Source organism: Desulfobulbus oralis, assembly GCF_002952055.1.
Lineage (GTDB): Bacteria > Desulfobacterota > Desulfobulbia > Desulfobulbales > Desulfobulbaceae > Desulfobulbus > Desulfobulbus oralis.
Window position 1 is genome coordinate 1,759,210 of the sequence record NZ_CP021255.1, and the last position, 112,808, is coordinate 1,872,017.

The window sequence follows — 112,808 nt, forward strand, 5'->3', positions numbered from 1 at the left end:
CGGATTTCCGGAATTTTCTCCAGCGCCTCTTTCAGGCCCTTTTCGTCGCGGGACATGCCGCATTTTTCCCACATGACCTTGCCCAGCTCGCGGTGATAGTAGTCCACCGTTTCCTTGCCCTTGCCGCTTCTGGTACTTGCCATGAGTCTGGCGGTCCGCTCCCTGACCATATCGAGCGAAGCCTTGAAGGCAGGGTCCTTGGTGTCGGTGGCGCCCCAGGGCACCTTGGAGAGGTAGTTGGCGATGGTGTAGGGCAGGACGAAATAGCCGTCGGCCAGGCCCTGCATGAGGGCGGAGGCGCCCAGGCGGTTCGCGCCGTGGTCCGAGAAGTTGCACTCGCCCGTCGCATAGAGGCCGGGGATGGTGGTCATCAGATGATAGTCAACCCAGAGACCGCCCATGGTGTAGTGGGTGGCCGGGTAGATCATCATCGGCTCCCTGGAGGGATCCACATCCACAATCCGCTGGTACATGTCAAAGAGGTTGCCGTACTTGCGGCGGATCACGTCGATGCCGTCGCGCTTGATGGCATCGGCAAAGTCGAGATACACGCCGTTGCCGGTGTCGTTGACCCCATGACCGGCGTCGCAGACCTCCTTGGCATTGCGGGAGGCCACGTCACGCGGCACCAGATTGCCGAAGGAGGGGTACTTGCGCTCCAGATAGTAGTCGCGCTCATCCTCGGGAATTTCGCTGGCCTTGCGCTTGTCGCCCGCCTTTTTGGGTACCCAGACCCGGCCGTCGTTGCGTAGGCTTTCGCTCATCAGGGTCAGCTTGGACTGGTACTCGCCGTGTACCGGGATGCAGGTCGGGTGAATCTGGACAAAGCAGGGATTGGCAAAGCCCGCGCCCCGCTTGTAGGCGCGGAAAGCGGCCGTGACATTGGAGGCCATGGCGTTGGTGGACAGAAAGTACACGTTGCCATAGCCGCCTGTGGCCAGCACGACGGCGTGGGCCGAGTACTGCTCCAGTTCGCCGGTGATCAGATTGCGGCAGACAATGCCGCGGGCCGCGCCGTCCACCAGCACGACATCCAGCATTTCGCGGCGGTTGTACATCTTGACCTTGCCAGCCGCCACCTGCCGCATCATGGCGGAGTAGGCGCCCAGAAGCAGTTGCTGCCCCGTCTGGCCGCGGGCGTAAAAGGTCCGGGATACCTGGGCACCGCCGAAAGAGCGGTTGGCCAGGGTGCCGCCGTATTCGCGGGCAAAGGGCACGCCCTGACCGACACACTGGTCGATGATGTTGTTGGCCACCTCGGCCAGACGGTAGACATTGGCCTCGCGGGCGCGGAAATCGCCGCCCTTGATGGTGTCATAGAACAGGCGGAAGATGGAGTCGCCGTCACCCTGATAGTTCTTGGCCGCATTGATGCCGCCCTGGGCGGCGATGGAATGCGCACGGCGCGGGCTGTCCTGGATGCAGAAACACTTGACCTGATAGCCCAGTTCGGCCAGAGCGGCGGCGGCGGAAGCGCCGGCAAGACCGCTGCCGACAATAATGATTTCGTATTTTCTCTTGTTGGCAGGGTTGATGAGTTTGCTCGAAAAACGGCATGCATTCCATTTTTCGGCCAGCGGTCCTTCAGGAATTTTGGCATCAAGCTGCATAGTCGTATCTCTTGACTAGAGGTTGATAAAAATTGGGCTTTTGGAGCCCGCTTTGCCACGCAAAAACCGGATTGCTCAGAGAGCCAGTTGCCCGCTGTAGAACAGGAGCAGCAAGGTGACGAAGACAAACACCGCTCCCTGCAGGAAAACCAGTATCCAGGCCATGATCCGCAGGGGCTGGTCGTATTTGGGATGGCTGATACCCAGGGTTTGCAGCAGCGACCAGAAGCCGTGGCTGATATGCAGGAGCAGTGCGCCCAGACCGATCAGATACAGAATGGCCTGCGGACCGTGCAGGACATTGGTGACAAAAACGGAGATAGGCTTTTCCAGGGTTTTTTCCGGAAAATGGAAGTTGATCAGGTGCAGCAGGATGAACAGCAGGATGATGAGCCCGGTGTAGGGCATGGTGCGGGAGCCCCAGGTGCGGCCGCCGGCCTGGCTTTGCACCGCGTATTTGCCGCCGCGCGCCGCGCGGTTGATAAAAAAGATGTTGACAGCCGTAATGACGTGCAGACAGAAAATCGTGAGCAGGCCCAGTTCGAACAGGGGTACCAGAGGCCCCAGGGAGTGGAGGTGGTGGGCATAGCTGTTGAACGCCGCTCCGCCCCAGAAGATGGTGCTGTTGCCAATGGCATGGACAGTGAGAAATGCGCCCAGCATAAAGCCGGTGATCGCCATGATGTACTTCTTGCCCAGGGATGACTTGAAAGTTTGCACGAACCAAGACATGGCTGTTTTCCCCCCTTGCTGAGGTGATGGATAAAAACGGCTCTTACAACCACTGAACGTCTGTTAATTACCAATGCTGCACGAAAACTGTCAAGTGAGAAATCCCCCGTATTGGAGTAAGGGCGGCAGGGCGGAAATGCAGCTTGCGCCATGCAGGAAACAGATGGCCATGCCCTCGGTCATTATAAAAAAAGCCCTGCCGCTCTTGTGTGGGCGGCAGGGCGGAAAGTGGATGGGGGCGCGTGTCTATTGGAGCGCTGCCAGGGCTTTTTCGATGCGCTGCATGGCTTCTTTGATGGCGTCCAGAGCAGTCGCAAAGGAGAAGCGGATGAAGGCGTCTGCGCCGAAAGCCAGACCGGGCACGGTGGCCACCCGGGCTTCGTCCAGAAAGTAGTCGGCCAGAGCGACGGAACCGTCGATTTTTTTGCCCTGGAAGCTTTTGCCGTAGTAGGAGGAGAAATTCGGGAACACGTAGAAAGCGCCTTCCGGTTCCACACAGCTCACACCCGGGAGCCGGTTCAGGCTCTGCACAAAGAAGTCCCGGCGCGGGAAAAAGGCCCTGAGCATTTCTTTGGGCGCGTCCTGCGGGCCGGTCAGGGCGCTCAGGGCCGCATACTGGGAAATGGCGACCGGGTTCGAGATGGACTGGCTCTGGATTTTGTTCATGGCCCTGATGATGGCAAGCGGCCCGGCACACCAGCCAATGCGCCATCCGGTCATGGCGTAGGTCTTTGAAACCCCGTTCGCCAGAATGACCTGCTCTTTCAGTTCCGGGGCGACGTTCAGAATATGGGCGAGCGGGCCTTTGGTGTAGCTGATCTCCTCGTAGATGTCGTCGGAAATGACGAGCCAGCCCCGCTCCTGCACCAGCCTGGCCAGCTCCGAAAGCGCCTTTTCCGAAAAGACCGAGCCGGTCGGGTTGGAAGGGCTGTTCAGGACGACCACTCTGGTTTTGTTTGTGGCATGCTGCCTGAGCAGCTCCACGTCCAGATCGAAGCGGTTCTTTTCATCCAGCGGCACTATGACCGGCACGCCGCTGGCCAGTTGGGTCATGGGCGGATAGGAAACCCAGTACGGCGCGGGAATCAGCACTTCGTCGCCCGGGTTGATGACCGCCTGAAAAATATTGTAGAGGCCCTGCTTGCCGCCGCAACTGATCTCGATCTGTTCGGGATCATATTCCCAGCCATGACGTTGGCGATAGCGGTCGCATACGGCCTGCCGCAGCTCCGGAATGCCGTTGGATGGGGTGTAGCGGGTGTGGCCCTGGTCTATGGCCTGTTTGCCGGCAGCGCAGACATGCGGCGGGGAGGGAAAGTCGGGCTCGCCGACACTGAAATTGAGGACATCCACGCCCTGGGCCTTGAGTTGCTTGGCTTTCGCATTGATGGCCAGGGTGGGGGAGGGGGCGATTTGGGCAACGCGCTGGGCAAGGGCAATTCCTGCTGACATGAGAGTACTCCGGAAAGGACGATGAATGCCGGCTGGGCCGGTAGGGAAAAAACGTTTTACTCAAACGGATTTTGTTTTTTTTGACAATGAAAAACATATGACGACCGCACCTGCCGCATATCTTTCCGCGCGCAAAGCGGGGCAGTTCTTCTGCCTGAGTGGAACCCCCCGCGCGAGGGGGGCAGGCGGCCGGCAAAGGCGTCTCGGGGGCAGGCGGGGCGGAAGGAACCGGCAGCCCGTTTCCCGGCAAGGGTCAGGAGCGGCGCTCTTGGGTGCTATCCGGCAAAGCCATTGATGAGGGGCATGCTGCGGCCGGGGCCAAAGGCTTTCCGGCTCACCCGGATGCAGGGCGCGGCCTGGATGCGTTTGTATTCGCTCTGCCGTATGCGCCGCGCCACGTCCTGCACCAGCGCAGGATCGAGCCGCAGTCTCGCGGCAATGTCTGCAATGTCCTGCCGCTCTTCCACGTAGGCGCGCAGAATCTGGTCCAGCAGCGCGTAGGGCGGCAGATCGTCCTCGTCCCGCTGCCCGGGTTTCAGCTCCGCAGTGGGCGGCCGGTCAATGGTGTTCTGCGGGATGATCTCCCGCTCCCGGTTCAGCCAGCGGGCAAGCGCATACACCTCTGTTTTGAAGACATCGCCCAGAACGGCCAGCGCGCCGCAGGAGTCGCCGTACAGGGTGCTGTAGCCGACTGCAGTCTCCGACTTGTTGCTGGTGCAGAGCAGAAGCCGGCGTTCCTGGTTGGCCAGCGCCATCAGGAGATTGCCCCGGATGCGTGCCTGCAGGTTCTGCCCGGTGAGGCTTTCCGGCAGCCCCAGCCCCTCGCAGCGCGGGGCCAGCGTGGCGGTCATGGCATCCATGGCCGGCTGGATGGGCATGCAGGCAAAGGCGCAACCCAGATTCTCCGCCAGCTTTTTGGCGTCATCGATGGATTCCCGGGCAGTGTAGGGCGAGGGCAGGGCCACGCCCAGCACCCTGTCAGGCCCCAGCGCCCGGCAGGCCAGAGCCGCGGTCAGGGCCGAGTCAATGCCGCCGGAGAGCCCCAGCACCACCCTGTCAAAGCCGCTTTTGCGCAGAAAATCGGCAAGGCCCTGGCACAGGGCATGGACCAGCTCTTCGGTCGGATCGTCCGGCAGCTCAAGGGCCGCTCCCGGCCTTTCCGGGAAATCGACGGTCACAAAATCTGCGGCAAAGTCCCGGGCATGCGCCCGGATGGCGCCGCGCTCGTCCATGAAGAGGGAATCGCCGTCATAGACCAGATGGCCCTGACCTCCGGCCTGACCCACATGGACAAGCGGCAGCCCGCAGGTCGTGCAGATCGTCTGGAATTGCCGGCGTCGCTCCTGCCTGAGGCCCATGGCATACGGGGTGGCCGCGATATTGATCAAAAGGTCCGGCATCACTGCGCCCAGCGTGAAATTTTCCACGGGATTCCTGCCGGCTTTCTCGTCCAGGATGGTCCCGAGCTCGCTGCCAATGGTCAGGGCGCAGAAGAAGCGGGAGCAGGGGAAAATTGTTGCCCTGCTGCCTGCGGTGAAATGCCTAGGCTCGTTGCTCACATCCCCGTTGAGCAGCAGCCGTTTGTGGGCCCGTGCCTGGATGCTGCCGTTTTCCAGCACAAAGGCCGTGTTGAAGAGCGCCATGGCCGCAGCTTCGCCCCTGTGCTCCAGTCCACCCACCACGCAACTGAGATCGGGAAATTTCAGGGTATCTGTCAACAGCTCCTGCAGTGCCCGGTCATGTGCCGCCAGAAAGGCGGGGCAGGCCAGCAGATCGGCCGGCGGTGCGCCGCAGAGGGCAAGTTCCGGAAAGATGACAAGCCGGCAGGCTGCAGCATGGGCCCGCTCCATTGCGTGGCGCATGGCGCGGAGTGCGGCTGCGAAATCACCGACGAGCGGGTTGGTCTGAACGAGGGCGATCTTCATGGGAACTGTCTGGCAAAACGGGTCGGGAGGCCAAAGGCGAAAAACGGGAACAACGTGTGGCTGTCAAAAAAAACAACCCGACAGCCGGAGGGCCGTCGGGTTGTGCAGGTGCGCGAAGAGTTTTACAGCTTGCTGACGTTCGCTGCTGCCGGACCTTTGGGGCCGTCAACGATTTCAAACTGAACCTTGTCTCCTTCGTTCAGTGTTTTGAAGCCGCTGCCGGTGATGGCGGAATAGTGGACGAAGACGTCTTTCCCCTCTTCTTGTTCAATGAAGCCGAAGCCCTTGGATTCGTTGAACCATTTCACTGTACCTTTGAGCATAACTACCGTGTTCTCCTTCTGAAGACCTGAAAATAAGCCATGGAGCGCGGGGGAGAAAAACGTTTCGCCACAGAACCCACATGGAACGACCTGTGACCTTAGCATACCATTCTGACCGTGAAATACAAGGAATTTGCGTGATTTTTTCAAGGAGCTTTTCAGATGGTTTTTGTCCTGCTCTCCAGACAGTGTAGTCACAAGATTGCAGCCATAAGCTTGCCGAAGACTCCCGCGAAAAGCCATGCCGCAATAATGACTATCCCGGTGTTGTCCCCAAGGCCGTGCAGGACTGCGGACAATATTCTGTTTTCACCTTTGCGCAGCACAAGCCAAAACAGGGGTTGTCAGCCCATTGAAAAAGCCGCAGCAATGCGCATTGCGAGTAAAAAAAATCATAAGGCTGAGGAGCGACTCGCTGATTCTGCGTTACGTGGAATTTGAAATTTCTGTAGCATGAAATCTGAAATATAGCTTTTCAACGGGCTGATAACGGAATGTAACCTCACCATGCCCCCCAATAAAGTTGCACTTTCAGATTCAGACCAATGCCTTGAGGAGAGGAGTATCCATAGCCGCCTCCGAATCTTGGGCTCAGGACTTTGCAGAACATTTCGCGGAATATTATGCCAGTCTCCTGGACTGACTTCCGGTGTAGATAGATTTTCAGGTTACTGAACAACCGCACCTCTGAATTTTGTGAATCAGACGGATTCAAGCTCTTTTCCCGTTGTTTCCGGCAGAAACAGCAGAAGTATCAGACCTAGAAAAAAGCATGCTCCAATGAGGAGAAACGCGGGACCGAGACCGTATACTTCAGCGAGACTTCCGATAACGAGTGGCGCGAAAGCACTTACCGCCCTGGCAGAATTATAGATGATCCCCTGAGCTGTGGCTCTCATGTGAGTGGGGAACAGCTCGGCAATCAGCGGCCCGAATCCGGAAGCGAACCCTGCCCCGAAAAATACGAGGAATGGACCGAGAAGAAGCAGTGCTATTTCGTTTCTGGTTACTGCATATACAGGAACAAGAACAGTTGCCACGGTAAAAAATATAGTAAACGCTTTTTTTCTACCTATTGAGTCGGCAATGAATCCAAAAAGGACATATCCAAACCATCCTCCTGCCTGCATCACGATAACCCATGTTGCACTTTTGAATATATCCAATCCCGCGCCTCCTTTTTCTGGCGGTAAGGATAAATACCCAGGAATCCAGCTGAATAACCCCCAGTAGGTAAAAAGGTGCATCAGGCTGAGACCAAAGGCCAACAGTGTGAATTTTTTATATTCCGGAGAAAATAATTCGAGGATATTATTCATAATATTACGATTTACACGTCCTCTCTTTTCACGGTCAGTTGTCCAGATGTTAGATTCCTCAACATGACCCCGAATCCAGAGGGTAAAAAGAGCAGGTAGAATTCCTGCAAAAAAGACGGCTCGCCATCCGTATTTGGGCAATATGATTGCCGTAATCAGTGCGGCAATTGCATATCCAAGAGCCCAGCAGCTTTGCATCAGGCCCATTGCCTTTCCTCGATGTTTGGCTGGCCAAGATTCCGTAACCAGCGCGGCACCGGCAGTCCATTCGCCTCCCATGCCCAGGCCGAGAATGAATCGAAATACTATAAGTTGAGTCAAAGTTTGGGAGAATCCACACGCAGCGGTAAACAGAGAATACGTAACTATGCTCAAGGTGAGGGAAAATTTTCTTCCCCATTTGTCCGCTATGAGCCCAAAAAGCATTCCCCCAATCCCAGATGCTACAAGTGTTATTGTCGTGAGCAGCCCTCCTTGCGTTGTTCCAAGTTGCAGTTCAGACATGATATGGACGACGACCATAGCATATAGCATGACGTCCATTGAATCCAATGCCCAACCCAGTCCACCTGCAATAACAGTTTTCCATTGATTGCGATTTATTTCTTCATACCATTTTTTGTCTTTCTGTGGATAATTTTTATTTTTCGACATACCTGCCTCCTGCATTATTTGTATTAATCCAATATATAATGCCATCCTCTGAGATATGATAAATTTTACCTCTTTGCATAAGGCTGAAAAGATTTGCCTGGATAGAATTTTCAGGTATGGGAAAAAAGGAATCAGGAGGATTTTTTTTAAATATGATGTTTCTAATTTCTCTTATATTCTTTTTTTTATATGTGCATTCAAGTATATCATTTTCCATTTTTTTGTACTTGTGAAGAAGATTTTTGATCCAATCTTTAGGAGAGGAAATTCCAAAGTAATGCCCAGGTCCGCAATATTTTATATCCATTTTCTGTATTCGAGACAAACTTTGCAGACAGTTATCCATATTTCCTATAGGATAAGGGCGACAAGGGTTTATCCAAAAAGTCAAATCTCCAGTATAAATACTATTAGTTTCTCCTATATAGACGCTTATGCTTCCTGGAGAATGCCCTGGGGTATGTAATAGGCGTATTTTTACTCCTGATAAATCTATTTCTATTTCTTCATCTATGTATATATCTACATTTGCTGATTCATAAAAATAATTATTTACATATTTTTTCATATTGATTATGTCGCCCTTTCCCAAACCTATTTCTCTCCATGATTCATATATTGAATATCCATATACTTTTTTAATTTTTTCATTATCATATATATTCAGCGGATTTTCTATTAATAGTTTATCCATTTTATGAGCATATATAGTTCCGCCAAACTCTCTCTTTAGTATGTCGGCATTTCCTATATGATCGTAATGGTCGTGTGTTAATATGATATATTTTAACTGATAATTGTTCTTTTCTATTATATTTTTCAATATTCTATATCTTGATTCAAACCTCCCTGTATCTATTATGCATATATTTTTATCCTTCTCTATTATGTATATGGAGGAAATGGTATTTTCTCCTTTGTTTTCTTCGGCTGTCTGGGCGTGCGGTCCATAAATCATGATGCCGTCTGGTGTTTTATGTATGCTCTGCATTCTTCCTGACGCGCTATCTTTTTGCATTTTCATTCTCCAACTTGGTGACGACAACCGCACCAACAGCGTCGCCCATGACGTTCAAAGTGGTTCTGGCCATATCCAAAATTCTGTCTACACCGGCGACAAGAGCGATTCCTTCCATGGGAAGATGCACCTGGGCAAAAACCATGGATATGACAACCAGGGCCGCTGCAGGCACGCCTACGGAGCCGATGGAGGCGAGCAAGGCGATAAGCAGAACGGTCAATTGCGCGGAGAAGCTAAGGTCAATGCCATATATCTGAGCGACAAAAACTGTTGCCAGACCAAGGTAAATGGCTGCTCCGTCCATATTTACGGTCGTCCCAAGAGGAATGGTGAAGCTTGATATTTCCCGAGGCACACCTAGTTTTTCTGTCGCAGCCATATTGGCAGGCAAGGCTGCAGCGCTGGAGCAGGTGGAAAAGGCGATCAGAAGAGGCTGGGTCATAATTTTAAGATATGAAACAAAAGAGATGCGCCCCACGTATTTCAGTACTGGAAAATACACGATGCAGACATGGGTCAGTGCGGCAAGGTACATAATCCCAATCAGCTTGATCAGAGGGAGAAGGACCTGCAGTCCGCTTTTTCCAACAGTGTAGGCGATGAGTGCGCAAACGCCATACGGGGCCAAACGCATGACTGCCGCAGTAATGCGAATCATGACCTCGTTGCCTGTCTGAAAAATATTGAGCAGGGGCTTTCCCGCTTCTCCCATACTGGAAAGAGCGAACCCGAAAAAAATAGCAAAAAAGATGAGTTGCAGCAAATTGCCTTCCGCTAATGCCTGGACGGGGTTGAGTGGAATGATGTTCAGGAACGTCTGGACGATTCCGGGCGGGCTGACTTCCTTGGCCTGAAGAGCTTCGGTGCTCAGGTTGAGATCCATACCTGGGTGGAAAATATTGGCAAAGACAAGCCCAATGCCTACCGCAATGGCGGTAGTTCCCAGATAATAGCAAGCTATCTTTATGGAGATACGCCCCAGTCTGCTCAAGTCACCCATGCTGGCGGCACCAGCAACCAGAGAAATAAAGACAAGAGGGACGACAATCATGCGGATCAAACGGATAAAGGCATCACCCAGTGGCTTAATCCAGGAAATGTCCCAGCCGCCGAATTGAAAAATCAATCCCAGAATCGCGCCCAGAGCAAAGCCGATTCCCATTTGTGCCGGAAGACCGAGTGCATGAGCTTTCATGTCAATCTCCTTTATTTGGAGTTGCAGGTATGGATGTCAGATGGTCTGTTGAGCCTCACGAACGATGTGCTCTGCCAGGATTTGGGCAGCGTCCAAGATGGGAACCGATGCCTCCAATCGCCCAGAAACAACAGATAGTTCCGTACAGGCCACAAGAATAATTTCAGCGCCTGCTTCCATGAGGCTGTTTATCGCTTCTCGCAGTACTGTGAATACCTCCTCATCGTATTGTCCGGTCTTGATCGTCCGGATGGTTGACATGACGCGTTTTTGTATGAGAGCGGGGGGTGCAAGAGCTTCCACTCCATGAGCTGAAAATATTTGCCCATAAAGATTCAAATTTAAAACTGCCGTAGCGGCAAGCAGGCCTACCCGCCGCAGATGCGGCTTTCGGCGCATGCTCTCTTCTACTGAAAGAGAGAGAATGTTGAGAACCGGAATGGATACCGCCGATTGTATCTCCTTGTGATAGTAGTGAGCCGTATTGCAGGGCATGGCCAAGAAATCTGCTCCCCAGAACTCGAGTTTACGGGCCATATTTTTTAGGCAGGGACCAGGGCTTTCCCCCGTTTTTTCGAGGAGAGCCCGGATGCGCGAGGGAACTTGCGGGTTGTTGTCCACAAGCATGTGAATATGATCTTGGTCGTCCTGCGCAGGAGTGGCACGGAGGACACGTTGCATCAAATCTACGGTGGCCTCTGGCCCCATGCCACCAAGAATGCCAACTATTTTCTTTTTCATTGGCAACTCCTTAAAAAAATCCCGAAATGCCATATGGCATTTCGGGATTGCATTTTTATCCAGGGAGATTCTCCTGCCCCAAAAGAACTTTCTGGTATGCATAAAGAGCTGGAGAACCGCCGGTATGGACAAACAGCAGATTCTCTTCCTTTTTAAAATAGCCATTCCGGCACAAATCAATGAGCCCTGCCATCGCCTTGCCCGTGTACACCGGATCAAGCAGAATGCCTTCGGTCTTAGCCATGAGGTTCACTGCTTCCACCATTTTCGCGTTGGGGACAGAATACTGCGGTCGCCAGTAATCGCCGAAGGTGACCACAGAATCTTTCTCAATCTCCTGACGAATACCGAGACGTTTGGCTGTTTCCACTGCTACCCTATGCACCAGTGGATCCTGATCTTGAGGATCGCGACTGACCCCAATACCTACAATGGGAATGTTCATGTTGCATCCGAGAAAACCTGTCAGCAAACCGGCATGGGTTCCGGCGGAACCGGATGCGACGCAGACCCGATGGATTTCTATACCCATCTGAAAAAGCTGGTCTTGGATTTCCTGGGCGCAGGCCACATAACCCGTAGCACCAATGGCGTTGGAGCCTCCGCCGGGAATGACATAGCCTTTTCGTCCTTCAGTCTCAAGTTCCTTCGCAACGGAATTCATGGCGGCCATCATGTCACTGCCTGCAGGTACTACTATAATTTTTTCAACACCCAGAAGCTGAAAGAGAAAGTTGTTTCCCGATGCCTCGGGATTGTAGGAACCCGGCACGCGTTCTTCCAGTACCAGCCGACATTTCAATCCTTCTTTGACTGCAGCGGACAATGTGAGCCGACAGTGATTGGATTGCACCGCTCCGCAAGTGATAAGGGTATCGGCCTTCTGTGCCAGTGCATCGGCCACGAGAAATTCCAGTTTTCTGGTTTTATTCCCTCCCGAGGTCAAACCTAATAGGTCGTCACGTTTGATGTAAATTTGCGGCCCTCCCACAGCCTCAGTGAAGCGGGGGAGAAATTCCAAAGGAGTTGGACCAATGGTGTAACGGCGACGGGGAAATTTTGCGAGATTCATGGATACCTCCAGTGATTGAATTAATATGCGAGTATTGCCTCGATCTCCAAGGCTGCATTTTTAGGAAGACCTGCCACTTGCACTGTGGACCTTGCAGGTAGGGTCGCGCCGAAGTAATGTGAATATACGGCATTCATACTGGGAAAATCCGCCATATCGGTCAGAAAAACGGTGACTTTTACCGCCTGCTTTAGGCTAAGCCCGGCAGCGGAGGCGATGGCCGAAAGATTTTTTAGGCACTGATGGGTTTGAGCCGAAACATCTCCGGGAATAAGAGTTCCTGTGCCAGGATCCACTGGTAGCTGGCCTGAAATAAAGAGGAGGGATTCAGTACATACCGCTTGAGCATATGGACCAATCGCAAGCGGCGCTGTATCGGTAGAAATCAATTTGGGCATTCTTTCTCCTTATTTTTATTAAATTTTATGTTTATACGCATTGTTGTCTCACAAGATTTAAACAGTAAAATATATTCGCAACAACACCATGATTTACTTTACAAGAGCTGGAGGACAACGATAAATCTTCTTTTTCGACCAGATATTCAGAAGTCATGTTACCTATTGATGATTAAGCCGTAAATATTAATATATAAAAAGTCTAAAATTACTGTATAATCAAAATTCTATAAATTGGTTTATATAATAACTAAAGTTTATACACTATATACGCTGTATATCTTCCTCTGTTTGTATTATTTTTAAATAATTATAAATAGTATATTTAGATATACCCATAAGTGATGCTATATGGTCAATACCTCCTTTTATTTTAAATACTCCATTTTTTTCAAGCTCCTTAACCAGTTTTATTTTTTCAATGCGATTCATAGTTGCAGATTCTTTTCCTATTTTTGATTCTGCTTGTTTAAATATTGATTCGATAGATTCTGTTATTAATTCTACAAATGTTTCATTTTTTTCTTGGGAATCTGTATCTTTATATACATTTGTAAATATTTCTAATGCATGGGAAGCATTTTTATAATCTGTGGTATCAAAATTTATACAAAGGACTCCAATAATTTTATCTTCTTTATCCCTTAAAAAAACTGTACTCGATTTTAACGTTCTTCCATCACGGCTAATTGTTTTATAGTTATAACGATTTTTGACGTTTTTACCCTCCTTATGCAGTGCCTTTATCACAAGATCTGTCACAGCATCCCCAACTTTGCGCCCGGTAACATTGCCACTTATATGCCGTATGGATTGTGATGGCTCTGCCAGGTCGTGGAGAACAACCTCCAGATTTTTGGGAAACATGGCGCATAGCGCTTCAGCGACATCCTCTAACGTTTTGAAGACAGCTTCTTGTTCTTGCATGGTTTATTTTTTATCCCTCACTTTTGTTGAATCAATAATTCAAAATTTCGTTTAACATGTCAACAAATTTTTGAAAACTATTCAAAATAAATTTTTCTTTGCGGGAGATCCTCATTGTAACTGCCTGTTTATAAGGGCAAAAAAAGGTTATCAGCCCGTTAAGGAAAGGTTAATTTCCGAAGGGGCTGCAAAGAGCCATTGTGCCCGCGCGTGTCAGTGTTCCATCTTGAGGGGGGGAGATTCTCATTCCAAACGCACCACATGGTAGGGGCATGAAGAGGTAAAGGGCCAGGGCGGGATTCTGGCGGACTTGGCAGTAGCAACAGCCAAGCAGCCAGAAGGAGGCCGCCATGTCCCACAGCCATCTTACTCTGGAAGAACGCATCAGTATCGCGAAGTATTTGTGTCCATGGGTATGATCCCGGGAATGCACCGCAACAACTCCAAATCCGGCTATCGTACCCGGACTGCTGATCACAGTACCCGGAAAAGACGAGCAATGCCGCGCCATTTCCGCTGCATGAGCCAGCCCGAACAGGTTGCCTGGGTAGATGAGCAACCGTGCGGCCACTGCTCGCCCGAACAGATTGCACGCCGTATGCGCCTGGACTGGCCTGAGGATGAAAGCATGCACATCAGCATGGAGACCATATGCCGCCAGTTGCGTTGCGCTCATCGGCGATCGGCGCAGCAGACGACAAAGCGGGTATGACCCCGGGGCAGCCACCTGTTTCCCGGGCTTAGAGACATCGGCAAGCGACCGCAGCCTGCTGCCGAGAGGTATCGCTTTGGGGGAGTGAGTCGAATCTGGTTTGTGCCTCCAGGGGCAAGGCAACGCTGCTCAGTTGCAACGAACGCAAAGGCCGCTTTCTGCTGCTGGCCAAGGCCCAAAGCAAGACGGCCGCCGCCTCGGGCGAGGCGCTTGTTCCGCGTTTGTGCGAGATGCCACCAGGCCTGCGGCAGACTTTGACCCTTGATAACGGTTCGGAAATGGCCCAATTCAAAAAATTGGAGCAGGCAACTGGACTGTTCACGTACTTTTGCAGGCCGCATTCGCCTTGGCACCGCGGTGCCAACGAAAACGAGTGTAGCTTTCAGCTCTGTGCCTCGCGGCTTCCGTCATATTCTATCTCGATTAATGAGGCCTGACCTGGCTTTGTCATGAGGTTTTCAATGGGCTGGGTTCAGGTGCAGCATGATGGTTTGAAAAAGTCGATGCCCCTGCCTTTGCCTGCACAGTACCGGGCGACGTTGCTCTTTCGTGCTATCGAATGCCTGTCCACCACTGTGTCGTGGGCAGGGGGCGGTTCAAAACGACCGGCTCGCCGATTCTGGGCGTTGCCAGTTGATACGGCGCATTTTTGCTGGCCGCGCTCAGCCGGATCAGGGGCTCGTCCCAGGCGTGGTTGGCAATGCAGAAGCGGCCCATGTGGCTGGGAATCAGCACCCTGGCTTTGAGATCCAGGGCCGCGAGCGCGCTCTCCTCCGGCATCATGTGGATATAGGGCCAGTTTTTGTCGTACTGGCCGCACTCCAGAATGGCCGCATCGAATGCGCCGAATTGCCTGCCGATTTCGGCAAAGTGCGGACCATAGCCGGAATCGCCGCTGTAGAAGAGGCGTCTGTCGCCCGCTGTCAGGGCAAAGCTGCCCCAGAAGCTTTGCCTCTCGAAAAGGAAGCGCCGGGAATAGTGCCTGGCCGGCAGCAGGTACAGGGTCAACGCGTCGAGCCGGACCCTGTCGCCCCAGTCCAGCTCGCGGACAAGTGCCGGATCGAAACCCCAGGATTCGAAAGAGGCGCCCAGGCCCAGCGGGCAGGCCACAAGCCGGATTTTGTCTTTCAGGGCCATGACTGTCGCGTAATCCAGATGATCCCAGTGGTCATGGGAAATGAGCAGCATATCCAGCTCCGGCAGGTCTTCAGGCCGGCATATGCCGGTGCCGGCAAAGGCCTTTTCCAGGAAGGCGAAAGGCGCGGCATGGTCGCTCAGGACCGGATCGATCAGCAGGCGCCTGCCCCCAAGCTGCACATACCAGGAACTGTGCCCCAGCCAGAGGATGAGGTCATGGGGGGGCAGGGCGCGCAGATCGGTTTTGATGACCGGCAGGGGCCCGGCGGGCCGCAGCCTCTCGTGGCGGCCGAAATAAAAATCCCAGAGCACCGGCAGCGGGTTGACGGTCGGGGAGAACTGCGGGGTCGGCAGTTGATTCTGAAACTGACCATGCCGGTAGTGGGCCGAGGCCTGGACGCGCTCCAGCCGCGCGCCTCCGGGCCGCACGCCAAAGCGCGGATGGGAAAAGACGAGATGGGCGCCAAGCGCCAGACCCGCGCCCAGGGCCAGAATCCAGACCAGAGTGCTCATCGATCGATGCTCCGATTTTTACGCATGGTCTTTGTACAGGAGGCGGGGACAGGGAGAACAGAAACGGTGATAGCCACGAATGGCCGGGCAATACGGGGCGGATTGGCCGCCTGCCTCGGAGCGGCGCTTACAGCTGGAGCCCTTTGGCATCAGGCGTGCTCTGTCTGTGCCGTTTGAGGCCCTCCGACCCCTGCCGCTCAGGCCAGAGCCTTGCTCAGCGCCTCTGTCAGCGCAGTCTGCAGGGTCTGGCTCGCTGCCTCGTTGAGCGCGCCGTTTTCGTCGTAGGCAAAGACTTCGAGCGGTCGCGGCCGCTCCGGGCCGCTGCCGGTGTAAATCGCCACATCGGCGTAGAGTTCGGCATCCGGGTACTGTGCCGACACCCATGCCGAGATGATGCTGCCCTTCAGACCGGCCAGCGCTTCGGCCTGCCGTTCCAGTTCCTCCGGACTCGTGGCCTTGCCGAGGGGGGCGCCGGTGTAAACCACATCCGCGACCACAATCTTGACGATGCTCATGCCCGCTCCTTCCCGGGACTGTCGGGAAAAAAGGCGTAGAAGTGATGGACCGGGCCGTGCCCCTGGCCAAGCCGGTATGCAGCCCCGGCGCTCAGGGCGGCGCTGAGATAGGCCTTGCCCTGCCGCACCGCATCCTCCAGCGGCAGCCCTCTGGCCAGGCCGGAGGCAATGGCGGAGGACAGGGTGCAGCCGGTGCCATGATCGTTTTTGGTGGCAATGCGCCTGCCCGGAAAGCGCAGTGTCCTTTTGGTCTCGCCCAGAAACAGAACGTCGTCGCAATCCGCCCCCTCGAGGTGACCGCCCTTCAGGAGCACATTTGGGCAGCCCAGAGCAGCCAGTTCCTGGGCCGCACCCGCCATGTCCTCCGCCCCTATCGGACGGGCCAGCAGTTTTTCCGCCTCCGGCAGGTTGGGCGTCATCAGGGTGGCCAGCGGTATGAGCGCCTCCCTGAGCGCGGTCACCGCGTCATTTTCCAACAGGGAATCGCCGCTCTGCGCCACCATGACCGGGTCGAGCACGAGCGGCGTGCCGCCCACACATTTTTGCAGACATTGGGCCACGGTGCGGATCAGGGACGAAGAGAAGAGCATGCCGATTTTGATGACATCCACACCCGGATCGGCAAGCACGGCTTCGATTTGGGCTCTCACCACGTCGGGGGGCACAGCGGCGATGGCCTGCACACCCAGGGTGTTTTGCGCCGTGACCGCGGTGATGGCGCTCATGCCGTAGCAGCCAAGGGCGGCAAAGGTTTTGAGGTCAGCCTGAATGCCCGCTCCGCCGCAACTGTCCGAACCGGCAATGGTGAGCGCGCGCACGTATGTTTTCGTCATGGCAAGGTTCCTTGTCTCTGGGGTAAAGGCCCGGCAAAGCGGGCCACGAAGTCCTCTGCCGCGCTGTCCGGCGCCGGGCAGCGCCGCATTCTGGCGGGGCCTGCCGCGTGCGCCGCAATGATAGCGGGGCACCGCTTCCCGGGCCTCTTTGCCAACGGGGCAAAGCGCCGGGCAAAGGCGGCCATTTTGACCGCCGGGCTTTGCGCCCCGGGAATCAGGATGAGCGCATCCCTGCCCGCATTGCAGAGTGCATTTTCCGACAAATCGTCTCCAGCATACCGAAAAGATGGCCTCATGCCTATCATTTGCTGGGCCTGAGGTTGTATAATACCCCCTGTTGACCGGAAATAAGCGCCCTTTTCCTTTGAGCCATACGATGAGTCAGGAACAGTATCTGCAGGAATTGCTCCGTTTTCTGGAGGCGTCGCCCACCGCCTTTCATGCCACGGCAACTGTGCAGGGGATCCTTGCCGAGCACGGTTTCACGAGGCTTTTCGAGCCGGATGACTGGGGCGAACTCGGCCCCGGCTCCTACTATGTCAGCAGAAACGATTCGAGCCTCATCGCCTTTGTGCTGGAGCACGGCACGTCTGGCTGCCGCAGCCTGCGCATGGCGGGCGCCCATACCGACAGTCCGGGCTTCCGGGTCAAGCCCCATGCCCTGCACTCGACCGGCGGCTATGTGCAGCTTGGCGTGGAGGTGTACGGCGGCGCGATGCTGTCCACCTGGTTTGACCGGGACTGCTCGCTGGCCGGCCGGGTCGTCTGGCAGGATGGGGAGGGCCGGGCGCAGGCAGGTCTTGTGGATTTTCAGCGGCCCCTGGTGGTGATGCCCAGTCTGGCCGTGCACCTGGATCCGGAAGCCAGGGGGCGGCATGCGATCAACCGCCAGACCGATTTGGCGCCCATCCTGATGCTGGGCGAGGAGCCGGATTTTGCCACCCTGCTTCTGGAGCAGTTGGCCCGGCAGCGTGGCGCTGCCAGGAGGCAGGTGGCCTCTGGCGAGGTGCTGGCCTTTGATCTTTTTCTCTACGATGCCCAGCCGCCGGACCAGATCGGTCTGAACGGCGAGTTCGTGTGTTCGGCCAGGCTCGACAATCTCCTGTCCTGCCATGCGCTGGCGCGGGCTCTGGCCGGCGCCGCCACGCGCGACAGCCTGATCGTGCTGAACGACCACGAGGAGGTGGGCAGCGCCACAGTCGCGGGTGCAGGGGGCACTTTTCTGCAGGACGTGTTGGCCCGGCTCTTTCCGCCCGCACAGATGCGGCGGATTTTGGCCGCTTCGCTCTTTGTGTCGGCCGACAACGCCCACGCGCTGCATCCGAACTTCATGGCCAGCTACGAGCCGGAGCACAGTCCCCGCATGCAGGCCGGGCCGGTCATCAAAACCAATGCGGGCCAGCGCTACGCCACCAGCGCCGCGACTGCCGCGCAGTTCGTCCTGCTCTGCCGCAGGGCCGGCGTCCCCTGTCAGGACTTTGTGATGCGAAACGACATGAGCTGCGGCTCCACCATCGGGCCCCTGGTGGCCTCGGGCCTGGGGGTGCCGGTGGTGGATGTGGGCGTGGCGCAACTGGCCATGCACTCGGTGCGGGAAATGGCGGCGTGGCGGGACGGCGCCTCTTTTCTGCAGGCCATGCAGGCCTTTTTCGGCGCGGACGAGGCGCTGCTGCGAGCTCCGCTGGTTGGTGTCTGAGGGAGGCAAACGGTGTCGACACAAAACAGCAACATGGCCCTGGGCGTGGACAGCGTGCGCTGGAATCTGCGCTTTCTCTATGAAAACGCCGGCCCGGCGCTGGAGGCGGATATGGCCCGCTGCCGGGAGGCGTCGCAGGCCCTGGCCGATCGCTATGCCGGCCGGGTGGCCAGGCTTACGGCCGCCGGATTGCTGGACCTTGTGCGTGGGCTGGAGGCCCTGGAAGAACGGCTGGGCCGGCTGGAATCCTATGCCTATCTGAATTTCATCACCCAGACCGAGGACGCGCCTGCCTCGGCGCTCATGCAGCAGATCGAGGCCCTCACTGCGGAACTGGGCCGGCAGACCGTGTTCTTTCGGGTCGAGTGGAACCAGTTGCCGGCCGAGACGGCCGAGCGGCTGCTGGCCGCTCCGGAACTCGCAGTGTACAGGCACTATCTGACGGTGCTCAGGAACAGGGCGCCCCACCAGCTTGGCCTGCAGGAAGAGCAGCTCCTGCAGGCGCTTGCGCCCGTGGGCCGGAGTGCCTGGAATACCCTCTTCGACAAGCTGATGAGCCAGTTGCGCTTCGGCCCGGACCAGCGCACCGAGGAAGAGGTGCTGGCCGGGCTCTATCGCCCAGAGCGCCCGCTGCGGCAACAGGCGGCCCTGGAACTGACCCGGGGACTGCAGGACAACCTGCACATCCTGACCCATATCTTCAATACGCTTGCGCAGGAAAAGGCCATCATGGACCGGCTCCGGCGCTACCCCCACTGGGACAGCGCCATCAACCTGCACAATGAACTGAAGCCGGAGACCGTGAGCACCCTGCTCGACACCGTGACCTCTGGCTATGGCATCGTGCAGCGCTACTACAGGATGAAGCGGGAACTGCTGGGTCTGGACGAGCTGTTCGACTATGACCGTTATGCTCCCCTGCCCGGAGCGGAGGGAGAAAAAGCCCTGTCCTGGCCGGAATGCCGGAGCGTGGTGCTGGAGGCCTTTGCCGCCTTTTCGCCCGAAATGGCGGAGATGGCGGATGGCTTTTTCAGGGAGCGGCGCCTGCATGCCCCGGTTCTGCCGGGCAAGGCCAGCGGCGCCTTCGCCCACCCGACCGTGCCTTCGGCCAGACCCTATGTGCTCCTGAACTACACCGGCAGGCGGGAGGATGTCTTTACCCTGGCGCACGAGCTGGGCCACGGCGTGCATCAGACGCTGGCCGCGCGGCAGGGCCTGTACAACAGCGACACCCCGCTGGTACTGGCCGAGACCGCTTCGGTTTTTGCGGAAATGCTGGTCTTCAGGGCCATGCTGAAGCGGGAGCGGTCGGCGACCCGGCGCTGTGCGCTTGTCGCAGGCAAGCTGGAATCCATCTTTGCCACGGTGTTCCGGCAGGTGGCCATGAACCGTTTCGAGGCGGCCATGCACGAGGGCCGGAGTCGGGGCGAGCTGTCCGCGGAGCGGCTCTCCGCCCTCTGGCTGGACACGCAAGGGGCCATGTTTGCGGATTCGGTGACCCTGACCGACAATTATCGCCTTTGGTGGGCCTATATCCCCCATTTTCTGGCCACGCCGGGCTATGTCTACGCCTATGCCTTTGGCGAGCTGCTGGTGCTGGCGCTGTACGCCCGCTACGAGCAGGAGGGCTGGGCCTTTGTGCCGGCCTATCTGCGGCTTTTGGCCGCGGGTGGCAGCCGTGACCCCTATGCCCTGCTCGCGCCTTTTGGCATTGATCTGGATGATCCGGCCTTCTGGCAGGGCGGGCTGGAGCTGATTCGGGCGCTGCTGGCCGAGGCGGAGGAGGCGAGCGCCGTGCAAGGTCGGGACTAGCCGGGGCATGGCCAGGAGCGCCGGTAGCGGCAAAAGGAGGGCCCACGGTGCTTTTTCTTTGATTTTTTTCTTTTTTTCTGGATGATTGAAGGAGCTTAGGCGATAAAACGTCTTCCCCCGGGAGGGGAACATGGTCCGCGCACAGCGGCAGGGCGTGCGCGTTTCGGTTGAATGGTAAAACATGGGGCAGCCTTTGGGCGCGGCATTGAACAGGGCATTGGCTCGGTCTCGGGCAAGAGCGGTTCTTCAGCTTCGCCCCTGCCCCCATTGAAAAGACTATGACAACAGCAAAGCAGACAATTGATGGCTTTTCCCTGGAAAATATCCTCCAGATATTCAACATGGAGAGCAAATCGCAGACCCTGCAGGTGACCAGAGAGGACCAGACCGGGTATCTGGATGTGGAGCAGGGCGAGCTGATCCATGCGAGCCTGGGCAGCCTGAGCGGCATGGAAGCGGCTATGGAAATCATGGTCTGGGATGAGGCGAAGACGGAAGTCCTGCCCCTCAGGAAGGTTCAGCGGACCATCCAGAGTTCGCTCATCAATATCCTGCTCGAGGTGTCCAAGCTCAAGGACGACCGCAGAAGCGCCCGGGAGGAATCGGGCGAGGACCTGCTGCAGGATGCCATTGAAAAGGCGGAAATGCAGCAGTACAAGCTGGCCCACGATGAACTGGTCGCCTTTCTGAAAAAGAAGAGGGACAGCCTCATCGGCTGGATCTGGTTCGCACGCATCCAGGGCAACCCGGATCTGATCCGCAAGTCCCTGAACGTGGCGGCCAGCATTGATCCGAACGACAGCCTGCTCAAGGAGGAGCAGCGCAAGTTTGCCCTGGGCCTGCCCAGCCTGCGCGGCGGGGTGGCCAGAAAGTGCTACTTCTGCTGGACGCCCCTGAACAGAAGCGCGACCGCCTGTCCCAACTGCCAGGGCAGCCTGATCATCAATGCCGAAGCGCTGCAGCATGTCGGCGAGATGGATGCCAAGGTGGCCGGTGAGGCGCAGGACCGCTATCTGCGTATCCTGCGCAGGCATCCGCGCAGCCTGACCGCCGTGTACTGCCTGGCCCTGATCCAGATGAATCTGGGGCGCCTGAAAGAGGCTCTGGTCTATCTCGACAAGGCGAGCAAGATGGCGCCGGAACGGGCCGTTTTCACGAGCCAGCTCAAGCTGCTGCTGGAACATCTGGCGAGTCAGTCCCAGGACATGGGCGCGGATGGGAGCGCGGAAGCCACGGAGGCTGTGGCGCCCCCGCCCATAGAGGTGGAGGATGCAGCGCCGCTCAATCGTCCGGTGACCCCGCAACGGGTCATTCTGGTGGTGGAAGACAGTGCCACGACGAGAAAGGTCATTGCCATCACCCTGACCAGGAACGGCTACAAGGTGATCGAGGCGGGCGACGGCCTGGAGGCCCTGAGCAAGATCAGCGAGGAACGGCCCGACCTGATCATGCTGGATGTCATTCTGCCCAAGATGGATGGTTACAAGATTCTTGCCATCATCAAGGGCAATGCCGAGTTCAAGGATATTCCGGTCATCATGCTGACCAGCAAGGACGGCTTCCTCAACAAGGTGAAAGGCAGGATGGCCGGCTCGTCGGCCTACCTGACCAAGCCCTTTGACCCGGAACAGATGCTTCAGGAAATCAGAAAACATATCTGGTGATCCATAACGGATCGTCAATCAGCAGCGGAATGCAGGAGATGAGACATGTCCAAGGGGACAATACTTGTGGCGGATGACAGTCCTACCCAGCAGAAACTGATCTGCGCTCCCTTTCAGGCAAACGGGTATGAGGTGATTTGCGCCAAAGACGGCTGCGAAGCGCTGGCCGCGGTGGAAAAGGGCAGTCAGCTCGCTCTGGCCGTGCTGGACGTGGTGATGCCGAACATGAACGGTTTTCAGGCCTGCAAAAAGATCAAGAAGGTACGGCGGGAACTGCCGATCATTCTTTTGTCCACCAAGGATCAGGAGAGCGACGCCTTTTGGGGCAAGCATCAGGGCGCAGATCTGTATATGACCAAGCCCTTTGACAGCGAGGAACTGTTTGCCAACGCTGTCAAACTCATGTCACGAAGCTGAGCGGATTCCCCGGGGAGCAAGACGTATGGCCCTTCCGACCGGCCAGCCCGCCGCTGGCATGCAAGACGGCAATCTCAAGTCGCTTCTGGATGCAATTGACCGGAAAACGGCGCCCGCGCTGCAGCAGGATCTGGAGCGGCTGCACAGTCGTGCCGGGCGGAGCGCGGACCGGGTCCTCCACATTTCTTTCGTGGTGGGCTGGCACGAAATGGCCCTGCCGGTTGCCGCCATGCAGGGGCTGGGCGCCATGCCGGTCATCACCCCGCTGCCGTACCTGCCTCCCTGGATCCGGGGCATTGTCCAGATCCGGAGCGAGATCTTCTCGGTGGTGGATTTTCAGAGGCTGTTTCAGTTGCGGAAGGAGCGCCGCAATCTCCACAAACTGTCTTTTATCCAGTTTCAGCATGAGGATCTGGAATTTTGCCTCCTGGTCAACCGGATCACCGGCATTCTGAATCTTGACGAAGAGATGGAGCGCCTGGCGCCCTGCTCTCCGGACGAGCAGGCGGAATGCGCGAAGATGATGGCCTTCATCAGGGGCGTGCTGGTGCGGGATCAGCGCCGGATTTTCCTATTGGACAGCAATGCCCTGGGGCATGCCGACATCATCAGAAAGTGGCGCTGAGGAAAAAGGGGACGAATGTATGGGCGACACGGCGAGAATGGAGCGGAGAATGCACTGATGGCTCAGGGGCTTGACGAGATACTGCTGGGTTTTGTCGAAGAGATGGAGGGCTATGTCCCGCTTATCGGGGATGGCATAGCGGCCTTGCAGGCCGATCCCGACAACAGGCCGGTGCTGGATGAAATGCGCCGCCTGGTGCACATCGTCAGGGGAGCGGCAGCCATGCTGGATCTTGCCCCGCTCTCGCAGGCGGCCCGCGGCATGGAGCTGGCGATCGAGCATGTGCGGGAGGGCAGGGCGGCCGTAAGCGGGGATCTGCTGAATGCCCTGCAAAGCACGGCGGAACTGTTTGCCCGCTATGCGGAGCATCTCAGGTCGAGCGGGGCGCCGGACGATGCCGACCTGAAGGCTCTGGTGGAACAGATATGCCTGCAGATCGACGCGCTGCCCTCGGATGCGCTCATGGCGGCCAGAACGGCGCCAGCGGAGCCTGGGACAGAGCCGGAGGCCGGCGCTGCGGATGCGGCGGCCCTTTTTGGTGCAGGGGCCCTGGGGCGGATGACGCCGGCCGGCATCGAGCTGGATGAGGAGCTGCTGGCCTCCTTCACCGAGGAGGTGAAGGAGCACTTTGACGACATCGGCAATGCGCTGTACAGGCTGGAAAGTGCGGTGACGGAGCCGCTTGCGGTCAGTGGCGAACTCGGCGAGGTGCTGCGGGGCATCAGGCGTTCGGTGCATACAATCAAGGGGGCGTCTGCGGTTCTGGGTTTGCAGCAGATTGCGGATGCGGGGCACCGGATAGAGGATGTGCTCGACTGGTTCTACGAGTCGGCTGCGCGGATCGATCCGGAACAGGTGGCGGTTCTGGCGCAGGCCCTGGATCAGCTGGAACATCTGGTGCGCCGGCCGGATGCCTATGATGCCGAAATGCTGGACGAGTGCCTGAAATTCTTGCACTCGCAGATGGATGGGGCGGCGCTGCGGCCGGCTCGTGCCGGGGCCCCGGCGGACGAGACCACGGCGCTTTTGGATGGCGAAGGCGATGTGTTCGCCGAAGACACGCTTGGGCAGGCCGAGGCTGACAGCCTGCTGGGGGACGATCCCGCGGATAGGAGCCTGAGCGAGGGCGCGCTGTCCCTTGCGGACAGCGCAGTGCCTGGAGATGAAGGCCCGTTCCTAGGCGAAGCGGGGCAGGATCAGGCGCCGCATGCGGATGCCCTGGCAGGGGCCCTGGGGCGGATGACGCCGGCAGGCATCGAGCTGGATGAGGAGCTGCTGGCCTCCTTCACCGAGGAGGTGAAGGAGCACTTTGACGACATCGGCAATGCGCTGTACAGGCTGGAAAGTGCGGTGACGGAGCCGCTTGCGGTCAGTGGCGAACTCGGCGAGGTGCTGCGGGGCATCAGGCGTTCGGTGCATACAATCAAGGGGGCGTCTGCGGTTCTGGGTTTGCAGCAGATTGCGGATGCGGGGCACCGGATAGAGGATGTGCTCGACTGGTTCTACGAGTCGGCTGCGCGGATCGATCCGGAACAGGTGGCGGTTCTGGCGCAGGCCCTGGATCAGCTGGAACATCTGGTGCGCCGGCCGGATGCCTATGATGCCGAAATGCTGGACGAGTGCCTGAAATTCTTGCACTCGCAGATGCGGAGCGCGCCCGGCAGGGCGCCGGCCCCGGAGCCCGAACCCGAAACGGTCGAGCCTGCAGCGGCTGTCCGGCCTGCGGCCGGCGCCAGCGGATCGGCGTCCACCGCGATGTTCAGCGCGGAAGATCTGCAGATGCTCCGTGAGGGCTTCATGGAAGAGGCGGACGGGCATCTGCAGGAGCTTGGCCAGGCCATGCAGGCCCTGGAGGCCCGGGTTGTGCAGACGACCCCGGTGGACGAGGCCCTGCGCGAAGAGCTGCGCACCATCCGGCGGGACGTGCACACCATCAAGGGCGCGTCCGCGGTTATCGGCATCAGCGAGATTGCCGAATATGCCCATAAAATCGAGGACTTTCTCGACTGGCTCTTTGACAAGGCGCCGGCCATCGACCCGGATATCGTGGGGCTTCTGGCCGAATCGGCGGACCTTTTGGGCAGCATCGTCGAAAATCCCGCTTCGGTGGATACAGAGCGGCAGCAGGACCTGTACGCCCGGCTTGCCGCCGTGAGCGGGGGCGCTGGGCCGGCGGCGGCCGAGCAGCCGGCGGCAGCCTCCAGCCCCGGAGCCGGAGATGAGGCTGGCGCTGCGCCGGAAGGCCTTGACTCCGCTGAGGCGGAGGGCCAGGAACTGTCCGGGCAGGAACTGGCCCTTTTGCGCCAGAGCTTTGTGGAGAATGCGGATCTGCATCAGGAGGCCCTGCACCATGCCGTTCAAACCCTGGCTGCTGCTGCGGGTCAGAGCAGGCTGCCCGCAGAGTCGGCCGGGGAAGTGGCGCGCATGTCGGAGCGCATCGGGGCTCTGCGCCGGGACGCCCTGCTGCTGGGCCGGGATGATGTCGGCGACTATGCCGGTCGGCTGGTGGACTTCCTTGAGTGGCTGCTTGCCAGCGCCGCTCCGGCCACTCCGCTGCTGACGGATGCACTGGGCGATGCGGTTGATGTGCTGGGCCAGCTTATGGAAAAGCCGGAGGCGCTTGACCTGAACAGGGTCACTGGCGTACTCGGCAAACTGGCTGACATCCGCTCCGCGGCCGCTGCCGGGAAGGGCCCCGCTCCGATCCGGCCTCGACCCGGCACCGCGCCGCCGGCCGCCGCCGATGCCGCCAAAACCATCCGCATCCACCAGACCCAGCTTGACAAGCTGATCAATCTGGCCAACGAACTTTTGGTGGGTGTCAGTGGTTTTGACCGGAACATGGCCCTGTTTCAGAGTGCGCTTGACGAACTGGATCTGACGGCCCGCCGGCTCAAGGATATCGCCCTCGAGCTGGAAACCAAGTTCGAGGTCAGGGCCCTGGATCAGCTTTCTTTCCATTTCGACCGGCTGGCGGAGGCCCGGCAGGCCATCCGGGATGACGGCGATCTGTCCGAATTCGACGCCATGGAGCTGGATCATTATACCCAGCTCAACCTCATCATTCGGGCGCTCAACGAGAGCGCCATCGATGTGACGGCGCTGCACACCAATATGGAGGGCGTGCATAACGGCCTGGGCATGGACATCAACCGCCAGCACCGTGTGGTGCGCGAGCTGCAGGCCCAGATGATGCGCGCCCGCCTGAGCCCGATGTCCCTTTTGACGCCGCGCCTCAGCCGCACCATGCGCGACGTGGCCGCCAGACTGAAGAAGCGCGTACGCCTGGTCATGAAGGGCGACACGGTGGAGCTGGACCGCATGATTTGGGAAAAGCTCGCGGATCCCTTTATGCACCTGATGCGCAATTCGGTGGACCATGGCATAGAGACGCCGGACGAGCGGGCCGGAACCGGCAAGCCGGCCATTGCCACCATCACGATCGCCGGTGAGCGGGAAGGCCACCATGTGGTGGTGCGCTACAGCGACGATGGCAGGGGGATCGATGTGAACGCCATTCGTGAAAAGGCCCGCGAGTCCATGGGCGATGCGGTGGACGCCATGGACGAGCGCACGCTGGTTGACTTGATCTTCAGGTCGGGCTTCAGCACCCAGAAGGTTGTTGGCCAGATTTCCGGCCGTGGCGTGGGCATGGACGTGGTGCAGCAGAATATCCACGATCTGCAGGGCAGCATTTCGGTGGACACCCAGGCCGGCCAGGGCACCCTGTTCACCATCCGGGTGCCGCTCACCCTGGGCATTACCCGTTCGCTGCTGGTGGCGATCGATGATGTGACCTATGGCATTGCGCTGAACGAGATTCAGGATATCCACCGGGTGGAGCGGGCCGATATTGCCGGCGATGGCAACAGCTTCCAGCGCGATGGCAAAACGCTGCCCCTGTACAATCTGCCCCTCCTGCTGGGACGCCAGCCTGGCGCCGAAGAAGAGGCGCGCCCTCTGATTCTGACCATAGAGGCGGATGGCACGACTACTGGCATCCGCATCCCGCGCATCAGCGGCCAGAAAGAGGTCGTGCTCAAAGGGCTGGGCAGGCATCTGCGCTCGGTGACCGGCATTGCGGGCGCGGCGGTCATGGGCGACGGCACGGTCATTCCACTGCTGAACATGGCGGAGCTGTTGGCCGCATACCATCGCCAGGCCGGGCCGGAGCCCGTCCGGAAAAAGGAGCGGACCCACGCCCTGACCATCATGATCGTGGATGATTCCATCTCCATCCGCCGGGTCATGAGCCGCCTGGTGTCCAGTAACGGCTGGATACCGGTCGAGGCCAAGGATGGGCAGGCCGCCTTTGAACAACTGGACGCGGTGCGGCCGGATTGCATTCTTCTGGATGTGGAAATGCCCAGAATGAATGGCTTCGAGTTTCTGGCCCTGAAGGCCAATCTGCCGGAGCACCGGAGCATCCCGGTCATCATGCTGACATCGCGCAGCTCCGAAAAGCACCGGAAAAAGGCGCTGGCTCTGGGGGCTTCGATCTTTTTGAACAAACCGACCAAGGATGAGGAGTTCGTTGAAGCTGTCCTGAAGCTGACTGGTCATCAGAGAAGCGAACAGCAGGTTCGGCAGCGTCGGCAGGGGGAAGAGGCACTGTGAGCGAAGTCTATCTCGTCAATCTTTGTGGGTATTGGTATTTTTTTGCCCAGCAGGCCGTGCAGCAGATCCTGGCCCCGCCCTGTACGGAGATCAGGAAGGGCGGGCAGCTCTGGCTGCAGGTGCCGGGCGCCGAGGCCGCCGAACTGTGCCCGCTGCATCTCCTGTTTTCCTGGCCCCAGCCTGCGGGGACCGCAGATGATCATTTTGTGGTACTGTCCCATGGCGGCCGGCGTTTTGCCCTGCCCATGCACGGCGAGGGTCGCGCCTGCTCGCTCAGGGAGCAGGCCCTGCGGCCCCTGCCTGCGGCCTTTGGCGAATTTTCCCGGCAGATGGTGCCCAGGCTGCTGGTGAACGGGTGTGAAGTCATCATGCAGATCAACATGGACGAGCTGATCCGGGCCATGGATAAAATTGTCTATCTGCGCAGGAAAAAGCTGCGGCAACAGAGCCGCCTGCAAAGCGGAATGCAATCATGAGCGGTGGCACAGGAGCAATGCGGGGACGTTTTTTTCTCCTGCCCCTTGAAACCGGGCATCAGGATGGAGAGGATTGGAGTTGTCTGTTTACCCTGACTCAGGTGGTCGAAGTGGTGGGGCGGTCCACAAAAGTGTATCCGGTGCCCTTCAGCCCCGCCTGTCTGCCGGGTTATATCCTGCGGTGGGACACCGTGATCCCGGTGGTGGACGTGGAACGGCTGTGCGGCTGGGTCAAGGCCTCGAATGTCCGTATGCGGCAGATGCTGGTCATCCGCACCGGACAGAGCGCTGCGGCAGGCGGCGAATTTGCGCGACTGGCCATAGCCTGCACCGGCAATGTATCGACCTTCACCCTGGGTGAGCGGGAGGCAGGGCTGCCGGTTGAAGCCCTGGAAGCGCCGGAGGGTTTTGACGGCCATGGTCTGGCCAGGGGCTTCTTTCGTGTGCACGGCCGCCGGGTGGTGCTGATGGATTTTGACGCCCTTGCCCAGGGGCTTGTCCATATCCCCGCAGGACAGCGGATGCGGGGCGGCTCGCCGCCTGTGCGGGGCGTGTCCGCTGAGTGATGCGGGAAATTGCCAGGGTGTCATTGTGGAGGAGAGAAGGATGCCATTGGAAGAAAGGATCAGGAAAAACTGGATTGCCATTCAGCAGAAGCACGCTGTGCCGGTGAACGCCCTGGGGCTCCGGATCGATCCCAGGGATGAGAAAACCCTCAAAGTGTGGCGCGAGGAAGGCATCGAAGCCTACATGCAGAAGAAGTAGGCATGTGTTGAAGACAACGGGCAGACGCGCCTTTCTTTGCCTGTTGCCATCATATATTTGGGAAATTCGGACAAGTGTATGGAGGAAAAATGGAAGGACAGAACGGTGAACAGGCGGCAGAGCAGGCGATCATCGGCGGCGGGCAGGACCTGTTGGCCAGACTGACCGGCAATCTGGGCATTCGCGCCAAGCTGCTCTTGAGCTTTCTGGTGATCCTTGCCCTGACCGTCATTGTGGCGGTTGTTGCCCTAGTCGGGCAGCGCTCCGCCGGCCAGGCAGATGAAGAGATGAGTCAGGGGCAAAAGCGGCTGGCCCGGCTGAGCTATGAGGCCCAGGCCGATGTGGATCGCATGCGGCGGCTGGCCAGCATGTTTCGTCAGACCGTGCCGGAGCAGGGGCTGGACGCTGCCCGCCGGTATGCCGAGCAGTTTCAGCGCGCGGCGGCCGAGGCCCGTGCCAAACTCGATGCCATGACGAATCTGGTTTCGGGCGAGCAGAAGGCCCTCACCCGGACGGCGATCGATGCGGTCAGCCGTTATACCACCGGCTTCCAGCGAACGGTGGAGAGCCTGGACCAGAAATACAATGCCAGGACCGGTCTTCTGGCGAAGCAGACCGAGCTTGTGGAGCAAATGGCGGCAGCCATCAGGAGCAGTGCGGCAACGTCTCCGGAACTCGTCCAGCGCTGCCATCATCTGGAACTCGGCTATTACCGCTTTCTGCTGCATGCCAATGCGGAAAGCTCTGCCGTGGTGCTGGAAGGCATCTCCGCCCTGAGGGCCGCCATTGTGGCCCAGGCCCCGAACAGCCAGCAGGCCGCATTGAAAAAGCTGTGCGATCAGTTTGCCGGCAATTTCGATGCGCTGCTCAAGGCCAGCGAGAAAATTGACACCCAGTTTGCGGATGCGGACGAAGCGGCCCGGCAGATCGATCCGGCCCTGAAAAGTGTGCAGGACGACGCGCTGAACAGGCAGACTCTGGCTGGCCAGCGCCTGCAGGACTCGGAGAGCGCCTCCCGTTACGCCATTCTCACGACGACCATTCTGGCCATCTGCCTGGGCCTTTTCCTGGCCTGGTTTCTGTCCCGCGGCCTGACGAACCAGATCGACAAGATCATGGCCCTTCTGAGCGAGCTGGGCATCGGCAACTTCAATGCCCGTACCGAAGTGGTCGCCCAGGACGAGCTGGGCGTCATGGCCTCCTCGTTGAACGCCATGCTGGACAATATGACGACCATGATCCAGTCGCAGGGCGACCAGGAAAAACTGCAGGAAGCCTTCATGAAGCTCATGATGGAAATCGACGAGCTGACCGAGGGCGATCTGACCGTGCGTGCGGAAGTCACCGAAGATGTCACCGGCGCCCTGGCCGACTCCGTCAACACTATGGCCGAGCAGTTCGGCGGCATTGTCCGTCAGGTCAAGGATGCCAGCAACGCTGTTGACAGGACGGCTGCCAACGTTTCCAAACTGACCAGCGATCTTGCGGTACGCAGCCTGGAGCAGAACAAGCAGGTCAATAACGCCATTGCGGCCATTCACACCATTGCGGAGTCCATCCGTCAGGTTTCCCGGAACGCCGCCCTTTCCGCCGAGGTCTCGCAGACCTCGCGCGCCAACGCCCGGGCCGGTGCGGAGGCGGTCGAGCAGACCCATCACGCCATGGACGAAATTCGCGAGCAGATCAACGAAACGGCCCGCTCGATCAAGCGCCTGGGTGAAAGCTCCATGGAAATTGGCAATGTTGTTGAGATTATCAACAGTATTGCCGACCGTACCTCCATCCTGGCCCTGAACGCCTCCATTCAGGCCGCCATGGCAGGCGAGGCCGGCCATGGTTTTGCAGTCGTCGCCGAGGAGGTGCAGCGACTGGCCGAGAGTTCCAGCAAATCGACCAAGCAGATCGAAACCCTGATCAAGGGCATCCAGGCGGAAATCAAGGATGCCGGCAACCGCATGGACGAGAGCATCAGCAAGGTGGTTCAGGGCTCCCAGCTCGCAGACGGCGCTTACACCAAGCTGCAGGAAATCGAGACGGTTTCCAACCAGCTTGCCGATCTGATCCAGTCCATTTCCCAGTCTGCGGCCGAGCAGGAAGAAAGGTCCGAGGAGGTTGTGGCGAGTATGGTGTCGGTTGGCGAGGCCAGCACCAATACAACCAACAGTACGCAGGCCACCAACAGCCTCATGTCCGTGCTGAACAACACGGCGCGTGAACTCAGATCTGCGGTGGATGCCTTCAAGATCGAATCGGCCTGAGTCATGCATTTTTGATTGCTTGCCAGGATGGAGAGGGCTGTGCATTGCGCATGGCACAACAGGCGAACCCAGCCCTCACAATCCCTGCCGGCCCGCTTGGACAAAGGTTGATTTTCCGAAGGGGATGCCAAGGGAAGCCTTTGTGCAAGCATGGCACCTGGGTCATCCCGAAAAGGCAATCATGGCGAAATCTGAGCTGTTATCAGCCTTGTTTGACAGCCAAAAGGCCAATGCGCGCAGCTTCAGATTGTCAATTCGGGCAAAATCGGCCCGGCAACAGGCAGCCTGTGACCATTGTACCGAAGCCAAACAAGGCCTGCAGCGGTATCCCCAAATTGAACCCGGCAGTGTGGATGATGGAGCGCTCCTCCACATTGGGCCGGTCGGTGCAAGCTGACCCTGCGTGGGGGCAGGAACCATACCTACGATGGCGCAGGCCGCCTGCTGTCGGACGGCCTGCGCAGTTTCACCTGGAATGCCCTGGGGCGACTGAAGACAGTTCAGCGGAACGGGCAGACGATAGCCGGCACTTAACAGACTGTTGAAAAGCTATATTTCAGGTTCCACGCTACAGGAATTTCAATTTTCAAGTAACGTAGAATCAGTGAGTTGTGGCTCTGCCTGACGAAGATTTTTACTCGCATTGTGCACTGCTGCGACTTTTTCAACGGGCTGTTAAGAGAAAAGTATTTTTGCTATGGATGATCTATTGTTTAACCAAGCAGATTCAAAATACAATAATGGCAACTTTGAAAAAGCATTTGAGCTTTTTTTGAAAGCCGCTGAAAACGGTGATGATTCTGCGATGGATCGTATTGCTTCAATGTATGATGCTGGCGAAGGTGTAGATTACGATTTTGATAAAGCAATTTATTGGTATCAAAAAGCGATTGAAGCTGGAAGCGTGACTTCTCTGTACAATCTGGGAATTTCTTACAGATCAAAAGGAAATGTGCTAGAAGCTAAGCATTGGTTTGAAAAAGCTCTTGCTGCTGGTGATTTTGATGCTGCTTTAGATCTTGCTAAATTGCATATGCTTTGTGAAGCAGAACAGGAAAAAGTTATTTTTTATCTAAAGAAGTGCTTGCAAGGCAATAATTTGTTTGAATATACACGCAAGGAAGCGATTGATATCCTGGAAGGTTTTGAAAAAGGGTCAAAACGGAATAAGGCTTGACAAATGGGCATTTGGACCAATAATAAGTTAAGCTGATCTGTATATCATGCAAATTGCGATGATATCCGGAAGACTCGTCTATTTCTTCTGGATATCACCTCAAAATTGTGGTGCTATACGAACGGCGTAATTTGATGGAGTGCTTGAATGAAGAGTAACCGGCTCCGTCCGGTGTAACGGCTGATTGGCATTCATCTTATCTGTCAGGCTCCCGCTGACCACCTTTTAGGTTTATGCTTTAAAGTCAATCCTTTCAATATTTCTTTCAAATTTTTTTTCCTCCGGACTGAACTTGGCGCTGGCCTCAAATTGTGAATTGCCAGTTTGTTGACATTGATCCGGTGAATCTGGTCGATTCGGAGGATTTGGTATAAGTGGTGGTAAACTTGGTATTGGTGTAAAATCTACAAGCTTTTATTATATAATTATTAACACAGATACCATCTGATCAGAAATGTAAATGTGATTACGCGCATAAATTATATTTGAGATTATGAAAACAATTGCTTTCTCACTATTTATTATTAACGCAATTATTTTTTATTTTCTTATTTACAAGACTTTTAAATACACGAACAGTCAAGGATATAAAGTGATACACCCTTTTCCTGAACTTTTTAAGTTTTTACATTCGTGCTCTAAAGTACAAAAAGAGATCAATGACCAGTATCTTAGGTTTTTACTTCTTTCCATAAATATAGTTTTTTGTTTTTGTGTTATTATTTTTTTATCGTTTGCTTTTATAATGTGAATGCACTGCTGTTCCACTAAATAGTGATTGTTCCTAACTGTTTGATTTTTTAAGGATATCATCTCTTTGTCCGGGCAAAAGTCTCTCTCAAATCCCGCCGTTTGAACAAATCATCCTGCATCTGACCAATGATCAGGTCGGGAGCCTGCACAGGCTGACCCAGGAAGAGGGGGAGCGCGGAGGAGTTTGCCTATGATCCTGTGGCTCATCTGGTACGCTCGGTGGATCCTCTGGGCGTGGTCAGCGAATACAGCTACGATGAGCTGCGGCTCACGGAGAAGCTGACTATGAAAGTCAGGACATACTGCCCGGGTGACGGATGCGCGGGCCATGTGATCCAAGCAAATATGACGATTTCGGCCGCAAGCGGAAGGTGCTGTCACCGAATGCGGGGGCAGGGGAGTCAGGCTATGAGGCAGCAGAAGAATCTGGTGAGCCAGCGCAATGCCCTGGGCGAGCGGGCGGAGTTCTTCTGGGATGCCCTGACAGCCCTTTGAAAAACTCTTCAGGCAAGGCATAATAGTGCACAGGCGATCAAATTGTGTTGAGGAGGCAGTATGAGTCTTGGCCGGAGGCAGGCAGAGCAGAAGAGCATGTGGCTGATCTATGATCAGCTGCCCCAGAGTCAGGGGCATGTCTTTTACGAGCGGCTGCAGAAGCTCCTGCATGAGGAAGCATTTGACGCCTTCCTCGAAAAGCTGTGCGCCCTTCTACGCCGAAAAACCCGGCCGCAGGTCCATCCCGCCGGGCCGCTATTTCCGCATGCTTCTGATCGGCTATTTCGAGGGCATCGACTCTGAACGCGGCATCTGCTGGCGTTGTAGCGATTCCCTGTCTTTGCGGGAGTTCCTGCAACTTGGCCCCACCGAATCCGTGCCCGATCACTCCTCCCTGTGCCGCATCCGGGGGCGTCTGCCGCTGGAAGTGCATCACGAAATGTTTGTCTTTGTGCTGCGGATTTTGGAGCAGGCCAATCTGCTTGACGGGAAATATCTGGGGATCGACGCCTCTGGCATGGAGGCGAATGCGGCCATGAAGAGCATTGTCCGCCGGGATACAGGCGAAACCTATCAGGAAATGCTTGAACGCCTGGCCGAAGAGAGCGGCATCAAGACGCCGACTAGGGCGGAGTTGATCGCCTTTGACCGCAAGCGCCGGGGCAGAAAGACCTCCAACAAGGACTGGCAATCGAGTACCGATGAGGATGCGCGCATAGGCAAACTCAAGGATGGCCGCACCCACATGGCGTACAGACCTGAGCATGTGGTTGATCTGGAATCCGGGGCGGTAGTTTCTGCGGTGATACACCCTGCGGATCAGGGCGATACCACAACGCTTGCCACCACACTTGACGACGCCCAGGCCAAACTGTGCGCGGTCAGGGACAGGGAAGGAGCGCCCGGCATTGGCGAGCCCTTTGCTCTGGTGGCGGACAAGGGCTATCACAGACGGAACGTGCTGAAGGATTTGCCGGATTCTTGCACAAGCCGGATTAGTGAACCTGCGCACAAGGGGCGATTGCGCTGGCATGGGGATAGGGCGGCCCGGGAAGCGGTGTACGGGAACAGGAAGCGGATCAGTTCCAGTACGGGCAAGGCGCTTTTGCGGGCGCGGGGCGAGCGGGTGGAACGCAGCTTTGCCCACTGTCCTGACCGGGGCGGCATGCGGCGGGTGCATCTTCGCGGGCTGGCCAATGTGGAGAAGCGTTACATCATCCACATTGCCGGGTTCAATTTGGGGATCCTGCTGCGGGCCTTGTTTGGTTTTGGCAGCCCCAGGGGCTGGGCCGATGCTGGAGCCGGGCTGATTTTTGCCCGAATTGATGAGCTGAACCTGCTCATATTGGTCGTTTGGCTGCCGAATGTGGCTGATGCTCCAGATTGTGTCATGATGGTCATTTCGAGATGGCACAACTGACTCGCAAGGGCACAATCGCCACTTTGTGTCCCCTTCGGAAAATCAACCTTTCTTCAACGGGCTGCTATGGTTATGACGAAGCCGCAGGCGAGCTGAACACCATCACCTATCCCTCCAGCAGGGTGCCGAGCTGGCAGCCGTGACGCGGCGGGATGGATCAGTGGGCTTCACTTTGGGGAATAGGAGCTGGCCCGAGATATCCGCTATCTGCCCTTTGGCAAGACCCAGGTCCAACTCGGCACGGTGCAGAACAACCTGAGGTTCCCGGGCCAGTACTATGATGCCGAGACCGGACTGCACTACAACTGGAACGCTACTACGATCTGGAACCCGGAAGTTATCTCGTACTCGACTCCATTGGCCTTGAAGGGGAACTCAATCTCTATGCCTATGTAGAAAATGATCCGGTGAATTGGAGCGATCCGGTGGGCTTGAAAAGAAGGAGTGGAACATCTTGCAGCCGTTGAAAAACTTGCCGCAGTACGCGTTGTGAGTAAAAACTTTGAAAGACAGAAGAGCCACTCACTGATTCTGCGCTAGTTTAAATTCGAAATTCCTGTAGCATCGACCAGAAATATAATTTTTCAACGGATTGTTAATGACCTGTATGTAATATAGTACGGTAGTTCATCTGCAGGAGTAGGTGTTAGTATATTAAAGTGCTATCAGAAGTGTATATGCTCATGAAATATTCAGTTTCAGAACTGTAAAATTTATATTTAATAGATAATAATTTAGTCATCGACTATTTTTGATGTTATTTCTGAAGATTGTTGCCAATAATACTTGGTATTATATTATTAATAAAAGAGCATATTATTTAAGCATTTTATTATTAATATCATTTAATATAATGATAATATATTTTCTCATAAATTTTGGTATGGATATCATATTTATAATAATAAGTTTTCTATTTTTTCTTATATTGATATTTTTTACTTTAGGTTTAAAAAAATATAGAAATGATGATAACTGCGCCAATTTTTTACCAACGATTTTCAAAAAAGATAGAATTATAAAATTAATCTTTGTATTATTAACCTTGTCAGTGATAATTTTATTTTTACTATTTATTTTTCTTATTTTATTTTTTGATATAGATGTGCTGATTGAATATATAGAATCATATTTTGAATACCTTATTATTGGACTTGGTATAACCATATTTCCATTTGTCCTGAAATATTATCAAGATTAAAATAGAAAAGAGAGTAAGGATTGACAATTACGATGCTGCAGGATGCTTGTTGTAGGAGGGTCTGTGCAACTTCACCTGGGATACCTTGGGACGACTGAAGACAGTCAGCCGGAATGGGCAGACGATAACCGGCTACGGCGATAACAGCCGGAAAACATATTTTATCATGCAATATTAGATTTCCATGCTTATGACTCAATACTGGCCGCATACAAAGCAGAATTTGAGAATAGATCAACATATGATGCATTGCATAATGATAAATTTATTAAAGGAACGAAGTAAAATTAAAAAAGAATTTGAAATAAATTATGTGTATAAATAAAAAAGTGCATGTTATACATCATGATTATATGCAAGATAGGTTGAATAATTTTATTGAAAAGTGAAACAGAGCTTGTACACTTGTCATTAACGAGGAGAATAATGAATAAAACTATTCTGTTAATAATATGTTTTTCTTTTATATCACTTGTTTTAGGTATTTTCACAGGCTATCGAATGAATCCAATAAATGAAGAAACTATAAATGATTTAGAAAGTTTTACTAAAGAATTAGATAAAATTAACAATACTGTTAAGGTTAATACAGATTTTTTCAAGACACAAATGTTTGTCTCAATTTTAATTGACTTGTCGACTAAGATAAAAAACGGTAAAAAAGAAGCTGCACTTGCAGTAATTGAAGGCGTATTAATAGATATACGATCCCAAATTATAGATAATGCAGAAGAGAAATTGAATGATGATGAAAAATTACTGCTTGAACTCATCAATAACCAAATAGCCAACGATAAAAAATTTGAAAGAAACTAGCCAACAACGAGAATTTTCTCTCGCCGAGTCGGGCTATGACGAAGCGAGGCATCTGGTGAGCCAGCGCAATGCCCTGTGCGAGCGGGCGGAGTTCTTCTGGGATGCGCTGACAGCCCGTTGAAAAAGTCGCAGCAGTGCACAATGCGAGTAAAAATTTTCGTCAGACAGAGCCACAACTCACTGATTCTACGCTAGTTGAAAATTGAAATTCCTGTAGAGTGGAACCTGAAATATAGTTTTTCAACAGCCTGCTGAACCGTCCGGTGCGTATCCAGTGGTCAGGCGCTGTGCGGCCGGTGGAGCTGCGCTGGGACCAGGGTACGGTTGGGCGTCTGACGGAGAACAGATGAGGAGTTTGAATGGCGCTTCAGCTACAACGTCTGGGCCGGGTGAGCAGGGGTAGGTGAGCAGGGACGGGACGAGCCGGACTGTGGACATCTGAGAAGAGGCCAAGGCGAGCTGAGCTGCAGCTCCTATCCCTCCGGCACGGTACCGCGCTGGCAGCCGTGATGCGGCGGGATGGATCAGCGGACTTCACTTTGGGGAACACGAGCTGGCCCGTGATATCTGCTATCTGCCCTTTGGCGAGGACCAGGTCCAACTCGGCACGGTGCAGAGCACCCTGCGCTTTCCTGGCCAGTACTATGACGCTGAAACAGGTCTCCACTACAACTGAAACATGTGCTATACTCTGGAAACCGGAAGGTATCTCGTACCCGATCCCTTTGGCCTTGAATGCGGGCTCAATCTCTATGCCTATGTAGAAAATGATCCACTGAACTGGCGCGATCCGGAGGAATTAATTTAGGTAACAACCGGCCACAATTACTACGGCATGAAGAATTGGGGCAGATGGTATTTGAATCGCTGGGGGCTCAGATAAGGAAAGAGATGGATTCAGCTTTTCCTGGAGCAGATCCAGACGAGTTGGTAGGATGAGAACATGATGTATTACAAGAACGGAGATCCGATCCCAATAATCCATGAAAAAATGATAAATTTCCATTGGAAAAAAGATAAGTCATGCAAAAATACAAAAATATTCTAAAACAGACACGAACTCGCGTTTGGAATGAAATTAATGTGTTTTGTGAAATATTTAAGCAAATAATAATTTCTCCTAATAATTTTTTTAAAGATTTGACGAACAAGAGAAAATATATCATATTCTTATTTATTATTAATTTTATCATTGTACTAGTAAAAAGTTTTTTCATAAGCAGAAACAATATAATATTTTTTGAAGATAAAATATTAGATAAAATATTTTCTTTTTTAGCAATTCCACAGGCTATTGTTATTATTACATATTTATCATTTTTTATTTTCTCAATAATATTTTTTATTATTTTAAAATATTCATCAAAAAATTCTTTATCTATTTATTTTTACCCTTCATTTTTGCTTTCGCTGATGTCTATAACTATTATTGGGATTATTGCGCATATAATCTCATTTCCCCTTAATTTTTTTGAAAAATCGTTAGTTTTATATATTAAATATATTTTTTACATATGGGTTATCTTTTTGAATATTTGGCTGGATTCTTGTTGTTTCACCTTATCTTATATTCCTTTCAATTCCTTGAATCTATGAATGCTTGATAAAGGATAATACAATATTGTTTGAAGCTTTTATTCAATTTGCAAGAATGCCGGTAAGAGCTCTATTAAAAAAATCAGCAGGAGTAAGGTACTCTAAATATTTGTTGGACTGAACATTCAACCATTTTGCTGCTTTCCTGAGCTTTTTTTCCGTGACCTTGCGCAAACCGATACCCCTGACAGCCCTTTGAAAAACTCTTCAGGCAAGGCATAATAGTGCACAGGCGATCAAATTGTGTTGAGGAGGCGTCATGAGTCTTGGCCGGAGGCAGGCAGAGCAGAAGAGCATGTGGCTGATCTATGATCAGCTGCCCCAAAGTCAGGGGCATGTCTTTTACGAGTGGCTGCAGAAGCTCCTGCACCAGAAAGCATTTGACGCCTTCCTCGAAAAGCTCTGTGCGCCCTTCTACGCCGAAAAACCCGGCCGCAGGTCCATCCCGCCGGGCCGCTATTTTCGCATGCTTTTGATCGGCTACTTCGAGGGCATCGACTCTGAGCGCGGCATCTGCTGGCGCTGTGCCGACTCCCTTTCTCTGCGCGAATTTCTCCAGCTCGGCCCCACCGAATCCGTGCCTGATCACTCCTCCCTGTGCCGTATCCGGGGGCGTCTGCCGCTGGAAGTTCATCACGAAATGTTTGTCTTTGTGCTGCGGATTTTGGAGCAAGCCAAGCTGCTGAACGGGAAATATCTGGGCATCGACGCCTCTAGCATGGAGGCGAATGCGGCCATGAAGAGCATTGTACGCCGCGATACAGGCGAGACCTACCAGGAAATGCTTGAACGCCTGGCTGAAGAGAGCGGCATCAGGACGCCGACCAGGGCGGAGTTGATCGCCTTTGACCGCAAGCGCCAGGAGAAAACGACTGCCAACAGGGACTGGCAATCGGGCACCGATGAGGATGCGCGCATAGCCAAACTCAGGGATGGCCGTACGCATATGGCGTACAGACCTGAGCATGTGGTTGATCTGGAATCCGGGGCGGTAGTTTCTGCGGTGATACACCCTGCGGATCGGGGCGACACCACAACGCTTGCCACCACACTTGACGACGCCCAGGCCAAGCTGTGCGCGATCAGGGACAAGGAAGACGCGCCCGGCATTGACGAGCCCTTTGCTCTGGTGGCGGACAAGGGCTGTCACAGCCGGAAGGTGCTGAAGGATTTGCCGGATGCCTGTACCAGCCGGATCAGCGAGCCGGCGCACAAGGGGCGATTGCGCTGGAAAGGCGACATGGATGCCCGGGAAGCGGTGTACGGGAACAGGAAGCGGATCGGTTCCGGTACGGGCAAGGCGCTTTTGCGGGCGCGGGGCGAGCGGGTGGAACGCAGCTTTGCCCACTGCCTTGACCGGGGCGGCATGCGGCGGGTGCATCTTTGCGGGCTGGCCAATGTGGAGAAGCGTTACATTATTCATGTTGCGGGGTTCAATTTGGGTATCCTGCTACGGGCCTTGTTTGGTTTTGGCAGCCCCAGGGGTTGGGCCGATGCCCCTGCGGCACTGCTTTTTGCCCGAATCGGCAACCTGAGCCTGCTCATATTGGTCATTTGGCTGCCGAATACGGCTGATAGTCCAGATTGTGTCATGATGGTCATTTCGAGATGGCACAACTGACACGCAGGGGCACAATCGTCCTCTTTGCAAACCGGTCGGGAAAAACAAGTTTCTTCAACGGGCTGATAAAATTGAATTCTGGATTGTATTATGAATAAAAAAGATGCGGTTTTTTATGAAATGTATCCTTATGGATACTGTTTTAAGGGAAATTTAACAATTCTAATTTGGATAACAAATGATAATGAAAGGGATTCCTTTCTTCTTGATAAAGATAAACAATTAGTAACATCAAGTAATATAGAAGGTTTTAGTAAGATTCTTGGAACTGATTTTAACAAGGTTCATTGGAATGAAGGATCATATATTGATTTCGACAAGTTTTTGATTTCATTAAAAACTTTGAAAGTTGATAAATCTTCATCAAAATCAACATGTATACGCTTATTAAATGGTTGGAATTTTATTGAAGACATATTGCATACATTTAACATGGTAGACGAAATAAAAAAATTAAAAACTCCTACTTTAAATAAGGTTTATGAAAAAATATTTCATGGCAATAATCTCCAATCAATTACACCAGAAGGTAAATCTTATAATCCTTTATGGACACGGAGTGAAATAAAGGAAGTGCGCGGTACATTTCTGGAAATATGGAATCTTTTGTTACAAAAAGGAATAATAAAACTATATGAATTATTATAAATGATTCTACGGAAGTCAGGCCTCTGGACTATCAGGCTGTTGAAAAACTATATTTCAGGTTCCACGCTACAGAATTTCAATTTTCAAGTAACGTAGAATCAGTGAGTTGTGGCTCTGTCTGACGAAACTTTTTACTCGCATTGCGCACTGCTGCGACTTTTTCAACAGGCTGCTATGGCTGGTTGTCTGTGCTGGGCGAGCAGGTGGTGGAGGCAGAGGGTAAGCTGACCCTGGTGCGGGCCGACGGCCGGCATGTGGCCTTTGCGGCAAACGCGGATGGCAGCTACACCGCGGTTCTGGGGGCCGGAGACCGGATCGTGCGCAACAATGGCGGGTTTCGGCTGCAGAAGGCGAACCGGGATCTGCGGGACTATGACGATCAGGGGCCTTTGGTGGCGGCGAGCCAGGCAGGGTGCCTGGGTTTTGTCTACATCTACAGCGGGAATGAGCTGAGCCTGATCAGGACAGTCTGGGGCGGGAGCTGCGTTTCAGCTACAGCGGGGGCGGGGTGGGCGTGCAGGGCGGTGTGGCACGGGTTGTTCGGGAGCAGGGGTCTGGCTGTTCGGCCTGCGGCGAGGAAACGGGTTCTTCCTGCGAGTACGGCGGCCGGCAGCAGACGGCCAGGGTGAGGGACGGCAAAGGGGGGATCACCAGCTCCAGCCATGTCGACCAGGGCAATCTGAGCAGACTGGTCCGGCGCGGCTCTGGGTATGGAGGCGATCAATGCGGGCTGGAACTACAGCCAGCCAGTCGGGTTCAGGGCACGGGATCGGGCCAGCGGTCTTTCTGCACCTGCTGACCGGCCCCTTCCAGGAGCTCCAGCAGTTCGCGCGCGCTTTGCCGCAGGAGTGGATGCTGCCAGTCCGGCAGGATTTCGGCCAGTGGCGCCAGCACAAAGAGTCGTTCGGCCAGGCGGGGATGGGGGAGGGTCAGAGTGGCCGTCTGCCGGCAAAGCCCGCCAAAAAAAAGCAGATCCAGATCCAGGGGCCGGTCCTGATGACCAGGGGCCTTGGGATCGCGTCTGCGGCCGTGGCGGGCCTCCAGCGTCAGCAGCAGTTGCAGGAGCTCGGAAGGATTCAGCCCTGATCCAATCAGGGCAACGGCGTTGACAAACTCGCCCTTGGACTGCATGTCCAGGGGCCTGGAACGCCAGGGGGAAGAAAGGGCAAGCGGCTGGATAGCCGGTATCGCGCCGAGTTCCTGCCAGGCAGCCAGCAGTGTCGCGGCCTTTGGGCCCAGATTGGCGCCCATGCCGATGCCGGCCAGCGAAAGGGCGGGACTGCCGCCACAGGCAGCGGACGGCAGTCCCTGTTTGGCAGCGGTCAATCGTTCAGACCCAGCACGTCGAACATGCTGTACATGCCCTTGGGTCTGCCCTTGACCCAGGCCGCAGCCCGGACGGCGCCACGGGCAAAGTTGTCACGGCTTGAGGCCTTGTGGGTCAGTTCCAGCCGCTCGCCCTGGCCGACAAAGTACACCGTGTGCTCGCCCACGATGTCGCCGCCGCGAATGGCCTGAATACCGATTTCCGCATCGGTGCGCGCGCCAATGATGCCGTTGCGCTCCCGCACCGCCACTTCGTCGAAATTGCGCTCCAGGCCCCGGGCCGCCATCCTGCCCAGGGTAATGGCCGTACCCGAAGGCGCGTCCTTTTTCAGGCGGTGGTGCAGCTCCAGAATCTCCACGTCATAGGCATTGCCCAGAATGCGGGCGGTTTTTTCCACCAGTTTGAAGAGCACGTTGACGCCGACAGCCATGTTGGCCGCGTGCACGCAGGGAAAGCTCTCCTGCGCAAGACGCGCCAGTTCCGCCTCCTCGTCAGCCGAGAGTCCCGTGGTGCCGACCACCATGGCGAGCCCACGCCTGGCCGCCAGCCGCGCAAAGCCGATGCTTGCACTGTGAAAGGTGAAGTCGATCAGGACCTCGCCCTTGTCCAGTACCGACTCCAGACCCGCGCTCAGCGGCACACCAATCGGTCCCAGACCGCAGACTTCGCCCAGGTCCCGGCCAATGGCCGGGTGACCCGGCGCTTCAAAGGCGCCGGCCAGTTCCAATTCCGGCATACTGTGCACGGTTCTGACGATTTGCTGTCCCATGCGGCCGGCCGCGCCGGCAACCAATACCCTGACCATGGCAGCTCCTCAGATGAGACCCAGTTCGCGCATGTCTTTCTCAAGCCGGGCGAGTGCGGGCTCGTCCATGGTGGTCATGGGCAGCCGCAGATCGGCAGAGGCGATTCTGCCCATCAGCTCCAGCCCTTTTTTCGCCGGGGCCGGGCTGGGATAGCAGAACATGGCGCCCATGAGATGGAACAGTTCGAAGTGCAGCCGGTTGGCCTCGGGCATATTGCCCTTCAGCGCTGCATCCATGAGCTTCGCCATTTTGCCCGGCTCCAGATTGGAGACCACCGAAATGACCCCTTTGGCGCCCAGATAAACCGAGGGCAGGGCGGTGAAGTCGTCGCCGGAGAGCACGATGAAATCCCTGGGGCAGCACAGGAGCAGCTCGCTGATCTGGGACAGGTTGCCCGAGGCTTCCTTGATGGCCACGACCTGCGGGATTTCGGCCAGCCGGGCCACGGTGGCGGGCAGCATGTTGATGCCGGTACGGCCGGGCACATTGTAGAGCACTATCGGAATATCCACGGCCCGGGCAATGGCCGCAAAGTGCTGGTACAGGCCTTCCTGACTGGGCTTGTTGTAGTAGGGCGTGACGGAGAGCACCGCGTCGGCCCCGCTTTTTTTCGCCGATTCGGTCAGCTCGATGGCCTCGAGCGTGTTGTTGGCGCCCGTGCCTGCAATGACCGGCACGCGGCCGGCCACAGTCTGCACGCAGAGGTCAATGACCCCTTTGTGCTCCTCAAAGCTCAAAGTGGCCGATTCGCCGGTCGTGCCGCAGGGCAGAAGAGCGTGAATGCCGCTTGCGATCTGGAATTCAATCAGGTCAATCAGGCTTTTTTCGTCGACCCGGCCGTTCTGCATGGGGGTGACCAAAGCGGTGATGGCGCCAAAAATGGGTTTCATGAGCGTTTGCCTCGCTGGATGATGGGTACGCGATTGCTGAAAAGGAATGGGGCTCGTTACGCGAGCGCTTCGGGCGTCAGCTCGCCCCTGTAAATCACATGGGCCGAACCTCTGAGCCGCAGGGCCGGCAGCCGCTCTCCGCCTTTTTCGGTGAACAGAATGTCCAGTTGGGCGCCGCCCGTGGTGCTGATCCTGACCGGTGGACTGCTGAGGCCCAGTTGCACCGCGATCAGGGCTGCGGCCACCGCGCCGGTGCCGCAGGCAAAGGTTTCGTCTTCCACCCCGCGTTCGTAGCTGCGGATGTGCAGGCCATCGTCAGCCAGGGCGACGAAGTTGACATTCGTGCCCTTCGGGCCAAAGGCCTCGTGAAAACGCAGGGCCCGCCCCAGGCTGCAGACATCGGTTCCGGCGAGATCCTCCACAAAAAGCACGGCATGGGGCACGCCGGTGTTGACGCTGTGCACGACATGGGGCCGGTCCGTCACCTGCAGCCGCCGGTTCAGGACCAGATCGGTGGCCGGCGTCAGGGACACGGTCACCAGCGTCTCGTCCACACTGGCCTCGATGAGGCCGGCCCTGGTCAGGAAACGCATGTGCGCCGCGGCGATGCCCTGCATGAAGGCGAAGCGGGCGGCACAGCGGGCGCCATTGCCGCACATCTCCGCTTCCGAGCCATCCGCGTTGAAAAAACGCCACTGGAAATCGGCCTCTTCGCTCCGTTCGATGAAGATCAGCCCGTCCGCCCCGACCCCGAATTTCGGCCGGCAGACCAGCCGCGCGAACTCGGCCATGTCCCTGGCCGCCACAAAGGCGCCCCGGTGATCGATCAGGACAAAATCATTGCCCGCACCGCTCATCTTCCAGAAGGGCAGGGGCCAGCGCGCGCTCAGGCATTCCTTGGCATGGGCCATGGCATCATCTTACTCTTCAGCCTGCACCTCGGCCGTGCGGGAGCTTTCGTTGGCCGGGTTCTGGCTGTCCACACTGGAAACCGAATAGTAGAGCGCCACGCCTTTGGGGGCACTCTTGTCGATGTACATATTGTAGGGCAGCTTGACCTCGCCGATTTTCCGGGCGCTCGTTTCGCCGGCTGCGCGGCGGTAGATGCGGTAACCGGCCAGATTCCCGGTCTGCGCATGGTTCCAGAAGACCTTGACCCCGGTGTCGGTGATCACCGCCTGCGGCGGTTCCGGCCGCCGCAGGGCTTCTCTGCCCTGCGATGTGGCGCTGGCCGTATCGCTCAGGCCGCCCTCGACCAGTCCCTGCTTGAGCACGCTCAGAGACTGCACCTGATAGGTGTAGCTCTGGCCGCTCTGCACCTTGCCGTCCGTGTACGTGGTCTCGCTGACCGGGGCGCCCAGCCGGGTGAAAGCGCCGTCATCCACCTTGCGCAGCACCTGGTAGCGCACCGGATGAGTGATTGCGGAGCCGTCCTGGTTTGTACTGACCGCAGTCCAGTTCAGCTGGTTTTTGCCGCGCACGCTGCGCACGAGCAGCCCCGTGGGAGCGGCCGCAGGCGTATCCCAGAGGAAGGAGACGACGTTGGAATCAGCCGATTCGGAGAGCCAGCCGTTGCTGCAGCGGATCTTGTAAAAATACATGTTGCCGGGCCGGAGTATGGGCTCGTTGTAGCTGCCTGTGCGCCCCCCCTTGTCCGGCAAGGCGCCGCCATCCAGGGTGACCGGAGCCAGAAAGGGAATGGGGCATTTTTCGCAGTAGTCGGCAACCGGCACCACAGCCCGGTAGAGCAGGAAATTGCGGACGCGGCCCAGATCCTTGCCGCTTACGGTCTTCTGGGGGTAGCTCCAGGTGAGGGTCGCGCCGTCCTTGCCCAACTGGTATTTCAGATCGGTGATGGCCTGGGGCACAAGGCGCTGCGGCGGCACCGGGTTGTTTTTATATCCGCAGGCCGCCAGGGGCAGGGCCAGTGCGGCGGCGAGCAGAACAGGGGCGCCGTGCTGAAAGCAAGATCTTTTCATGAGTGTATTCCCAGTTGTTGTTCGAGAGCGGCGAGCGCCTCTTCGACCCGCGCCCGCGCCGTGCCGCCGGCAGAGATCCGGCTGTTCACCGAGCCTTCGATACTCAGGCTGCTGCCAATGTCAGGCCCGATCAGCGGCGAAACGGCCTGCATCTCCGCGAGCGGCAGCTCGCTCAGCTCGCAGCCCAGTTCCTGGCAGCGGGCGACAATGCGGCCGGCCACGCCGTGGGCCTGACGGAAGGGCAGGTTTTTCTTCACCAGATAGTCGGCCAGATCGGTCGCGGTCATGAAGCCGCCCTCTGTGGCGGCCCGCATCTTTTCGGCATCGAAGACCGTGTCGCCCAGCATTTCGCAGGTGATGGCGAGGGAAGCCTTCACCGTATCCAGGGCGTCGAAGAGGGGCTCCTTGTCTTCCTGCATGTCGCGGTTGTAGCTGAGCGGCAGGCCCTTCATGGTCATGAGGAGCGACACCAGGGCGCCGGTCACCCGGCCGCTCTTGCCCCGCACCAGTTCGGGGATGTCCGGGTTCTTTTTCTGGGGCATCAGGGAGGAGCCGGTGCAGTAGCGGTCGCCAATACGGATAAAGGCGAACTCTTTCGTTGACCACAGCACCAGTTCTTCGGAGAGCCGGCTCAGGTGCAGTTGGACGAGGTTCAGGCAGAAGAGGGTCTCCAGCACAAAGTCCCGGTCCGCCACCGTGTCCATGGAGTTGACGCTGACTTCAGGAAAACCCAGATCCCTTGCCACCTGGTCCCGATCTATGGGCAGGCCGGTGCCTGCAATCGCCGCTGCGCCCAGGGGCAGCACATTGATGCGCTTCTTGCAATCCGCCAGGCGCCCGCGATCGCGGCCGAACATCGTGGCATAGGCCAGAAGATGATGGGCCAGTAAAACCGGCTGCGCCCTTTGCAGGTGGGTGTAGCCGGGCATGATCGTCCCCAGATGTTTCCGGGCCAGGGCGGCAAGGCGCCTCTGCAGGGCGGTCAGGAGGCCGTCCAGGGTCTCGCACTCGTCGCGCAGGTAGAGGCGCATGTCCAGATTGATCTGGTCGTTGCGACTCCGGGCCGTGTGCAGGCGCGCGCCGGCCTCGCCGATGCGATCGGTCAGCGCCTTTTCGATATTCATGTGAATATCTTCCAGCTCCGGCCGGAACCGGAAGCGGCCCGCCTCGATGTCGGCCTCAATGTCGTCCAGCCCCTGCAGAATGGCCTCGCCTTCCTCAGCGGTGATCAGCTGCTGCCTGACCAGCATGCGGGCATGGGCCTTGGAACCCATGATGTCGTGGTGGAAAAGCCGGCTGTCATAGTGGATGGACGTGGTAAAGTCCTCCAGACTGGCCGCTGCCTGTTCGGCGAAGCGGCCGCCCCAGAGCTTGTCCGAAGGGCTTCCTTTCGCGGGATCGTTCATTTGTTGCGCTGCAGGGCCTGGATGCGCAGCCTGAGGGCGTTCAGACGGATAAAGCCCGTGGCATCGCCCTGGTCATAGACATGGTCGGCCTCGAAGGTGACAAAGTCGTGGGCATAGAGGGAATTGTCGGACTTGCGGCCCACGGCCACACAGTTGCCCTTGTAGAGCTTGAGCCGCACCACGCCGTTGACCTGCGCTTGGGCGTCGTCCATGGTGCGCTGCAAGAGCTGCATTTCCGGAGAGAACCAGAAGCCGTTGTAGACGAGCCGGGAGTAGGTGGGCACCAGAGAATCGCGGATGGCCATGACCTCGCGGTCAAGGGTGATGGTCTCCAGGGCCCGGTGGGCGATGTGGAGAATCGTGCCGCCAGGGGTTTCATACACGCCTCTGGACTTCATGCCCACATAGCGGTTTTCCACCAGATCGAGCCGGCCAATGCCGTTGGCCGCCCCGAGCCGGTTGAGCCGCTGCATGATGGCCAGGGGCTCCAGATGCTCGCCGTCAATGGCACAGGGATCGCCGGCCCTGAACTCGATTTCGACATAGCTTGGCTTGTCCGGGGCTTTTTCCGGGGAGACGCTCCATTGAAACATGGACTCTTCCGGTTCGTTCCAGGGGTCTTCCAGCAGGTCCCCCTCGTAGCTGATGTGCAGCAGGTTGGCGTCCGAACTGTATTTTTTATTGGCAGTCGGCACGGGAATGCCATGCTTTTCCGCATAGGCCACGAGCCTGCTGCGGGAGTTCAGATCCCAGATGCGCCAGGGCGCAATGATCTGCAGATTGGGGTTTAAGGCCAGATAGCTCAGTTCAAAACGCACCTGATCGTTGCCCTTGCCGGTTGCGCCATGGCTCACCGTGTCCGCGCCTTCGGCCAGGGCAATGCGCACCTGCTCCTTCGCGATCAGGGGCCTGGCCAGCGAGGTGCCGAGCAGATACGAGCCTTCGTAGATGGCGTTCGCCCGGTAGGCCGGAAAGATGAAATCCCGGACAAACTCCTTCTTCAGGTCGGAAATGACCACCTTGGCCGCGCCGGTGGCCAGACCCTTTTCCCGCACCTTGTCCCAGTCTTCCTCCTGGCCGATGTCGGCGCTGTAGGCAATGACCGGGCAGCCGTACTCGTTGGCCAGCCATTTCAGAATAACCGAGGTATCCAGCCCGCCGGAGTAGGCGAGTACAATTTTCTTCGTCATGCCGAGTCCTTACAATCAAGCAGCCCTTTCAGACCGCTGTTTTCAAAATGAAATATTCCAGAATCGCCTTGTGCAGGTGCTTCTTGTTTTCCGCCTGATCAAAGGCCACGCTCTGCGGGCCCTCGAGCACCTCTTCGCTGATTTCCTCGCCACGGTGCGCAGGCAGACAGTGCAGGACAATGGCATCCTTTTCGGCCTGGCTCATGAGGGCCGCATTGACCTGATAATCCCTGAAATGCAGGGCCCTGCGCTGCTGTTCCTCTTCCTGGCCCATGGAGGCCCATACGTCCACGTTGATCACGTCCGCCGCCTTTACCGCCTCCACCGGATCGCGCATGAGCCGGATGCGGCCCGGCGCCCTGTCCATGGCCCACTGCAGGACCTCCCCGTCCGGGGCATAGCCCTGGGGGCAGGCCAGACGCAGATTGAAGCCAAAGATGGCGGCAGCCTCTATCCAGGTGTTGGCCATGTTGTTGCCGTCGCCGATCCAGGCGAAATCCAGCTTGTCCAGCGCACCTTTCTTTTCGGTCACGGTCAGCAGGTCGCTCAGGATCTGGCAGGGATGAAAGCGGTCGGTCAGGGCGTTGATGACCGGCACGCCCGCATAGCGGGCCAGCTCTTCCACCACCTCCTGGCCGAAGGTACGCACCACCAGGGCATCCGCGTAACGGCTCAGCACCCGGGCCATGTCTTTCAACGGCTCGCCCCGACCCAGATGGGAATCCTGCTTGGTCTGAAAGACGACCTGTCCGCCCAGGGCATACATGGCGGTTTCAAAGGAAACCCGGGTGCGGGTAGAGGCTTTTTCAAAAATCAGGCAGGCTATTTTGCCGGCAAGCGGCCTGCACTTGGTGTCGTTTTTCAGAACCCTGGCCCGCTCTATCCACTGGAGCAGTTGCTCTCTCGTGTGGTCGGACAGGGCCAGGAGGTGTTGCTCTTTGTGCATGTCCATCCTGCGTGGGCAATGGCCCAGGTTGTATTCATCGTCAGCCCGGAACCAGTGGCCGGGCCCTTTGCCGAATGTACATATTGATACCGAAAAAGCGCTGTTTTGCAAAGGCAAATATGAGCGGATTCCGGTACGCCGCCGCAGCCTGTCAGGGGGCGGACAGGCCCGAGAGCAGAATTTTTGTGCCCACGAGCATCAGGATCACACCGCCCAGCGCCTCCGCCCTGCCGCCCCAGGTCCTGCCGGCCCTGTGGCCCAGCAGGAGACCCAGAAGCGTCATCAGCGCCGCGACCACGCCGATGATGCAGGCCGGCCGCCAGATGCCCGTTCCCAGCAGGGAGAGACTCAGCCCCACGGCCAGCGCGTCGATGCTGGTGGCCAGCGCCAGCCCCAGAAGGGTTAGGCCCCGGCTGGGATCGACCGCTTTTTTCGCGGCTTCCGCCCCTTCCCTGCTGTTCAGCGCCCCGAAAAGCATATGGCCGCCAATGGCGGCCAGAAGGGCAAAGGCAATCCAGTGGCTGAGGCTCTGCACAAGGGTGCGCAGCGACAGCCCGGCCGTCCAGCCGATGACGGGCATCAGCGCCTGAAACAGGCCAAAGTGAAAGGACAGCCTGAAACAGGGCCGGAAAGCCAGGGGCCGGATATGCACGCCGGCCGCCAGGGCCACGGCAAAGGCATCCATCGCCAGGGCGAGCGCCAGCGTCAGCAGGGCGGGAAAGCTCATTTACGCCAGTTCGGCAAACACCGCTTCCAGCTCGCGGATCAGGGTATCGATGTCGTTTCTGGTGACAATGAGCGGTGGCACGAAGCGCAGCACCTGATTGCCGGTGAAGTTGATGATGAGGCCGCGCTCGAACATCCGGTTGACAATCTCCGCGCCATGGGCAATGCCCTTTTCGGTCAGTGTCAGGCCCAGGAGCAGGCCCCGGCCGCGCGCGCCGCTCGCGAACTGCGGGAATTTTTCGGCAAGCCCCTGCAACTCTGCCATGAAATACGCGCCCGTGTCCCGTACAGCCTCCAGAAAACCGGGGGCCAGGAGCTGGCGCAGAACCACGACGCCAGCCGCGCAGGAAACCGGGTTGCCGCCAAAGGTAGCGGCATGGGTGCCCGGGGTGAAGGCCGCGGCGATTTTCTCCGTGGTCAGCATGGCGCTCAGGGGCAGGCCGCTGCCCAGGGCCTTGGCCAGGGTCATGATGTCCGGCGTGACGCCCAGTTGCTCATGGGCAAAGAGCGTGCCCGTGCGGCCGAGACCGGTCTGTACCTCGTCGAAGATGAGCAGGAGGCCGTGCCGGTCACAGAGCGCGCGGATGCCCTGCAGATAGTCCTGAGACAGGGGCCGCACCCCGCTTTCGCCCTGGATCGGCTCGCAGAGAATGGCGCAGGTCTGCGGGCTGATCAGTGCCTCCAGCGCCTGCAGGTCGCCGAACTCGGCGTTGATGAAGCCTTCGGGCATGGGCTCGAAGCCCCTGTGAAAGTGCGGCTGGCCGGTGGCGGCCACAGCGGCCAGGGTCCGGCCATGGAAAGAGCCCAGGAGCGAAATGATTTCGTATTTGCCTGGCGCGCTGTAGATGCGCGCGAGCTTGATGGCCGCCTCGTTGGCCTCGGCCCCGGAGTTGGCAAAAAAGACGCGGTCCGCAAAACTGTTCCGCACCAGCAGCTCGGCCAGTTCTATCTGTGGCCGGGTGTAGAAGAGATTGCTCACGTGCACCAGCTCGCCGGCCTGATTGCGGATGGCCCTGGTCACCTCCGGCTGGCAGTGGCCCAGGACGCAAACCGCGATCCCGGACAGGAAATCCAGATATTCCTTGCCGTTTTCGTCCCAGAGGCGGCAGCCTTCGCCGCGCACCATGGCGGCCGGAAAACGTCTGTAGGTGTGAATGAGCACCTGCTCGCCCCGTTCTATCCATTCGCTGTTGTTCATCTCGTGTTGTCCCTGCAGTTGTGTGCCAAGTCTTTTCGGTCCATGCCGTCTCAGGCGACCAGTTCGGTGCCGATGCCGGTGTGTGTGAAAATTTCCAGTAAAATCGCGTGTTCCTGGCGGCCGTCAATGATGTGTGCCTTGCTCACGCCGCCGTTCAGCGCCGCCTTGCAGCAGTTGACCTTGGGAATCATGCCGCCCTGAATCACGCCTTCTGCGATAAGGGGATCGATCTGCTCCCGGTAGATGGTCGAGATCAGCTCGCCCTGGCTGTTCCTGACGCCGGCCACGTCGGTCAACAGGATCAGCTTGAGCGCCTTCAGCTCGGCCGCAATGGCGCCTGCCACCAGGTCGGCGTTGATGTTGAAGGCCTGACCGTCTCCGCCCACGCCCACCGGCGCGATCACCGGAATGAAGTCCTTTTCCTGCAGGGTGCGCAGCAGCTCCGGATTGACCCGGGTCACTTCGCCGACCCGCCCCAGGTCAATCAGCTCCGGCGGCCGATTTTCCGTGGCCGGTGCGTGCATGTCCATTTTTTTGGCCTGCACCAGATCGCCGTCCCGGCCGGAGAGCCCCACAGCCTTGCCGCCGCAGTGGTTGATCAGGCTGACGATTTCCTTGTTGACCTTGCCGACCAGCACCATTTCGACCACATCCATGGTTTCGCCGTCCGTCACCCGCATGCCCTGAATATAGTTCGGCTCGATCTGCATCTTGCCGAGGAAGCGGTTGATCTGTGGGCCGCCGCCGTGCACCACGACCGGCCGGATGCCGATATACTGCATGAGAATGACATCCAGGGCGAAGTTGCGTTTCAGCTCCTCGTCCACCATGGCGTGGCCGCCGTACTTGATGACCAGGGTTTTGCCGCTGAACTCCCGCAGATAGGGCAGGGATTCCACCAGCACCTTGGCCTTGGCTATTCCGTCGTTGGGCATGTGCATTTTTGGCAACAGGGGTTTGGGTTGTGGCTTGAGTCCGGCATCTCCCCTTTACATTTTTTTGCCGGCAAAGTAAAATTCTTTCCCAATGCAAAAATCAAACCTGATCGCTCCCATTAATCGTTTTTTGCCTTTTCCTTTATGAGGCTTTGCTATGCACCTTTTCTCCTTTGTTGTCTCTCCTGCAGCAGGCCGCTGTGTCCGGAACATGGCCGCCTTTGCCCTGGCGGCCGCTCTGGGGCTGGGCGCCTTTGGCCCGGAGGCTGCCAGGGCCGATGACGCGCCGATCGATATCGAGGCCGACCGGATGGTTTCCCGGGAGAACGAAAATGCCGTGGCTTTTTTGGGCAAGGTGGTGGCCAGGCAGGGGCCCATGACCATCCGTGCCAGCAGCATGACCGTCTACTACGACAACAGCGCGAAAGGCGACAAGGCGGCAGGCCAGATCGACCGGCTGATATGCCAGCGCGATGTCAAGATCACCCAGGGCGACTGGCTGGGCACCGGCGACAGGCTGGACTACTTTGCCAAGACCCGCAAGGCGGTGCTGAGCGGCAATGCCAAGGCATGGAACGGCCCCAACATGGTTTCCGGCAAGACCATCACCTACTTCATGAACGAGAAGCGCTCGGAGGTGGATCGGGACGACGGCCCCGTGCGCGCCGTGTTCCGGGCCGGAACGGGTCAGTGATCCATGCCGGGCGATTCGGTGCTTGAAACCCGGAGCCTCTGCAAGGAGTACCGCAGACGGCGGGTCGTGGACAATGTCAGCCTCCAGGTGCGTCATGCCTCGGTGGTGGGTCTGCTTGGTCCCAACGGCGCCGGCAAGACAACCACCTTTTATGCCATTGCGGGCTTTGTCCGCCCCACCACGGGCGCAATTTTTCTGGACAATCGGGATATCACCTCATTGCCCATCCACAAGCGGGCCCATCTGGGCATTACCTATCTGGCCCAGGATTCCTCGATTTTCAAAAAGCTCACGGTCGAGGAAAATGTCCGCATTGTCCTGGAGCCTCTGGGCCTGCCCCGCAACGAAATCAACAACCGCATCTGGGATCTTCTGGCCGAACTCAAGGTCGAGCATCTGGCGGGCAACAAGGGCAGCACCCTTTCCGGCGGCGAGCGGCGGCGGGTGGAGATCATCCGGGCCCTGGCCACCCAGCCCCGCTTCATTCTTCTGGACGAACCCTTTGCCGGGGTCGACCCGCTTTCCGTGGCCGACCTGCAGCAGATCATCCGTCAGCTCAAGGAACGGGGCATCGGCGTACTGATTTCGGATCACAACGTGCGCGAAACCCTGCAGGTCTGCGATTTTGCCTATATCATGAACAGCGGCCAGGTACTCACGAGCGGAGTGGCGCAGGATATCACGGCAAGCGTGGTGGCGCGCAAGATGTATCTGGGCGACAACTTCCACATGTAAAGGTCCATGGCTCTGGAACTCAGGCAAAGTCTGAAACTGGCCCAGAAACTGGTGATGACCCACCAGCTCAAGCAGGCTATCAGACTTTTGCAGTTGGGTCGGCTGGAACTGGCCGACACGCTGAGGGCAGAGATGGAACAGAATCCCATGCTGGAAGAGGCGCTGCCCGAGCTGGAGGAGGGCGGCCATCCCGAATCCCTGTCCGCCACCGAAGAAGCTCCTGTCGAAGAAGAGCCCACCACTGCCAGGGTTGACGGCAGCGCGCCCTCGGATATTGGCGAGGTCAACTGGAACGACTATGCCAATACATTCGACTCCGATCTGTCCTTTGCCCATGAGACGCCGGCGGCCGACGCGCCGTCCCAGTTCGATTTCATCTCCGTACAGCCCGGCATTGCCGAGCAACTGGCCTGGCAGCTCATGCCCCTGCAGTTGAACGGGCTGGACCGGCAACTGACCGGCTTTATCATCGGCAATCTGGACCGGCACGGCTATCTGAAGCTGGACCTGCCCGATATAGTGGCTGCCTGTCACTGCGCTCTGGCAGAGGCGGAAGGCGCCCTGCGCCTTGTGCAGAGCCTGGAGCCGGCCGGCATCGGCGCCAGGGATCTCAGGGAATGCCTACTCCTGCAACTGGAGCGTCAGGAAGAGGAAGACGAGCTGGCCATCCGCATTGTGGACAGGCATATGGCCAGCCTGGAAAGCCGCAACTTCGGCGCCATTGCCCGCGATCTGGGCGTGACCCAGCATGCGGTGCTCGATGCCGTGGCCCGCATCCGCGGGCTCGATCCCTTTCCGGGCAACGAGTACGACAACGGCGCCGTCAACTATGTGACGCCGGATGTGTATGTGTTCAAGGTGGATGACCAGTTCGTCATCCAGATGAACGACGAGGGGCTGCCGAACCTGCGCCTCTCTGAAGCATACCTGCAGCTCCTGAAGAACAGGAAGTCGCTGCCTGCCCAGTCCCGCTCCTTTTTGCTGGAGAACAAGCGCAATGCCGAGTGGCTGCTCAAGTCCGTGGAACAGCGGCAGCACACCCTCTACCGGGTGGTGGAGAGCCTGCTCAAATTCCAGCGCGAGTTCTTCGAGCAGGGGCCGCTCAGCATGAAACCGCTGGTGCTCAGGGATGTGGCCGAGGACATCGGCATGCACGAGTCCACCATCAGCCGGGTGACGGCCAACAAGTACGTGCACACGCCCCAGGGCATCTACGAGCTGAAATACTTTTTCACCTCGGCGGTCACCAACGCGGACGGCAGCACCGTGGGCGCAGAGGCCATCAAGACGCGCATCCGCCAGTTGGTGAGTGCCGAAGACCCGGCCAAACCCCTTTCCGACAACCGCATTGCCGAACTGCTGGCCCAGGAGGATATCGAGGTGGCCCGCCGCACCGTGGCGAAATACCGCGAGCAGTTGAAAATTCTGCCGGTCAAGCACCGGCGGGTGACGACCGCCAGGCATGCATAGCGGTGTCCGGGACAAAGAGGCGGCAACGAAAGCGGCGGGGGACTGCGCCGGGCCGGCCTCTTTGGCAGGCCCTTGCCGCAGCCCTGGCTTCAGCTCCTGATCATCTCCGCGATCTGGAAGGCCATTTCGAGCGACTGCTCCGCGTTCAGGCGCGGATCGCAGGTGGTGAGGTAACGCAGATTCAGTTGTTCGGCCGAAAGCTGGCGTCCTCCGCCGATGCACTCGGTGACATTGTCGCCGGTCAGCTCGAAGTGCACGCCGCCCGGAATCGTGCCCTCGGCCCAGTTCAGCTCGAAGAAGCACTGCAACTCCGAAAGAATGTCGTCGAAGCTCCGCGTCTTGCGGCCCGATTCTGCGCTGAAGGTGTTGGCGTGCATGGGGTCGCAGGTCCAGATGACGTGGCAGCCCGCCCGTTTGACCGCCCTCAGCAGTGGCGGCAGATGCTTTTCGACAACCCCTGCGCCGAAACGGGTGATGAGCGTGATGCGGCCCGGCTCGTTCTCCGGGTTCAGCCGCTCGATGAGGGCGAGCATGGTGTCCGGGTCATGGTCCGGCCCGACCTTGATACCCAGGGGATTGCGCACCCCGCTTAGAAATTCCACGTGCGCGCCGTCCAGTTGCCGGGTGCGGTCGCCGATCCACAGCATGTGGGCCGAACAGTCGTACCAGCCGCCCGCTTCGGTGGAATCTTCCCGGGTCAGGGCCTCCTCGTAGCCCAGAAAGAGCGCTTCGTGGGAGGTGAAGAACTGCACCTCCCGCATCTGCGGCGTGTCTGTCGGGATGCCGATGGTTTCCATGAATTTGATGGCATCGCCGATGCGTTTGGCCATGCGCTCGTAGTTGCGGCCCATGGGCGACTGCTTGACGAATTTTTGATTCCAGGCCTGCACCCGGTGCAGCGAGCCAAAGCCGCCGCGGGTGAAGGCGCGGAGCAGGTTCAAGGTGGCGGCCGACATGTGGTAGCCCATCAGAAGCCGTTCCGGGTTGGGCACCCGGGCCTCTGGCGTCGCCTCGATGGAGTTGGCCATATCGCCGCGATAGCTGGGGATGTTCTCGCCGTTCACGGTTTCGGTGTCACTGGAACGCGGTTTGGCGTATTGCCCGGCGATGCGGCCCACCTTGACCACCGGCTTGTTGCCGGCATAGGTGAGGATGACCGCCATCTGCAGCAGGACCTTCAGGGTCTCGCGGATGTTGGGGGCGGTGCAGCGGGCGAATTCCTCAGAACAGTCGCCGCCCTGGAGCAAAAAGGCCCTGCCCGCCGCGACCTGGGCCAGCCGTGCCTTCAGATCCCGGATTTCACCGGCAAAAACCAGGGGGGGCAGGGCCGAGAGGCTGCGGACGACCTTTTCGTACTGCTCCCTGTCCGGCCAGCCAGGCTGTTGCAGGGCGGTTTTGTTTCTGTAGCTCGTTTTCGACCAGTTTTTCATGCTCATCCGTGCTGATGGTTGTTTTATACTGTGCAGGCCATCTTTGGCCCTGGCCTTCGTTGTCGGGCTGCCTCGCAGGCCAGGGCCGGCGAGAGAGCGACTGAGAACGCCGCAAACGGGTGCTGGCTGCCGGCGTGCATGCAGGATTTTCAAAACGAGTAGGTAGCCCGGCACACTGGCCTTGTCAACCTCAATGCTTTTGCAGGAACTCATGGAACAACAAAAACAGTGGTTGAAACTCAGCTTTTTTTGCCCGCTTGAGCTGGCCGAGGCGGCCAGCGATGTGCTGGCGGTAAAAAGCGGCAACGGGGTGGAACAGAGCCCGGAACAGGACAGCGCCTGCGTGCTGGCTGGATTTTTTGCGGTGCACGATGCAGATGAAGTCCGCCTTGTGGCTGCGGATGTCGGGGCGGCCCTGGCCGCTCTCTTTGCACTCTACGAGCGGCCCGCGCCGGAGCTGGAGCGGCGGATGCTGCAGGATGAAGACTGGGCCACGAGCTGGCAGCGATACTTCAAGCCCTTTGCGGTGGTGCCCGGGCTGATTGTCAGGCCCTCGTGGGAGAGCTATGCGGCCGGGCCCGGCGAACGGGTTCTGGAGATGGATCCGGGCATGGCCTTTGGCACGGGTCAGCATGCCTCGACCCGCGGCGCGCTGACTCTGATGCGGCAGGCGCTCGGAGCCCTGCCGCCGGAGGTGGAGCAGCGGGCCCTGGATGTGGGCACCGGCACCGGGATTCTCGCCATGGCCGCAGCCCTCTGGGGCATGCCTGCCGTGCTGGCGCTGGACAATGATCCGGAGGCGGTGCAGGTGGCTGCTGAAAACGTGGCCCGGAACGGGCTCGCGGCGCAGATTCGGGTGGCCCTGACTCCGCCTGCCGCGCTGAGCGGCAGCTTTGCCCTGGTGACGGCCAACATTGTGCACGACGTGCTGGCGGCCATGCTGGCCGATCTGACCCGGCTTACGGCCCAGGGCGGTTTTCTGATCCTGGCCGGCATTCTGGCAGGCGGGCAGGAGGCAAACATTGTGCGGCTCTATGGAGATTGTGGTTTTCATCTGGTCGAGGCCAAGTATGAGGACGAGTGGGCAGCACTGCTCCTCAGGCGGGGCTGAGCCGCTTTTTTCCTTGAACCGGCGGGTCAGGCCCGTCAATATGCAGTACACTGCGGGCCCTGAACTGAAAGCGGCGCCCACTGGCAGGGGCGCCCCGGAACGGCTGCACTGCGATACAGTGAGCGTACACAGGCCCTTTGCGGTATCCTGCGGTATGCTGTCCTTGCATGGACGCCCCATAAGCCCCGGAGCGGCGGGGCGTCTCCTTTTCCACTCATAATACATGGAGGTCATCATGGCGAAAACGGTGATTGTCGGCGGCGTTGCGGGTGGTGCGAGTTGCGCGGCCCGGCTGCGGCGACTGGATGAACAGGCGGAAATCGTGCTCCTGGAGCGTGGCCCTTATGTTTCCTTTGCCAATTGCGGGCTGCCCTATCATGTGGGTGGCGTGATTCCGGAGCGGGAATCCCTTATCGTGCAGACGCCGGAAATCCTGCATGAGCGCTTCAATCTGGATGTGCGCGTGCAGAACGAGGCCCTGGCCATTGACCGCAAGGCCAAAACCGTCGTCGTGCGCGACGAAACGGGCAGGGAGTACAGGGAAAGCTATGACACCCTGGTGCTTGCCACCGGCTCTTCGCCACTCAGACCCCCCATTCCGGGCATCGAGGCCCCGCGCATCAAAACCCTGTGGAGCGTGCCGGATGCGGACGAGATCAAGGAACTGCTGACGACTGTGGCGGTCAAATCGGCGGCTGTTGTCGGCGGCGGCTTTATCGGGCTGGAAATGGCCGACAACCTGCATCACGCAGGCCTCAGGGTCAGCATCATCGAGGCCCTCGATCAGGTCATGGCGCCCCTGGATTATGAAATGGCCCTGCTGCTGCACGAAAATATCCGCAAAAATCAGGTGGACCTGCATCTGGGCGATGCGGTGGCCTCCTTCGAGGACCGGGGCGAGACCGTGGTCGTGCATCTCAAGAGCGGCAGGAGCGTGGAAGCCGGCCTGGTCATCCTCGCCATTGGCGTGCGGCCCAACAGCCAACTGGCCAGGGACGCGGGCCTGGAGCTGAACGCGCGCGGCGGCATCGTGGTGGACGAGCACCTGCGCACCAGCGACCCGTCCATCTACGCGGTGGGCGACGTGATCGAGGTGAAGGACTTTGTCTTCGGCGATCGCACCATGATCCCCCTGGCCGGCCCGGCCAACAAGCAAGGCCGCATCGCGGCCAACAACATCGCGGGCGAGGCCTGCATTTACGAAGGCACACAGGGCACGTCGGTCGCCAAGGTCTTCAGTCTCAGCGCGGCCTCCACCGGCGCCAACGAGAAAAGCCTCGAGAGGCGCGGCCTGCAGCGCGGCAGGGACTACGAAAGCATCATCATCAGCCAGGATTCCCACGCCGGCTACTATCCGGGCGTGGTGCCGCTGATGCTGAAACTGATCTTTTCCAGGGACGGCAGGAAGATTTACGGTGCGCAGATTGTGGGTCGCGACCTTGTGGACAAGCGCATCGACACCATTGCCACGGTGATGCGTCTGGGAGGCAGCGTGCTCGATCTGGCCCGGCTGGAGCTGGCCTATGCGCCGCCGTACTCCTCTGCCAAGGATCCGGTCAACATGCTGGGCTTTGTGGCCGAAAACCTCCTGAGCGGCAAGGTAGCCATCTCGGCCTGGGACGAGCCGGAAAAGGACGGGGAAGCGCTCGTGCTGGACGTGCGGGAAGAAACCGAACAGATGGCCTACAAGACGCCGAATTCCATTGAAATGCCGCTGAGCGAACTGCGCGTGCGCCTGAAGGAACTGGATCCGGAGAAGCGCTACATCATCATGTGCGGCATGGGGATACGTTCCTATGTGGCCCAGCGGATTCTGGCGCAGAATGGCTTCAAACGCCTCACCGTCTATCCCGGCGGCGTGCGCTTCTACCAGCCCACGCATGACGCGGCAAACAAATAGAGCGACCCGGCAGTCTTGGAGCCGCTTTTCTGCAAAAGCCGCCCGAGTCACTCGTGCATTTAAGAGACAGGCAGTGGTGCAGGAGCACGGGGTGCTCCTGCACTCCCTGGCGGGCGAGTTATGGATTCTGCACCCTAACAGTCCGTTGAAAAAGCGGAGAGCATGGTGCACATTGCGAGTAAAAACCTTGTAAGTCTGAAGAGTAACTCATTGATCCTGTGTTACGTGGAATTTGAAATTCCTGTAGCTAGAACCTGAAATATAGTTTTTCAACGGGCCGTTGAGGAGAGGTGAAACTGTTTACCCGCAAATTTCAGACAATCGACAGCACCGAAACTGGTCGGCGCTCCTGTGTCATACAGCCATAGCTTGTCTTCAAGTTTCACAAACAGGTGACCATTATTGAAAATAAGGGGCAGTGTGAACATGAATTTTTTTGTCAAAGGGATGCATGCACCAGTCCTGGGTATGAAATGGGCCAGTTCCAGTAGAATGACTTGTGGTTTGCGTGTTATAAATATTGTTTGAAAAAAGATAAAACCTTTGTTTTGTAATGATTTTCATCAAAGCAGCTAAAGTCCACATGCGCTGCACCATTAACTACCCAAAATTGTTTCGGTTCCTTGGCTTGTTCAAACATACGTTTTGATTCCGCCAGGGTTGTATATTTGTCAGCAGAGCCACAAATCACAAGAACTGCACCTTTTATATTCTTTATGCGCTCAATAGGGTGAAATCGATTTATATCGATATTTAATCTGTACTTAGAGCGTTTTAACTTTGAAAATTACTATACCCACATGAAGCGAACCAGCCTTTGGCATCGCTTGCGGTGACCTTGTCCAGGGCCTGGCCAATGGCGGTAAAAAGCTCGTCTGTGTTCCATGCTTTGAAGCCTCGCAAAAGCTGTTTCACCTTGCTCCACATCTTTTCTATCGGGTTCAAATCCGGGCTGTACGCAGGCAGGAAAAGCACTCGTGCTCCGCGCGCTGCAATCGCCTGCTGCGCTGTCGGAGATTTATGCGCACGCAAATTGTCCATCACAACCACATCACCCTCTTTCAGCGCAGGCGCAAGACTCTCCTTTACGTATGCTTCAAAGGTGCGCCTGTCCAACGCGCCAGCAAACACCAGACATTCCGTGGTGCCATCAAGGCGAATGGAGGACAGCATGGTCACCGTTTTCCAGCGACCATCCGGCGCATGGTCGAAGCACCGCTCGCCCAGAGGCGCACGACCGTACAGGCGCGTCATATTCGTTTTTGCGCCGCTTTCGTCCAGAAACACCAGATGCTCGCACGGCGTTTCATCCTGCACCCTGCGCCACTCTTCACGGGCCTGGACAATGTCTGCCCGTTCCACCTGTTCACTGGCCTTTAACGTCTTTTTTTAAACGTGAGCCCCAGTCTGGCCAGCGTATTGGACACCGTGGGCAGAGAACAGTTTTTGCCAAAATGCGTCCTGATTTCTTCAAGGGTCATATCGGGCTGTTTCCGCACAAGCTCCCGTAACTGCTGTTGCTCCCCGGCTGTGAACGCCGGCGCTCTGTGGCCTCGCGGCAACGACGTGATCCGGCCTTCCTTTTTGAAGGTCCGCATCCAGTTACCAATGGTGGTCGTGGTGTAGCCAAACATTTTGGCCACTTCTTCCCGCGTGAACTCCCCTGACTGATACACTGCCACCGCACGCTGGCGAAAATCTTTACCGGCTATTTTCATAAGCTCTGTGCCGTTGAAATAATATGGTAAAAGTCATTGTTAAAATGCTCTAATCTGTAATATAAGAAGAGGGGATAAGTATTTTCCTGGTTTTCCCAAATACATTATAAGTCTATTTTTTATTGCTTCTTCAATAGTTGGATAGACACTTTCAATAATTATAGCCTTTGATTTTTCTGCAACCTGACCAAGAAGTGCTGCGGCTCCGCCTAAAGAAACACCAATGAATCCAATATGGTTATTAGGTAATTTATTTTCAAGGAATGTGAAGGCCGCTTCTGCATCTAATGCTTCCAGGTAACCAAAGGTTATGCCATCACCAATACTTTCACCATGTGATTGAAAGTCAATCATTAGTATGGAATATCCATTTTCATTTAGAAATTCCGCTCGTTTCATCATCTGAAGTCGATTCGATTTGAGACTATGTAGTAATAATATACCCCCCATGTTATTTTTTCCTGGTATAAACCAACCAGAGATATTTGAACCACTTTTACTTGGAAATAATACTTTTTCAGCTTTTAAATTGTCTGGCGGCTCGCCAATATTATTTTGATGCGGTAAAGAAAGTATACTGCCAGTTAATATTACTACAGAAAAAAATATCAAAATAAATACAAAACTACATAAGTATATAGTTTTGGTTTTCATATATATTATCATCTCAAATAATTTGCATTACCGGTGATCATGCTCCTGTTAACCTGCCAGGCTCCCGCTGCAGTTTTTCACCTTGTCCTCGCTGCTGCACTTGCCAGTTGAATGCATCGGGTCGTCGCCAAAAATTTCTTCAACCTTGTTCGAGAACCGCTCGTCTTCCAGAAACTTCCCGGCCGCTGTGGAACCCAGGGTCCTGACGCCGTCTCTTTCCAGCGCGGGAACCAGTTTATCGCCAACAGAATGTGTCCCATTCTGCGTTCCTGACCACAGCACGGTAACCTTGGCTGATTGGTCTCCAGCCGCGTCAAGCTGTTCAATAAGCGCGCGCAGACCTGCTTCATCTGTAATCGTTGCCAGCCTTGCCAGAGCTTCACTATACGAAATTGCCATTGTTGCTTCCTGTGTTAAAAATTGAATGAAACAATCGTTTCGGGAAGTTGTTTACGCATGCCTGCATATCCATACGCTGTCAGCGCCTCTTTCAGCAGCTGGATAACATGTGGTTGCTCTTCTACTGGCGGAACAGGGCACCTCAGCCATCCATCGCAAAAACCTTTAAAATGCCACAGCCTGCGATAGGGCCGCTCAACCAGTTTTTTAGACCCCCCCGATGAAGCATGACCGCACAATACCGGCCTTTTTCATACAGCAGCCAAACTTCCGGTTCAAAATCCCGGCCCAGATGACTTCTTTGTATCAGGTAAGCGTCCCGTTCCTGGTCGCGGGTCCACTCCCAATGTTCCCGAGTTGCATAATTTGCATGCAGCTCATCCCGCAGTTGCGCGATACCGTACTTTTCCACGTCTTCGTCCGAGATGTACTCATTCACAAAGGCCATAATGCTGCCTCCTGGGAAAGGATGAAAAATCTTTGCTCCGGCCCATGGGCCAGCCTTTCAGGCTGTTGTACCACATGCTGTATGCAGGACACGCAAAAAGGAAGGAAAAACAGGGAAGAAAAGAAAAAATCCAGCAGATTGGGAATCCGGGCCCGCGCCGCCCTTTCGGCTCCCCTGTCCGCGGCACGTTGCCCGACTCAGGTCATTTTGCGGCAATGTCCGGGAAAAGACGCAGGCAGTCGCGCTGATTGGCGGTGTTACCGCGGAAAGGCTTCTGGCCGACACTGGACAGGACAGCGATGCGATTTTCGAGCAGGCGGCAGGGCAGGGGATGTCGTCGCTCATTGTGCCCAAAGGCAGGCGCAAAGGGCAGGCGCAAAGGGCAGCGAGGTGACGACAAGGAGCTGTACAGGGCCAGGCCCTGACAGCACTCTTGCCGCACCTGAAGCGGTGGCGTGGCATAGCCACCCGATACGCGAAGCATACGGCGTCCCTTCCTGCCACCCTGCATAGCAGGCGCCCTGGGTTATGGCTCCAATCTCGTGACTGCGCGGCCTGGCCTGTCGGCCAGGCCAGATCCCGGGATTCCTTCTTGCATATCCTGCGGCCTTTCTGGTACTTGTGGAGACCAAAAAAATCGGCGCCCCGCGCTTTTTTTGTTTCCCTTTTCCGAGGCCTGTCATGTCCTTTCCCATCGATCTCTCGTCCCTGCGAAGTCTTTCCTTTTCTCCCCATGAAAGCGCGCTTTCCGATGCGCAGCATGAGGCGCTGCGCCACAACATCCGTCTGGTGCGCGACAGCCTGATCTTTTTTACCGCACTGGCCAATGCCCGCGGCCTGGGCGGCCACACCGGCGGCGCCTACGATATCATCCCCGAAGCCCTGATCGTGAACGCCTTCATCCGGGGAACGGACAGGTGCTGGCCCGTACTGTTCGACGAGGCCGGCCACCGGGTGGCCATGCAGTACATCATGGCGGTGCTGAACGGGCAGGCAGCGGCCGAATCACTTTTGCACTACCGGGAATACGGTCAGGGACTTTATGGTCATCCGGAGCGCCAGGAGGAGGGCGGCCTGCATTTCAGCTCCGGCCGGCTCGGGCATCTGTGGAGTTACGTCAATGGGGTGGCCGAGGCCAATCCGGGCAAGACCTTGTTCATGTTCGGCAGCGACGGTTCCCAGCAGGAGGGCGACGATGCGGAGGCTGCCCGCTATGCCGTGGCCCGCGGGCTGAACGTGAAACTGTTGCTGGATGACAACAACGTCACCATTGCCGGGCACCCGGCAGAGTACATGGCAGGCTACGATCTGGCCAGGACCCTTGAGGGACACGGCCTGAACGTGCTGAGCTGCGATGGCGAAAACCTGCGCGAACTTTATGCCGCCATTCAGCAGGCGCTCACAGGCGCCGGGCCGGTGGCTGTGGTCGTCAAACGCAGCATGGCGCCCGGCGTCAACGGCATTGAGGGCTCGCCCAGGGGGCATGATGTGATCGCCTTGGATCTGGCGGTGCAGCACCTGCAGGCCCATGGCCATGCGGCTGCCGCGGAGCTTTTGCAGCAGAAGCGGGTCAAGACCCCGAAGCCGGCGCTCCTGGGCAGCAGCGGCGAGAGCGCCAAGGCCCGCGACGAGTTTGGCACAATCGTGGTGGATCTGCTGAAAAAGGAGAACAGGCCGGAGGACAGGGTTCTGGTGGTGGATTCCGACCTGGAGGGCTCCTGCGGCCTGCACCACATCCGCAAGGCCTTTCCCGGGCTGTATGTGCACGGCGGCATCATGGAGCGCAACAACTTTTCCGTGGCCGCGGGCTTTGGCAGCGAGCCGGGCCGGCAGGGCATTTTCGGCACCTTCGCGGCCTTTCAGGAAATGCTCCTCTCGGAGATCACCATGGCGCGCCTCAACCACGCCAACGTGCTCGCGCACTTCTCCCACTCGGGCGTGGACGAAATGGCAGACAATACCTGTCATTTTGGCATCAACAACTTTTTTGCCGACAATGGTCTGCCGGAAGGCGACACGACCCGCCTCTATTTCCCGGCCGACGCCCTGCAGATGCGCGCCATTCTGGAGACCGTGTTCTGGCAGCCGGGCCTGCGCTTTATCTACTCCACCCGTGCAGCCACGCCCTGCATCCTGGACGGGCAGGGCAGGCGCTTCTTTGGCGAGGCTTACCGTTTTCAGCCGGACAGGGACGAGGTGATCAGGGAGGGCAGGGACGCCTATATCGTGACCTACGGCGAAATGCTCTACCGGGCCCTGCACACGGTGGAGGAGATGAAAAGCGAAGGGCTGTCCGTAGGCCTGATCAACAAGCCGGTCCTGAATGTGGTGGATGAGGAGATGCTGGCCCGGCTGGGCAAAAGTCCTGCGGTGCTTGTGGTGGAAAGCCAGAATGTGAAGACCGGCCTGGGTGCGCGTTTTGGTTCCTGGCTTCTGGAGCGGGGTCTGACGCCGAAATACGGCCACATGGGTTCGGGCAGGCTGGGTCGGGGCGGTCTGGCCGAACAAATAGCGAATCAGGGGCTGGAGCCTCTTGACATCAAAAAACGGGTGCTTACCCTGCTGGCTGCTTGAGTGCTTTAGTTTTTTTCTGCTCCGGCAGGCCCTCTTCAGCGAGGCGCGCCTGCCGGAGCTTCATTTTTCCTCAAAGTTTCATGTCGTTGCAATTGATTGTTCCTCCAGAAGCGGGCAGCACCGGGGCGGCCGCTGCCCCTGCTCCCCAGGAGGCGGCGAATACGGCCCGACCCGCAGCGCCCCAGCCCGAACCACCCATCAAAAGCATCCTTGACTTCATTCAGCGCTATGTGGCGACGCTTTTGGCCGCTGGTTCGCAGACCGACCGTGTGGACCGCACCGCCGACCGCATTGCCCGGTCCTGGGGCTGTCAGTTGGAACTGGCCATTCTGTCGCACCACTTCATGCTTTCGGTTGTCAAGCCCTCCCCTGATGGGCAGACATCCGAGCGCCGCACCGCCGTAGCTTCCATAGTGTCCAGCGGGCCCAATTTCCAGCGCGTGGCGGCGCTCAACGCCCTGAGCTGGAACGTGGTGGATCAGGGGCTGACGCTCCAGGAGGCGGTGCAGCGTTTTGAAGCTGTCTGCGCTGTGCCCCCCATTCGCCCGGAGCTCCTGCAGGTGCTGGTGCCCTGCGCCAGCGCCGCGCTCTGCCGGCTTTTTTCGGGGACGCCTCTGGATATGACTCTCGTCTTTCTGGCCGCCTGGGTGGGTTTTTTCCTGCGTCGCAGGTTGGTTGCCTGGAGGGTGGACCTCAAAATCACCTTTGTGCTGTGCGCCTTCGTGGCTTCCATGCTGCCGGCAATGGGCATGATATGGCATTGGCCTGGCGCCACCCAGATCGCCCTGGCCACAAGCCCCCTTTTTCTGGTGCCTGGCCTGCCCCTGATCAATGCGGTGCTGGATCTTCTGGGTGGTCACGTGCTGCTGGGTGTTTCCCGCCTGATTCGGGCGGCGACCCTGGTGATCTGCATTGCTTTGGGCCTTTCGTTCACCATGCTGCTGATGGGAGTGGAAAGCCTTTGAATCTCGCGCTCTTGCTTCTGGAAAACGGCGTCTGTGCGGCTGTCGCCACCGTGGGTTTTGCAGCCCTGTCCCGGCCGACCAAGCAGATTGTCATCGTGGCCGCAATCCTGGCCGCATTGGGCCGCATGTGCCGTACCGGCCTGATGCAGGCCCATGTGGCCATCGCCCCCGCCACCCTGGTCGCGGCCATGCTGATCGCCCTGTGCAGCATGCCGGCCGCGCGCCGCTACCGTATCCCGGCCGAGATGTTTGCCTTTCCGGCGCTTTTGCCCATGGTCCCGGGCATGTTCGCCTATCAGGCCATTTTGAAGACCCTGCAGTTCATGGAGGTTGGCAACACGCCCCAGGGCCATACCCTTTTGGGTGATATTGTCTACAACGGGCTCGCCACCTTCTTCATCCTCTGCGCGCTGGCCATAGGCTCCACGGTGCCGCTTTTGATCTTCCACCCGGAATCCGCCCTGGGCCGGCTGCTGCCGCGCTTTTGCTCCAGGCGGCAGGCCGTTCAGGTTCAGACGGCCGGGTCACAGGGCAAGGAGCAGCTGGACGACGCGGCCGGGCCCCGATAAGCCGTGCTTTTCATGCCCTGTTCCGGATCAGGCTCTGCCGTTTTCGGCGGGGCCTTTTTTATTGCAGGACCGGCTCCTCTTTCCAGGACCTTGCCCCTGCGGCGGCATGCCAGGCAGGGGGAGCGCGGTCTCAGCTCTTTGTCACAATCGCCATGGCGTCGCCGTAGGAGAAGAAGCGGTAGCGCAGGCGCACGGCTGTCTCATAGGCGGCCAGGGTCCGCTCCCGGCCGGCCAGGGCAGCGACCAGGAAGAGCAGGGATGATTTGGGCAGATGGAAGTTGGTGACCAGATTGTCCACCACCTGAAAGCGGAAACCCGGGTAGATGTAGAGATTGCAGAGCCCGGCAAAGGCGGCTACCGGCCCCTCTGCGCCACAGCCCCGCGCTGCGGCGAATTCCAGGGTACGCGTACTGGTGGTGCCCACCGCCCAGACCCGGCGACCCGCCTTTTTGGCGGCATTGACCGCCTCCGCGCTCGCTGCCGGTACGCTCACCCATTCCGAATGAATCGGATGCGCGCGGATGTCCGCAGTCCTGACCGGCGCAAAGGTGCCGTAGCCCACGTGCAGGGTCAGGGGCGCCATGATGACGCCCATCCGCTCCAGCTCTGCCAGGAGTTCGGGTGTAAAGTGCAGGCCGGCCGTGGGCGCGGCGACCGAGCCGGTGTAACGGGCGTAGCAGGTCTGATAGCGTTCGCTGTCCTGCTGCCTGTGGCTTTCGTCCGTCCGCGTGATATAGGGTGGAAGGGGCATGCGGCCGCAGTCGGCCAGCACCTCTTCCAGCCGCTTTCCGGCCGGAAACCAGAGCCGCACGCCGGCAGTGCCGTCCTGGTGCAAGGCGGTCACCTCGGCCTGCAGCGCCGGGCCAAAAGAAAGCCGGGCCCCAATCCTCGCCCGCTTGGAGCTTTTCAGAAGCGCCCGCGCCGTGGCGCAGTGTTCGCTCTGCCCGGAAGCCTCCTCTGTCTCCGGAAATCCCAGGAGAAAGAGTTCTATCCTGCCGCCGCTGGCCTTGCTGCCCAGAAGTCTGGCAGGAAAGACCCTGGTATTGTTCAGGGCCAGGACATCACCCGCTCGGAACAGGCGGGGCAGGTCGTGAAAACGCCGGTGTTCCGGACCCGCCCCACAGGTATTCAGAACCAGCAGTCTGGAGCCGTCGCGGGCGGGCGCTGGTTCCTGGGCAATCAGCTCCGGCGGCAGAACATAGTCGTAGTCATCGAGGGAATAGGCAAAGTCGGCGTACATGGCAGCAGAAGAGTGGGCTTGCCGAAGCCAGCGCTTCAGGGTATTTTGGCAGGCCACGCTACAACGAAGCGCTGGCAAAAGCAAGCAGCGCTGGTCTTTTCAGGATGCCCTATGCTGCTCGTCACTGCCACGGATTTGGAAATGCAGGCCCTGACCGCCGCCTGTGTGCCGGCCCGCCTGCCGGAGCAGCGCCTGGTTTGCGGGGTGGGGCCGGCCGAGGCGGCCTTCCGGCTGGGCCTCTTTCTGGCCGCGGCCGGGGCCTCGGGGCAACTGCCCGATTGTGTCCTGAATATCGGCATTGCCGGCGCCTATCTGCATCCGGGTCTGCCTGCACCGGCGGTTCTGGATTGCTGTCTGGCGACCAGCGAAGTGCTGGGCGATCTGGGCAAATGCCAGCATGGGCGCCTGCTGCCGCTGCAGAGCGGATGCCATGACTTTTTTCCGCTGGATGCAGCCCTCGGAAGCCGCATCAGAAGCCGCCTTGAAGAGGCGGGCTTTCCGGTTGAAACCGGCCCCTTTGTCACCGTCAGTTGCGCCAGCGGCGATCGCGATCGGGCCGATCTGCTGCTGGCCCGCTATCCCGATGCGCTCTGCGAGAACATGGAGGGCGCGGCCCTGGCCCTGGCGGCCGCCCACTTTGGCCTGCCCTTTGCCGAGCTGCGCTGTGTCTCCAACGTGGTGGACGAGCCGGAGCGCCAGCACTGGTGTCTTCAGGCCGCCTGCGCCCGCTGCGGCGAGGTGGCGGCCCTTCTTTTCGAGGAGAAACATACATGGATCCCCTGAGTCTGGGCTATTCGCCATGTCCGAACGACACCTATATTTTCAATGCCCTGGTGCACCGCCTGATTCCCTACGCCGGGCCGGAACTGGCGCCGCCGGTCCTGGACGACGTCGAGACCCTGAACGCCTGGGCGATGCAGGGCCGATTCGATATCACCAAGCTTTCCTGCCATGCCTACGGCTATCTGCGTGACCAGTACCGCGTGCTTTCCGCAGGCGCGGCGCTGGGCCGGGGCTGTGGCCCGCTTCTGGTCACCCATCATGGCGACAAGGCCGCGGATCCGGCAGGATGGCGCGTTGCCATTCCCGGCCGCTACACCACGGCCGCACTCCTCCTGCAGCTCTATCTGCCCGGCTGCACCACGACGGTCATGCGTTTTGACCGCATCATGGATGCCCTGGAGCAGCAGAGCGTTGACGCCGGTCTTATCATCCACGAGGGCCGCTTTACCTACAGGGACCGTGATCTGCTCTGCGTTCAGGATCTGGGCGAGTGGTGGGAGCGGGAAACCGGCTTTCCCATTCCCCTGGGCTGCATTGCCATGAAAAGCGGCCTGGGCCAGGACCTGCACGATGCCGTGTCCGTAGGCATTGTCCAGAGCATCCGTTGGGCTGAGGCCCATCCCGATGCCTGCCTGCCCTATATCCGCGCACACGCACAGGAGCTGGCGCCCGGGGTGATCCGGAGCCACATCGATCTCTATGTCAACAGCTTCTCGAAAGACCTGGGCCCGGAGGGGCTGGCGGCCATCGATGAACTGATACGGCGCGGCCAGGCCATTGGCCTGCTTCCGGTGGTGTAGGCATGCAGGGCAGGGCGTCCGTTCCGGCAGATTCCGGCCGGCCCGGTGCAGCCGGCACGCCGGTCCCGCCACTCGATCCCGGCCTTGTGCAGCGCTTCGGCCTGATCTTCAGCCGCTGCCCCTACGGCTTCGATCAGCCCGCGGTCTATCATCAGGCCGGGTTCATGCACCTGAATTCCCAGACAATGGGGGCACTGCTGGAAAACGGTTATCGCCGCAACGGCAACCACATGTATACCATGCACTGCCCTGGCTGCCGGGGCTGCGTGTCCATCCGCCTGGACCCGGCACAGTTCAGGCCAAACCGCAACCAGAAACGGGTGTGGCGCAAGAACCAGGACATCGTGGTCCAGCCCGGGCCGCTGCTCATGTCGCGGGAGCATCTGAGCCTTCTGGACAAATTCCTGCGCATTCGTTTCCACAACCAGGACAGTCAGGCGGAAAGCTATTACAGCCAGTTTTTTCTCACCACCATCAGCCCCTGTTTCGAGCTGCGCTACTGGGCGGACGGCGTGCTGGTGGGCGTTGCCATTGTGGACGCCACGCCGGAATGGCTGAATGCGGTCTATTTCTACTTTGACCCGGACCAGGGCTGGCGCAGTCCGGGCACCTTCAACATTCTGAACCTGGTGCACTTCTGCCGCCAGCACGGCATTCCGAAGCTGTATCTGGGCTACTGCATCGAGGGCCTTTTGGCCATGGCCTACAAAAAGGCCTTCAGGCCCCATGAGCTGCTGCTGCAGGGCCAGTGGCGGCGCATTGCCTGAAATCGCCGCCACTGGCCCTGCCGGCGTGTGGGCAAAAAAAGCCCCGGGCAGTTTCCTCTGTCCGGGGGGGCTTGGCAGGAAGGTTCTGATCGCTCTTACAGGCTGTAGCTGTGCAGCCAGTTGGCATGTTTTAGGTTTTCGCCCCTGACAATCCTGAAGAATTCGGCCTGCAGGCGTCTGGTGATTGGGCCGGCCGGGCCGATCTCCCGCCTGTCCAGCTCGCGGATGGGGGTCAGCTCCGCCGCGGTGCCGGTAAAGAAGGCCTCATCCGCAATGTAGAACTCGTCGCGGGTGAACTGCTGCTCCTCGACCGTGTAGCCGAGTTCCCGGGCGATTTCGATGATGGACAGCCTGGTGATGCCGCCCAGAATCGAGGTCAGCGGCGTGGTCTTGATGATGCCGTCTTTGACGATGAACACGTTCTCGCCGGTTGCCTCGGACACAAAGCCCGCGGTGTCCAGCATGATGGCCTCGTCGTAGCCGTCTTCCCTGGCCTCTATTTTGGCCAGGATGGAGTTGATATAGTTGCCGGCCGCCTTGGCCTTGGACATCAGGGTGTTGACATGGCTGCGGGCAAAGGAGCTGGTCTTGACGCGGATGCCCTTTTCCAGCGCATCCGCACCCAGATATGCGCCCCAGGGCCACACGGCAATGATGGTGTGCACCGGATTGTCGCCCGGATACACGCCCATTTCACCGTAACCCGCAAAGGACAGCGGCCGGATATAGGCTGCGCTCATCCGGTTGGCCTTCAGCGTCTCCACACAGGCTTCGGCAATCTGCCCGGCCGTAAAGCCCAGATCCATGCGCAGAATCTTGGCCGAGTTGATGAGGCGCTGGGCATGGTCTTCCAGCCTGAACACCGCGGATTGGCCGTTTGCGCAACTGTAGGCGCGGATGCCCTCGAAGACGGCACTGCCGTAGTGCAAGGCATGGGTGAGTACATGAACCTGGGCCTGATCCCAGGGAACCAGCCTGCCGTCAAACCAGATGAATTCGCTTGTTTGCATATCTCCTCCGTAAAAAGCGACGGCCAGCCGATGCCGGCCGCGTGGGCACAATCAACGGTAACTGAATACCATGGCATCCTTTTTGCGGTCAACCCGGGCAGTGCCGCCTTTCACCAGTTTGCCGAAAAGAATTTCCTCGGTGAGCGCGTTGCCGATTTCCTTCATGATCAGGCGGCGGAGCGGCCGGGCCCCATAGGCCGGTTCATAGCCCTTCCCGGCCAGCCAGCGCCGGGCCGCGGGGGCCAGCTCGATGTGCACGCGCTTTTCGGCGAGCTGGGCCTGCAACTCGGCCACCATTTTGTCAACCACCCGCTCCACAATCTCCATGGCGAGCGGTTTGAAATGGATGGTCGCATCCAGGCGGTTTCTGAACTCCGGCGGGAACAGGTTTTTGATGGCCTTCTGTTCCTTGCCGCTGGAATCGCCCAGAAAGCCGATGCTGCGCTCGCTCAGTTCCCGCGCGCCCGCATTGGTGGTCATAATCAGAATCACCTTGCGGAAATCCGCGCGTCTGCCGCTGTTGTCGGTGAGGGTGGAGTGATCCATGACCTGCAGCAGAATGGAGAAGATATCGGGATGGGCCTTTTCGATTTCATCCAGCAGCAGCACCGAGTAGGGGTGCTTTCTGATGGCATCGGTCAACAGGCCGCCCTGATCGAAGCCCACATAGCCGGGGGGCGCGCCGATGAGCCGGGCCACCGCATGCTTTTCCATGTATTCGCTCATGTCGAAGCGCTCGAAATGAACGGAAAGCGCGCTCGCGAGCTGGCGGGCCACCTCGGTCTTGCCCACCCCGGTCGGCCCGGCGAAGAGGAAGGAGCCGGTGGGCGAGTTGGGATTGCCCAGGCCCGCGCGACTGCGCTTCACCGCCTGCACCAGGGCGGCAATGGCCTCGTCCTGCCCGAAAATGAAGGATTTCAGCCGTTCCTCCAGATAACGCAAGTCTTCCACGTCGCTGTGGAATCTGCTGGCCACCGGCACCCGGGCCATGCTGGAAACCACCGCCTCCACGTCGCGCACGGTCACGGTTTTGCCCGTCTTGCCGGCCAGCCGGAAGGCCGCGCCCACTTCGTCCATGACGTCAATGGCCTTGTCCGGCAGAAAGCGGTCGTTGATATGCCGCTGGGCCAGCTCGGCCGTGGCCGTGATGGCGTTTTTGGCGTAGCGGATCTGGTGGTGCGCCTCGTACCGGGGCTGCAGGCCGCGCAAAATGGCGCAGGTGTCTGCCACGCTCGGTTCCTCGATGTCCAGCTTCTGAAAGCGGCGGGCCAGCGCCCGGTCCTTCTCGATCTGGTTCTTGTACTCTTCGTAGGTCGTGGAGCCGATGCAGCGCAGGGTGCCGGACTGCAGGGCCGGTTTCAGCAGGTTGGAGGCGTCCATGGAGCCGCCGCTGGTCGCGCCCGCACCGATGATGGTGTGCATCTCGTCGATGAAGAGGATGGCCTTGTCCTTGGCTTCGATCGCGGCCACCACCTCTTTCAGCCTTTTTTCGAAATCGCCGCGGTACTTGGTGCCTGCCACCAGGGTGCCCATGTCGAGCATGTAGATTTCCGCGCCCGAGAGCAGATCCGGCACCAGTTCCCCGGGATCCGGCTGCTCCTGTTTGCGGGCCAGGCTGTCGTTGTGGATGCGCAGGGCCAGTCCCTCGGCCATGGCGGTCTTGCCCACGCCCGGCTCGCCCACCAGGAGCGGATTGTTCTTCCGCCGGCGGCAGAGAATCTGCATCATGCGGTTCAGTTCCCGGTCCCGGCCGATCAGGGGATCGATTCTGCCCTCTGCCGCGCGCCGGGCAAAGTTGACGGTAAATTCCTCCAGCGGATCCCCGCTGGGCCGCTCACCGGTCTTGCGCGGCTGGCCGCCTTCATCGGGAGAGCGTTTCGCATCGGGCCGCATGTGTTCCGGCAGACCGTGGGTGATATACTCCACCACCTCCATGCGGCCAATGCCTTCGGTGCCCAGAAAGTAGACGGCATAGGAGTCCTGCTCGTTGAAGATGGCGACCAGCACGTCTCCGGGGTCCACCTCCTTTTTGCCGCAGCTCTGCACGTGGTTCACGGCCCGCTGCAGAACCCGGTTGAAGGCCAGGGTCTGGGCCGGCTCGCCCGCCTCGCCTTTCAACACCGGCATGTTGCCGTTAAAGAAACGTTCCAGCCGTTCCTTCAGATTTTCGTTGTTGCCGCCACAACTTTCGATGATGTGTCGCGCCAGCTCGTCATGCAAAAGGCCGTAGAGCATGTGTTCCACCGTGACATACTCGTGGCGGTGCTGCTTGGCTTCCTTGATGGCCTTGATCAGGGCCAGTTCCAAATCCTTGCTGAGCATAGGGGTGCCTCCCAGCGATAAAAGGGCTCAGGTGTCCCGTTCCAGGGAACAGCGCAGGGGAAACCGGCTCTTCTTGGCCAGCCGGTGCACGGTCACCACCTTGGTTTCGGCGATTTCCCGGGTATAGGTTCCGGCCACGCCCTGGCCGTCATGGTGCACATTCAGCATGATGCGGGTCGCCTCTTCGCTGTCCTTGTCGAAGATGCGCTCCAGGATCATCACCACGAATTCCATGGTGGTGTAGTCGTCGTTGTGCAGCAGGACCCGGTACATGGGCGGTTCCTGTACCTGCTCCCTGCTGATGGTTTCGGTTTCGCCCTTGCGGATTGTACTGTTTTCGGCCATGGTTTTTCTGCCTGGGCAGGGGATGGGCGCATGCATCCGGAGTGCATGCAGGTTTTTTTCACGGCCGGACAAAAGAGGCCGGCTCCGGCTGAATTTTAATGCGGGCCGTGGATTTTGCAAGAGCGGACGGCAGAGCCGATCCAGCAGTCTGAGCGCCTGTTTTCGGGGGCAGCATGGCGGTCAGGAGCCAGTGCAGCACCAGTTCCGGTGGGATCGCCGAGTTTTTGAGCCGCAGTTCTGCCTGCAAAAGCAGCCGCATCCAGGCAAGCAGGCGCGGCAGGGGGAGTTTGGCGGCAGCCGTGAACTGGGTGTACAGGGCATAGGGATGGCCGTCCAGGAGCTTTTTCAGGTCTGCCCGCTCCCGCAGGCTCGCCAGCCTGTTCTGAAAGTCCGCATAGCGGCTCTGCGGGCTGAGGCCGGCCTCGCCACCTGCCATGAGCGCACGGAAGAGCAGCATCTTGCGCACCGCATTGCGGAGAATGGCCAGGGGAATGAGCGGGAACACCCCATCTTCGAAGAGGCGCGCCAGCACGCCGAGCGCTTCCGGCAAATCGCCCCTGCCGACCGGATCGCTCAGGGCGTAGACCGCCTCTTCTTTGGAGCGGCCTACGAGTTCGTCCAGGGCCTCCCGGGTAATGAGCGGCTCATTGCCCACAGAGAGCATGAGCTTCCACAGCTCGTTCTCCACAGCCGCCGGGTGAAAGCCGACCCGCTCCAGCAAAAGCGCCACGAGTTCCGGCGCCATTTTCTTGCCGCCTGCCTTCAATGTGTCCCTGACGATGTGCTGCAGGATCGGAAGCTGGGCCCGCTGGGCCTGGGCGCCTGAACCTTCGGGAACGCTGCAATCGATCACGGTTGCATGCTCCTTCAGATACCTGTACAGCTTCTTGCGCTTGTCCACGCTCCCGGACAGGAAGATCAGCACATTCTGGGGGGGCAGGCCCTGGGCCAGGAGCGCGGCGAGCCGCTCGCCCGCCGCGTCCCCGGAACTCCGGCTCTGGCTGCCCTGTTCCGCCATGGCCCGCAGGTAGGGCCGCGTCCAGTCCAGGCTCTCGCCGGGACGATCAAAATCGAAATGCTGCCGCCACTCCGCCGCTGTCAGGCCCGAAAGCGCCTCTTCTTCGGGCTCCAGACCTGCGCCGCGCACAAAGGCGAGCAGCGCCCGGCGGATGCCGTCTTCCTGGCCCGCGGTTTTGGCCTTGCTCACCTTGTCCCACAGTCTGGAGCATTCGGTGCTGGCGGCCAGCAGCTCGCTGTCCGTGATCCGAAATACCTGCCTGCCGCCAAAAAGGCTGAAGGTGGCGAGCTTGTTGAAGGTGCTCTGATGATCTTCCCCTTCGCCCTCGATGAGATGCAGCTCGCCGCCCCCGGCCAACAGCGCCTTTTCGACGAGCGCCAGCGATTTGCGGCAGAGATAGGATTCCCCGAAGAGCAACACGGCCCCAACCGGTGTTCCGGGCAGTGTCTGCAGCCAGGCCGCAACCTGTTCCGCTTTGATGAGCGCCATGCTTCAATTGCCGTAGCGCACCGGTCGACCGACGTCCTGCGGCTGCACCCGCTGGTTTCTGGGAATGTACACCGGGCCGCCGTCCGCCCGGGGCAGAATCTGTTCCTGCTGTCGGTACTGGAGGGCGCGGCTGGTTCCGCGCTGGCCCTGACTCATGCTCTGGCCGCCGATGCTGCCGCTCACCCCATCCTCGTCCAGGATTTTGTGCAGAATGGCGGTCAGGGAACCGGGCTGCAGATAGTCCTGGCCGCGGCCGCCGGCAAAGATGGCGGCGGTCTGCTGGGCCACCTGTTTCCAGGAGGGTGAACCGGCAGTTCTGGCCACGATTTCACAGAAGCTCTTGTTGTAGGGATCGTTGATCATGGCCAGACCCGTGCCGATCGAGGCCAGCAGGTCCACCCGGCTCTCGAAGAGCCGGGTCAGGGTGGTGTAGACCTTGACGCCGCCGCAGGAGCCGAGACTCAGGAAGCGCTGCTTGTTCTGCAGGTCGGCCGGCGTGATCTGGCCTTCCTCGATCAGCTCCTGCAGCGGTTCGATGATCTGCTCGGAGCGCCAGTAGCTGTGGCCGCGCTGGGCCAGCATTTCATCGCCCGAGAGAATGAAGCGCCGCAACAGTTCCTTCTGGGTTTCCTTGTCGGAATACACGAACTGGGTATTCACGATCTGCACGCCGCCCACGGTCCTGACAAAACTGATGGCGCAGCGCCGGTTGCGCATGGCGGAGAAGAGCGCACCCGGCGCGCCGCCCGTGCCGCAGACGCCGCCGATGCTGTACTGCCTGGAGGGCTCGATTCGGTAACCGGCCTTCATGAGCAGGTTGGCGTTGGAGGCAAAGGACTGGCGGCCGTCGTCGTCCGGATGGTACATGGAGAGCGAGGCGATCCTGTTGTCCCGCTTCCACTCGGCAAAGGGCGTGACCTGATACCTGTCCAGATTGACCCGGCTGCCCGGGGCGGCCAACAGTTGCACGATGCGCACCTGGGCCGCTGTCCCCAGAAGTTCGGGATAGTTCTGCTCGTAGTACTGCAGGATGACCCGCACGAGCTTGGCGGTCACCGGGTCGCCGCTCTGGCTTGCCCGGCCCATCAGGGCGATCAGGTGGCTTCGGGCCTCGGGCGTCAGCATTTTCAGGAGATGGGCGAAGGTGGCGGAGAAGAGCAGCACCGAATCCGGATCCTTGAAGGCCGAGCTGGCCACCAGATTCAGAATCTCCTTCTGCCGGGCGAAGTCCTGCGGGAAAAAGTCGGTGAGCTTGCCCTTTTGGGCATTGCTTGAAATGAAGTCCGACACAAAGCGGCTTTCCGGGTCGATACTGCGGAGGAAGCCCAGCAGATCGCCGCCGTTTCTCCGGGCTATGCGCTCCTTCATCACCGGCACGATGATGTCGCGGAAGGAGGAGTCGTAGAGTTCGCTGCCCTGGGCCAGCACCACGTACATCCCGGCCGTGGGCAGGTCCCGGGCGGCCTGCGAACGTGCGGCCGAGGTGGCCTGGCGCAGCACGGCCACATTGCCGCCGCCAAAGGCGCCGGCAAAACGGGAGCGGGTGACAGGGTCGAGCCGGTTGAACAGGTAGCGCAGGTTCTGGGACGACATGCTGTTCAGGGTGCCGGCGCTGTATTCGTAACCGTTGTCGTTTGTCACCGCATGCAGGTTGTTGATCTTCCAGATGGCCTCTTCCGCACCGTCGTACAGACCCTTCAGGAGCACGGATTTCTGCCGGCCCTGCAGGCGGTCATATATCGCCTCCTGCTGGGACGTGGGCAGGGCGAAATAGTTTCTGAGCCAGGCCAGGGCCTCTGACCCGGAAACCTCCCTGTTCTTGAAGAGGGAACGCGCGTTCCAGACATTGACATCGTCCATGCGCTCGATCAGTTCCATGCCCGCCATCATGAGTTCCGGGCCCATGCCCGGCACTTCGGCATAGGTAATGAGCGCCTGGGCCTGCTTCTTGCCCATCCGGCTCAGGGTGGGCAGGCCGCGGGCCGCGGTGTCGACACTCATGCCGGGCACGGCAAAAAAGGAGCGGGCCGCCTTGTTGACCAGCGGCGAGGATGCATTCAACTGCGGGATGATCTGCAGGGCATGATCGATGGTGGCGCCGCGCATGGCCGCGAAGCTGCGGAAGGTCAGACCCGAGGCGAAGCTCAGGGATGAAATGGCCTCGATGGCCGGCATCACGTGCTGGGCGCCAAAGCCCGGTATGTCCGCCAGGGCCTCGTAGGAGCGGGCCTGCTCAAAGGAAAAACGCTGCACGGCCAGTGCTTCGCCCGCCTGCCGGATCAGGCCGTCGTCTGCGCCGCGGGTGGCGCATATCTTGCGAAAGATGCGCTGGGAGTTATAGTTCATACTGCCAACCAGGGCCTCTGCCGGGTCCCTGTGGCCCGCCTGCTCGCAGGCAGCCACGGTTTGCCGGGCGCTGACCGCATCAGCCGGGTTCGTGTCCGCAGCATGAAGGGGCGCCGCGTTCAGAGCCGGCAGACAGAACAGCCCCAGAACGCCAAGCAGTGTTTTGGCGCAGGCGTATTTTCTGACGAGGTACTTGGTGGTCTGCATGGAAAAATCCTGTATGAAATTCACTGTCCCTGATGGGGCCTGACTATCCTGCTGACTCCAGGGGGCGGCAGGCATGTGCGAGCTGAACGACAAAGCCACCTATGTACACCAGCGCACCCTTTGCTTCAATCATTTCCACAGCCTTGCACCCGCAATGAACCGGACTCTGATCGTTTTCGGCATCCTGCTGCTCGTGGCCGGTCTGGGCTGGCCCTGGCTGAAGCAGTTGCCCCTGGGCCGTCTGCCGGGCGACCTCCATATTGCCCGGGCCTCCTGCCGCCTGTTCCTGCCGCTCACCACCTGCCTCCTGCTGAGCGTCCTGCTCTCCCTTGTACTGTGGTTCATCCGGAAATAGGGGAACAGAGAAACGGCGGCTTTGCAGCAGCTCTGCCGGCTCGAGAATTGCCGCGGCGAGCGCAGGCCGCTTGCCGCTTTTTTCCCGGCAAACGGGGGACCGCCCACCGGAACCGGGGACTGCTGTGCGCCCAAACTGCTGCATGCGGCCCGGGAGCAGGGCCTGGTGCCCTTTGCCATGGCGGAATTTTTCTGGGGTAGCAGCGCTCCCGGACGCCCCAGAAGCCACGGCCAGTTCTACCTGCCCTGCGTCGAAAAGTGTCAGCCCATTCTGGGCTTTCTGCTCTGCGGCCTTGAGGCAAAAGGATGATGAACAGCATGCCTGAAAAATACTGCCTGTGCTCATGGCCTCCGGGCACGCACTTATTGCTTTGTAGTCATGCCTGCCGCCGATTCCGGTTCTGGCCTTGAGCTGCTCTACCTGGACCGGCACTGTGCGGTGGTGGACAAGCCGGGCGGGCTGCTGGCCGTGCCAGGCCGCGGGCCGGACAGGGAGGACTGCGTCACCTCCCGCCTGCAGCGGCTCTGCCCCTGGTGCATAGGGCAGCCCGCTGCCCACCGGCTGGACATGGACACCTCCGGCCTGATGGTTCTGGGTCTGAGTGCCGTGGCGCAACGCCATCTTTCCGCCCAGTTTGCCTCGCGCTCGGTGCAGAAAGGCTATGTCGCGCTGCTGGACGGGCCTGTGGCGGGCACATCCGGGACAATCCGCCTGGCCTTCCGGCTTGGATCCTGAAAACAGGCCGTACCAGATTTATGACCCGGTGCAGGGCAAAATGGGGCTGACCCTGTGGAAAAAGCTGTGGCAGGAAAAGGGGAAAACCTGTATGGCCCTGTACCCGCACACCGGCCGTACCCACCAACTGCGCCTGCACACGAGCCACCCTCTGGGGCTCGGCTGCCCCATCGTGGGCGACCGGCTGTACGGCAGTGGCCGGACGGCCGGCCAACTCTGCCTGCATGCCGCGTTTCTGGCCTTCCGTCATCCAGTCAACGGCCGGCTGCTGCGTTTTTATTCACCGCCGCCCTTTCTGGACGGGGCAGCGCTCGCCCGTCTGGCGGACGATTGGCTCGTGTAAGGGCTCGGAGCGCCAACCTGGAGGCCAACCATGTCGCTTGTCCTGTACACCCTTGCCGCTTTGTGCATGCTGGTCGGTCTGGCCGGCACGGTCCTGCCCGTGATTCCGGGCTTGCCCCTCATGTTTGCAGGCATGCTGCTTGCCGCCTGGACCGGGGGCTTTGCCCAGGTGGGGCTGTGGCCGCTGTCGCTGCTTGGCCTGCTGACCGTCTTCGCGGTACTCATGGATTTTTGGGTCACCGCTTTGGGCGCGCAAAAGGTGGGGGCCAGTAAAAAGGCGGTCATGGGCGCGGCGCTGGGGGCGCTCGCGGGTCTCTTCTTTGCGCCCTGGGGCGTGTTCATCGGCCCCTTCGCGGGCGCGGCCATTGGCGAACTCCTCCATCAGGACAGCCTGGGACAGGCGGCCAGGGTGGGTTTTGGCACCTGGATGGGGCTGCTCTTCGGCGCTCTGCTCAAGCTGGCTCTGGCCTGCACCATGCTGGCCATTTTTGCGCTGGCCTGGCTGTTCTGATCACTGGCGGATAATCTGGGTATCGGCCGGGGTTGTGATGCTGCGGAGCTCGGCAATGCGCGCCGTGTCGCTGGGCCTGATGCTGTCAAAGCGCATGCCGTCAAAACTGAGCTCGGTCAGGGCCTCGAAGTGGTCTTCCATCAGAATCCGTTCGATGCGAGCCTCCCTGTTCAGCCAGATCTGGGCCCGCTTGAGTTGGGATTGGGGATTTTTGGGCACCAGCACCAGCGCCTGCAGGCCGGCCGGGGCCGGATCGAGCTGAAAGTCAGGATCGCCCGGGGCAACCGTAAAGGTCGCGGTCAGGGTGCTTTTGCCGGTGAAGAGCGCATAGGCCATGTCCGTGTCCGCGCCGGCTGCCGGGCTCACCAGCATCTGCCGGTCAACAGGGGTATAGATGCGGATTTCCCGGCCATCGTTCACAATGGTCTGCACCACGGGCAGGGCATACTCCCAGCGGATGACACTGTCGCCCGTGCTGGTCGGCCGGAAAAAGAAGGCCTTGCCCCGTCCCTCGCGCACCCGGCCGCCGGTTCTGCTTTTCTGCCTGAAATTGCATTCCAGACTCTGGGTTTTGGCATAGTTCCGCCCGACTTTGACGAGCAGGGCCTCCAGTTCCTTCTGGCCGGGCTCGGCCTGCGTCGTTGCTGTGGCCCAAAGCGGCCAGACGAGCAGCGCCAGCAGCGCGGCCAGTGCACATACTGCTTTCGTAGACTTAGACATTGACCTTCTCCAGATGGACTGGCCGGCCAAAGATGGCCGCAGCCAGCGAGCCGACCGGCGCAGGCAGGTCGGAGACATAGTAACGGTTGGCAAGGCCCGGCGCACGCAGGGCGGCATAGAGGGATGGCCGCGCGTCCAGCAGTTCCTTCAGGTGTCGGGCCACTTCGCCCGAGGAACTGACGATGCGCACCCTTTTGCCGATGCGCGGGCCAATGATGCCGGTGAGCAGCGGATAATGGGTGCAGCCCAGAATGAGGGTGTCGATCTGTCTGTTCCTGAGCGGCCGGAGATAGCTGCGTACAATCGTTTTGGTTTCCCGCCGGTCGAGCCAGCCCTCTTCCACCAGCGGCACCAGGAGCGGGCAGGCCTGGGAAAAGATGCGGCAATCCGGCCGGATTTCCTGCAGGCGGGTGGCATAGACGCCGGAATTGACCGTGGCCCGGGTGCCGATGAGGCCGATGCGGCTGTTTTGGCTGAGCCGGGCTGCCGCTTGCACGGCCGGGCTGATGACGTCAATAAGCGGCAGCGAATAGCGTGCCGCCAAGGCGCCCGAGGCAGCACTGGCCGCGGAATTGCAGGCGATGACGATGATTTTTGCCCCCTGCTTCAACAGGAAATCCGTGTTGCGGCAGGCATACTCGATGAGCATTTCCGGGCTTTTCGATCCGTAGGGCGAATGGGCCAGATCACCGAAATAGACGTAGGGCAAATCCGGCAAAAGCTGTTCAATCGCCCGGGCCACGGTCATGCCGCCAACACCGGAATCAAAGATGCCGATCATGTTGCCCTACAAAAAACAGAGGAACGGCTGGGGCAGCCGGGAAGGAAAAGGCTGAACCCTTGGCAGCTGCGCAAGGGATTCAGCCGGAAACAGGAAACCGGGCAGAGCCGAGCTCCACCCGGGGCACGACGAAAAGCCTATTACTTGTTCTTTGCGGAACGGGCATCCAGATACTTGCGAAGATTTTCCGGCAGACCTCTCTCCTTGCCCGATGCGGAACGCTTCTCGGACAGCGTCTTGGAGCAGAGGGGCTGGCGGGCCGAAAGGCCGTACTTCTTGCGGTAGGTCTTGGAATTTAGCCCATGGGAGGCCAGATGCTTGGGGGACAGCATCCTGAATTCCTGCCCGCACTCCATGCAGATGATCTTGTTCTTCTGGATGGATTTTTTCGGATCAGCAATGGGGGCCGCATTACCCTCCTGCTGCTCGGTATCAGCGCCGTTTGTCTCGGCTTCCTGCAAAGATTTCAGCGTTTGGAAGATATCGGTGCAGGCACTTTTTATTTCATCCAACGTCATCTGTTTGCTGGAAATCTGGGATTGAATGATCTCCTGGGTCATTTCCACAAGCGTCTTGGCCATTTTCTCAACTCCTGACAAAAATTGCATAAAGGGAAAGTGATTTTTCAGTTATGGCTCTCTTATAATAACTCATTTTTCTTTGTCAAGTATCTTTTCTGCATCATTTGGTTTTTTGTGTTCCGGCTATCGGCAGCCCAGGTATGCTTTCTGCCGCAGCCAATGTCACCAACAGTGAAAAGCACCGGAACAATCTTTGGCATCGTGCTTCACAATGCCTGGCACCTCATGCTTTCACCGGCAATACTGCAAACAAAAAAACGGAGCGCCTGGGCTACAGGCACTCCGTCTTTCATGCTCCGGCAGGGCTGCTATCTGACCAGATGCTCCAATCCAGGGGCCGGAAAATCCTGGCACAGTTCTTTTATTTCATCTGCAACTTTGGCCTGCACCGCCGTATCATCGCAGTGCTGGATAACCGTATCGATCCACTTGCCGACCTGCTCCATCTGCGCTTCCCTGAAGCCGCGTGAAGTGACGGCCGCAGCACCAAGCCGGATGCCACTTGGATCAAAGGGTTTTCTGGTATCAAAAGGTACGGCATTGCAATTCAGCACCAGCCCGGCTGCATCCAGCGCCTTGGCTGCGGTCCGGCCGGAAACGCCCTTGTTGTTCAGATCGACCAGAATCAGATGGTTGTCCGTGCCGCCGGTCACCAGATTGTACCCCCTGCTTACGAGTGCGGCAGCCAATGCCTGCGCGTTGTTCACCACCTGCGCCGCATATGCCTTGAAGGCAGGGGATGCCGCCTCTTTCAGCGCCACGGCAATGCCTGCGGTCGTGTGGTTGTGCGGTCCGCCCTGGCAACCCGGGAATACGGCCTTGTCGATAGCCGCCGCATGCTGCTCCTTGCACAGAATCATGGCTCCGCGCGGCCCGCGCAGGGTCTTGTGTGTTGTGGTCGTGACCACATCCGCATAGGGCAGGGGCGAGGGGTAGACGCCGCCCGCAACCAGGCCGGCAAAATGCGCCATATCAACCAGGAGCAGAGCCCCGGCCTCGTCTGCAATCCTGCGGAAGCGTTCGAAGTCCAGAATTCGCGGGTAGGCGGAAAAGCCGGCGATCAGAATCTTCGGTCTGCAGGCCAGGGCTTGTTCCCGCACCTTGTCGTAGTTCAGGATGCCGGAACGGTCCAGCTCGTAGGATTCGGCGTGAAAGAACTTGCCGGAAATGGAGACCTTGGCCCCGTGGGTCAGGTGGCCGCCATGGGGCAGGGCCATGCCCAGAATGGTGTCGCCGGGTTTGAGGAAGGCCAGATAAACCGCCAGATTCGCCGGTGAGCCGGAATAGGGCTGTACGTTTGCGTGCTCCGCGCCGAACAGCGTCTTGGCGCGCTCGATGGCCTTGGCTTCAACCTTGTCGATGAGCTGTTGGCCCTCGTAGTAGCGCTTGCCCGGATAGCCTTCGGAATACTTGTTGGTCAGCGCCGAACCAGTCGCCTCCATGACCGCGCGGCTGGTGTAGTTTTCGGACGCAATCAGACGAATCTTCTCGTGCTGCCGCTGTTCTTCCTGGACAATGTATTCGTATATTTCCGGATCCTGTTCTCTCAGATAATGCATGACCACCCCTTGTAAAAGCTGACTGATTGGCTGTACCGGCACATGCCGTCCCAAAAGTTGGCTATCATAACCAAAGTTCAGGGAAATGCACAGGAGAAAGGCTGCTTCGTCTTCGAAAGATCAAGGAGACTTCTGTCTGTCTCCGGCGGGAATTCCGCAGCAGATTGTCTCCTTTGCAGAAGGGTTGAACTGCGGATGGTTTTTTTCAGGGTCTTCGTCCGGGTCGGAACCAGCTTGCTCTGTTGCAACGAGCAGGGCCGATACCGGCAGGCCAATGGCAGCGCCAAAGGGTGCTCAGTCCACGGTCTCGGAAGAGGGCCGGAAGCAGCCCGCGCTCTGGTCAATGCCCTGCAGGAGGATATCGGGCCGGGGGTAAAGACTGGCGATCAGGCCGCTCTGTCTGCGGTTGATGAGGAGCCGGATGGCGGGTTCCGGCCGGGTGAGCATGTCGTAGTCCGTGTCCGCGTCGCCGGCGACAAGCCAGGGCCGGGCCCTGATGAAGCGGTCGATGACCACGTTTTTGCCGTCCCGGAAGGTCAGCGGATAATCGGTTGCGTTTTCCGGCAGCAGCATGCCGTTGGCGTCGATTGCGGTGCGCACGCCAAAGATGCCTTCCGCCCGGAGCGGGAAGCCCAGTACCGGCGCTACGGTCTGCACCAGCCATTCGCTGCTGGCCGAAACCACGTGGCATTGCAGACCATGAGTCTGCAAAAAGCCCATCAGGTCGCGCATTTCTGCAAAGGGCCGCAGGCCGGTTGGCAGGGTGACTGAGATATGGCCCAGCGGCTCCGGCAAACAGGCCTCAAGGGACAGGGTGGCCAGCGGTTCGGCCACGAGCTGACGCAGAACCTGCAGGCCAAAGGCCCTGAGTTCGTCCAGCCGGTGGCCGGCCTGCAGCTTGGCCAGCAGGGACAGCACATAGCGCGGCCCCAGGTGCGGCGCCTTGCGGGCATTGCTCACAAGCCAGGCCAGCAGGGCCACAAAGGGGCCGTAGGCAGGGGCAGCCTTGGCTTCGGCATACCGACCGGCCTGAATGAGCGGCCAGAGCCCGCGGTAGCAGGAGAGCAGCGCTTCGCGCAGGAGAGGCCAGGGCCGGCCGGCGAGCACCGCGCCGTCTTCCGGGATGAGCGCTGCCAGCGTGTCCGGGCAGATGCGGTAGCGCAGTTCCAGCATCTGTACCCGAAACAGCGCCTGGCCGATGTCCCGGAACACGCAGGTGTTGTCAAAGTCGAAGACCGCGGCCAGGGCCAGGCCACGCTCCGCCGGCGGCGGCAGGGCGGCCAGGGCCGCCTGGATGCGGGCGTAATTTCCAGGCAGCCAGTTGCCCTGATGGGCCTGCGTCAGTTCTGTCATTGCCGCTTTCCCGGACCCTTTTATGAGCGCCAGGGCTCGCCAAGGCGTTCGCTGCTGATCCGGTCTTTGCGCAGTTCGGTTGGATCGAGAGCCGCCTTGCTTTCCGCGGGATAGCCGATGGCCACCATGGCGAGCGGCTGGAGATGCGGGGGCAGGTGCAGGATCCTGGCCACATAGTCCGGGGCGCTTTGCTGTTCGTCGTGCTCCCGGAGGCGCAACTGCACCCAGCAACTGGCCAGACCCAGGTCCGTGGCTTCGAGGTGCAGCAGAAAGGCAGCGATGGAGCAGTCCTCCACCCAGACGTCGCTGGCCGCGGTGTCGCCGCAGACCACAATGGCCAGCGGGGCGTGTTTCAGAAAAGCGGCGCCATGGGGCTTGGCTGCGGCAAGCTGGTCGAGCCGTTCCCGCTCGCGCACCACCACGAGCTGCCATGGCCATTTGCTCTTGGAGGAGGGTGCCAGCCGGGCCGCCTCCAGAATCTGGTTGATTTTTTCTGTCTCCACCGGCTGTTCGGTGTAGCGGCGGACGCTTCGGCGGGTACGGAGCAGATCGAGCAGCATGGCCTTCTCCTGTTGGTTGGGGCGTTGGGCCGCCTGCGCGGCAGACATTTGCTTGGTTTGTTGCGGCAAGAGGGTCAAAGCGGCTGAATATGCCCCGGGAGCGGGGTTGTTCAGCGGCATGTTCATGCGCGGATCAATTCCTCGCTCAACATCCTATCCGCAAAGTCCATGATGAAACGGCGCTGCTCCGGGGTGGCCATGGCGATGCAGGAACAGTGCAGGTTGTGGCTGCTGCGCACCAGCAGTTCAAAGCTCACCGAGTCCTTGCCCAGCACAACGGCGCAGTAGAAGGGCGCGCAGTCCTCGTGACCCGTCTGCGCCGGGCCCAGAAGTTCCGGCGGAATGGTCAGGAAAAAGACACCGTTGAGCGCGCCGGGCTTCAGGGTGCGCTTGAGGAAGCTGTCCAGATTGTCGCGCTCAAGGAAACTCAGTTCATCGATCAGATAGGAACGCATGGGGCTCCCGGGTGCTTTGGCCAGGCCTTATGCCCTGCCTGTTTGCGCCGCAACTGTACAGAAAGGCGGCACAAAAAACAAGGCGCAGTGCATCTGGAGGGAGCAGTCTTTCCGGGCAAGGCGCGGAAGGACCGTGAAGACGCCCCTGGCCCCCTTACAGAACACTGCCGGCTTTTTCCCATCCAGAGACGTCCATGCAGATGATGGCCGAAGCATGTTCTTCCCGATAAAATCCGGGCTTGGGCAAACAAAAAAAAGCCTGCCGCTCTCGCGAGTGGCAGGCTTTTTCATATGGCGGAGAGAGAGGGATTTGAACCCTCGGTGGAGTATAACCCCCACACTCGCTTAGCAGGCGAGCACCATCGGCCTCTCGGTCATCTCTCCCGAAAAATCGGCGTTTATCCGGGCCTCGTGGCGGAGGGAGTAGGATTCGAACCCACGGTGCTTGCGCACAACGGTTTTCAAGACCGCCGCCTTCAACCGCTCGGCCATCCCTCCAGGCGGGATGTTCATACCATTTCGCTCAGGCGCTGTCAACAAGGAGGCCGCGGTCAGGAGCGGTGCAGGGCAAATTTATGGTCCACACAGGCTGCGCCGCGGCCCCATGCCCCCGTATGCCGTTCGATTTTGCGCTTTTTCCGGACACAGACCGTGTGGCCGCCCGCTCTGATCAGGCCATTGGAAAATTCCGGGCCGGCGCTTATAGTGGAGCCCTGCAAACAGGACAGGGCCGAAGCGGCCACCACGGTGGCAACGGTCTGCGCATTGTCCGGCACAAGATCCGCCATGAGGCATGGATCCAGGAAACGACAAGTTCAGGCAGGAGGGCAAGAGCCATGCGTTTGTTGGTGCATCTCTGCTGTGGGCCCTGCGCGGCCTATCCCATGCCGCGGCTTCTGGCTGCGGGCCACAGCGTACAGGGTTTTTTCTTCAACCCGAATATCCATCCCTTTCAGGAATTCCGCAGGCGCCTGGATGCCCTGCAAACGCTGAGCCGTCTGCAGGGCTGGGAGCTGGTGGCGGACGAGCGGTACGGCCTGACCGAGTACCTGCGGCAGGTGGTTTTTGACGAGGCCAGGCGCTGCCGCCACTGCTATGACATGCGGCTTGAGCGTACAGCCAGAGAGGCGGCCAGGGGCGGCTTCGATGCCTTTACCACCACCTTGCTGTATTCCAGATATCAGCAGCACGAGCTGATTCGCGAGCGCGCCGGTTTTTGGGCCGGGCGCTGCGGCGTGGCTTTTTACTACGAGGATTTCCGCGAGGGCTGGCAGCAGGGCATAGACGAGAGCATCCGGCTGGGCCTGTATAGGCAGGCCTATTGCGGCTGCATCTACAGCGAGCAGGAACGTTACGACAGGGAGTGGCGGCGGGCGGAAAGAGCGCGGCAGCGGGCGGCCCGTCTGGCTGCCGGGTAGTTGCGGGCCGCCTGTGTACGCATGCGGCGTGGCGGCCCGCTTCTCTTGCATCCGCCCTGACGGGGCGTTTTCAGCGGGGCTTAAAGGGTATAGAGAAAGCGTTTGATCCTGTGGGTCGCGGTCTTGCTGAAGGGCTCGGGCCATACCAGCACCCGGTTGATGCGGGAGCTGATGGGCAGGCTCTCGTTCACCTCCCGCCGCATTTCGTTCAGGAGCCGGTTCAGATATTCCTGCCGTTTGGCGCGGTGATCGCCCCTGGTTCTGCTGTCCAGCCAGTCGGCATCGGGATAGACCAGCGCCTCCAGAATACCCATGTTTTCCCGCACCAGCGATTCCTGCACAAAGGGCATGGCGTTGAGTTTGTGCTCGATGGCCTCGGGATAGATGTTTTCGCCGCTGGCAAGGACGATCACCGAGTTCAGGCGGCCGCAGATGAACAGATTGCCTGCCTCGTCCAGGCGGCCCAGATCGCCGGTACGCAGCCAGCCGTCCTCGATCAGGGCTGCTTTGGTCGCTTCAGGGTCGTTCAGATAGCCCTGCATGATGTTTGGCCCCTGGGCCTGAATCTCGCCGATGCCGGTTTCCGGGTCAGGGTTGTCGATCCGCAGCCGCACGTTGCGCACCGCTTTGCCGGTCGAGCCCGGGGCAATGCCGGGGTCGCCGACGGGACCGGCCGCCAGCAGCGGCGAGGCCTCGCTTACGCCATAGCCAACCACAAAGGGCAGACCGGCCTGGAGCAGAAAGCGCTCGATTTCCGGGTTGAGGGCCGCGCCGCCAATGCCCAAAAGCCGCAGGCGGCCGCCGAAAAAGTCCATCAGCCTGAGGCCCGCCTTGCGGAAAAACAGTTTCCTGATCGAATCGAAGCGGCAGAAAAAGCCCATCGTCCGGTTGTTCTCCAGTTGGGCCATCACCCGCTTCTTGTATATCTCTTCCAGAATCAGGGGCGCCACCAGCACGACCTGGGGCCGCTCGTGACTGCAGATCTTCTGTACAATCGCCGGAGTGGGCGTCCTGCCGACATAGGCGACCCGGCAGCCGCACAGCAGGGGCAGGAGCAGCCCCACCGTGAACTCGTAGGCATGGGAGAGCGGCAGCACCGACACAAAAACCGTGCCGGGCGCGAGCGCGATCAGGCCTGAGGCCGACTGGGCATTGGCGCAGAAATTGGCGTGCGAGAGCATGACGGCCCTGGGCAAGCCGGAGGCGCCCGAGGTGTAGAGAATGCATGCCAGCTCATCCGGCCCTACCTCGGGAAAGGGGTCCTGATTGCCGGATTTCAGGAGTCCATAGCCTTCCTGCAAAAAATCGTCAAAGGCAAGGGGGGAGAGCAGACCAAGGGGGTCCTGGGCATTGTCCAGAGTGATCAGCGTTTCGAGCTGGTGCTGCAGGTCATAGATCTTGTCGAGCTGTTTCCCGGTGACAAAGAGGGTGTCGCAGCCAGCCTGGTTCAGCATATGGCGGAGGTCCATGGCCGGCGTTTCCGGAAAAACGGGCACCACGGCGGCGCCCAGACGCACCGTGGAGAGCCAGGCTATGACCCAGTTGGCCGAATTCTCCCCCATAATCGCGACCCGGCTGCCCGGTCCCACGCCAGCCTGTCTGAGGCGCAGGGCCAGGGCGAGAATCTGTTTGTGCAGCACGCCGTAACTGATGGCCTGTTCCAGCGCCTGACCAATGGCCGGCTGGGCGCTGTACTGGGCGCAGCTCAGGTCGATCAGGGCATTGATGCTGCCTGCTCCGGTTCGCAGGGCCGCAACATTTGCAGGCGACTCCGCAGGGCCTGGCATATTTTTTGAAATATTTTCAACTGGTTGGACGAGAGTTTCCGTAAGAGAACCTGGATCCGTCGCTTCGACTTCCTGTCTGTTTGCGTTCACGATGCCGCTCCTGATTGGAAAAAACAGATCATCCTCTATCCTCCTACATACAGCATTCCTGCAAAAAAACAGAGCAATTTCCTTGACATGCCCGAAAAAGCACGGTTAGTTTCCCTGCAGGCTACCTTCTGCTCAAACTTCAACGCTTCGGATTGATTATGCGTTTTTGCCACAGCAGTGTTCCGTTTTTTGTCTGCCTGCTCCTGTTCGCCTGCTGTCTGTCAGCCCCGCCGGCATCCGCTGCGGCGAAACAGGCAATCGCCACGCAAAGCAAGACCAGGGTGGCTGCGGCTGCCCCAAAGGCGGCCAAAGCGGCCGGCGTCAGGCGCAAAACAACCGGCAAGGCCACGGCTCGGGCAACAGCTGCCAAGGCACGGTCCGCCAAAGTCAAAAAGGCCGGAAAAAAGGAAGTTGCCGCAGCCAATGCCAAGCGGGGACGGGTGAGGTCCAGGTCGGGAGGACAGGGACAGCGGGCCGTTGCCAGACAAGCGCGTGTCGCCAGGACGGGCCATGCCGCAGGAACCCGCATCCATGCCCAGGCCCTGCGGCAGGAGTCCGGTGCGGCCGCTCTCCGGCGTGGCGCCCCGGTTTTTTCCGGCGCTTCCTGCGCCACCTCGCTTGACGCCCTGCTCAAGCTCAGCGCCAAGAGCTTCATGGTGCTGGACGTCGACACCGGTCGTGCCATTGTGGCCAAAAATCCGGATCTGCCCCGGCAACCGGCCTCGACCATCAAGATTGTGACCGGCCTGCTGGCCGTTCAGGCGCTCGGCAATAAGGACCGGGTGCCGGTCAGCCGGCACGCCGCCAGTATGCCAGCCTCCAAGGTGAACATTCAGATCAACCACACCTACAGCGCGGACGATATGATCAACTCCGTGCTTCTGGCCTCGGCCAACGACGCCAGCGTGGCTCTGGCCGAGCGCATCGCGGGCAGCGAGGAACGTTTCGCCCAGATGATGACCTACAATGCCCGACGCTGGGGCGCGACCAATACGGTCTGCCGCACTGCCTCCGGCCTGACCATGGATGGCCAGCAGAGCACAGCCCGCGACCTGGCGATCCTGTTCCGCTACGCCATGCAGAACAGGGAATTCGCCAGCCGCATGCACCAGCGCACCGCCGTGACCGCCTTTGGCAGGACCCTGAGAAACCACAACAAGGCGCTCTGGAAGCTGGCCGGAGCGGTGGCCGGCAAGACCGGCTACACCGACGCCGCGCGCCAGACCTATGTGGGCCAGTTCACCAGGAGCGGCCAGACCATTGTGGTGGCCATCATGGGCAGCGGCACCATGTGGGCGGATCTGGAAAAACTGGTGGACTACGGTTTCCAGCAGAAGAAGCAGGAAATGGCCCGCCTGCGCAGTGTGGAAAACATGTAGGCAGCCTGTCTGTTCAGCCAGAAAAGCCCGGTGCGGATGCCTCGGCCGGGCTTTTTTCATGTCAGGCCGAGCCCGGCTGAGGCGCCGTTCTGCGGGCGACGGAACGGGCCAGGCCCGGCTCCTTGGTCTCGCTCCAGGCGTTTTTATTTGCGCCGGATTTCCTCATCCGTGCGGCACAGCCGGCCGAAGCCGCCCGGAATGGTGGCGGAGGCCCAGAAGATCCGGCCCTGTTTGTAGTCCACAAACCAGTGGCCGCCCCTTTTGCGCGGTGCATTGGCAAACACAAAGGGAGCGCCTGCCGAAAAGCAGCGGTGCAGATACTGGCCGTTCGCCAGCTTTTCATTTTCCATGAGCGACATGGCTTCCTCCAGACTGGGCAGGCGCCAGTCGTGAAAGCCGGCAAAGCCTTTCCTGTTCAGCTCGTCCACCGCAAGCCGCATCAGGCGGCAGCTCATAATGTCCAGGCCCGTGCGCTGCCACATGAGTCCGGTTGCCCTGTCGCTTATGGTCAGATCATCGCCGTTATCCACAAAGACATGGGGAAAGGCACCGCCAGGATTGCGCTCCTGGTCCGGAAAATTGTAGCGCTCCACCGCTTCGTCCACGTCCGCCTCGTCCAGTTCTCTCAGGCCCTGGGGCAGCCAGACCTGGGTCACGGGCTCCGGAATGGTCGCAGAAGCGCGCAGGGGCAGGCCGCTGGCCACAATCTCCGGCGCTTCCTCTTCCTTCAGCGGCACGACCAGCGAATCGTCGTCGGCCTCGATCACGTTTTTGACGAGCCAGTCCTTCAGCTCCTGATTCACGGCAAAGGTGCGGTCATAGTGGGACACTCTGCCCTGCTCCTGCACGCAGCGCCGGACCATCTCCTCCGGCGCCTTGATCTCGGCCAGTACCCGGGCGTATTTGACGGCGCGTTCCATCAGGCAGAGCTTGGGGGTCTTGCTCCAGCCGTCAACAAAAAAATAGTAAAAACGCTCATTGTTGTTGCGGAGTCGTTCCTTGCCGCCCCAACTCTCAAAGGTGCCGAAGGTGTACTCCGGGGTCATTTCCCAGTCTATCTGCGGCTTGCCGGCAACATCCAAATGTTTGAACAGGCTCATGAGCCCTCCTTTTTTGTTTGGTTGAACTATGCGGAAAAAAAGCTAGAATCAGCAGGCTTCCGCCGGGAAGTCTACTGTAAACATCGTACGCACTTTATGAAAGGCACTATTCAGACCAGGCCCGGTTCGCCCCTGCCGCTGGGCGCGCAGCAGACCCCGCAGGGCATCAATTTCGCGCTCTTCTCCCGCCACGCCGAAACGGTGTCGCTGGTGATAGCGCTGCCAGACTCCGCTGCAGGGCAGATGCTCTTTCCTCTTGATCCGGCTGTGCACAAAACCGGCGATGTCTGGCATATTCTCCTGGTCAACGCGCCCCCCACACTGCGCTACGGCTATCGCATCAGCGGACCGGACCAGCACGGCCATGCCTACGACGCCACGCGCATTCTGCTGGATCCCTATGCCCGGGCTCTGGATGGCGGCGCCTGGGGCGAGCGGCGGCCCGCACTGGGCACCGCGCCCTGCTGCCGCATCGACCACGAGAGCTACGACTGGGAAGGGGACCGGCCGCTCGGCACGCCGATTCAGGACACCATTATCTACGAGCTGCACGTGCGCGGCTTTACCCGGCATCCCTCCTCGGGCCTGAGCTGCCCCGGCACCTTTCGCGGCCTGAGCGAGAAAATCGGCTATCTGCAGGACCTGGGCATCACCGCGGTGGAACTGCTGCCTGTGGCGGAATTCGACGAAAACGAGACGCTTTTCACCCATCCCACAAGCCATGCGCCCCTCCGCAACTACTGGGGCTACAATCCGCTGCTCTTTGGCGCGCCCAAGGCGGCCTATGCCAGCGCGCCCGCATCCGTGCTCAACGAGTTCCGGGACATGGTCAAGGCCCTGCACCGGGCAGGCATCGAACTCTTTCTGGATGTGGTCTGCAACCACACCGCCGAGGGCGGAGCCGGCGGTCAGAGCACGAGTTTCCGCGGCATCGACAACCGCATATACTACCTGCTGGATCCGTGGGACGGCAGCCATCTCAACTTCTCCGGCTGCGGCAACACCTGCAACTGCAATCATCCGGTCACCCGTCACCTGATCGTGGACATGCTGCGCTGGTGGGTGGTGGAGATGCACGTGGACGGCTTCCGCTTCGATCTGGCCTCCATTCTGAACCGCGGGCCGGAGGGCGCGATTCTGGCCGATCCCCCGGTGGTGGAACTCCTGGCCGAGGATCCGGTGCTGGCGCAGACCAAGATCATTGCCGAGCCCTGGGATGCGGCGGGCCTGTATCAGGTGGGCAGCTTTTCCAGCTCCCGGCGCTGGGCCGAATGGAACGGCCGTTTCCGGGACGATGTGCGCGCCTTTATGTGTGGCCGTCCCGGCACGGTGCCGGCGCTCGCCACCCGCATTGCGGGCAGCTCCGACCTGTACCGCAAGCACGGCCGGGGGCCCTGCAATTCCATCAATTTCATCACCAGCCACGACGGCTTTACCCTGCACGATCTGGTGAGTTTCGAGGCCAAGCACAACGAGGCCAATGGCGAGGGCAACCGCGACGGCGACAACAACAACATCAGTTGGAACAGCGGCGCCGAGGGTGCGAGCACGGAGGCCGGGGTGCTGGCCATGCGGGAACGGCGCATCCGCAGCTTTGCCGTGATTCTTTTGCTGTCAAACGGGGTGCCCATGCTGGTGGCGGGCGACGAGCTGGGCCGCAGCCAGGGCGGCAACAACAACGCCTGGAACCAGGACAACGAGACCAGTTGGCTGGACTGGCGGCTGGTACAGAAAAACAGCGCATTGCTGCGCTTCTTCCGGCTCCTGATTGCGCTGAGGAAGCGGCACCCCGTGTTTCGGCGAACCGGTTTTTACCCGGAAGCGGCGGCAGGATCCGGCAGCCCGGAGATCGGCTGGTTCGGCCAGCACGGCCGGCCGGCTGACTGGGGGGGCAACGACCAGGCGCTGGGGGTGCTGCTGAAAGGCGCGGCCACGCCCGGGCAGGCGGAAGACGACTTCTTTATCATGCTGAACGGCAGCGCCAATGCGCCGGCCCTGTTCAGCGTACCGCCGCCGCCAACCCGGAGCGGCCGGCACTGGCGGCGCATCATCGACACCGCAGCCATCCCGCCCCTGGACATCAACCTGGCGGCAGAGGGCAGCATGGTCAGCAGCGGCCGGCATCTGAGCGTCCCGGCCATGGCCTGTGTCGTACTGCAGACCGCCACCCTGCAAGGCTTCAGGACTCGGAGGCGCCCATGAAACGGATTTTGATGCTGGGCGACTCCCTGGTGGAGCGCGGCAACTGGGCGGCCCTGCTGCCGGATCTGCTGGTCCGGAACCGGGGCATTTCCGGCGAGACGCTCTCCGGCCTATCCTGCCGGCTGGACAGTGAACTGGAGGCAAGCCCCGGCTTCGATGCGGTGGTGCTGCAGTCCGGCACCAACGACGTTTGGAATGGCGACCCGGTTTTTCCGACCAGTTACAGCACGCTTCTGCCCAGGCTGAGGCTGTTGACCGCAGCGCCCCTGGTGCTCTGTTCGCTCTCGCCCATTGGCCTTGTTCCGCGTGAGCGCATTGGCCAACTGAATGCAGAGCTGCGGCAAATGGCCGGGCAGGTGGCGGACTGCGCCTTTCTCGATCTGGAGAGACCCCTGGCAGCGGCCCTGGCCAGAAAGGAACGCGTTTTTCTGGCAGACGGCGTGCATTTTTCGGACAAGGGCTATGCCATCTGGGCTGCGGAGCTTTGCGGCTGTCTGCGGCGGATTCTGGACGGCAGTATGCAGCAGCATGAAAAACAGGAACAGAGGAAAAGGTCATGAGAGTGCCGAGTATGCTTTTTTTGGCCATCCTGCTCTGCTGTCCGGCCCTTTCGGTCTGGGCGGACAACGGCAGTTTTCAGGATGCGCTGGTCAGGGAGAACGGGGCGGTGCCGCCGGCCGGACATTCGCAGATGCCCTTGCAGCCACGGGGCGACGAAGCGCCGGGCAGCGAAAAGGCCATCGTGCCCCAGGCCAGGATTCAGGTTGACAAGGCCGGGGGCGAAAACGCTTTTCAGGTGGCGGAGATTTTCGCCCGGGCCCGGGCGCTGGACGGCAAAAGCGTGCGGGTGCGGGGCAGGGTCATGAAGAATTCCCGCATGATTATGGGCAGGAACTGGCTGCACCTGCAGGACGGCACCGGCGATGCGGACAAAAAGGAGCATGATCTGGTGGTGACTACCAAGGACAATGTGCAGGAAGGCGAGATCCTGACCGTGACAGGCAGGGTTGCGGCAGACCGGGATTTCGGCATGGGCTACCGCTACCGGGTGCTCGTTGAAGACGCCAGGGTGGAAAGATGAGGGTGCCTGCTTCGAATCTCTCCCTGGCCTGCACAGGCTTTGATTTTGACGGCGTGATCGCCGACACGGTCACGGCCTTTGTGCGCATCGCCTGCGAGGACTACGGCCACTGCGGCGTCACTCCCGAGGATTTCAGCGCCTTTGACACCGCCCCCCTGGCCCGGGATATCATGGATGAAATTTTTGATTTTCTGACCAGAGAGCCGCTGCTGGGCGGCATTCAGCCCATGCCCGGCGTGACCCGGGTATTGCCGCGTCTCTGCGCCCAGGGCATGCTGACCATTGTGACGGCCCGGCCGGATGCCGGGCCGGTCGAGGCCTGGCTCGCACATTTTTTCACCCGGGAGACCTGTGCGCAGATCCGGGTCATTGCGGCGGGCGGGCCGGACGGCAAGGAGCCCTTTATCCGCGAGGCCGGCCTGTCCACCTTTATTGACGACCGGGCCGAAACCTGCATGGCCCTGGCCCGGGCCGGCATCGATGCCCGGGTCTTTGCCCAGCCCTGGAACCGGATGCTGCACGCGCGCCTGCCCGTGCTGCACGACTGGCAGGAAATCGGCAGTCTTTTGGGCGCAGGCCAGGAACCAGCATTCAACCCACTAAAAAGCCATGAGTACACACCGTAACCCCAGCCCCACCGTTGACATTATTATTGAAATCGATGGCCGCATCGTCCTGGTGGAGCGCAGGAACCCGCCGCCGGGCTGGGCGCTGCCGGGTGGTTTCGTGGACTACGGCGAGTCCTTTGAAAACGCGGCTCGGCGCGAAGCCAGGGAGGAGACCGGGCTGGAGGTGCATCTGCTGCGGCAGCTCCACACCTATTCCGATCCCGGGCGCGATCCGCGCCAGCACACCGCATCCACCGTGTTTATCGCCACCGCCACCGGTATGCCCAAAGGCGGGGACGATGCCAAAACAGCCCGGCTTTACGCCCTGGATGCGCTGCCGCCATTGGCCTTTGACCATGCCAGGATCCTGGCGGATTACGTCCATTTCAAGGAGAGCGGCGAATTGCCGGTGTACCAGCCCATGATAAGAAGGTGCCATGAGTCTTGACCGGAGCAGGGAACAGCAGTACAGTAGGCGGCTTTCGTGTGATCGGATAGCCCCAAGGTCAGGGTCATACTTTTTACGTGCACTTGCAAAAGCTTTTACGCAAGCCGGCATTTGCTATTGCCGAAACACCATCCCTGTGCCGCATCGTCTGGTGATTGATGCCACGGGCATGGAGGCGAACGCGGCCATGAAGAGCGTTTGGCGCTGGAAGAGGGGCGAGACGCATCAGGAAGTGCTTGAGCGTCTGGCCGAATCGACCGTTCTTCAACGGACTGCTAACGGCCCGTTGAAGAAGCCGCAGCAATGCGCATGGCGAGTAAAAACCTCGCAAAGCAGAAGGGCAACCCACTGATTCTGAGTCACTTAAAATTTTTAATGTCTGGAACCCGAAATATATTTTCTCAAAGGACTGTAACAAGACGTTATCAGCAGGATGAACGGTCGTTTTTTGCTTGGCGATGACAAGCCAGAAGTTTGAGAAAATAAAACAGGGATGAATCGGCCTGGGGAAACGTATGAATCAGTCAAATAACCGTATTCCATTCAACCGGCCTTATATGACAGGCAAGGAGTTGTACTATATTGCTGAAGCGCACTTCAACGGCGTTTTGGCTGGAGACGGGCCTTTCACCAGGCGTTGCCATGCCTGGTTGAAGGAGCGCACTGGATGCAGCAAGGCCTTGCTTACCCACTCTTGCACAGCGGCGCTTGAGATGGCCGCCCTACTGCTGGATATTCAACCCGGCGACGAAATCATTATGCCCTCCTACACCTTCGTTTCCACGGCCAATGCCTTCGTGCTTCGGGGGGGGGGGTACCAGTGTTCGTGGATATTCGGGATGATACCTTGAACCTTGATGAACGTCTCATTGAGCCTGCGATCACACCACGCACCAAAGCGATTGTACCAGTGCACTACGCGGGTGTCGCGTGTGAGATGGATACGATCATGAGCATTGCCCGGCAACATGATCTTAAAGTTGTGGAGGATGCCGCGCAAGGAGTGATGGCCAGTTACAAAGGACGCGCCTTGGGGAGCATAGGTGACCTGGGCGCCTACAGTTTTCACGAGACCAAAAATGTGACCTCTGGCGAAGGCGGAGCTCTGTTGGTCAATGACCTGCATCTGGCCCAGCGTGCGGAGATTATCCGCGAGAAGGGTACTGACCGCAGCCGCTTTTTTAGAGGAGAAGTGGATAAGTACACTTGGCAGGAAGTGGGATCGTCTTTCCTGCCGGGGGAACTGAGCGCGGCGTTTCTTTGGGCTCAGCTTGAAGAAGCGGATCGAATAACCAAAGAACGGCTGGCAAGCTGGCAGCGTTATCATGAGTTAATGGAGCCACTTGAGCGGCAGGGCTTACTCCGCCGTCCTATCGTGCCGGCCGACTGCCAGCACAACGCCCATATGTACTACGTGTTGCTGCCACCCGAGATTGATCGACAAAAGGTGCTCTCAGAACTCAAAAAAAACGACATCTTCTCAGTCTTCCACTACATTCCCCTGCACTCCGCTCCGGCGGGGCAACGCTATGGCCGGGCGCATGGCGAGCTGGGAAACACTGTCAGACAGTCTGAAAGATTGGTTCGCTTGCCTCTTTGGATTGGTCTTTCCTTTGAGCAGCAGGCTCGGATCGTTGAGATACTTCGGAAGACTCTGAACTGAATTCTTATTCAACAAGAATATCTTCTGGGTACCCAGCAAAATACCAACAATAATGAGCGAGCAATTTTTGTCATTGCAGGAAAAATTTTGTCTACTCCTTATAATATTTTAATTTTATGACATAATTTAGCAGAGCAGTTTGCTTTACCATCATCTTGGAGACTTGACTGGGCAAACAGACTTGTTTGACGAACAGGTACTCTCGCGCAGGCTGGACAAAAGGCTGCCCTGCACCGTGACCACGCCTCTCTGATTGGACGCAAGCCCTATCCGGGCCCGCTCATGCTCAGGATTGTGGTGCTCCAGACACCCTCTACAATCTCTCCGATGATGGCGTTGAAAGCCTCCTGTGCCGCGACCTCGTGCAACACGCAAATAAGGCGACCGGGGTAAGGCATAACAGAGCACTAAGAGACACAATTGCACCATGAAGTCGAAATACAACATACCCGTCAACAAAATCGACTTTCGATCCCCCGGCCTTTCTCCCTTCAGCGCCACGCTGCTCGCAGTGGTGATGTTTTTCATCTATATTACCGCTTACGCCCTGCTCGTTTTCGTTCAATTCACATCGTTACAAATTCTGTCTGTTGGCCTAACCTGTGCGGGTCTGCTGATACTACTGACCACACTGTTCATGCGGCCATCACTGTTCGATTTCCACCCCGGCCTACTTCGGGTTAACCTCAAGACCGTTGCCTCAAGCCTGTTCATCACTGTCGTGCTGATTATGTTCGCCCACAGTGCTGCTGGTACGCCCTTCTCTGGGTATGTGCGGACCTTTCCATTGCTCGAAACCGAACTCGGCCTCGGCTGGCATCACGACACGGCTTTTCATGTATCGCTCATCCAGAGCATTCTTAACTTCGGTTACCCGAGCACCCCCCTCGCAGGGATCTGCGAGAGGACGGTCAGGTAACTGGCCGTTCTATCTCAATGTCTCACCCTAGAAATCTTGCTACGCCCCCCCATTTTGAGCTCATTTTGAGCTTTCCAATTCAAAATCACTTTCTAATCGTTGATAATTTCCTTTTATATAGCAACATAAATAATTGTAAATCTCGCAACTGTTAAGGTTTGATTTGTAAAGTTTGCATTTTTTTATGTTTGTCCATATTAATGTTCCATCAGCCGTATTAATGTTCAAAGTAGATTTATCTTTATTTCTGTATGTTATGCTAAATTGCTCGTGACTTGATGGCTGACGAAACGATTCTAATGCCAAATATAACTGCAAGTATCTTTCATAGTGTTTTTCTGGAAGTATTATTTGAACTTCTTCTGTAGAAATATCAAGTTCACGAACAGCTATCATCGCATTTTCAATAATTTTAATTGAAAAGCCTAGAATGCTTCTAGTTTCATCATCATCTAAGGAAATTATTCCTTTTGCTAAATCACTTAATGCCTCTAATTGTTCAAGAGAATAAGGGTCTGTTAATATTGATTTAATATCCTTAATAAAACCATTCAGAATTTTATTGATAGATAAATCAATATTCACAAACTCAGAAAAGCGTTCTAGCTCAGATATAATATCTTCTGCACTCATAACTGAGTATCTTTTATTGGGAGGAAGTATCATGATTTAATATAAAGATAAACGGTTAACATAACAATTATCATCTAGCTGATATTGCCCGACAATATATTCATCATCACATGCCAGCCCTTAAAACTTTCCAGCGTTCCCCAACAGAGTCATCCTTTTCACAACATGGTGCTCTTCCTATCGAACCAACAGGTACTCTTTGAGGAGCACTTCTCTTCTTCTTTCCTTTATTTCCTTGTATTTTTTGCATCCCATGTTCAAAACAGTTTTTATGGATCGCACCAGGTGAATTTGACATTGAATTAGAGCCTTCACATGTAATTGTTCCACTTACTTCATAGCCTTTAACTCTTAAAGTTCCCCAAAGTTGGGCAATTGCTTGTTTTTCACTAGCACAATCCCATCCACAAAAAAAGGCTTGAGCAATCCTCATATCCAAACGTATTTCTACAACTGCTTTTACACTCATCACCAGTATTATCAGACGACCAATCAGTTGATCCACTATTGCTATTCTCAATTGCTTGTTTGGCAGCTGCACCACCAATAACAATCAGGGGCCCCCAAATCAAAATGTCATCAACTCCTACAGCAAGTCCTTGTGGATCTATCGCATTAATAGGGTCCCCTTCAACATAAGCATAAAGATTCATCCCGCCAGTAAGCCCAATAGGATCAGCGGATATATACCGTCCCGTTTCTGGATCATAAAATCTGTTCCAATTGTAATGCAGCCCGGTCTCGGCATCAAAGTACTGGCCCGGGAAGCGCAGGTTGTTCCGCACCGTGCCGAGTTGAACCTGGGTCCTGCCAAAGGGCAGGGGGGGGGCGGATTGTCGGACTGTTGTACCGTTCGCACTTATCAACTGCTGCGGCGTGCCCAGGTGATCGTTGATGGAGAAGTACAGCCCCGGCCGGAGTTCGTATTCCCGAAGCGCCACAGGCTCCTGCCCCAGCCAGACGTATTCTCTCGAGCACCCTGCCACTCCCGGCAAGCTCCGCTATCAGCCGGCTCTCCAGATCATACAGATAGTACGTGGTCGTCGCGCCCACCGTCTTGCAAACACGCCGGTTCCGGCTGTCGTCCTCCCCCTGCGCCGGACTGTTTTCAATTGACCCAGCGCATCCCAGCCGGAGCCCCGCAGGCCGTCTGGCGGCAGGCGCTGCCACATTGCTGACAGGGTTCCTGCCCCCACGCACGCTCAGCTACCTGCTGGCAGGAACCATGCTGTAGCTTTCGCTGCCGGACTCCACAGCAGGCGCGCTCGGATTCATGCATTCCCCGTTTAAAAGGGCACAATTTCTGCCTGCAGCAGCATCTGTTTGGCCTCTTCCTGCCAGCTCTCTCCACCCAGACGGGTGGCCAGATAGACAGCCATGTGTACGGGCTTCGGGCCCTTTTCCGCATGCCGGCCCAGGCCGGTCAGACAGGATGGGCAGTTGGTGACCACCATGTCATTTGGCGCGCAGTTGGGGGGGTTGGCGAAGACCGCGGCCTTGCGCTGGAGCATGGCCCTGGTAATATCCGGCCGCGACAGAGAAAGCGTGCCTGCCTCAGAGCAGCAGTGAGGTTGCCTGCTGACATCCGCAATCAGCCGCTTCAGGAGGGTTACGCCCTCGCCCCGCAACGAATCGTGGCAGGGCGTGTGATAGGACAGACGGCCTGCCTGCTGCACGAGCGGCATCTCTGCCTGGTTCAGCGCAAAGGCCGAAGCGTCCATCAGGCTGCACGAAAACGTCTCTTCCACGCCCAGTTCGTGCAGGGCCTCCCTGCAGGTACCGCAACTGACCACCACGGCGTCAAAGACCATGTATCCCAGCATTTCCCTGATTTGACTGAGAATAATTGTGTCGCGCAGGGTGACGTCGCCGTGCATCCGGTCCTTGGCGTTGGCCCGGGCCGGAAAGCCGCAGCAGAGGTTGGCCGGCGGCAGCACCACCCGCACACCGGATTTTATCAGGATGTAGAGTACGGCCATGGCCACGTCGCTGTAGAGCCGTTCGGAGCCACAGCCGGGGAAATAGAAGACGGTCTTTTTTATGGTTCCGTCTGGCGTGAACAGCAGGGCCTCGTTGAGCGATGTCCTGGGCAGATAGTCCCTGAGCGGGCGCGCCGCCGGAGCCGGCATGGGCGATTGCAGGAGCGCCAGCAACCGCCACCTGGCGGTTCTGATCTTTTTCGGAAGTTTTGGCAGCAGACGCGCGGCAAAGCGCTGGGCCGCGGTGCCCTTTTTCAGGACCAGCCCGCGGAAGGCCCAGTTGAAGCATCGGTTGCGCGCCTGCAGGAAGCTGAGCGACAGCTTGGTCTGCACCGGCGTGTGTTTGTAGCCGCGCTCTGTCAGGATGCGCCGTTCCAGAACAGACACTGAGGCCGTGTCGATATTGACCGGGCAGGGCGGGAGACATTTGCCGCAGAGGGTGCAGTGGTCGGCCACTTCTTCCAGATATTTCAACTGGTTAAACCGCGAGGTGTGGGAGCGCTGCATGTCGTAGAGCAGGGCCTCGATCAGCGAGCCGATGGCCAGGTTTTTGTTCCTCGGATGGAAAAACAGCGAGTTGGCCGGCGAGAACACACAGCAGTTCGGCTTGCACTTGCCGCAACGGATGCACTTGGCAATGCTTGCGGCCAAAGCTTCCAGGGAATTGTGCTGCAGAATGCGCGCCTCCAGCTTCAGGAGGTTGAAGGAAGGGGTGAAGACCCGATCCATAATGTCCGGGATGTCCAGCTTGCCCGGATTCATCAGGCCCTGGGGGTCGATCTCCCGGCGATAGGCGCGCAGCTCTTCCAGGCGCTCCGGCTCCAGAAATTTCATCTTGGTGATGCCGATGCCGTGCTCGCCGCTGACCACGCCGCCCAGCTCCACCACCTTGGCCATCACATTTTCCGCGGTTTGTGCGGCCCGCTGCATCATTTCCCGGTCATTGGAAAAGACCGGGATGTTGACATGCACATTGCCGTCGCCCGCATGCATGTGGGTGGCAATGATGATGCGGCGCCTGTCGATGTCGTCGTGGAGACCGCGCAGGACGTCCATGAAGTCCGGATAGCCATGGAACAGCTCGCTGAGGCTCGAAAAGAGCCGTCCGCTCAGGGCTTCCTGGCGCAGCCCGGCCTCTTCGCTGGCCGCAAGCGTTTCCAGCGCGGCATCGCAGAGTTCCCGGGCCCTGGGGATCCTCGCCTCCAGCCAATCCTGATCCTCCACCGGCGCGGCCACCCCCAGATAGTTGCGGATGGAGCGGATGATGCTCTTTTGGGTGTAGCGGTCTTCGGAGACATTGTACCGGTCGATATAGCGTGCAAAATCGGCCAGGGCGTGCAGGGGCAGCACAATGTCCTCGTTCAGCTTGAAGGCGTTGGTGCGCGCGGCAATGGCGCCCAGTTGCTTGCGGGGCTTCCAGAAGCGCTCCGCCTCGTCGCTGTCGGCCGCCACAAAGATTTCGGTGTTGGGGTATTTGGTCAGCAGATCCAGCAGACGCAGCTTGCCCCGCTGAAGCTGCTCTTTGGTGTGCGCCACCATGTCGATCAGCAAAACCGCCTTGGGCGGCAGGCTGCGTGCGGCCTTGAACTTGTAGTCAATGGCACGGATGTACTCTTCGTCAAAGTGCTCCAGCGCCATCAGCGCCTCTTCACCCTGGTTGACGAAGCACTCGGAAATGTCGACGATGACCCGGCTGGCCTCGTCCATGCTGTCGCCGAAAAATTCCAGGCAGAAGGTCTGTTTCTCGGGATATTTGTGATAGAGGATAAACTCCGCCGAGGTGATGACGCCGTCCACGCCCTCCTTTTGCAGGCCAGGCAGGCCGCCCAGCGTTTTGTTGGTGATATCCTTCCACAGTCCTTTTTTCCGGATGGCGTCGCCACGCAGGCTCACGGTCTTGAGCAGCTCGCCGTTCTGTCCCCGGACTTCAAAGGTCACCTGATCGTCCGGCAGAATTTTTCTCCGGGGATGGCCGATCCGCCGGACGGTCAGCAGGCCCGAGCCTGGCATGGCAATGGTGTAGGCCACGATGTTGTCGATGGCCGTTCCCCAGAGCACAGCGGTCTTGCCGCCGGCATTTTCGGCGATGTTGCCGCCAATGGTCGAAGCCCAGGCACTGGTGGGGTCGGTGGCGAACACGTAGCCACGCTCCGAGGCGTAGCGCATGGCATCCTGGGTGACCACGCCGGCCTCCACCTTGAGCACGCTCAGGCCCTTTTCCTCACCCGGGCCGGCGGGCCGTTCCTGTATCCCCTCGATGTGATTGAGTTTTTCGGTATTGATGATGATGCAGTTTTCGGTCAGCGGCACGGCGCCACCGGTCAGGCCTGTCCCGCCGCCCCGGGGAATGATGTGCAATTTCAGGGCGGCGATGGCCTCCAGCAGGGCGGGGATCTGCTTTTCAGCGGTCGGGCGCGCCACGGCCACGGGCAGGCAGAGGCGCCAGTCGGTGGCGTCGGTGGCATGGCTGATCAGGGCAAAGGGATCCAGGCAGACATTGTCCGGCCCCACGATTGCCCCCAGTTTCCGGCGAATGAGTGCCTGCCGGGCCTTGGCCTGCTCCAGTTGGCCACGCAGGGCCGCGGCCCGCTGCCGGCACAGATCGACCAGACGCAGCACCCTGGCGGTGCGCTCGTCGGCGTTTTTATTGTTGCGCAGCGCCGTTTTCCGGATGATGTCCAGATCCTGGTACATCTCTTTGAAGAGATAGCGGCGGCGGCGGGGCGAGTCGATCAGTTCCCGCAGGAGGAAGGGGTTGCGGTGCAGGATAAAGAGATCACCGAAAAAACGCATGAGCAGTCGGGCTGAGCGTCCTGTCACCCGCTGACTGCGCAATTCTTCCACATCGGCCCAGACCGATTCGTCAAAAAGCTGGCGAATGATGAGCCGGTCATCGGCAGAGGTAAAATTGTAGGGGATTTCCCGGTAGGTACTGGTTCTCATGGTATGGCCCGAAGAAAAACGGTGTACAGGGTGGCGACCAGAATACCGGCAGACTTGCCCCGGAGCGGCCGCAGACGCAGATACAGAAAGGGCGGTACTGTACACCAAAAGAAAAAATTTCTGTACAAATCTTGCCGTGGATTTGTGGGTAGATGCCCGGCCCTTGGCACAGTATGTTTGAAAACAAAAAAAGCAACCACGGAAGAAATCCTCCGCGGTTGCCTTGGCTGGAACGCTGTAAATGCGGTATGGATAAAAAACAACCGCTTACTGGAAAAAGGCGGTTGAACTCAACCCAATGGCTGCATTTTGTTGACCCGCCTCGTCAGGCGGGAAATCTTGCGGGCCGCGGTCCTCTTGTGGATGGTGCCCTTGGATGCGGTCTTGTCAATGATCGGAATGGCACGCTGCAGGGCGCTTTTGGCTTCGTCTTCCGAGCCGGCTGCAAGGGCCATTTCAATCTGACGGACTGCGCTTTTCATTGCCGACCGGTTCATGCGGTTGCGCAGACGGCGAACTTTGGACTGACGATCTCTTTTCTCGGCAGATTTATGATTGGCCATACGTCTTCCTCGTCAACAGTAAAAAGAACAGATAAAGCAGCACTCATAGCCAAAGCGCCTCGTTCTGTCAATAAAAATATCCGGGCGCAGGCTGCCGGGACAGTTAATTCTCCGGCGCCCCGTTCGCCGTCTTGTCCAGTATGGCGGAATCCAGCAGGGCGCCGTCCAACCGGGCGTCGGTGAGATCGGCGCCACGCAGGTCGGCATGGTATACAGATCAGCCTTTCTGAGATCAGCCGCCTTCAGCACGGCGTTCTGTAAATTGGCGCCCTTGAGATTGGCCTGGCGCAGGTTGGCCCCGCTCAGATTGCAGCCCTGAAGCCTGGCCCGCTCCAGGTCAAAGCCCTTGAGGCTGCGATCCGAGAGGTCCAGGCCCGACAGATCGCAGTCAATGCAGCTTTTTTGCTTGAACAGCTGCTTGATCATCTGTTCATGAGCCGCATCAGGCCCGGATGAGCCGGCCTCCGGGGCACTTTCACCCTGATCAGCCACACTGGCCTCAGGCCTGGCGGAGGCAGCCGCCTCGGCCGGGGGCTCGTCTTCAGGGGCTGCTTCGGGCGCCGCCCCTGTGGTGCCTGCCGCGTGTGCAGCGCTTTCCTCTGGCTGCGCCGTATTGATCTCCGGTGGTGCTGGAGGCGTTTTGGCCGTGTCCGTATCGTCGGCAGGGGGGGCGGCCTGTGCAGCCGGTGCCGGGGCTGGCTGCGTCACTGGTTCTGCCTCCTGTTCATGCGGCGTCGCCACTGGTTTGGAGCGGCTGATGGCGCTTGCGTCCTTGATTTCCGGCATATCGGGCGCAACTGGCACAGCCTTGGCCGTTTGCGCCCCGACCTCTGCCGTAGCACCTGGTCCGGCGCCTGCCGGCCTGTCCGCAGCCTCTGCTGTCCCGGCCGGAGCCGGGGATTCCGGCTTCGGCTCCTCGGGTAGGGGCGGTGTTTTTTCCGGGTTATAGCCTGTAGCCGAGGCAATCTGTTCTTTGGTGACAAAAGCGCCTTGCAGAACAGCCCCGCTCAGGTTGGCGCCGCTCAGATCGGCCTGGGCAAGATCGGCTCCGCCCAAGTTGGCTCCGCTCAGGTTGGCCCCCTTCAGGTTGGCGCCGGCCAGATCCGCCAGCGGCAGATGGGCGCCGCTCAGATTGGCGCCTTCCAGATTGCCCTGGGCGAGCTGGGCCCGGGTCAGATCGGCGCCAGCCAGATTACAGCCGGGGCAGGCTTTGCTGGCCAGAAGCGTGTCCACATTTTTTTGTACTTCTGCGGAAACCTTGGACGCAGGGGCATCACTGAAGGCCAAATTGACATCGCAGATGAGGGGCAGACAGATGGCCGCGAGCCGAATGATTGTTTTCATGGGCAGGGCATGCGTGGAAAAGGGATGGGCAGCCCGCTGAAGCTGCCGGTAACGGTGCGCGATCTTTTGTATAACCGATATGCTCCGGGGCTTCAATCCTGTTTCCGGACGAGATTCGGGGGCGATGCCCGTTGCCAAAGCAGCACCCGGTCAGGGTGAGAAAAGCTCAAAAGGGCAGGGCGGGATGCTGGTAGTTGGCAGCGTCAAACACCAAGCAGCCGGAAGGAGTCCGCCATGTCCTGCGTCCATCTGAGCCTGGCGGAGCGCATCCGCATCGAAGCGGTTGCATGCAGCCATGGGATGAGCTGCCGGGAAATTGCCGGATGCCCTGGCCGAGAAGCCATACAAGCCTTTTTCGGGAGCCGCGCCAGGGCAGCGCCAAACCTAGGCTCAGGCCTCATTAATCGAGATAGAATATGACGGAAGCCGCGAGGCATAGAGCTGAAAAGAAGGTATGTGCGCAGCGGTCATAACGCATGGCTATTCTCCGCCAGTCCTTGATCCTGCCAAACATGATCTCGATCTTGTGCCGCTGTTTATACAGATTTTGATCGTACGGGCAGGGGCTCTTCCGGCTCCTTCTGGGCGGGATGCAGGGCGTAATGCCTCTGGCACGCAGGGCATCACGGAACCAGTCGGCGTCATAACCACGGTCCGCCAGCAGCTCCCTGGTCTCGGGCAAAGCATCTATGGCATCCATAAGCAGGGCGGCTCCTTTGTAGTCGCTTACCTGGCCTGCCGTGAGCTTCATGGCCAGGGGCCTGCCGTGGCCGTCGCAAAGGGCATGGAGTTTGGAGTTCAGCCCGCCCTTTGTGCGGCCGATGCAGCGGGAAAGAGCCCTTTTTTGAGCAAACTGGCGGCGGTACGATGCGCCTTGAGGTGGGTCGCATCGATCATCACCTGGCCATCCTGTCCCGCTGTTTTTGCCAATTCGGTAAAAATGTTGTTGAAGATGCCCATCTGGCTCCAGCGCAAAAAACGATTGTAGAGCGTCTTGTACGGGCCATACTCGCGCGGCGCATCTTTCCACTGCAGGCCATGCTTGATGACATAAATGATGCCGCTGATGACTTTCCGGTCATCGACCCGCGGAATACCATGTGAACGTGGGAAGAAGGGCTTGATACGTTCGAGTTGTTCGGCAGAAAGGTAGAAAAGTTGGCTCATGGCGTCCTCCTTGAGCACAACTAACCAGATTTGCTGCTTTTTGGCAATTAATGAGGCCTGAGCCTAGCTGTTGTGCCCGGACTGCCGATTGCCGGGCCCGAAAAAGACGAAAGACGTCCGCCGCTTTCAGGGAGGCGCTTGTCCAGCGTTTGTGTGAGCTGCCACCAGACCCTGCGGCAGACTTTGACGCCTGATAACGGTTCGGAACTGTCCGGGTTCAGGGAACTGGAGCGGGCGGACCTGTGCGCCTACTTTTGCAGGCCGCATTTGTTCGGGCAGCGTAGTGCCAACGAAAACGAGGGTGGCCTGTTGCGACAGGGCTTTCCAAGGGGCATCAGCTTGCACAAGATCACGGAGAAGATGCTGGGGAGAGCGCAGTACGACTGAATAAGCGGTCTCGCAAATGGTTCACCTGCCAGACTCCCGTTGAAGTTTGCAACGAGCTGTTCATTGTGGGGCGTTCAGCGTATGGCCCCGCAGGGCGAGACCTCAAAAAATAGCATAATATAATCAAAGAAATTCTCATCAATTGCATCAATTTCTCCCCTACTTAAATAAAATACCCCCTCCCGGCCATTGTGCCAGGTGCGATCGATTAAACTGTACGTTACCTGCAGAAAAGTCACATCCTCTATCCGAATATCGGGCGGCAAATAGTGCAACCGGTCTTCCTCTTCAAGGGTAAGTACTTTCTTCCCCCTAATCTCATCGTAAGTCACCAGCTTACAGCAGTCAGGCCCATACCAGGAAATCCACGCCCCCTCGTGATGCATCACCGAAAAACTGGCCCGGTCATTTTTCAATTCGCCAGGCAAATAGGGCAATTCCCTTTCCGGATGCATAACCTGGCCGTGCAGGATTTCCTGTACTATGTATTCATAGGTGCTGAGCCCGTCTTCCAGCCTGCCTACCAGGAGGCCAGTGCTGCTGTCCCTTTCTTCTTTCCATTTCACTTTTTTCCACCGTTCTTCCAGCAGACGGGGGACTGCCCGAATCCTGGCGCGCAGTTTTTCCTCTGAGTTGTACTCCCTTATTTTCCAGGGATAACAGGTATCGCGGCTTATCGTCAGCGGATTGCCCCGCTTGTCGCGCACCAGACCGCAGGTATTGTCCGTAATATGGGTGGTAACCGGTGGAATCTCGTCTTCGCCAAGCGCTTTATCAAGTGCCCACAGTCTTTCCATTTCCCTGCGCCAGTAATTCTGCATGGCCCGGGCCAGAAGCTCCTCCCTGCTCAGGGGCTTTTCCGGCCGGCAGGCATAAAACGCTGCGGTTTCCTGACGCAATTGTTCTTCTTTTTGCCGTACCCGCTCTGCTTCCGAGAGGAAATACCTTTGATATATGCCAGTCCATATCCGGCCCAGCTCATTATGGTACAGTGCAGCGCCAAGCACAGACATCAAAACAAATGCACAAAGTAAATAACGGCGTTTTTTGCTCATAACTTATTCCCTTGGGAATCAATGGGGCGAATAAACTTCGCATCCGCGATTTCTTCAGGTTTGGGTGCCTCCTGTTGCCCCCAGAGATACTGCGAAAGCATTCTGCTGGCATAGTTTCCTTCAAGTGTAAATGTAGCCATACAATCCTCCTTTGCTTGTGTTGGTAGTTACAGGACCATCATTCAATATTCCGCAGGGACATACTTCATAATACATTGTAATATCAGAAGGTTCTTCTATGAAACATAGTATTCAATATTGTGGATTACTGTACTCTCCAGAATCCAGCAGATTGTATGTCAACATATCATTCCTCCCTTTAACGTTTTAACCACTCAAAGACACAAACAGACCTTGACCCTTTATCTCCAGCTTGGGTCGAGAAGGGTTCTTGCACAGAAAATGTATTATTTAGATTATGCTTTATTATAAATGGATAGCCATGATGCAGTATGATATCTGTCACTGGTCCCAAACACATCGATGAATAGCGTAAATCCACTCTGTATAACGATGCATCTGCCACTTGTAAAGCTCCACAGCAAGCAAAAGTTTCTCCCTCACATGGATACGGTCTGAAGCGAATTATATCTTCCTGCTGCCCATCCCGATCCACGTCGACTTTGGTATGCCACAAGCTGGCTTTCCCCTCATTGATATTCTGCAGGGGGTCAGGAGGAATAGGCGCCCATTGTTCTTCAGGAGCTTTTTCGGGCTTGATAGGGTTGGTACCTATGCTGGATCAGGTGGAGATGGTTTCTGGGATCCAGTTCTTCCCATTGCGGCACAGCCAGAGAAGGAACAGATGGAGAAACTTTCCACCCGCCGTGGAAGGGCAATTCCGCGCACAGAGCGTTCATGCTCTTCAACACATCGACACAGACAGGATAATGACCGCTCTTCACCTCCGGCCATTTCCGCTCCAAAAGACGAAAACAGGGCTTGGGCCCGCGGAGCAGCGAACGCAAAGCCGCAAGTCGTTCCTGGTATGCCTGTGCCACACAGCCGCCTTCTGCGCAGGTGTTGCGTTTTTTGAGCCACTGCCCGTGCTCTTGCCGGAAGCCCACCGGATCAGCCGTGGCATCGCTCGCCTTCCGGTGCATGCTTGCCATCTCTTCATCCAGCTTCGATAGCACAGAATCGGCGCAGATCATTTTTTCGACCTTGCCCGTCGCCTTCGCACAGTCAAAGCTGGCCGCATGGGAGGCCGTTGCCAAAGGCAGCACCAGAAGCAGCAGAACAAAAAAGACCTGTCCCAGGCGGCTGCAGGCCGCAGGTGTGGGGGCTCTGCCCGGCCAGCACAGGCCAGAGTTTTGGTCCGTGCGGCGCACGGTACGGGATGGAGGAAACGAAGAGACAGTGTGCAGACCAAAAAAGGCGGGGTTCGGCATGGCATCCCTCTTTGCGCAGGGGTGGTCGGCTCTGAAATTTACACAGGAAATACCCGAACTGTGTCACCAGAACAACGGGTTTTTATGGCTGCTTTGGTCCAGCTTTGCCACTGGCTTGATTGCATTGATGAAAAAAGAAGGGAGGGAGAAAGTGAGGAAATGGATGGAGCTATGGACAGGCACGGGGGGCTGCAGGAAGGCCGCCACCGTCCAAACGATCCGTACCCTCGCCGGCCACCAGCATATCGTCGTCTTCCTTGCCCCAGGCCAGCGGAACCGCATCGTCACCCCAGAGCGCATCGTTGCCGGCGCCGCCGGAAAGCCGGTCATTGTCGTCGCCGTCATCGCCCGCAAGGGTGTCGTTGCCAATCCAGGCCGTGGAAATGCGCGTTGCCGGTGCCGCCCTGCAGCAGATCGCCCGCATCGCCTGCCCCGTGGGCCAGACTGTCCATCAGCAAAAGCGTTGCTGCCGAGAATACGTGCTCAGGGTCGCGGTTTGCCTGCCACTGGGCAATGGTCTCCTGAAAGGCCCCGTTGTTCAACTGGTTGTATGGGTTGATGCCGCGTATGCCCGGACGACATCCTGCACCATGACCTGATGCAGGTTGCAGGTGGTGCCGTAGCCCCTGGCATCGGGCAGGGCCGCTATATCCTCTGGCACAGGCAGGGTCCCGCTGGTGGTCAGGGTGCGGTTCATGCTGAACACCACATCCGTCATGGTCAGTTCTTCCCCGGACTCGGTCACAAAGGAGCCGATCTGCCGATCGGAGCCATGGAACAAGGCGCCTGAGTCGATATGAAAAGCTGGGCTGCAACAATTGGTCGTCGGAGCAGATGTGCTGGCGTGTTTGCCTTGGCGGCGCGCTTGCTGAGCGCGCATGGCAATGGGTTTCTGCGGCGATAAAAGCGCCTGTGCCTCTGCTCCGCAGGCGCTTTTATCGCGATTCCTGCAGGTTCAGTGCTTGAAAGAACGGCAGCCGGTAAACTTCATGGCCACCTGTGGCCTTGCCTCGTTGCAGGCTTCGATGGACTCGAAGTCCCGAATGGAACCGCCGGCCTGCAGGATGGCCGACACGCCCTCGCGGATGCCCACCTCTGCCCCATCCCGGAAGGGGAAGAAGGCGTCGGAAATCATGACCGAGCCCTGCAGGCCTGCCCTGTCTGCCTTGACCTGTGCATCGATTTCCGCTTTTTCGGCCTCAGCCAGTCCGGCGTAAGCCTTGCCGAAGTGGTCCAGGGCCAGGGCCTGGGCCGCATTCCGATAGGCTTTCAAAACCGCGATCTCCGCCACCCCGACTCGGTCCTGCTCACCCGCGCCAATGCCCACGGTGCAGCCATCCTTGACAAAGAGCACCGAATTCGACGTCACCCCGTGCTCCACGGCCCAGCCGAAGATCATATCCCGGATCTCCCGTTCGTCCGGCTCACGGGCACAGCGGTAGTCCTGACCCTTGTAGGTGCAGGCTGCGGGCAGCAGGTCTGCCGCGCTCCGGATGCGGTTCACCGCCGACTGCTGCACGATGAGGCCGCCGTCAATCAGCGATTTGAAGTCCAGAAAACGCGCGTGCTCATAGCTGACCAGCCGCTCGATGGCGTGGATGCGCAGGATGCGCAGGTTCTTGCGCCGGCCGAGGACATCGAGCGTGCCCTCCTCGAAGTCGGGCGCACAGACCACTTCCAGATAGTTTTCCGCCATGGCTTCGGCGCTCGCCCTGTCCACCGGCCGGTTGACCACCAGCGCCCCGCCAAAAGCCGCGATGCGGTCACAGTTGTTGGCGCGTGCATAGGCCTGGACCAGCGAGTCGCCCAGCGCCGCGCCAGAGGGATTGTTGTGCTTCAGAATGACCGCAGCCGGGCTGTCCATGAAGTACTTGATAATATTCAGGCCATTGTCCACATCGGTCAGGTTGATCTTGCCCGGATGCTTGCCCACCTGCAGCATGTCGCCTACCTCCAGGGCGCTCACGAGACCCTGGCCCGGCCCGATGAAACGGCAGTCGCCCAGCACCAGATTGCCGTTCACCAGTTCGTAGAGCGCCGCCTCCTGGTCCGGATTCTCGCCGTAGCGCAACCCCCGCTCCTCGAGCTGGCCTTCTGCGTTTCTGATGGCCCAACTGCGCTTTCTGTAGACCAGGGCCGTTTTGCCCAGGGTAATGGTCATTTCCT

111 protein-coding genes, 2 tRNA genes and 1 pseudogene (2 of these 114 only partly in view) are annotated in these 112,808 nt (G+C 58.4%); 48 read left to right on the forward strand and 66 right to left on the reverse strand.

Translation table 11 applies throughout. The annotated features are described in order from the left end of the window. The 12 genes from CAY53_RS07780 to CAY53_RS07835 all read right to left on the reverse strand — a co-directional run. A protein-coding gene (locus CAY53_RS07780; RefSeq protein ID WP_104936633.1) for a fumarate reductase/succinate dehydrogenase flavoprotein subunit crosses the window boundary here: on the reverse strand, window positions 1–1,610 show its 5' portion. Its footprint begins 316 nt before the window's first position; 1,610 of the gene's 1,926 nt are visible here — the first part of the coding sequence; its start codon is at window positions 1,608–1,610; the stop codon falls past the left edge of the window. 75 nt (window positions 1,611–1,685) lie between these two features. Continuing rightward, window positions 1,686–2,342, reverse strand: coding sequence for a succinate dehydrogenase cytochrome b subunit (locus CAY53_RS07785; RefSeq protein WP_104936634.1), 657 nt, complete (start codon window positions 2,340–2,342; stop codon window positions 1,686–1,688). A gap of 246 nt (window positions 2,343–2,588) precedes the next feature. Then, a complete protein-coding gene (locus CAY53_RS07790) occupies window positions 2,589–3,794 on the reverse strand; it encodes a pyridoxal phosphate-dependent aminotransferase (protein WP_104936635.1) in 1,206 nt (401 codons plus the stop codon). 275 nt (window positions 3,795–4,069) lie between these two features. Next, a complete protein-coding gene (locus CAY53_RS07795) occupies window positions 4,070–5,719 on the reverse strand; it encodes an NAD+ synthase (RefSeq protein ID WP_104936636.1) in 1,650 nt (549 codons plus the stop codon). A gap of 122 nt (window positions 5,720–5,841) precedes the next feature. Continuing rightward, window positions 5,842–6,042, reverse strand: coding sequence for a cold-shock protein (locus CAY53_RS07800; RefSeq protein WP_104936637.1), 201 nt, complete (start codon window positions 6,040–6,042; stop codon window positions 5,842–5,844). A gap of 701 nt (window positions 6,043–6,743) precedes the next feature. Further along, window positions 6,744–8,015 (reverse strand): MFS transporter, encoded by a 1,272-nt coding sequence (locus CAY53_RS07805; protein WP_104936638.1) that lies wholly within the window; start codon window positions 8,013–8,015, stop codon window positions 6,744–6,746. After that, window positions 8,002–9,033 (reverse strand): MBL fold metallo-hydrolase, encoded by a 1,032-nt coding sequence (locus tag CAY53_RS07810; protein ID WP_181040223.1) that lies wholly within the window; start codon window positions 9,031–9,033, stop codon window positions 8,002–8,004. The genes CAY53_RS07805 and CAY53_RS07810 overlap by 14 nt, the downstream gene beginning before the upstream one ends. Beyond that, window positions 9,020–10,231 carry a dicarboxylate/amino acid:cation symporter gene (locus CAY53_RS07815; protein WP_104936640.1) on the reverse strand — a complete coding sequence of 404 codons (1,212 nt, stop codon included), beginning with the start codon at window positions 10,229–10,231 and terminating at the stop codon, window positions 9,020–9,022. The genes CAY53_RS07810 and CAY53_RS07815 overlap by 14 nt, the downstream gene beginning before the upstream one ends. Window positions 10,232–10,267: 36 nt before the next feature. Further along, on the reverse strand, window positions 10,268–10,972 hold the full coding sequence (gene cuyB, locus CAY53_RS07820) for a cysteate racemase (protein WP_104937494.1): 705 nt from the start codon (window positions 10,970–10,972) through the stop codon (window positions 10,268–10,270). Between the two features lie 55 nt (window positions 10,973–11,027). Beyond that, window positions 11,028–12,044 (reverse strand): D-cysteate sulfo-lyase, encoded by a 1,017-nt coding sequence (cuyA, locus tag CAY53_RS07825; RefSeq protein ID WP_104936641.1) that lies wholly within the window; start codon window positions 12,042–12,044, stop codon window positions 11,028–11,030. Between the two features lie 20 nt (window positions 12,045–12,064). Continuing rightward, a complete protein-coding gene (locus CAY53_RS07830; RefSeq protein WP_104936642.1) occupies window positions 12,065–12,442 on the reverse strand; it encodes a RidA family protein in 378 nt (125 codons plus the stop codon). 264 nt (window positions 12,443–12,706) lie between these two features. Next, on the reverse strand, window positions 12,707–13,369 hold the full coding sequence (locus CAY53_RS07835) for a helix-turn-helix transcriptional regulator (protein WP_104936643.1): 663 nt from the start codon (window positions 13,367–13,369) through the stop codon (window positions 12,707–12,709). 807 nt (window positions 13,370–14,176) lie between these two features. Between CAY53_RS07835 and CAY53_RS14125 the strand changes: the two genes are divergently transcribed. Further along, the gene (locus CAY53_RS14125) at window positions 14,177–14,518 is read left to right on the forward strand and encodes an IS30 family transposase (RefSeq protein ID WP_146106531.1); all 342 of its coding nucleotides are present in this window, start codon (window positions 14,177–14,179) and stop codon (window positions 14,516–14,518) included. 115 nt (window positions 14,519–14,633) lie between these two features. Here CAY53_RS14125 and CAY53_RS07840 read toward each other — a convergent pair whose 3' ends face one another. The 4 genes from CAY53_RS07840 to CAY53_RS07855 all read right to left on the reverse strand — a co-directional run bounded on the left by CAY53_RS07840 (window position 14,634) and on the right by CAY53_RS07855 (window position 17,342). Beyond that, window positions 14,634–15,731, reverse strand: coding sequence for an MBL fold metallo-hydrolase (locus CAY53_RS07840; RefSeq protein ID WP_017865440.1), 1,098 nt, complete (start codon window positions 15,729–15,731; stop codon window positions 14,634–14,636). 197 nt (window positions 15,732–15,928) lie between these two features. Then, window positions 15,929–16,246: a hypothetical protein gene (locus CAY53_RS07845; protein WP_104936644.1), complete on the reverse strand. Its 318-nt coding sequence runs from the start codon at window positions 16,244–16,246 to the stop codon at window positions 15,929–15,931. Then, window positions 16,243–17,079 (reverse strand): bifunctional hydroxymethylpyrimidine kinase/phosphomethylpyrimidine kinase, encoded by an 837-nt coding sequence (gene thiD, locus CAY53_RS07850; protein ID WP_104936645.1) that lies wholly within the window; start codon window positions 17,077–17,079, stop codon window positions 16,243–16,245. Before thiD ends, CAY53_RS07845 begins: the two co-directional genes overlap by 4 nt. Then, window positions 17,076–17,342, reverse strand: a complete 267-nt coding sequence (locus CAY53_RS07855; RefSeq protein ID WP_104936646.1) for a hypothetical protein — start codon at window positions 17,340–17,342, stop codon at window positions 17,076–17,078. The genes thiD and CAY53_RS07855 overlap by 4 nt, the downstream gene beginning before the upstream one ends. Before the next feature lie 113 nt (window positions 17,343–17,455). On the opposite strand from CAY53_RS07855, the gene CAY53_RS07860 reads away from it, so the two are divergent. From CAY53_RS07860 to CAY53_RS07945, 21 genes are all read left to right on the forward strand, one after another. Further along, on the forward strand, window positions 17,456–18,775 hold the full coding sequence (locus CAY53_RS07860) for a M18 family aminopeptidase (protein WP_104936647.1): 1,320 nt from the start codon (window positions 17,456–17,458) through the stop codon (window positions 18,773–18,775). Window positions 18,776–18,787: 12 nt separating this feature from the next. Then, on the forward strand, window positions 18,788–20,587 hold the full coding sequence (locus tag CAY53_RS07865) for a M3 family oligoendopeptidase (protein WP_245874777.1): 1,800 nt from the start codon (window positions 18,788–18,790) through the stop codon (window positions 20,585–20,587). A gap of 278 nt (window positions 20,588–20,865) precedes the next feature. Next, complete coding sequence (locus tag CAY53_RS07870) at window positions 20,866–22,251, forward strand: response regulator (RefSeq protein ID WP_104936649.1); 1,386 nt, start codon at window positions 20,866–20,868, stop codon at window positions 22,249–22,251. Between the two features lie 45 nt (window positions 22,252–22,296). Then, the gene (locus tag CAY53_RS07875; RefSeq protein ID WP_104936650.1) at window positions 22,297–22,668 is read left to right on the forward strand and encodes a response regulator transcription factor; all 372 of its coding nucleotides are present in this window, start codon (window positions 22,297–22,299) and stop codon (window positions 22,666–22,668) included. A gap of 25 nt (window positions 22,669–22,693) precedes the next feature. Next, window positions 22,694–23,293: a chemotaxis protein CheW gene (locus tag CAY53_RS07880; RefSeq protein WP_104936651.1), complete on the forward strand. Its 600-nt coding sequence runs from the start codon at window positions 22,694–22,696 to the stop codon at window positions 23,291–23,293. Between the two features lie 57 nt (window positions 23,294–23,350). Then, window positions 23,351–27,910, forward strand: coding sequence for a hybrid sensor histidine kinase/response regulator (locus CAY53_RS07885; protein ID WP_181040224.1), 4,560 nt, complete (start codon window positions 23,351–23,353; stop codon window positions 27,908–27,910). Continuing rightward, window positions 27,907–28,386, forward strand: coding sequence for a hypothetical protein (locus CAY53_RS07890; protein ID WP_104936653.1), 480 nt, complete (start codon window positions 27,907–27,909; stop codon window positions 28,384–28,386). Before CAY53_RS07885 ends, CAY53_RS07890 begins: the two co-directional genes overlap by 4 nt. Further along, window positions 28,383–28,952, forward strand: a complete 570-nt coding sequence (locus tag CAY53_RS07895) for a chemotaxis protein CheW (RefSeq protein WP_146106449.1) — start codon at window positions 28,383–28,385, stop codon at window positions 28,950–28,952. Before CAY53_RS07890 ends, CAY53_RS07895 begins: the two co-directional genes overlap by 4 nt. Before the next feature lie 40 nt (window positions 28,953–28,992). After that, a complete protein-coding gene (locus CAY53_RS12925; protein ID WP_017865544.1) occupies window positions 28,993–29,151 on the forward strand; it encodes a hypothetical protein in 159 nt (52 codons plus the stop codon). Between the two features lie 89 nt (window positions 29,152–29,240). Continuing rightward, window positions 29,241–31,409 (forward strand): methyl-accepting chemotaxis protein, encoded by a 2,169-nt coding sequence (locus CAY53_RS07900; protein ID WP_104936655.1) that lies wholly within the window; start codon window positions 29,241–29,243, stop codon window positions 31,407–31,409. A gap of 697 nt (window positions 31,410–32,106) precedes the next feature. Continuing rightward, on the forward strand, window positions 32,107–32,586 hold the full coding sequence (locus CAY53_RS07910) for a tetratricopeptide repeat protein (RefSeq protein ID WP_104936657.1): 480 nt from the start codon (window positions 32,107–32,109) through the stop codon (window positions 32,584–32,586). A 951-nt stretch (window positions 32,587–33,537) separates the two neighbouring features. Further along, a complete protein-coding gene (locus CAY53_RS07915; protein WP_104936658.1) occupies window positions 33,538–33,834 on the forward strand; it encodes an RHS repeat protein in 297 nt (98 codons plus the stop codon). Window positions 33,835–34,003: 169 nt separating this feature from the next. Beyond that, window positions 34,004–35,254, forward strand: coding sequence for a transposase (locus CAY53_RS07920; protein WP_219842642.1), 1,251 nt, complete (start codon window positions 34,004–34,006; stop codon window positions 35,252–35,254). Then, window positions 35,242–35,397, forward strand: coding sequence for a hypothetical protein (locus CAY53_RS12930; RefSeq protein WP_181040225.1), 156 nt, complete (start codon window positions 35,242–35,244; stop codon window positions 35,395–35,397). Before CAY53_RS07920 ends, CAY53_RS12930 begins: the two co-directional genes overlap by 13 nt. Before the next feature lie 213 nt (window positions 35,398–35,610). Next, entirely contained in the window at window positions 35,611–35,721 is a 111-nt protein-coding gene (locus tag CAY53_RS13515; RefSeq protein ID WP_245874914.1) for an RHS repeat-associated core domain-containing protein, read from the forward strand. Between the two features lie 1,160 nt (window positions 35,722–36,881). Beyond that, entirely contained in the window at window positions 36,882–37,271 is a 390-nt protein-coding gene (locus tag CAY53_RS12650; RefSeq protein WP_146106451.1) for a hypothetical protein, read from the forward strand. Next, the gene (locus tag CAY53_RS13750) at window positions 37,258–37,392 is read left to right on the forward strand and encodes a hypothetical protein (RefSeq protein ID WP_281261019.1); all 135 of its coding nucleotides are present in this window, start codon (window positions 37,258–37,260) and stop codon (window positions 37,390–37,392) included. Before CAY53_RS12650 ends, CAY53_RS13750 begins: the two co-directional genes overlap by 14 nt. A 558-nt stretch (window positions 37,393–37,950) precedes the next feature. After that, window positions 37,951–38,079, forward strand: coding sequence for an RHS repeat domain-containing protein (locus CAY53_RS13230; RefSeq protein WP_219842643.1), 129 nt, complete (start codon window positions 37,951–37,953; stop codon window positions 38,077–38,079). A gap of 1,047 nt (window positions 38,080–39,126) precedes the next feature. Next, complete coding sequence (locus CAY53_RS07940) at window positions 39,127–40,488, forward strand: transposase (RefSeq protein ID WP_219842644.1); 1,362 nt, start codon at window positions 39,127–39,129, stop codon at window positions 40,486–40,488. Between the two features lie 90 nt (window positions 40,489–40,578). After that, on the forward strand, window positions 40,579–41,136 hold the full coding sequence (locus CAY53_RS12655) for a hypothetical protein (protein WP_146106452.1): 558 nt from the start codon (window positions 40,579–40,581) through the stop codon (window positions 41,134–41,136). A 188-nt stretch (window positions 41,137–41,324) separates the two neighbouring features. Beyond that, on the forward strand, window positions 41,325–41,765 hold the full coding sequence (locus CAY53_RS07945) for a hypothetical protein (protein WP_104936660.1): 441 nt from the start codon (window positions 41,325–41,327) through the stop codon (window positions 41,763–41,765). Between the two features lie 127 nt (window positions 41,766–41,892). Here CAY53_RS07945 and folK read toward each other — a convergent pair whose 3' ends face one another. The 11 genes from folK to argB form a co-directional block, all read right to left on the reverse strand. Continuing rightward, complete coding sequence (gene folK / locus CAY53_RS07950) at window positions 41,893–42,462, reverse strand: 2-amino-4-hydroxy-6-hydroxymethyldihydropteridine diphosphokinase (protein WP_104936661.1); 570 nt, start codon at window positions 42,460–42,462, stop codon at window positions 41,893–41,895. Beyond that, window positions 42,459–43,268 carry a 4-hydroxy-tetrahydrodipicolinate reductase gene (gene dapB, locus CAY53_RS07955; protein ID WP_104936662.1) on the reverse strand — a complete coding sequence of 270 codons (810 nt, stop codon included), beginning with the start codon at window positions 43,266–43,268 and terminating at the stop codon, window positions 42,459–42,461. Before dapB ends, folK begins: the two co-directional genes overlap by 4 nt. Window positions 43,269–43,277: 9 nt before the next feature. Next, entirely contained in the window at window positions 43,278–44,159 is an 882-nt protein-coding gene (dapA, locus tag CAY53_RS07960; RefSeq protein WP_104936663.1) for a 4-hydroxy-tetrahydrodipicolinate synthase, read from the reverse strand. A 56-nt stretch (window positions 44,160–44,215) separates the two neighbouring features. Beyond that, window positions 44,216–45,070 (reverse strand): diaminopimelate epimerase, encoded by an 855-nt coding sequence (gene dapF / locus CAY53_RS07965; RefSeq protein WP_104936664.1) that lies wholly within the window; start codon window positions 45,068–45,070, stop codon window positions 44,216–44,218. A gap of 9 nt (window positions 45,071–45,079) precedes the next feature. Further along, window positions 45,080–46,138 carry a fibronectin type III domain-containing protein gene (locus CAY53_RS07970; RefSeq protein ID WP_104936665.1) on the reverse strand — a complete coding sequence of 353 codons (1,059 nt, stop codon included), beginning with the start codon at window positions 46,136–46,138 and terminating at the stop codon, window positions 45,080–45,082. Next, window positions 46,135–47,544 (reverse strand): argininosuccinate lyase, encoded by a 1,410-nt coding sequence (argH, locus tag CAY53_RS07975; RefSeq protein ID WP_104936666.1) that lies wholly within the window; start codon window positions 47,542–47,544, stop codon window positions 46,135–46,137. Before argH ends, CAY53_RS07970 begins: the two co-directional genes overlap by 4 nt. Further along, window positions 47,541–48,734, reverse strand: coding sequence for an argininosuccinate synthase (locus tag CAY53_RS07980; protein WP_104936667.1), 1,194 nt, complete (start codon window positions 48,732–48,734; stop codon window positions 47,541–47,543). The genes argH and CAY53_RS07980 overlap by 4 nt, the downstream gene beginning before the upstream one ends. Window positions 48,735–48,762: 28 nt before the next feature. Beyond that, window positions 48,763–49,680, reverse strand: a complete 918-nt coding sequence (gene argF / locus CAY53_RS07985; protein WP_104936668.1) for an ornithine carbamoyltransferase — start codon at window positions 49,678–49,680, stop codon at window positions 48,763–48,765. 151 nt (window positions 49,681–49,831) lie between these two features. Continuing rightward, window positions 49,832–50,407, reverse strand: coding sequence for a manganese efflux pump MntP (locus CAY53_RS07990; RefSeq protein WP_104936669.1), 576 nt, complete (start codon window positions 50,405–50,407; stop codon window positions 49,832–49,834). Next, window positions 50,408–51,604 carry an aspartate aminotransferase family protein gene (locus CAY53_RS07995; protein ID WP_104936670.1) on the reverse strand — a complete coding sequence of 399 codons (1,197 nt, stop codon included), beginning with the start codon at window positions 51,602–51,604 and terminating at the stop codon, window positions 50,408–50,410. Between the two features lie 50 nt (window positions 51,605–51,654). Next, complete coding sequence (gene argB, locus CAY53_RS08000; RefSeq protein ID WP_104937496.1) at window positions 51,655–52,539, reverse strand: acetylglutamate kinase; 885 nt, start codon at window positions 52,537–52,539, stop codon at window positions 51,655–51,657. Window positions 52,540–52,696: 157 nt separating this feature from the next. Here argB and lptA point away from each other — a divergent pair, with 157 nt between their 5' ends. Genes lptA through rpoN form a run of 3 tightly spaced genes read left to right on the forward strand, consistent with a single transcriptional unit; the run spans window position 52,697 to window position 55,438 of the window. Continuing rightward, window positions 52,697–53,233, forward strand: a complete 537-nt coding sequence (gene lptA / locus CAY53_RS08005) for a lipopolysaccharide transport periplasmic protein LptA (RefSeq protein WP_104936671.1) — start codon at window positions 52,697–52,699, stop codon at window positions 53,231–53,233. A gap of 3 nt (window positions 53,234–53,236) precedes the next feature. Beyond that, window positions 53,237–53,968 (forward strand): LPS export ABC transporter ATP-binding protein, encoded by a 732-nt coding sequence (gene lptB / locus CAY53_RS08010; protein WP_104936672.1) that lies wholly within the window; start codon window positions 53,237–53,239, stop codon window positions 53,966–53,968. A 6-nt stretch (window positions 53,969–53,974) separates the two neighbouring features. Further along, window positions 53,975–55,438 carry an RNA polymerase factor sigma-54 gene (gene rpoN, locus CAY53_RS08015; RefSeq protein ID WP_104936673.1) on the forward strand — a complete coding sequence of 488 codons (1,464 nt, stop codon included), beginning with the start codon at window positions 53,975–53,977 and terminating at the stop codon, window positions 55,436–55,438. 89 nt (window positions 55,439–55,527) lie between these two features. On the opposite strand, the gene CAY53_RS08020 is transcribed toward rpoN, so the two are convergent. Beyond that, on the reverse strand, window positions 55,528–56,874 hold the full coding sequence (locus CAY53_RS08020; protein WP_104936674.1) for a class II 3-deoxy-7-phosphoheptulonate synthase: 1,347 nt from the start codon (window positions 56,872–56,874) through the stop codon (window positions 55,528–55,530). Between the two features lie 205 nt (window positions 56,875–57,079). On the opposite strand from CAY53_RS08020, the gene CAY53_RS08025 reads away from it, so the two are divergent. Together CAY53_RS08025 and CAY53_RS08030 are read left to right on the forward strand one after the other, a co-directional pair. Further along, window positions 57,080–57,979, forward strand: coding sequence for a 50S ribosomal protein L11 methyltransferase (locus CAY53_RS08025; protein ID WP_181040226.1), 900 nt, complete (start codon window positions 57,080–57,082; stop codon window positions 57,977–57,979). A 235-nt stretch (window positions 57,980–58,214) separates the two neighbouring features. Then, window positions 58,215–59,879, forward strand: a complete 1,665-nt coding sequence (locus CAY53_RS08030; RefSeq protein ID WP_245874778.1) for an FAD-dependent oxidoreductase — start codon at window positions 58,215–58,217, stop codon at window positions 59,877–59,879. Window positions 59,880–60,390: 511 nt separating this feature from the next. On the opposite strand, the gene CAY53_RS13755 is transcribed toward CAY53_RS08030, so the two are convergent. The 7 genes from CAY53_RS13755 to CAY53_RS12670 all read right to left on the reverse strand — a co-directional run bounded on the left by CAY53_RS13755 (window position 60,391) and on the right by CAY53_RS12670 (window position 63,582). Further along, the gene (locus CAY53_RS13755; protein WP_281261021.1) at window positions 60,391–60,519 is read right to left on the reverse strand and encodes a hypothetical protein; all 129 of its coding nucleotides are present in this window, start codon (window positions 60,517–60,519) and stop codon (window positions 60,391–60,393) included. A 134-nt stretch (window positions 60,520–60,653) separates the two neighbouring features. Beyond that, window positions 60,654–61,241, reverse strand: coding sequence for an IS630 family transposase (locus CAY53_RS08035; protein WP_104935552.1), 588 nt, complete (start codon window positions 61,239–61,241; stop codon window positions 60,654–60,656). Window positions 61,242–61,255: 14 nt separating this feature from the next. Further along, the gene (locus CAY53_RS08040) at window positions 61,256–61,597 is read right to left on the reverse strand and encodes a helix-turn-helix domain-containing protein (RefSeq protein ID WP_104935551.1); all 342 of its coding nucleotides are present in this window, start codon (window positions 61,595–61,597) and stop codon (window positions 61,256–61,258) included. A gap of 39 nt (window positions 61,598–61,636) precedes the next feature. Next, window positions 61,637–62,251 (reverse strand): alpha/beta hydrolase, encoded by a 615-nt coding sequence (locus tag CAY53_RS12665; RefSeq protein WP_146106455.1) that lies wholly within the window; start codon window positions 62,249–62,251, stop codon window positions 61,637–61,639. A gap of 48 nt (window positions 62,252–62,299) precedes the next feature. Then, window positions 62,300–62,650, reverse strand: coding sequence for a hypothetical protein (locus CAY53_RS08045; RefSeq protein ID WP_104936677.1), 351 nt, complete (start codon window positions 62,648–62,650; stop codon window positions 62,300–62,302). 142 nt (window positions 62,651–62,792) lie between these two features. Beyond that, a complete protein-coding gene (locus CAY53_RS08050) occupies window positions 62,793–63,098 on the reverse strand; it encodes a hypothetical protein (protein ID WP_104936678.1) in 306 nt (101 codons plus the stop codon). Between the two features lie 202 nt (window positions 63,099–63,300). Next, window positions 63,301–63,582 (reverse strand): hypothetical protein, encoded by a 282-nt coding sequence (locus tag CAY53_RS12670; protein ID WP_146106456.1) that lies wholly within the window; start codon window positions 63,580–63,582, stop codon window positions 63,301–63,303. A 197-nt stretch (window positions 63,583–63,779) separates the two neighbouring features. On the opposite strand from CAY53_RS12670, the gene CAY53_RS08055 reads away from it, so the two are divergent. The 3 genes from CAY53_RS08055 to CAY53_RS08065 all read left to right on the forward strand — a co-directional run bounded on the left by CAY53_RS08055 (window position 63,780) and on the right by CAY53_RS08065 (window position 67,206). Continuing rightward, window positions 63,780–65,672, forward strand: coding sequence for a transketolase C-terminal domain-containing protein (locus tag CAY53_RS08055; RefSeq protein WP_104937497.1), 1,893 nt, complete (start codon window positions 63,780–63,782; stop codon window positions 65,670–65,672). Window positions 65,673–65,752: 80 nt separating this feature from the next. Continuing rightward, window positions 65,753–66,637 (forward strand): threonine/serine exporter family protein, encoded by an 885-nt coding sequence (locus CAY53_RS08060; RefSeq protein ID WP_104936679.1) that lies wholly within the window; start codon window positions 65,753–65,755, stop codon window positions 66,635–66,637. Further along, a complete protein-coding gene (locus CAY53_RS08065; RefSeq protein ID WP_104936680.1) occupies window positions 66,634–67,206 on the forward strand; it encodes a threonine/serine exporter family protein in 573 nt (190 codons plus the stop codon). Before CAY53_RS08060 ends, CAY53_RS08065 begins: the two co-directional genes overlap by 4 nt. Before the next feature lie 130 nt (window positions 67,207–67,336). Here the strand turns inward: CAY53_RS08065 and queA are convergent, their stop codons facing one another. Beyond that, window positions 67,337–68,446, reverse strand: a complete 1,110-nt coding sequence (queA, locus tag CAY53_RS08070; RefSeq protein WP_181040227.1) for a tRNA preQ1(34) S-adenosylmethionine ribosyltransferase-isomerase QueA — start codon at window positions 68,444–68,446, stop codon at window positions 67,337–67,339. Window positions 68,447–68,557: 111 nt separating this feature from the next. Here queA and mqnB point away from each other — a divergent pair, with 111 nt between their 5' ends. From mqnB to CAY53_RS08085, 3 genes are read left to right on the forward strand one after another with little or no spacing between them, the layout of a single operon-like run. Further along, a complete protein-coding gene (mqnB, locus tag CAY53_RS08075; RefSeq protein ID WP_104936682.1) occupies window positions 68,558–69,229 on the forward strand; it encodes a futalosine hydrolase in 672 nt (223 codons plus the stop codon). Further along, a complete protein-coding gene (locus tag CAY53_RS08080; RefSeq protein ID WP_104936683.1) occupies window positions 69,217–70,029 on the forward strand; it encodes a 1,4-dihydroxy-6-naphtoate synthase in 813 nt (270 codons plus the stop codon). Before mqnB ends, CAY53_RS08080 begins: the two co-directional genes overlap by 13 nt. Window positions 70,030–70,031: 2 nt before the next feature. Continuing rightward, window positions 70,032–70,796, forward strand: coding sequence for an arginyltransferase (locus tag CAY53_RS08085; protein ID WP_104936684.1), 765 nt, complete (start codon window positions 70,032–70,034; stop codon window positions 70,794–70,796). A 95-nt stretch (window positions 70,797–70,891) separates the two neighbouring features. Here the strand turns inward: CAY53_RS08085 and CAY53_RS08090 are convergent, their stop codons facing one another. From CAY53_RS08090 to CAY53_RS08110, 5 genes are read right to left on the reverse strand one after another with little or no spacing between them, the layout of a single operon-like run. Then, on the reverse strand, window positions 70,892–71,806 hold the full coding sequence (locus CAY53_RS08090) for a branched-chain amino acid transaminase (protein WP_104936685.1): 915 nt from the start codon (window positions 71,804–71,806) through the stop codon (window positions 70,892–70,894). Between the two features lie 51 nt (window positions 71,807–71,857). Next, complete coding sequence (gene clpA / locus CAY53_RS08095; RefSeq protein ID WP_104936686.1) at window positions 71,858–74,128, reverse strand: ATP-dependent Clp protease ATP-binding subunit ClpA; 2,271 nt, start codon at window positions 74,126–74,128, stop codon at window positions 71,858–71,860. Window positions 74,129–74,155: 27 nt separating this feature from the next. Further along, window positions 74,156–74,473 (reverse strand): ATP-dependent Clp protease adapter ClpS, encoded by a 318-nt coding sequence (gene clpS, locus CAY53_RS08100; protein WP_104937498.1) that lies wholly within the window; start codon window positions 74,471–74,473, stop codon window positions 74,156–74,158. A gap of 58 nt (window positions 74,474–74,531) precedes the next feature. After that, window positions 74,532–75,980 carry a DNA polymerase III subunit delta gene (gene holA / locus CAY53_RS08105; protein WP_104936687.1) on the reverse strand — a complete coding sequence of 483 codons (1,449 nt, stop codon included), beginning with the start codon at window positions 75,978–75,980 and terminating at the stop codon, window positions 74,532–74,534. Window positions 75,981–75,983: 3 nt separating this feature from the next. Next, entirely contained in the window at window positions 75,984–78,533 is a 2,550-nt protein-coding gene (locus CAY53_RS08110) for a hypothetical protein (RefSeq protein WP_104937499.1), read from the reverse strand. A gap of 73 nt (window positions 78,534–78,606) precedes the next feature. On the opposite strand from CAY53_RS08110, the gene CAY53_RS08115 reads away from it, so the two are divergent. The 5 genes from CAY53_RS08115 (at window position 78,607) to CAY53_RS08130 (ending at window position 80,476) form a co-directional block, all read left to right on the forward strand. Then, window positions 78,607–78,888 carry a DUF2905 domain-containing protein gene (locus CAY53_RS08115; protein ID WP_245874779.1) on the forward strand — a complete coding sequence of 94 codons (282 nt, stop codon included), beginning with the start codon at window positions 78,607–78,609 and terminating at the stop codon, window positions 78,886–78,888. A gap of 21 nt (window positions 78,889–78,909) precedes the next feature. Continuing rightward, complete coding sequence (locus CAY53_RS08120; RefSeq protein ID WP_104936688.1) at window positions 78,910–79,197, forward strand: hypothetical protein; 288 nt, start codon at window positions 78,910–78,912, stop codon at window positions 79,195–79,197. 69 nt (window positions 79,198–79,266) lie between these two features. Further along, window positions 79,267–79,623 carry a pseudouridine synthase gene (locus tag CAY53_RS13520; protein WP_245874780.1) on the forward strand — a complete coding sequence of 119 codons (357 nt, stop codon included), beginning with the start codon at window positions 79,267–79,269 and terminating at the stop codon, window positions 79,621–79,623. Beyond that, window positions 79,613–79,966 carry an RluA family pseudouridine synthase gene (locus tag CAY53_RS13525; RefSeq protein ID WP_245874781.1) on the forward strand — a complete coding sequence of 118 codons (354 nt, stop codon included), beginning with the start codon at window positions 79,613–79,615 and terminating at the stop codon, window positions 79,964–79,966. Before CAY53_RS13520 ends, CAY53_RS13525 begins: the two co-directional genes overlap by 11 nt. 30 nt (window positions 79,967–79,996) lie before the next feature. Next, complete coding sequence (locus CAY53_RS08130; protein ID WP_104936689.1) at window positions 79,997–80,476, forward strand: DUF456 domain-containing protein; 480 nt, start codon at window positions 79,997–79,999, stop codon at window positions 80,474–80,476. On the opposite strand, the gene CAY53_RS08135 is transcribed toward CAY53_RS08130, so the two are convergent. From CAY53_RS08135 to CAY53_RS08180, 10 genes are all read right to left on the reverse strand, one after another. Further along, window positions 80,477–81,196: a LolA family protein gene (locus CAY53_RS08135; protein ID WP_181040228.1), complete on the reverse strand. Its 720-nt coding sequence runs from the start codon at window positions 81,194–81,196 to the stop codon at window positions 80,477–80,479. After that, complete coding sequence (gene murI, locus CAY53_RS08140; protein WP_104936691.1) at window positions 81,189–81,977, reverse strand: glutamate racemase; 789 nt, start codon at window positions 81,975–81,977, stop codon at window positions 81,189–81,191. The genes CAY53_RS08135 and murI overlap by 8 nt, the downstream gene beginning before the upstream one ends. A gap of 140 nt (window positions 81,978–82,117) precedes the next feature. Continuing rightward, on the reverse strand, window positions 82,118–82,558 hold the full coding sequence (locus tag CAY53_RS08145; RefSeq protein WP_017866338.1) for a Ros/MucR family transcriptional regulator: 441 nt from the start codon (window positions 82,556–82,558) through the stop codon (window positions 82,118–82,120). A 308-nt stretch (window positions 82,559–82,866) separates the two neighbouring features. Then, window positions 82,867–84,117: a serine hydroxymethyltransferase gene (locus CAY53_RS08150; RefSeq protein ID WP_104936692.1), complete on the reverse strand. Its 1,251-nt coding sequence runs from the start codon at window positions 84,115–84,117 to the stop codon at window positions 82,867–82,869. A gap of 294 nt (window positions 84,118–84,411) precedes the next feature. Continuing rightward, window positions 84,412–85,470: an HAD family hydrolase gene (locus CAY53_RS08155; RefSeq protein WP_104936693.1), complete on the reverse strand. Its 1,059-nt coding sequence runs from the start codon at window positions 85,468–85,470 to the stop codon at window positions 84,412–84,414. A gap of 20 nt (window positions 85,471–85,490) precedes the next feature. Then, complete coding sequence (locus CAY53_RS08160) at window positions 85,491–86,030, reverse strand: nitroreductase family protein (protein ID WP_245874782.1); 540 nt, start codon at window positions 86,028–86,030, stop codon at window positions 85,491–85,493. Window positions 86,031–86,152: 122 nt separating this feature from the next. Further along, entirely contained in the window at window positions 86,153–86,485 is a 333-nt protein-coding gene (locus CAY53_RS08165) for a hypothetical protein (RefSeq protein ID WP_104936695.1), read from the reverse strand. Between the two features lie 292 nt (window positions 86,486–86,777). Beyond that, window positions 86,778–86,869, reverse strand: a tRNA-Ser gene (locus tag CAY53_RS08170). 28 nt (window positions 86,870–86,897) lie between these two features. Beyond that, window positions 86,898–86,983: transfer RNA gene (locus CAY53_RS08175), tRNA-Ser, on the reverse strand. 53 nt (window positions 86,984–87,036) lie between these two features. Further along, a complete protein-coding gene (locus CAY53_RS08180; protein WP_104936696.1) occupies window positions 87,037–87,273 on the reverse strand; it encodes a hypothetical protein in 237 nt (78 codons plus the stop codon). A 48-nt stretch (window positions 87,274–87,321) separates the two neighbouring features. On the opposite strand from CAY53_RS08180, the gene CAY53_RS08185 reads away from it, so the two are divergent. Further along, window positions 87,322–87,903 (forward strand): epoxyqueuosine reductase QueH, encoded by a 582-nt coding sequence (locus tag CAY53_RS08185; protein WP_104936697.1) that lies wholly within the window; start codon window positions 87,322–87,324, stop codon window positions 87,901–87,903. 80 nt (window positions 87,904–87,983) lie between these two features. Here CAY53_RS08185 and CAY53_RS08190 read toward each other — a convergent pair whose 3' ends face one another. After that, window positions 87,984–89,690, reverse strand: a complete 1,707-nt coding sequence (locus tag CAY53_RS08190; protein WP_104936698.1) for an AMP-binding protein — start codon at window positions 89,688–89,690, stop codon at window positions 87,984–87,986. A 248-nt stretch (window positions 89,691–89,938) separates the two neighbouring features. Between CAY53_RS08190 and CAY53_RS08195 the strand changes: the two genes are divergently transcribed. After that, window positions 89,939–91,159 (forward strand): D-alanyl-D-alanine carboxypeptidase family protein, encoded by a 1,221-nt coding sequence (locus CAY53_RS08195; protein WP_104937501.1) that lies wholly within the window; start codon window positions 89,939–89,941, stop codon window positions 91,157–91,159. 143 nt (window positions 91,160–91,302) lie between these two features. Here CAY53_RS08195 and CAY53_RS08200 read toward each other — a convergent pair whose 3' ends face one another. Further along, window positions 91,303–92,259, reverse strand: a complete 957-nt coding sequence (locus tag CAY53_RS08200) for an Lcl C-terminal domain-containing protein (RefSeq protein WP_104936699.1) — start codon at window positions 92,257–92,259, stop codon at window positions 91,303–91,305. Window positions 92,260–92,355: 96 nt separating this feature from the next. Here CAY53_RS08200 and glgX point away from each other — a divergent pair, with 96 nt between their 5' ends. The 7 genes and pseudogenes from glgX to CAY53_RS08235 all read left to right on the forward strand — a co-directional run bounded on the left by glgX (window position 92,356) and on the right by CAY53_RS08235 (window position 99,180). Then, window positions 92,356–94,461 (forward strand): glycogen debranching protein GlgX, encoded by a 2,106-nt coding sequence (gene glgX / locus CAY53_RS08205; protein WP_104936700.1) that lies wholly within the window; start codon window positions 92,356–92,358, stop codon window positions 94,459–94,461. Then, window positions 94,458–95,021, forward strand: coding sequence for a GDSL-type esterase/lipase family protein (locus tag CAY53_RS08210; protein WP_104936701.1), 564 nt, complete (start codon window positions 94,458–94,460; stop codon window positions 95,019–95,021). Before glgX ends, CAY53_RS08210 begins: the two co-directional genes overlap by 4 nt. Beyond that, window positions 95,018–95,542, forward strand: coding sequence for an OB-fold nucleic acid binding domain-containing protein (locus tag CAY53_RS08215; protein WP_104936702.1), 525 nt, complete (start codon window positions 95,018–95,020; stop codon window positions 95,540–95,542). Before CAY53_RS08210 ends, CAY53_RS08215 begins: the two co-directional genes overlap by 4 nt. Before the next feature lie 2 nt (window positions 95,543–95,544). Beyond that, entirely contained in the window at window positions 95,545–96,168 is a 624-nt protein-coding gene (locus CAY53_RS08220; RefSeq protein ID WP_245874783.1) for a 5' nucleotidase, NT5C type, read from the forward strand. Beyond that, on the forward strand, window positions 96,152–96,598 hold the full coding sequence (locus tag CAY53_RS08225; protein ID WP_104936704.1) for an NUDIX domain-containing protein: 447 nt from the start codon (window positions 96,152–96,154) through the stop codon (window positions 96,596–96,598). Before CAY53_RS08220 ends, CAY53_RS08225 begins: the two co-directional genes overlap by 17 nt. A 515-nt stretch (window positions 96,599–97,113) precedes the next feature. Further along, a pseudogene (gene rffA / locus CAY53_RS08230) lies at window positions 97,114–98,261 on the forward strand (dTDP-4-amino-4,6-dideoxygalactose transaminase). Window positions 98,262–98,688: 427 nt separating this feature from the next. Then, window positions 98,689–99,180, forward strand: a complete 492-nt coding sequence (locus CAY53_RS08235; protein ID WP_181040229.1) for a hypothetical protein — start codon at window positions 98,689–98,691, stop codon at window positions 99,178–99,180. A gap of 60 nt (window positions 99,181–99,240) precedes the next feature. Here CAY53_RS08235 and CAY53_RS12685 read toward each other — a convergent pair whose 3' ends face one another. The 7 genes from CAY53_RS12685 to CAY53_RS08265 form a co-directional block, all read right to left on the reverse strand. Continuing rightward, window positions 99,241–99,813 (reverse strand): hypothetical protein, encoded by a 573-nt coding sequence (locus CAY53_RS12685; RefSeq protein ID WP_146106458.1) that lies wholly within the window; start codon window positions 99,811–99,813, stop codon window positions 99,241–99,243. A gap of 106 nt (window positions 99,814–99,919) precedes the next feature. Next, window positions 99,920–100,318, reverse strand: coding sequence for a hypothetical protein (locus CAY53_RS12690; protein ID WP_181040473.1), 399 nt, complete (start codon window positions 100,316–100,318; stop codon window positions 99,920–99,922). Continuing rightward, window positions 100,203–100,799 carry an RHS repeat-associated core domain-containing protein gene (locus CAY53_RS14130; protein WP_425430779.1) on the reverse strand — a complete coding sequence of 199 codons (597 nt, stop codon included), beginning with the start codon at window positions 100,797–100,799 and terminating at the stop codon, window positions 100,203–100,205. The genes CAY53_RS12690 and CAY53_RS14130 overlap by 116 nt, the downstream gene beginning before the upstream one ends. 300 nt (window positions 100,800–101,099) lie before the next feature. Beyond that, window positions 101,100–104,735 (reverse strand): DUF3683 domain-containing protein, encoded by a 3,636-nt coding sequence (locus CAY53_RS08245; protein WP_104936706.1) that lies wholly within the window; start codon window positions 104,733–104,735, stop codon window positions 101,100–101,102. A gap of 290 nt (window positions 104,736–105,025) precedes the next feature. Continuing rightward, window positions 105,026–105,298 (reverse strand): 30S ribosomal protein S20, encoded by a 273-nt coding sequence (gene rpsT / locus CAY53_RS08250; RefSeq protein WP_104936707.1) that lies wholly within the window; start codon window positions 105,296–105,298, stop codon window positions 105,026–105,028. A gap of 12 nt (window positions 105,299–105,310) precedes the next feature. Further along, window positions 105,311–106,642, reverse strand: a complete 1,332-nt coding sequence (locus CAY53_RS13765) for a pentapeptide repeat-containing protein (RefSeq protein ID WP_219842645.1) — start codon at window positions 106,640–106,642, stop codon at window positions 105,311–105,313. 400 nt (window positions 106,643–107,042) lie between these two features. Then, window positions 107,043–107,809, reverse strand: a protein-coding gene (locus CAY53_RS08265) for an IS5 family transposase (RefSeq protein ID WP_245874784.1) whose coding sequence is annotated in 2 segments (ribosomal slippage) — window positions 107,043–107,476 and window positions 107,476–107,809 — 768 coding nt in all. Because the reading frame shifts where the segments join, the coding sequence is not laid out codon by codon here. A 138-nt stretch (window positions 107,810–107,947) separates the two neighbouring features. On the opposite strand from CAY53_RS08265, the gene CAY53_RS08270 reads away from it, so the two are divergent. Further along, the gene (locus CAY53_RS08270) at window positions 107,948–108,196 is read left to right on the forward strand and encodes an IS30 family transposase (RefSeq protein WP_181040231.1); all 249 of its coding nucleotides are present in this window, start codon (window positions 107,948–107,950) and stop codon (window positions 108,194–108,196) included. A 74-nt stretch (window positions 108,197–108,270) separates the two neighbouring features. On the opposite strand, the gene CAY53_RS08275 is transcribed toward CAY53_RS08270, so the two are convergent. From CAY53_RS08275 to CAY53_RS08295, 6 genes are all read right to left on the reverse strand, one after another. Continuing rightward, window positions 108,271–109,251 (reverse strand): hypothetical protein, encoded by a 981-nt coding sequence (locus CAY53_RS08275; protein WP_146106460.1) that lies wholly within the window; start codon window positions 109,249–109,251, stop codon window positions 108,271–108,273. Continuing rightward, a complete protein-coding gene (locus tag CAY53_RS12935; RefSeq protein ID WP_181040232.1) occupies window positions 109,248–109,391 on the reverse strand; it encodes a hypothetical protein in 144 nt (47 codons plus the stop codon). The genes CAY53_RS08275 and CAY53_RS12935 overlap by 4 nt, the downstream gene beginning before the upstream one ends. 558 nt (window positions 109,392–109,949) lie before the next feature. Then, window positions 109,950–110,642: a lysozyme inhibitor LprI family protein gene (locus CAY53_RS08280; protein WP_104936710.1), complete on the reverse strand. Its 693-nt coding sequence runs from the start codon at window positions 110,640–110,642 to the stop codon at window positions 109,950–109,952. 169 nt (window positions 110,643–110,811) lie between these two features. Further along, a complete protein-coding gene (locus tag CAY53_RS08285) occupies window positions 110,812–111,066 on the reverse strand; it encodes a calcium-binding protein (RefSeq protein ID WP_104936711.1) in 255 nt (84 codons plus the stop codon). Between the two features lie 114 nt (window positions 111,067–111,180). After that, window positions 111,181–111,423 carry a hypothetical protein gene (locus CAY53_RS08290; protein WP_104936712.1) on the reverse strand — a complete coding sequence of 81 codons (243 nt, stop codon included), beginning with the start codon at window positions 111,421–111,423 and terminating at the stop codon, window positions 111,181–111,183. A gap of 174 nt (window positions 111,424–111,597) precedes the next feature. Then, window positions 111,598–112,808: the 3' portion of an IMP cyclohydrolase gene (locus CAY53_RS08295; protein ID WP_104936713.1), read on the reverse strand. 52 nt of this gene lie beyond the right edge of the window; only the last 1,211 of its 1,263 coding nucleotides appear in the window; the start codon falls outside the window, past its right edge; its stop codon occupies window positions 111,598–111,600.

Coding starts and splice junctions, on each gene's coding strand:
- holA (WP_104936687.1), bottom strand. CDS start 75,980: ATGGCGCTCATCAAAGCGGAACAGGTTGCGGCCTGGCTGCAGACACTG.
- CAY53_RS07845 (WP_104936644.1), bottom strand. CDS start 16,246: ATGAGCATCGTCAAGATTGTGGTCGCGGATGTGGTTTACACCGGCGCC.
- CAY53_RS08130 (WP_104936689.1), top strand. CDS start 79,997: ATGTCGCTTGTCCTGTACACCCTTGCCGCTTTGTGCATGCTGGTCGGT.
- CAY53_RS08165 (WP_104936695.1), bottom strand. CDS start 86,485: ATGCGTTCCTATCTGATCGATGAACTGAGTTTCCTTGAGCGCGACAAT.
- CAY53_RS08150 (WP_104936692.1), bottom strand. CDS start 84,117: ATGCATTATCTGAGAGAACAGGATCCGGAAATATACGAATACATTGTC.
- CAY53_RS13755 (WP_281261021.1), bottom strand. CDS start 60,519: ATGTTTGAACAAGCCAAGGAACCGAAACAATTTTGGGTAGTTAATGGT.
- CAY53_RS08210 (WP_104936701.1), top strand. CDS start 94,458: ATGAAACGGATTTTGATGCTGGGCGACTCCCTGGTGGAGCGCGGCAAC.
- CAY53_RS08190 (WP_104936698.1), bottom strand. CDS start 89,690: ATGCCAGGCCCTGCGGAGTCGCCTGCAAATGTTGCGGCCCTGCGAACC.
- CAY53_RS08145 (WP_017866338.1), bottom strand. CDS start 82,558: ATGGCCAAGACGCTTGTGGAAATGACCCAGGAGATCATTCAATCCCAG.
- CAY53_RS07970 (WP_104936665.1), bottom strand. CDS start 46,138: ATGAAAAGATCTTGCTTTCAGCACGGCGCCCCTGTTCTGCTCGCCGCC.
- argF (WP_104936668.1), bottom strand. CDS start 49,680: ATGCACAAAGAGCAACACCTCCTGGCCCTGTCCGACCACACGAGAGAG.
- CAY53_RS08285 (WP_104936711.1), bottom strand. CDS start 111,066: ATGCGGGCGATCTGCTGCAGGGCGGCACCGGCAACGCGCATTTCCACG.
- CAY53_RS08195 (WP_104937501.1), top strand. CDS start 89,939: ATGCGTTTTTGCCACAGCAGTGTTCCGTTTTTTGTCTGCCTGCTCCTG.
- dapF (WP_104936664.1), bottom strand. CDS start 45,070: ATGGCCCATGCCAAGGAATGCCTGAGCGCGCGCTGGCCCCTGCCCTTC.
- mqnB (WP_104936682.1), top strand. CDS start 68,558: ATGCTGCTCGTCACTGCCACGGATTTGGAAATGCAGGCCCTGACCGCC.
- CAY53_RS07900 (WP_104936655.1), top strand. CDS start 29,241: ATGGAAGGACAGAACGGTGAACAGGCGGCAGAGCAGGCGATCATCGGC.
- CAY53_RS12655 (WP_146106452.1), top strand. CDS start 40,579: ATGAATAAAAAAGATGCGGTTTTTTATGAAATGTATCCTTATGGATAC.
- CAY53_RS07810 (WP_181040223.1), bottom strand. CDS start 9,033: ATGCAAAAAGATAGCGCGTCAGGAAGAATGCAGAGCATACATAAAACA.
- glgX (WP_104936700.1), top strand. CDS start 92,356: ATGAAAGGCACTATTCAGACCAGGCCCGGTTCGCCCCTGCCGCTGGGC.
- CAY53_RS07835 (WP_104936643.1), bottom strand. CDS start 13,369: ATGCAAGAACAAGAAGCTGTCTTCAAAACGTTAGAGGATGTCGCTGAA.
- CAY53_RS12685 (WP_146106458.1), bottom strand. CDS start 99,813: ATGAGTGCAGAAGATATTATATCTGAGCTAGAACGCTTTTCTGAGTTT.
- CAY53_RS07920 (WP_219842642.1), top strand. CDS start 34,004: ATGAGGAAGCATTTGACGCCTTCCTCGAAAAGCTGTGCGCCCTTCTAC.
- CAY53_RS08280 (WP_104936710.1), bottom strand. CDS start 110,642: ATGCCGAACCCCGCCTTTTTTGGTCTGCACACTGTCTCTTCGTTTCCT.
- CAY53_RS08020 (WP_104936674.1), bottom strand. CDS start 56,874: ATGAGCATGAAAAACTGGTCGAAAACGAGCTACAGAAACAAAACCGCC.
- CAY53_RS07895 (WP_146106449.1), top strand. CDS start 28,383: ATGAGCGGTGGCACAGGAGCAATGCGGGGACGTTTTTTTCTCCTGCCC.
- argB (WP_104937496.1), bottom strand. CDS start 52,539: ATGCCCAACGACGGAATAGCCAAGGCCAAGGTGCTGGTGGAATCCCTG.
- CAY53_RS13230 (WP_219842643.1), top strand. CDS start 37,951: ATGTGCTATACTCTGGAAACCGGAAGGTATCTCGTACCCGATCCCTTT.
- CAY53_RS08090 (WP_104936685.1), bottom strand. CDS start 71,806: ATGCAAACAAGCGAATTCATCTGGTTTGACGGCAGGCTGGTTCCCTGG.
- CAY53_RS07830 (WP_104936642.1), bottom strand. CDS start 12,442: ATGCCCAAATTGATTTCTACCGATACAGCGCCGCTTGCGATTGGTCCA.
- CAY53_RS08055 (WP_104937497.1), top strand. CDS start 63,780: ATGTCCTTTCCCATCGATCTCTCGTCCCTGCGAAGTCTTTCCTTTTCT.
- argH (WP_104936666.1), bottom strand. CDS start 47,544: ATGAACGATCCCGCGAAAGGAAGCCCTTCGGACAAGCTCTGGGGCGGC.
- CAY53_RS08180 (WP_104936696.1), bottom strand. CDS start 87,273: ATGGCGGATCTTGTGCCGGACAATGCGCAGACCGTTGCCACCGTGGTG.
- CAY53_RS07880 (WP_104936651.1), top strand. CDS start 22,694: ATGGCCCTTCCGACCGGCCAGCCCGCCGCTGGCATGCAAGACGGCAAT.
- CAY53_RS07940 (WP_219842644.1), top strand. CDS start 39,127: ATGAGTCTTGGCCGGAGGCAGGCAGAGCAGAAGAGCATGTGGCTGATC.
- CAY53_RS08235 (WP_181040229.1), top strand. CDS start 98,689: ATGAAGTCGAAATACAACATACCCGTCAACAAAATCGACTTTCGATCC.
- CAY53_RS08115 (WP_245874779.1), top strand. CDS start 78,607: ATGTGCGAGCTGAACGACAAAGCCACCTATGTACACCAGCGCACCCTT.
- CAY53_RS08060 (WP_104936679.1), top strand. CDS start 65,753: ATGTCGTTGCAATTGATTGTTCCTCCAGAAGCGGGCAGCACCGGGGCG.
- CAY53_RS08085 (WP_104936684.1), top strand. CDS start 70,032: ATGCAGGGCAGGGCGTCCGTTCCGGCAGATTCCGGCCGGCCCGGTGCA.
- CAY53_RS07980 (WP_104936667.1), bottom strand. CDS start 48,734: ATGACGAAGAAAATTGTACTCGCCTACTCCGGCGGGCTGGATACCTCG.
- CAY53_RS08185 (WP_104936697.1), top strand. CDS start 87,322: ATGCGTTTGTTGGTGCATCTCTGCTGTGGGCCCTGCGCGGCCTATCCC.
- CAY53_RS07805 (WP_104936638.1), bottom strand. CDS start 8,015: ATGTCGAAAAATAAAAATTATCCACAGAAAGACAAAAAATGGTATGAA.
- clpS (WP_104937498.1), bottom strand. CDS start 74,473: ATGGCCGAAAACAGTACAATCCGCAAGGGCGAAACCGAAACCATCAGC.
- CAY53_RS08200 (WP_104936699.1), bottom strand. CDS start 92,259: ATGAGCCTGTTCAAACATTTGGATGTTGCCGGCAAGCCGCAGATAGAC.
- murI (WP_104936691.1), bottom strand. CDS start 81,977: ATGATCGGCATCTTTGATTCCGGTGTTGGCGGCATGACCGTGGCCCGG.
- cuyA (WP_104936641.1), bottom strand. CDS start 12,044: ATGAATCTCGCAAAATTTCCCCGTCGCCGTTACACCATTGGTCCAACT.
- CAY53_RS08050 (WP_104936678.1), bottom strand. CDS start 63,098: ATGGCCTTTGTGAATGAGTACATCTCGGACGAAGACGTGGAAAAGTAC.
- CAY53_RS08080 (WP_104936683.1), top strand. CDS start 69,217: ATGGATCCCCTGAGTCTGGGCTATTCGCCATGTCCGAACGACACCTAT.
- CAY53_RS07795 (WP_104936636.1), bottom strand. CDS start 5,719: ATGAAGATCGCCCTCGTTCAGACCAACCCGCTCGTCGGTGATTTCGCA.
- CAY53_RS08040 (WP_104935551.1), bottom strand. CDS start 61,597: ATGAAAATAGCCGGTAAAGATTTTCGCCAGCGTGCGGTGGCAGTGTAT.
- CAY53_RS07910 (WP_104936657.1), top strand. CDS start 32,107: ATGGATGATCTATTGTTTAACCAAGCAGATTCAAAATACAATAATGGC.
- queA (WP_181040227.1), bottom strand. CDS start 68,446: ATGTACGCCGACTTTGCCTATTCCCTCGATGACTACGACTATGTTCTG.
- CAY53_RS08275 (WP_146106460.1), bottom strand. CDS start 109,251: ATGAGCAAAAAACGCCGTTATTTACTTTGTGCATTTGTTTTGATGTCT.
- dapA (WP_104936663.1), bottom strand. CDS start 44,159: ATGAAACCCATTTTTGGCGCCATCACCGCTTTGGTCACCCCCATGCAG.
- clpA (WP_104936686.1), bottom strand. CDS start 74,128: ATGCTCAGCAAGGATTTGGAACTGGCCCTGATCAAGGCCATCAAGGAA.
- CAY53_RS07840 (WP_017865440.1), bottom strand. CDS start 15,731: ATGAGCACTCTGGTCTGGATTCTGGCCCTGGGCGCGGGTCTGGCGCTT.
- dapB (WP_104936662.1), bottom strand. CDS start 43,268: ATGGTCAGGGTATTGGTTGCCGGCGCGGCCGGCCGCATGGGACAGCAA.
- thiD (WP_104936645.1), bottom strand. CDS start 17,079: ATGACGAAAACATACGTGCGCGCGCTCACCATTGCCGGTTCGGACAGT.
- CAY53_RS12935 (WP_181040232.1), bottom strand. CDS start 109,391: ATGGCTACATTTACACTTGAAGGAAACTATGCCAGCAGAATGCTTTCG.
- CAY53_RS07800 (WP_104936637.1), bottom strand. CDS start 6,042: ATGCTCAAAGGTACAGTGAAATGGTTCAACGAATCCAAGGGCTTCGGC.
- CAY53_RS08245 (WP_104936706.1), bottom strand. CDS start 104,735: ATGAGAACCAGTACCTACCGGGAAATCCCCTACAATTTTACCTCTGCC.
- CAY53_RS08030 (WP_245874778.1), top strand. CDS start 58,215: ATGGCGAAAACGGTGATTGTCGGCGGCGTTGCGGGTGGTGCGAGTTGC.
- CAY53_RS13520 (WP_245874780.1), top strand. CDS start 79,267: ATGCCTGCCGCCGATTCCGGTTCTGGCCTTGAGCTGCTCTACCTGGAC.
- CAY53_RS07790 (WP_104936635.1), bottom strand. CDS start 3,794: ATGTCAGCAGGAATTGCCCTTGCCCAGCGCGTTGCCCAAATCGCCCCC.
- CAY53_RS08135 (WP_181040228.1), bottom strand. CDS start 81,196: ATGTCTAAGTCTACGAAAGCAGTATGTGCACTGGCCGCGCTGCTGGCG.
- CAY53_RS12670 (WP_146106456.1), bottom strand. CDS start 63,582: ATGCTTCGCGTATCGGGTGGCTATGCCACGCCACCGCTTCAGGTGCGG.
- CAY53_RS08215 (WP_104936702.1), top strand. CDS start 95,018: ATGAGAGTGCCGAGTATGCTTTTTTTGGCCATCCTGCTCTGCTGTCCG.
- rpsT (WP_104936707.1), bottom strand. CDS start 105,298: ATGGCCAATCATAAATCTGCCGAGAAAAGAGATCGTCAGTCCAAAGTT.
- CAY53_RS12925 (WP_017865544.1), top strand. CDS start 28,993: ATGCCATTGGAAGAAAGGATCAGGAAAAACTGGATTGCCATTCAGCAG.
- rpoN (WP_104936673.1), top strand. CDS start 53,975: ATGGCTCTGGAACTCAGGCAAAGTCTGAAACTGGCCCAGAAACTGGTG.
- CAY53_RS07785 (WP_104936634.1), bottom strand. CDS start 2,342: ATGTCTTGGTTCGTGCAAACTTTCAAGTCATCCCTGGGCAAGAAGTAC.
- CAY53_RS07815 (WP_104936640.1), bottom strand. CDS start 10,231: ATGAAAGCTCATGCACTCGGTCTTCCGGCACAAATGGGAATCGGCTTT.
- CAY53_RS07870 (WP_104936649.1), top strand. CDS start 20,866: ATGACAACAGCAAAGCAGACAATTGATGGCTTTTCCCTGGAAAATATC.
- CAY53_RS08155 (WP_104936693.1), bottom strand. CDS start 85,470: ATGACAGAACTGACGCAGGCCCATCAGGGCAACTGGCTGCCTGGAAAT.
- CAY53_RS07995 (WP_104936670.1), bottom strand. CDS start 51,604: ATGAACAACAGCGAATGGATAGAACGGGGCGAGCAGGTGCTCATTCAC.
- CAY53_RS07875 (WP_104936650.1), top strand. CDS start 22,297: ATGTCCAAGGGGACAATACTTGTGGCGGATGACAGTCCTACCCAGCAG.
- CAY53_RS08110 (WP_104937499.1), bottom strand. CDS start 78,533: ATGCAGACCACCAAGTACCTCGTCAGAAAATACGCCTGCGCCAAAACA.
- lptA (WP_104936671.1), top strand. CDS start 52,697: ATGCACCTTTTCTCCTTTGTTGTCTCTCCTGCAGCAGGCCGCTGTGTC.
- CAY53_RS12665 (WP_146106455.1), bottom strand. CDS start 62,251: ATGAAAACCAAAACTATATACTTATGTAGTTTTGTATTTATTTTGATA.
- lptB (WP_104936672.1), top strand. CDS start 53,237: ATGCCGGGCGATTCGGTGCTTGAAACCCGGAGCCTCTGCAAGGAGTAC.
- CAY53_RS07860 (WP_104936647.1), top strand. CDS start 17,456: ATGAGTCAGGAACAGTATCTGCAGGAATTGCTCCGTTTTCTGGAGGCG.
- cuyB (WP_104937494.1), bottom strand. CDS start 10,972: ATGAAAAAGAAAATAGTTGGCATTCTTGGTGGCATGGGGCCAGAGGCC.
- CAY53_RS08160 (WP_245874782.1), bottom strand. CDS start 86,030: ATGCTGCTCGATCTGCTCCGTACCCGCCGAAGCGTCCGCCGCTACACC.
- CAY53_RS13765 (WP_219842645.1), bottom strand. CDS start 106,642: ATGAAAACAATCATTCGGCTCGCGGCCATCTGTCTGCCCCTCATCTGC.
- CAY53_RS12930 (WP_181040225.1), top strand. CDS start 35,242: ATGGCACAACTGACTCGCAAGGGCACAATCGCCACTTTGTGTCCCCTT.
- CAY53_RS12650 (WP_146106451.1), top strand. CDS start 36,882: ATGAATAAAACTATTCTGTTAATAATATGTTTTTCTTTTATATCACTT.
- CAY53_RS08025 (WP_181040226.1), top strand. CDS start 57,080: ATGGAACAACAAAAACAGTGGTTGAAACTCAGCTTTTTTTGCCCGCTT.
- CAY53_RS07990 (WP_104936669.1), bottom strand. CDS start 50,407: ATGAGCTTTCCCGCCCTGCTGACGCTGGCGCTCGCCCTGGCGATGGAT.
- CAY53_RS08045 (WP_104936677.1), bottom strand. CDS start 62,650: ATGGCAATTTCGTATAGTGAAGCTCTGGCAAGGCTGGCAACGATTACA.
- CAY53_RS07885 (WP_181040224.1), top strand. CDS start 23,351: ATGGCTCAGGGGCTTGACGAGATACTGCTGGGTTTTGTCGAAGAGATG.
- CAY53_RS08225 (WP_104936704.1), top strand. CDS start 96,152: ATGAGTACACACCGTAACCCCAGCCCCACCGTTGACATTATTATTGAA.